Raw genomic sequence first — 111,800 nt, forward strand, 5'->3', positions numbered from 1 at the left:
CGGCCTCGGGCGGGGAAGTGGCGCCGCCCCTCCCCCACCCTCACCCGCCCTTGAACAACACCCAGCCCCCCCTGCTGCCGCGCACCTCCCCCCCGGGCCCCCGGCGGGTCCCGGCACCCGGCGGCGCCACGGCTCAGGCCCGGTCCTCAGATGTCCAGGGCACCCCGGAAGCGGCCGTGGCCGACCTCCGGGTCGGTCACGGCGAGCCAGCCGTGGCCGACCCGGTCGAGCACCTCCACCACGGTCGGTTGGACGGAGATCGAGGAGGCGACCTCCTCGGGGTCGCGCACCCCCTCGGCGTACTCCTCGGCGGCTTCGGCGTCGTAGTCCTCCGAATCCGGGTCCACGTCCTCGTCCGGCATCAGGTCCCGCTCGAATTCCATCGGTTCGCCGATCCACTGCGGATCGCCGTAGGTGCGGTAGCCGCGCCGGTCCTGTCCGTTCTCCGAAACCCACCACACCCACGCCCCGTCGTACTCGTCGACGGCGTAGAAATGAGCTTCTCCGCAGTGCGCACTGAGCCGGGTCACGACCTCCGCCCAATTCTCGTTGAGGTAGTCGGCGCCGTAGACGAGTCGCCAGCCCTCGAATTCCGGGGTGATGAAGACCCGGTAGGAAGTGGCGTCGCTGCCGTCGTCCGCGGGGCGGCTCAGTGAGTTCTCGTGGTGCACGGCGGCGGACAGTCCCATGGCCGTGGTGACGGGCCGGGCGTCGTGCAGGCCCAAAGCGTCCACGATGTCGGCGACTTCCGCCTTGGGCACCGCGACCCAACGGTCGGCGGGCAGGTCGCCGGGTTGCTCGTCCGGCAGCTTGATCCGCACCAACCGTTCGACGGCGGCCCGGTCCGCGTCGCTGAGCGCATCGCCGCCGCCGAGCTCGGCCAGCATGCGCAACGCGGCGGCTCGGAGGGCGCCCGGACCGTGTGCCCGCACCTCGCGCAGCGGGGCCAGCGCCGCGGTGCCGATATCTTCCAGACACAATTCGGCGGCCATTCCGCCGGGCGTTCCGTCGTTCTTCAGCAGCGGCAGCAGGTACGGAACGACCGGGGCCCCGAGAGCGGTCAGTGCGTCCCGCGCGGCTGCGCGGTCGTCCCGACTCTCGGCGGCCAGTCGACGCACCAGTGCGGCAATCTCCTCACTCATGCACCCGACCCTAACCGAGTGGAACGAAGGGCTTCTCCGCTCCGCCCGGAAACCTGGAGTACGGTCGCGGCGAGGGCCGCAACGCACGCTCCGACAAGGACAACTCCGCGCCGGACGACAGCTTTTCTCCCGATTCTCGCCCCGCATTTCACATGTGCCAGGATTTCCCCACCACGACAGACGAGGAAGCACCATGACACCCGACCACGACTCCCCCACCGGCCCGCAGTCCGTTCCCACCAATTCCGACGAGGCCCTGGAAATCGTGCGGACCGCGTTCGGTGAGCCGCGTTCCTTCGACGGGAGCCCGGCCCCCTTGCAGGTGCGGGAATTCGACCTCGGCTACCTCGTCTACGCCACGTACGCCAAGCCGGTGGACGCGAACGGACGGCCGCTGCCCACGCCGCCGGGCGGTAGCAGCTTCGTCGTCGCCAAGGGCACCGGCACGATCTCCACACTCCCCAACTACCCGCCGGATCAGGCCATCGCGCTCTACCGGAAGCAGCGGAACGAAAAGGACAAGTAGGGAGAGCGGGCGGGCCGCGCGGGGCAAAAAGGGCGGCGTTGTGCTGGTGCCGGGCGGTCGTCCGACACCAGCACAACGCCGCCCTTTTTGCCCCCTTGAGTTAAGTTCCTCCCATGTCCAACAACGAAGCGATCCGTGTCCCCGACCTCTCCTCCCGGCCGCACGAGCTCTCCGTCGAACGCCTCATGGGCGCGCCGCCCGCCGCGCTGTACCGGGCCTGGACCGAGCAGGTCGACCGATGGTTCGCGGCCCCCGGCTCGGTGCTCATGCAGGGCCGGCCGAACACCGCGTTCTTCTTCGAGACGGAGCACGAGGGGGCCCGCCACCCGCACTACGGCCGTTTCCTGCGCCTCGAACCGGACCGACTGGTCCAGCTGACGTGGGTCACCGGTGCGGGTGGCACCGAGGGCGCGGAGACCGTGGTCACGGTCGAATGCGCCGCCGAGGGCGCCGGGACGCGGCTGCGGCTGACCCACGCCGGATTCGCCGACGAGGCGGCGCGCGACCGGCACCGGGAAGCCTGGCCGCACGTCCTGGAGCAGCTCGACCGGCGGATCGACGCGTCCGGCTGACAGCCGGTCACGGCCTCCGGTGACGCCGGCCCCACCGTCCTTCCGTCGCCCGCCCCACGCTCCCGCCCCCGCACCCCGCCGTTCAGGGGACGCGCTTGGGCCAGTGGAGGCCCGTCGCGCCGCCGCACCACGCCGTTCGACCGGACGTCAAGGCCCCGCGTGGCAGAAAAGGAAGGGTCGGTGTTTCGTTCCGCGGACGAAGGGCAGACGCCGCTTACCGGACCATGATCCAAATTATGGGAGGGCAGCCATGACGACGGCAGTCAGCACGCACACGGGAATCCGGCACGGCCACGTCCAGGGCCCGGAGCACCGGACCGTGAGCTCCGGAACGGGCGGGCTGCCGTACGTAGCGGACGCCTCCAAGGTCGCGCCCAAGAGCGCCAAGGCGCTGTCCCGACCGTTCTTCGAGCGGCTCGCGGAACTGGAGGAGGGCACCCACGCGTACCAGTACGTGCGCAACACGCTCGTGGAGATGAACCTCTCCCTGGTCCGGTACGTCGCGGCCCGGTTCCGCAACCGCGGTGGCGACCCGAGCGAGATGGAGGACATCGTCCAGGTCGGCACCATCGGGTTGATCAAGGCCATCGACCGTTTCGACCTCTCCCGCGAGGTCGAGTTCACGACCTTCGCGGTGCCCTACATCATGGGCGAGATCAAGCGGTTCTTCCGCGACGCCACCTGGGCGGTGCACGTGCCGCGCCGGCTCCAGGAGCTGCGGATCGAGCTCGCCCAGGCGAAGGAGCGCCTGTTCGCCCGCCTGGACCGGGACCCCACCGTCGCCGAGCTCGCCCAGCACCTCGGGATCGGCGAGGACGAGGTGATCGACGGGTTGATCGCCGGCAACGGCTACACCGCCGGTTCACTGGACCAGCCCACCGACCCGGCGGACGACGATTCGGCCCGCACCCTCGCCGACGCCCTCGGCGACGAGGACCCGCGGCTCCAGCTCGCCGAGGACCTGCACGCCCTGACGCCCCTGGTCCAGAAGCTGGACGGGCGGGACCGCAGGATCCTGACCCTGCGGTTCGTCCACGAGAAGACCCAGTCGGAGATCGGCGAGGAGCTCGGGGTGTCGCAGATGCACGTCTCCCGGCTGCTCGCACGGATCCTCGGGCGACTGCGGACGGGGCTGGTCGGCCAGTCCTGACCCACCCCCACGGACGGGCCGTCGGGCACCGCGGGCCGGTCAGTCGCGGCTCCGGGCGCGCTTGAACCGCGCCAGTGCGTCGTCGAGTTGGACCACGGGCTCGGGATAGTCGTAGCCGGCGCGTTCGTCGGCCCGCAGCCGCCACGGCTGGTGGACCGCCGGGGCGGCGAGCCCGGCGAGTTCCGGCACCCAGCGGCGGACGTAGGCCCCGTCGGGGTCGTACCGCTTGGCCTGGAGCAGCGGGTTGAGGACGCGGTTGGGGCGGGTGTCGGTGCCGGTTCCGGCCACCCACTGCCAGTTGAGCTGGTTGTTGGCGACGTCTCCGTCGACCAGCAGGTCCAGGAAGTGCCGGGCGCCCACCCGCCAGTCCACGTACAGCGTCTTGGTGAGGAAGCAGGCGGTGAGCAGGCGGCCGCGGTTGTGCATCCAGCCCTCGTGGCTCAGTTGGCGCATGGCCGCGTCGATCACCGGGTAGCCGGTGCGGCCGGCCTTCCAGGCGGCGATCTCCTCGGCCGCCGCTTCCTCGCTGCGCCAGTGGTCGTGCCGGGTGCGGTAGTCGGCGGTGGACGCGGCGGGCCGGGCGGCGAGGACCTGGTGGTGGAAGTCGCGCCAGGCGAGCTGGCGGACGAACGCGTCGGCGCCGGCGGCCCCCTGGCTGCGGGCCCGCTGCACCAGCTCGACGGGTGACAGGGTGCCGAAGTGCAGGTGCGGGGAGAGCCGTGAGGTGGCGTCGCCGGCCAGGTCGTCGTGGCGGTCGGCGTACTCCGCGGCGCCGCTGCGCAGCCAGGCCGTCAGCCGCTTGCGGCCCACCGTTTCGCCGCCCTCGGCCAGCCCCTCGGAGACCCCGGACCGGTCCTCGGTCGACGGCAGGTCCGCCGAGTCGAGGTGGTCGGGCACCGGCACCTTGCGGGGCGCGGCCAGCGGATCGCGCAGGTGCTGTTGGGACCAGTGCCGGAAGTAGGGGGTGAAGACCGCGAAGTGGTCCTTGGCGGCGGGGGCGACCGCGCCCGGCGCGACCGCGGTGATCACCGAGTCGTGGACGCACAGCCGGCGCCGCTCGGCTTCCAACGCGCGGCGCAGCTTCTCCTCACGGCGGGTGGCGTAGCCGCTGACCCCGGCCGCCAGGTGCACCTCGGTGGCGTCCGCCTCCGTGGCCACCCGGCACACCTCGTCGACCACGTCGCCGGCCCGGATCACCAGGCGGCCGCCGCGTTCGCGCAGGCCGGCGTCGAGTTGGGTGAGGCAGTCGGCGAGGAAGGCCCGGCGGTTGGGGGTGGCGAATCCGGTCGCGGCGAGGGCGTCGTCGTGGACGAACAGCGGCACCACCGCGTCGGCGGAGCGCAGCGCCGCGCGCAGCGGCGGATGGTCGTGCAGCCGCAGATCGGAGGTGTACAGGACGACGGCGACGGTCACCGGGCGACTCCCTTGTCGGACGGGTCGGACGGGTCAGTCGGGGCGGTGACCGCGGCGGCGCGGGCGATGTTGCGCGCCATCCCGCCGAACACCACTGCGTGGAAGGGGGACACGCTCCACCAGTACGCGTGGCCCAGAAGTCCATGCGGGTGGAAGACGGCGCGCTGCCGGTAGTGCGACCGTCCGTCGCCGGTGGCCCGGCAGGACATCTCCAGCCAGGCAAGGCCCGGCAGTCGCATTTCGGCGCGGAGCCGGAGCAGCCGGCCTGGTTCGATCTCCTCCACCCGCCAGAAGTCCAGCGAGTCGCCGACCCGGAGCCGGCTGGCGTCGCGCCGGCCGCGGCGCAGTCCGACGCCGCCGACCAGCCGGTCCAGCCAGCCGCGGATGACCCAGGCGAGCGGGAAGGAGTACCAGCCGTGCACGCCGCCGACGCCTTCGATGACGCGCCAGAGCGCGTCGCAGGATGCGTCCACGTCGAGTTCGCGGCAGTCGCTGTAGAGGCTGCCGCCGGCCCAGTGCGGGTCGGTGGGCAGGGGGTCGCTGGGGGCGCCGGGCACCGAGGCGGAGGACCAGCGGGTGGTGACCTGGGCCTCGCGGATGCGTTGCAGCGCCAGGGACACCGCGGTGTCGAAGCCGAAGGGGTGGCCCGGCGGGTCGGGCACGTAGCGGGTGATGTCGTGTTCGCGGCAGACGACTTCGTTGCGGAGCGACTCGGTGAGCGGCCGGGCGATCTTCGAGGGTACGGGGGTGACCAGGCCGACCCAGTGGCTGGAGAGCCTCGGGGTGAGCACCGGGACGGGCAGGATGAGCCGACGCGGCAATTCCGCGATGAGCGCGTAGCGGCCCATCATCTCGCGGTAGGTGAGGACCTCCGGGCCGCCGATGTCGAACGTGCGGTTGACGTCCGCCGGCAGTCCGGCGCAGTCGACGAGGATCCGCAGCACGTCGCGGACGGCGATCGGCTGCGTCCGGGTGTGGACCCAGCTCGGGGTGACCATGACCGGCAGCCGTTCGGTGAGGTAGCGCAACATTTCGAAGGACGCGGAGCCGGAGCCGATGATGACGGCGGCGCGCAGCACCGCGGTCGGCACGCCCGAGTCCATGAGCACCCGGCCCACTTCGGCGCGCGACCTCAGGTGCGGCGAGAGTTCGTCCTCGGGGACGCCGGAGGGGGTGAGTCCGCCGAGGTAGACGATGCGTCGGATGCCGGCGGCGCGGGCCTGTTCCCCGAAGATCCGGGCGGCCCGGCGGTCGGTCTCCTCGAAGCCCTTGCCCGTGCCAAGGGCGTGCACCAGGTAGTAGGCGACGTCGATGCCGTGCATCGCGGCGCCCACCGAGGCGGCGTCGGTGACGTCGCCGCGGACCGCTTCGACGTCGCCTGCCCAGGGGTGGTCCCGCAGCCGGTCCGGTGAGCGCGCCAGGCAGCGGACGGTGTGCCCGGCGGCCAGGAGTTCGGGCACCAGGCGGCCGCCGATGTACCCGGTGGCACCGGTGACCAGGCAGGCCGGTCCGCGGCGTTCCTCCGGAGCCGTCTCCCGGTCGTTCATGCCGCCGCCACCGCCTGCCGTCTCGTTCTCGTACTGCTTCCCCGCCATCACATCGGCTTCGGGGACCCGTTCGGCTGCGCCACGCCGCCGGTGCGGTGCGGACTCGGCGCCGGCGGGCGTCGCTCCGCGGCCGGGTTGTTCAGCGCCGCGCGTCGTCCGGCAGTACGGAGTGGACGTAGGCGGCGAGCCGGGTGCGGATCTCCTCGACCGAGAGCCGCTCGACGGTGAGCAGGTGGGCGATGAGGTCGGCGCGGACGGCGGCCAGCAGGGCATGGGCGACGAAGCCGGCGCGCTCGGCGTCGGTGCACTGGGCCAGGCTGTCCCGCAGTGTCGTGTGCCACCAGGTGTAGGACGGGCTCTCGTACGGGCTCGACGCGCCGGCCTCCTCCAGGACGAGGTAGAGGCTCTGGTTGTCGAGCTTGAAGCGGGCGAGGGCGTCGAGCACGGCGGGGACGCGCTGGTGGGCCGGGGCGTCGGGACCCAGGGGGGCGGGTCCCTCGGCGACCGCCCGGCGCAGCGGTGCGGTGCGGCGTTCGGCGAGCGCCTGGAGCAGGCCCGCCCGGTCGGTGAAGGCCCGGAAGACGGTTCCCTTGCCGACGCCGGCGGCCGCGGCGACGGCGTTCATGCTCACTTCGGCGGGTCCGTTGCGGGCGAACAGTTCCTCGGCGGCGTCGAGGACGGCTTCACGGCTGCGCACGGCGTCGGCGCGCCGTCGGGGTTCGGGCACGGCAGGACCTCTCTTGCAAAGCGGACCGTCGGTCCGTATGGTCGAAGCGGACCGGCGGTCCAACCGTATCGGACGACCGCACCGCACGCATTTCCCCACGACGAGGAGCGAGATGAACCGCACCGCGCCCACGCACCGGAGCCCCGAAGAAGTCTTCCGCCACGGGCTCCGGCTCCTACTGGACCAGGACGTCGCCGGCTGGATCGACCTCTGGGCCGAGGACGGCGTCTTCGAGTTCCCCTACGCGCCCGAAGACCGCCCGCGCCGCCTGGCGGGCAAGCCCGCCGTCGCCGCCTACATGCGCGCCTATCCCGACCACATCGAACTGCACGACTTCCCCGAGCTGACGATCCACCGGACCGAGGACGTGCGGACGATCATCGTCGAGATGAGCGCCGTCGGCCGACTGGTCGCCACCGACGGGCCGTTCGCGATGTCGTACGTCGCGGTCGTCACGGTCGTCGACGGCCGCATCACCCACTACCGCGACTACTGGAACCCACTGGGCATCCCCGCCTCGATGCGCGGCTGACCGCGCCCCACCGACCGAGCCCCCGCACCAGGAAGGTCCCCGTGACCGCGTTCCGCAGCACCCCGCCCACCGCCGGCCCACTACTCGTCACCGGCGCCACCGGCACGACCGGCAGCCGCCTCGTGGCCCGGCTGACCCGGGCCGGACACCCCGTCAGGACCGCCGCCCGGCGGGCGACTCCCGTCACCGGCACGGAGCCGGTGACCTTCGACTGGTCCGACCCGACCACGCACGACGCGGCACTGATCGGCGTGCGCGCGGTCTACCTCGTGCCGCCGCCCGGGGCCAGCGAACCCGCCGCGGTGATGCTGCCGTTCCTGGACCGCGCCCGGCGGGCCGGGGTCCGCCGGGCGGTCCTGCTGAGCTCCTCACTGATCCCCGTCGACGGTCCGGCGACCGGGGCCGTCCACCGGGCCCTGCCCGACGTCTTCCCGGAGTGGGCGGTGCTGCGCCCCTCCTGGTTCATGCAGAACTTCACCGGCCGGCACCCGCACGCCGACGACATCCGCACCGAGGGCCTCCTCACCACGGCCACGGGGCGGGGCAGGGTCGCGTTCATCGACGCCGAGGACATCGCCGCGGTGGCCGCACACGCCCTCACCGACCCGACGCCCCACAACACCGACTGGATCCTCACCGGACCGCAGGCCCTCTCCTACGACGATGTCGCCACCGTCCTCACCGAGGTCACGGGCCGACCGGTGCGCCACCGGTCGGTCCCCGTAGACGAGATGCGGGCTCGGCACGCGCGGGTGGTGCCGCCGGAGTTCGCGGCGGTCCTGGCCGAGCTGGACCGCCGGATCGCCGACGGCGCCGAAGACCGGATCACCGACGCGGTCGCGCGCATCACCGGTCGGTCCCCCCGCTCCTTCACCGCTTACGCCGAGGGCAACTTCGGTGCGTTGACTGCCTCATGACGTATCGTCAATGAATCACCGGTCGATCGCGCCGCCGCTCCGCCCGCCACGCGGGCCTCGGCCCCGCCCGCGTCAGCCGCGCGTCACCCGGACCTCCGCCACTTCCATCAGGCCGTCGAGTTCGACCCGGCCGACGGTCTGGGCCGGGCGCACCGTGAGCCCGTCCCGGCGCACCAGGTCGAGGAGGCGTTCGGCGAGCGGCAGCACCATGTGACGGCCCCAGCAGCGTTCGTTGGCGTGCCCGAACGGCAGATAGCCGGGGTGATCGTCCGGGTCCAGGTCCGCCCACCGCTCGGGGCGGAAGGCGTCCGGCTCCTCCCACAGCGCGGGATCGCGGTGACTCAGGAGGGGCAGCAGCAGGACGTCGTCCGCCGGGCCGATCCGGGTGTCCAGCGCGGTGAATTCCGGTGAGGCCACCCGGAGGATGTTCCAGGACGGCGGCAAGAGTCGGAGCGCCTCGGCGAGCAGGTGCCGGTTCGGCACGGAATCGTCGAACGGTGCCCCCAGCCAGACCGCGTTGGTGACCAGTGCGGCGACGGTGAAGCAGATGGGTGCGGCCACCCGTCGGTAGAGGTACATGGCGTAGCGGCGGTCGGGGAAGCCGGTGGCGCCGAGGACGAGGGCGGCGAGCTTCGAGAGGGGTTCCGTGCTGTCGGGGCGGCGCAGCAGGGCGGCGCCCGACGTGACGGCGGACCAGGTCAGTTTCGGGGTGAGCTCCAGCCTGCGGTCGACCAGGACCCGGAAGCGCAGGAGTTCCCGTCCGAAGACGAGGTCCCGGAGGTAGGCGTGCGGAACCTGCGGCCACGGGCCGGTCAGATCGACCGGCGCCTCCAAGGGGCGTTGCAGCGCCTTCCGCACGTCCGCCGCGACGGCCTGCATGTAGGTGGCGGCGTCGGCCCGGCTGACGTGGCGGCCGAGGACCGGTTTGAAGGTCGGGCGCTCCTCGGCGTTGGCCGGCCGGCTGCGGAGCAGGGCGTCCATCAGGTCGGCGCCCCCGACGCCGACCGTGGTGGGCTCCAGTCGGAACAGGTCCTGGCCGGTGTGCTGGCTGAGCAACGCGTCGATCCTGGGCGCGAAGCGCACCTGCCGGCCACCACGGCTGCCGGTCGATCGCTGGGGCATCGGGAACCTCCGGGAACACGGCCGGCGGCGGGCCGTCACGCCCGACCCGCCACCGTCCTCTACGGGCGTGGGCCGATCAGATCCAGCCGTACCACGCGTACGCCTTGAGGCTCTTGTCGCTGCGCATCCGCTTCACGAGACGAACGAACTTCATCCGTACCTCCATCGAGGGGAAGGGTTGTCCCCCAGTGGCAAGCCGTCGAATGGGCCTTCGACCGCGGCAGAAGTGAATGCCGGGACCCGGGCGGCGTCAAGTGACCCGGATCACTCCAAAGAACAACCGCCTCATGTTTCACGGGCGTTCGCGGCGCGAGGCGACGCGGAGTGGGCGATTGATCCTGATGTAGCGGATATACATGCCAAATAGCGCATAGAACAGCGGCGTTGGTGAATGTGTTGAAGCATCAAAATTTTACGGAACGGACGGTCGAGCATCCGGCTCGGCGCGGGGCGCAGCGCGACCCCCTACCCGTCCCGCATGACGCCCACCACGCTACTTCACACAAAGTGTGTGATGTTCTAGGGTGGCTCCGCGCCGCCGCAGTGACGCGCCGGCCGGGATGACGAAGGGACGGAGGGACACCCGCGATGCGACCGAGCCGTGGCTCCGAGGCCGAGGTGGAGGAGCGCCGACAGGCGGTACTGCGCCTGGTCGCGCAGGGCGGTGAGATCCGCATCGCCGCACTCGCCGAGCGGATGCGGGTCAGCCTGATGACCATGCACCGCGACCTGGACAACCTCCACCAGCGGCAACTGCTGCGCAAGGGCCGGGGCGTGGCGACGGCGTTCCCCGACGTCACCATGGAGAGTGCGCTGCGCTTCCGCGAGCACGCCCACGCCGACGTGAAGGCCGCGTTCGCCGAGGCGCTGGTGGGCGAGGTCGCGCCCGGCGACACGGTGCTGATCGACTGCGGCTCCACGCTCTTCCCCCTGGCCCGCCGGCTCGCCGCCGTCGACGGGCTCCGCGTCATCACCAATTCGCTGCGGGTCACCGCCCTCCTGGCCGGCTCCCCGGTCGAGGTGACGGTGCTCGGCGACCGCTACTACGAGGACTTCGAGTCCTGCGCAGGCCCGCAGGCCCGGCGCCAGCTCCAGGACCTCCGCGCCGACCTCGCCTTCGTCACCGCGACCTCGGTCCGCGAGGGCCGGCTGTTCCACCCGGTGCACGCCTACGCGGAGTCCAAGCACGCCTACCTCCGGGCCGCCGACCGGGCCGTCCTCGTCGTCGACCACAGCAAGTTCGGTCGCACCGCGACCCACCCGTACGGCGACGTCGGCGGCTACGACCTGATGGTCACGGACGCCGCGACGCCGGAATCCGAGGTCCGGGCCGTCCGGGACCTCGGCGTCGAGGTACGCACCGTGGACCCCGGCACCTGAGCCGCACCCCGCCTCCGGAACCTCCGCCTCCGTTCCCCGAGAAAGGCCCCGCCATGCGCGCCGTCGTCATCCACACCCCCGGGCAGTACGAGGTCACCACCGTCACCGATCCCGTCCCGGGCCCCGGCGAGGTCGTCGTCGCGCCGGCCGCGGTGGGCATCTGCGGGACCGACGTGCACATCGTCCAGGGGGAGTTCGCCCCCACCCCGTACCCGATCGTGCCGGGCCACGAGTTCACCGGCGAGGTCGTCGCGCTGGGGGCGGGAGTGACCGGACTGCGCACCGGGGAACGGGTCGCAGTCGACCCGTCCCTGTTCTGCGGGGCCTGCCACTACTGCGCCAACGGCCACGGCAACCTGTGCGAGAACTGGGGCGCGATCGGGGACACCGTGGACGGCGCGATGGCCGAGTACGTCAAGGTGCCGGCGGCCAACTGCTACCGGCTGCCGGAGAGCGTCGAGTTCCCCCAGGGCGCGCTGATCGAACCGCTGTCGTGCGCGGTGCGCGGCTTCGACGTCCTGCCCCGCCGGCTCGGCGACCACTACCTCATCTACGGCGCCGGCACCATGGGCCTGCTGATGCTCCAGCTCGCCCGGACCGCCGGGGCCGCCTCCCTCTCCGTCGTCGACATCAACACCGACCGACTGCGGGTCGCCGAACGGCTCGGCGCCGACGCCACCGCGGTCGGCGCCGCGGAGTTGGACCGGCCGCAGGGCTGGGAGACCGTCATCGACTGCACCGGTGTGATCCCCGTCATCGAGGACGGTCTCGGGCGGGTCCGCCGCGGCGGCACCTTCCAGCAGTTCGGCGTGGCGCCGTCCGCCGCCACCGCCGCCTTCTCGCCGTTCCGGGTCTACAACGACGAGATCACCATCGTCGGGTCGATGGCCGTCCTGCACAGCTTCGGCCGCGCCGTGGACCTGATGGCGAAGGGCGTCGTCGACGCCGACACGATGATCACCCACCGCTACCCCCTGGACGACTTCGACGCCGCGCTGCGGACGTTCCGGGAGGGCTCCGGCCGCAAGATCCAACTGCACCCGCAGCGCTGAACTCCCTTTCCCCACCCTCCCGTTGCACGGAAGCGACATCGCCATGCCCACCGTTGCCGGGGTGGACTCCTCCACCCAGTCCTGCAAGGTCGTCGTCTGCGACGCCGATACCGGGGAGGTCCTGCACCGGGGCCGCGCCCCCCACCCCGAGGGCACCGAAATCGCGCCCGCGGCCTGGTGGCGCGCCCTGCGCGAGGCCGGCGACGGCCTGCTGGACCGCGTGGACGCCCTCGCCGTGGCCGGGCAGCAGCACGGCCTGGTGGCCCTCGACGCGGCCGGACGGCCGGTGCGCGACGCCCTGTTGTGGAACGACACCCGCTCCGCCCGGGCGGCCGCGGACCTCGTCGACGAGCTCGGCGGCCCGCAGAAGTGGGCCGAGGCGGTCGGCACGGTACCGGTCGCGGCCCTCACCGTGGCCAAACTGCGCTGGCTGGCGGAGCACGAGCCGGCGCACGCGGACCGCACGGCACGGGTGCTGCTGCCGCACGACTGGCTGACCTGGCAGCTGTGCGGCGGGCCCGGGCACGCCACACCGGTCACCGACCGCGGCGACGCCTCGGGCACCGGCTACTGGTCACCGGTGCACGGCCAGTACCGCCACGACCTGTTGGCCCGCGCCTTCGGCGGACGCGAACCCCAACTACCCCGGGTCCTGGGCCCGTTCGAGCCGGCCGGGCGCACTCCGCAGGGCGCCCTGGTCGCGGCGGGCACCGGCGACAACATGGGCGCGGCCCTGGGACTCGGCATCGGGCCGGGCGACGTGGTGGTCTCACTGGGCACCAGCGGCACCGTCTTCGCCCGCGCCGCGCACCCCGCCGCCGACCCCGGCGGCGCCGTCGCCGGCTTCGCCGACGCCACCGGCCGCTTCCTGCCCCTGGTGTGCACCCTCAACGCCGCCCGGGTCCTGACGTCCACCGCCCGCCTGCTCGGCGTCGCCCTCGACGACCTCGACCGGCTGGCGCGGACCGCCGCCCCGGGCGCCGGCGGGCTGGTGCTCCTGCCGTACCTCGGGGGCGAACGCACCCCCAACCTCCCGGAGGCGGCCGGCAGCCTGCTGGGACTGCGCCACGACACCATGTCCCCGGCGCACTTCGCCCGCGCGGCCGTCGAGGGCATGCTGTGCAACATGGCCGACGCCCTGGACCGGCTGCGCGCACAGCACGTCGAGGCCCGCCGGGTGCTCGTCATCGGCGGGGCGGCCCGGGCGCCGGTGGTCGGCGAGATCGCCGCGGAGGTCTTCGGCGTCCCCGTCGCCGTGCCCGAACCCGAGGAGTACGTGGCGCTGGGCGCCGCCCGCCAGGCGGCCTGGGCGCTGGCCGGGACCCCCGAACCGCCGCCCTGGCCGCGTCCCGTGGCCCGCGAGGTGCCCGCACCCGCGGACCCCGGGCCGGGCCGGCAGATCCGCGCCGCGTACGCCGCCGCCCGGGCCACCGTGCACGAACGCGGTCACGTCGGGGCGTCGGCCGTCGTGCCGTAGCGGCCGGCCAAGGCGGCCACCGTCGCGGCGACCGCCCGGCGCAGCTCGGGCGGGCCGAGGACCTCCGCCTCGGCCCCCAGTCGGAGCAGGTCGCCGACGGCCACGGCGGGCCCCTCGACCGGCAGGCGCACCTCCGTCCACCCCTCCGCGTCCGGTGCGCCGGCCTCCGCCAACGCCCGCCGGCCGGCCGCCCCGTAGAACATCGGCAGCAGCCGGTGCGCCCGCGGGGAGATGCGCAGGTGCGCGGTGTCCCGGTGCAGCTCCGCCTCCAGGCGGCGGGACGACTCCGCCCAGTAGGCGGCCAGGTCGAAGCCGGTCGGACGCACGAACACCTCGTCCGTGAGGTCGACGGCCAGGAACCGCGCGATCCGGTACGTCCGCACCGCCTCGTCGACGAGGGCCGCCAGGTACCAGATGCCGCCCTTGAGGACGATCCCGAGCGGGCGCAGCTCCCGGTGGACCTCGCCGCGCCAGCGCCGGTAGTGGGTGCGCACCACCCGCTGTTCCCACACGGCCCGGGCGACCGGCGCCAGGTGGGCGACCGGATCGGCGTCGCGGAACCAGGCCGGGGCGTCCAGGTGGAAGCGGTCCTGGATCAGCCGGGTGCGCTCGGCGAGCTCCGCCGGGAGCGCGGCCTGGACCTTCAGTTGGGCCGTCGCCAGCACCGCGCCCAGCCCCAGGTCCCGGGCGGGGCCGGGCACCCCGGCGAGGAAGAGCGCACCGGCCTCGTCGTCGGTGAGCCCGGTCAGTCGGGTGCGGTAGCCGGCCATCAGGCGGTAGCCGCCGTCCGGCCCGCGGTCGGCGCGGACCGGGACGCCGGACGCGCCGAGTGCCTCGACGTCCCGGTAGACCGTGCGGACCGACACCTCCAGTTCCGCGGCGAGTTCGGGGGCGGTCATCCGCCCGCGGTTCTGGAGCAGCAGAAGCAGGGCGAGGAGCCGGTCGGCGCGCATGGCCCGATTGTCCCGCGTACCTGACAGGAGGTGTCAGGTACGGCCGACAGACTGGTCGCACATCGCCTCCGCACCCACCGTGCGGCAGATCGGAAGGACACCCCATGCCCGCGCAGACCACCGGCCGCATCACCTTCGCCAACTGGGAGGAGCGCCCCGTCGGTGGCGAGGGGGCGGGCCCGCGGCTCGCCCACGCCTCCGTCACCAACTCCTTCTCCGGCGGCATCGAGGCCCCCGACACGACCTGCGAGTACAGCCTGGTCTACACCTCGGAGAAGACCGGCGCGTTCACCGGGCTGGAACTCCTGACCGGTCGGCTGGACGGGCGGGCGGGCACCTTCGTCCTGGAGGAGCGCGGCTCGTTCGACCCGGACGGCACGGTGCGCTGCACGTTCGACGTCGTGCCCGGATCGGGCACCGGGGAACTGGCCGGGCTGACCGGGTCGGGCGGCTACGTCTACCGGCCCGGCGAGCCGTCGTTCCCGTACGACTTCACCTACCAGGTGGGGTGAGCCGCGTGGGGCGGGCCGCGACCTGCGTGGCCCGCCCGACGTCCGTCAGGGGTACGCCACCACGGTCGACGGCACGGTCGAGCTGCCCGACGTCGGGGCGCCGGTGTCGTTGATGACGCGCTCGAACTGGCCCTTGCCGCCGAGCGACACCACCAGCAGGTCGTGGAACGTGACCCCCGGTGCGTTCGGGGCGGCGAAGCCGTGGTGTTGGACGATGCCGGGATCGACGTTGTAGAAGCAGTAGCTGCCGAGCCCCCACGCCTCGTGGCTGGTGACCGAGTCGGCGACCTTGTAGGCGGCGTAGCCCTTGACGTCGCCGTCCTGGACGGCGGCCTGGTTGGGGGCGTCGTACGCCTTCTCGTTCTGGAGGAAGACGGTACGGCCTCGCTGGCCGTACCACTGCACGTCGTACTTGTTGAAGTGCTCCACGAACAGGCCGGTGGCCAGGACGTCGTCGCCGTTGACGCGGATGCCGTAGTCGGCGCGGTTGGTGTCCCAGCCGACGCCGTCGCCGTGGTCGGCGCGCCAGACCCAGGTGTGGTCGACGAGGGTGTGCCGACTGTTGACGACGATGCTGGTGGTGGCCTTGCCGGGGCCCGCGCCGCCGATGCGCAGGAACACGTCCTGGACGGTGGTCGGGTTGCCGGCGTGGTCCGCCGAGGCGCCGTCCGGCCCGATTTCGAGCAGTGTGCGGGAGTTGACCGGTCCGGCGTCGATGAGGAAGCCGGCCAGGCGGATGCCGTCGACGTCCGCGGTCTTCAGAGCGGTGACACCGTTGTCGGGGATCAGTGTGGCGTAGCCGAGGCCCAGTACGACGGTGTTGGCCGCGCTCACGGTGATCGGCTCGTCGAGGTGGTAGATGCCGGGCGTGAGCAACAGGTGGAGCCCTTGGGTGAGGGCTTGGTTGAGGGTGGCCGCGGAGTCCCCGGGCTTGGCGACGTAGAACTGCGACAGCGGCAGGGAGGTGCCGCGCGGGGTGCCGTTGCCCCAGGTCACGCCGCGGGCGTTGGTCCGCAGCTCGGGCAGGAAGACCCGGTAGGCGTCGCCGTCGAGGTAGAGGAACGGCTTCTCCCGGGAGAGCGGGGTGGTGTCCAGCACGGTGTAGGGCGGGTTCGGGAAGGTCTGGGCCGGGGCGCCCTCGACGCCCGAGAAGACCATGTTCCACACCCCGTTGGACCAGCCGCCGACGGCGCTGTCGCGGCTGTACCACTGTTGTTGGGAGCGCGGCTCCACGGTCCCGTCGATGCGGCTGTCGGCGAGGTAGCCGCCGCTGGCCCAACCGTCGCCGGCGGGGGCCAGGTTGAGGCCGCCGCGGACGTGCATCCGGCGGAACGGCGCGGCCTGGGCGACGGCCCAGCGGTTGGTGCCGTTGGCCGGGACCAGGGCGAGGTTCTCGGCGGAGCGCCAGAAGTTCTGGGTGGCGTTGCCGTTGAACCAGCCGGCGTCCACGGTGACGTCGCCGTTGATGGTGGTGTCGTCGGGGGAGAGTCCCAGGCCGGCTATGGAGGTGTAGAAGCCGAGCTGGGCGTTGAGGCCGTGGTAGGTGCCCGGCGTGAACAGCAGGGCGTACCGTCCGGTGTCGAACTGGGCCTTCTCCTGCTTCGTGAACACCTCGTCGAGCTTCGCCTGGATGCCTGGCGTGGACGGGTCGAAGACCAGGACGTTGGGGCCGAGGTCACCGCCGCCGGGCAGGGCGCGCGGGCCCTTGCGCGCCGGAGCGGCGGCGGCTGCGGTACGGCCGAGCAGGGCGGGGGCGGCAGCGGCCGCGGCGGCGGCGCCGAGGACGGCTCGGCGGCCGACGGCGGGCCTTTCGGGGGTGGGGGATTCCTTGGAGGCAGGGGTCATGGGCGACCCTCCTGTTTCAGGAAGTGAAGACGTGGGGGGTGGGGAGCGTGCTCCCGCCGTCGCATGCTTCAGCTTCGTGAAGGGTGCGTCAAGAGGGGGACCGGAGTTCCGCGCGGTGACCACGAGACGCCAGCAACGTACGTCCGCATAAGGGGAGTTGATGCCCTTACGCGGCGCCGGGCCGGGTCACCGGCGGATCCCTGCCGCCTTCAGGAAGTGTCCGACGCGGTGGTTCACTTCACCGTCTGGTCCCCGTCGGGGAGGTCGTGGACGGTGACCTCGTCGCGCGGTTGGCCGAGCCCGTCCGCCACCGCTCGGGCCAGGCCGTCGGGGTCGGGTCGGGTGGGCACCGGCACCTCGGCGCCCTCGGGATAGCTCTCGATCGCCGTGGTGAAGTAGCCGGGGTGCCAGGCACCGACCGCGCCGCGCACCTCCACGGCGCGGACCGCCCGCGTGCCGACCCGGTCCCGGAGCGCGGCGAGGATCCGGTCCGACCGGTACTCCCCGGGCACCTGGAACAGACTGGCGTGCGCGCCGACCAACCCGCCGTCCGCCAGGCGGACGGTGACCGTCAGACAGCTCGTCACCGCGGGATAGAGGAGCGTGCCGCCGGGCCCGACCTCACCGACCTGCCCCTCGGTGATCCTGAGGGCGGCGGCCCGGGAGGAGGCGGCCTCGGACGCGGCGGGGGCGTGCGCCGCCGGCAGCGGCCGGGCCTGCGCCGCTCCGACCGCGCCTGCCTGGAGGACCAGTGCCGCGGCGAGCACCGCCATCGCCCGGTTCCGGGTCGTGGTCATCGCTCGGCCGCCCGTCACTCGAAGCGGGACGGGTCGCCGGCGCCGCGTCGCACGATCTCGACGTCGCCGCCCGAGAAGTCGATGACCGTGGTGGGTTCGGTGCCGCAGTCACCGGAGTCGACCACCGCGTCGACGACGTGGTCGAGGCGTTCCTTGATCTCCCACCCCTGGGTCAGCGGCTCCTCCTCGTCGGGCAGGAGCAGGGTGCTGGAGAGCAGCGGTTCGGACAGTTCGGCGAGGAGTGCCTGGGCGACGGTGTGGTCCGGGATCCGGACGCCGACGGTCTTCTTCTTCGGGTGCAGCAGCTGGCGCGGGACCTCCTTCGTCGCGGGGAGGATGAAGGTGTAGCTGCCGGGGGTGGCCGCCTTGATCGCGCGGAAGACGTCGTTGTCGATCTGCACGAACTGCCCGAGCTGCGCGAAGTTCTGGCAGACCAGGGTGAAGTGGTGGCGGTCGTCGAGGTTGCGGATCGACCGGATGCGGTCGATGCCGTCCCGGCTGCCGAGCTGGCAGCCGAGGGCGAAGCAGGAGTCGGTCGGGTAGGCGATGAGCGCACCGGAGCGGACCGCGTCGGCGACCGTGCTGATGGTGCGGCGCTGGGGGTTTTCCGGATGGACGTCGAAGTACTTGGCCATTTTCGCGAGTCTAGGTGATCGTCGCGCGGGTCGGTGTGCTCGGCGCGGGCGGCGGCGCGCGGGTCGGGCGGGCGGGCGGGCGGGCGGGTCAGCAGGCCCGACGCACGTAGCCGTCCTCTCCGGGGCGGCTGACGTCCCGGTCGCGCAGGGTGACGGAGAGCCGGTCGCCCACGGTGCGGCAGGCGGTGTCGAAGTCCGCGCGCCGGTACTCGACGTCGAAGACCCGGTCGTCGTAGACCTCCGCGTAGTCCGTGCACTCCCGGTAGCGGGCGCACTCCTCGGTGACGGCGAAGTCGAAGCCGGTGCGGCGGCGTTCGGGGAGCAGGTCGCTGGTGTTCTTCTGGGCGGCGGCCAGTCCGCGGTCGTGCGCCCGGCGGGTCAGCAGGGCCGCGAAGGCCCGGGCGTCGTCCTTGGTGAGCAGGTCGTCGGAGCGTTCGTAGGAGTCGAGGTTGTCGGGCTCGACGGCGTCGAAGCCGGCCTTGGCGCACCCGTCGATCCAGGGTCCCACGACGGCCATCAGGGCGGTGCGCTTGGCGGGCGTGGAGACGTCGAGCAGTGGTTCGTCCCAGTCCTCGTCGACGACCAGTGCGCCGTCCAGGTCGCGCAGGAGGAGGTCGGGGTGGTGCCGCTGCCACCACCGTCGGGCGTCGGCGCCTGGCTGTGCCTGGAAGGCGTTGACGTAGCAGACGGTGTAGCGGCCGGCGCCGGCGGGCGGTGCGGTGCGATCGCGGGAGACCACCGTGACGTCGTCGGCCGGGCGGTACGGTCCGCCGATCTGGTAGTCGAAGACGGCGTTGGCGGCCGGCAACCGGACGTCGTGCCGGGCGGTCGCCGTCGGGGACGGGCGGTCGGCCCCGGTCGACGGGCCGGCCGGGGCGCAGCCCGCAAGCGGCAGCGCGGCCAGCGCGAGGGCGCCGGTGGCGCGGCGGACCGGTACGGGCATGCGGAACATCGGGGATGCAGAGGACACAGACGACACGGAGGACACGGAGGACACGGCACGCACCCTAACCGTCCGCGCGCACGCCGCTCGGACGACCTTCGCCGCGACGGAACAACAGCCAAAGCGTGCAAGCTACTTGACGTTACATCAGCAACGCACCACAACACGGCGGTGACGCACCTCACGCAGCCCACCGCACGCGCGGCCACCGACGGGGGTGCCGCCCGGGTCCGTCCCGGGCGGCACCTCGCGGGTTGGTCCAGTCCAAAGTGTTGACGCGCTCACGACGAGGGTTCACTCTGTGGTCGATTGGTCTGGACCACCCCCCTCTCGTCGGCTCGTGGAGGTCAAGTGCCACCTCGTCACGTCAGAACCCTCGCCGCCACCGTCGCGGCGGCCTGTCTCGCCCTGGGCGCCGCCGGCACGGCGCTCGCCACCAACCACCCCGCCCCCGCACGGCCCGCCGTCGCGGCGACCGCCCCGGCCCCCACCTCCCTGGGCAGCAACTGGTACGCGGCCGCGCCCTACCTCATGCCGCTCGACAACGACCCGCCGGACGCCGGCGCGGTGATGGACGCCACCGGACTCAAGGCGTTCCAACTCGCCTTCGTCCTCGCACCCAACGGCGGCGGCTGCTCGCCGACCTGGGACGGCCTGCACCCGGTGGCGTCGGACACCGCGGTGGCCGGGGTGATCTCCGCGATCCGCGCGAAGGGCGGCGACGTCTCCGCGTCCATCGGCGGCTACAACGGCACCAAGCTCGGCCAGGCGTGCGGCACGCCCGAGGCCACCGCCGCCGCCTACCAACAGGTCATCGACAAGTACGGCCTGAAGGCCCTGGACTTCGACCTGGAGGAGCCGGAGTACGAGAACACCGCCGCCATCCACAACGAGATCGGCGCCGCCAAGATCCTCCAGCAGAAGAACCCCGGGCTCTACCTGTCCGTCACCACCGCCGGCACCGCCGACGGCACCGGATGGTTCGGCAAGCAGATGCTGAACGAGGCCAAGTCCCAATCCTTCGTCCCGGACAACTTCTCCATCATGCCGTTCGACGGCGGCTTCACCGGCGCCGCCGCCCAGACCTCCGCACTGACCAACTTCAACGCCGTCCTGCGCTCCACCTTCGGCTGGGACGAGGCCACCGCCTACGCCCACGAGGGCATCTCGCAGATGAACGGCCGCAGCGACACCGGCGAGTTCTTCACCCAGGCGGACTTCCAGACCGTGCTGGACTTCGCCACCTCCCACCACATGGCGCGCTTCACCAACTGGTCCGTCAACCGGGACCGGCAGTGCACCCCACCGGACAACAACGGCCGGACCTCCGGCACCTGTAGCAGCGTCCCGCAGGGTGCCTGGGACTTCACCAAGTTCTCGGTCAAGTTCGCCGGCGCCACCCCGCCCACCACGCCGCCGACCACCCCGCCCACCACACCCCCGGGCGGCGGCTGCGCCGCCAGCCCCTACACCGCGGGCACGGTCTACGTGGGCGGCGACACCGTCTCGGCAGGCGGCCACACCTGGAAGGCCCGGTGGTGGACCCAGGGCGAGGCCCCGTCCACCGGCGGTTCGGGTGTCTGGCAGGACCTGGGCGCCTGCTGACACCGGGGAGGAGCGGCCTCCGGGGCGCTCCTCCCCCACCCGCCACGGCCCCGCACGCCCGGCCGAAGATCACGCATCGCACCAACCTGCCGGGGCAGACTCGGCGGCATGAGCACCACACCAACCACCCCCCAGCCGCCCCGCATCCTCGACGAGGCCGCCCTGCTGCGCGCCCTCCCGATGACCGCCGCCGTCGAAGCGCTCCGCACCGCACTGCGCGACGGACCGGATCCGGAAGCCGATCCGCCGCGCACCATCGTGCCCGTCGAGCACGGCCAGCTCCTGCTGATGCCCGCGCACCGCAGCCGGTACGCGGGCGTCAAGGTCGCCACCGTCGCCCCCGACAACCCCGCCGCCGGACTCCCCCGCGTCCAGGGCCAGTACCTGCTCTTCGACGCCCCGACCCTCGCCCCGCTCGCCCTGCTCGACGGCGTCGCGCTGACCACCGTGCGCACCGCCGCGGTGTCCGCCCTCGCCGTCGACCTGCTCGCCGAACCCGACGCCGGCCACCTGGTGGTGTTCGGCACCGGCCCGCAGGCCCGCGGCCACCTCGACGCGCTGCGCGCGGTGCGCCCGCTCACCCGCGTCACCGTGGTGGGCCGCACCCCCGCGAACGTCGAGCGGTTCGTGGCCGCGGCCCGCCGCGACACCGGGCTCGCCGTCACGGCCGGCGATCCCTCCGCCGTCGCCGACGCCGACCTCGTCGCCTGCTGCACCACCGCCCGCACCCCGCTCTTCGACGGGGCGCTGCTCCCGCCGCACGCCACCGTCGCCGCCGTCGGCTCCCACGAGCGCGGCAGCCGCGAGGTGGACGGCACCACCGTGCTGCGGAGCACGGTGGTGGTGGAGTCCCGGGCCGCCGCGGCCCGGGAGGCCGGCGACCTCATCCCGGAACTGGAGAGCGACCGGCTGGCCCGCGAGGAGTTGGTGACGCTCGCCGCACTGGCCAGCGGGACCGCCGCCGCGGACCCGCAACGCCCCCGCCTCTTCAAGGGCGTGGGCATGGCCTGGGAGGACCTGGCGGTCGCGGGCGCCGCCTACGAAGCTGCCTGACGGCACACGCACCGGCCGCTCCGACGCTCCTCGTGCGATGCTGGGGGCGCCCGGCCGAGGCGCGTGACCTCGGTCGATGCCAAGGATGGGGAGCGTAGGGCAGCGTGAAGGCAGCGATACGACGGACCGTTTCCGGCACGTGGAACCGCTTCGCGGCGTCCGACCCGGGACTGCTGCGGTTGATGGCGGGACTGCGGACGGTGGGGGCGATCGTGCTGACCCTCGTCGTCCTGGCCCTGCTCGGCACCGGCGTCACGCTCCTGGTGGCCGGGGCCATGGCGGCGATGGTCTCGACCTTCGCCATCCGGGAGAAGGAGGTGCGCGGCCAGGCCGTCACCCTCGCCCTGGGGCTGCCGGTGGCCCTGGCCGCGGTGGCGCTGGGAGCGCTGCTGCACAGCCGGATCATCGCCGGTGACCTGTTCTTCCTCGCGCTGATCTTCGGCGCCGCGTACGCCCGCCGGTTCGGCGACCGCGGCACGGCGCTGGGGCTGATCGGCTTTCAGGTCTACTTCGTCTCGCTGTTCGTGCACGCGACGGTGGCGACGCTGCCGGAGCTGTTCCTGACCCTGGCCGTGGCGTTCGCGTGCAGCGCGGTGGTCCGGTTCGCGGTCTTCCCGGACTCCCCCGAACGCACCTTGAGCCGGCTGCGGGAGGCGTTCCGGGCCCGCCTCGCCCAGCTGGTGGCCACGCACCGGGAGCTGGTGGACGCCGGCCCCGAGGAGTTGGACGGCGTCCTCGACGACCTGCGGCGGCACACCGCCCGGCTGCACGAGACGGCGCTGATGATCCAGGGCCGCCTGGAGGAGGGCACCCGCGACGCGACCACCGCGTCGTTGCTCCAGCGCCGCATCGCGGACGCCGAGATCGCCGCCGAGCGCCTCGGGATGACGCTGCTCAACGCCCGTAGCGCGGAGCGCACCGACACCCTCACCCTGCACCTTCCGCACGCCCCGGTCCCGGCGACCGGCAACCGCATGCAGTCCGAGGGCGACGCCGTGGCCACGCTCCGCCGGGACCTCGACGCGCTGGGCCTGCTGGTGGCCCGCCGGGCGCCCGGGGACCGCGGCACCGCCCTGGCACACGTACGGAACCGACTGCTCGGCTACCGCGACGAGGAGGACCTGCCGCGCGGCTCGATGGCCGTGCAGGACGCCTTCCGTGCGCTGGGTGAGGCCGCCCGGGCGGTGTTGGGTCTGCGGCTGGCGCTGGACGGGCCGCAGGACGAGTCCGACGACACCTCCGCCACCGCCCGTTCGCGGGAGGAGTTCGACGCCGAGGACCTGGCGATAGTCGGCGTCGAAGAGGAAGAGGAGGACACCCGCACCGGTCTGAAGCGGCCCACCACCCGGGCCGCGTTCCAGGTCGCGGCCGGCTCCGCACTGGCCATCGTGGGCGGCGAGTTCCTGTCCACCCAGCGCTGGTACTGGGCGGTGCTGACCTGCTGGGTGGTGTTCCTCAACACCGCCTCCACGGGCGAGGTCCTGGTCAAGGGCTACCGCCGGCTGCTGGGCACGGTGCTCGGCGTGATCGCCGGTGTGGGGTTGGCCGGGCTGGTGGGCAACCACACCTGGACGGCGTTCGCGCTGGTGCTGCTCTGCGTCTTCGGGATGTTCTTCACCGCACCGCTGTCGTACGCGCTGATGTCCTTCTTCGTCACCGCGATGCTCGGGCTGCTCTACACGCTGCTGAACACCTACAGCGTCGCCACGCTGGTGCTGCGCATCGAGGAGACCGCACTGGGGGCGGCCTGCGGCATCATCGCCGCGGCGCTGGTCCTGCCGGTGCACACCGACCGGCGCACCGACGAGCACCTGAGCACGGTCCTGGAGCGGTTGCGGGACGCGGTGTCGGCGGCCGTCGCACAGCTCTCCGGCGGGCCCTCGGCGGACCTGCTCACGCTGGCGCGCGATCTGGACACCGCGCTGAACGACCTGCGCGGCTCCACCCAGCCGTTGGTGCACCCGATCACCCCGCTGCGGGTGCGCCGGCAGACCGCCAGGTACCTGGTGGCCCTGCTGGAGACCTGCGCCTATCACGCGCGGTCGCTGGCGGCGACCGCCGAAGTCCTGCCGTCCAGCCGTTCCGTGGCGGCCGACCCCCGGCTGGAACGCGTCGGTCGGCGCATCGGGCAGAACATCGACCTGATCTCCGCGCGGGTGAAGGAGGAGCCCACCGAGGGCGAGGTGGAGGCGGGCGCGAGCATCGCCTCACTGCTGGACGCGGACGGCTCGCCGGTGCCGCCGTCACACACCGTGGCCTTCCGTGTGCTGCGGCACCTCCAGCGTCTGGACGAGGGCGTGGTGGGCATCGCCCGCGCCCTGGACGTGCCGGTGACCGGGCGCACGCGACGGAAGAGCATCTGAGGCGGACGGCGGCCCCCGGCCCGCTCCCGGGCCGGCCCGCTTCCGTCACCTCCCGGTAAAACCTTTCCCCCGTTTCCGTCGGGTGGCCCGCCCGCCCCGGGGTGGGCCCTTTTCCTCCCGCGCGGCGGAGGCGCAGGTCAGCCCGTCCGCCGGAGAGCAACGGCCGCGCTGGGTGCGCCCCGGCGCGTCCCCGTGCACCCCGGCCCGTGTTACGCCCCGGTTGACGCGACGGGCCTCCGAGGAACACCCTCGTTACATAGGTGCTCGATACAACTGACTCTGGCGGAGCGAGTCGGGCCACCGTTCTTCGGCGTAGCCCGCCCTCCCGGATTCCCGGCCTGCCGCGGCACCCATGCGGCACCGGCGCCCCAGGGTTCGGAGCAGGAGGACATGGCATGTGTGGCATCACCGGCTGGATTTCCTTCGACCGCGAGCTGCGCTCCGAGCAGGAGACCGTGGACGCGATGACCGAGACGATGTCCTGCCGCGGACCTGACGACCGCGGCACCTGGGTGCGCGGTCCGGCCGCGCTCGGCCACCGCCGCCTCGCGATCATCGACCTGCCCGGCGGACGCCAGCCGATGACGGCCGAGCGCGCCGACGGCAGCCAGGTCGTCATCGTCTACTCCGGCGAGACCTACAACTTCGGCGAACTCCGCAGCGAACTGGTGGGCAAGGGCCACCGCTTCACCACCGACTCCGACACCGAGGTGGTGCTCCGCGGCTACCTTCAGTGGGGCGAAGCGGTCGCCGAGCGCCTCAACGGGATGTTCGCGTTCGCCGTCTGGGACGAGCAGCGCCGTCGGCTGGTGATGATCCGCGACCGGATGGGCATCAAGCCGTTCTACTACTACCCCACCGCCGACGGCGTGCTGTTCGGTTCCGAGCCCAAGGCCATCCTCGCCAACCCGCTCGCCGAACGCCGGGTCGGGCTGGACGGCCTCCGCGAGCTCTTCGCCTTCGTCAAGACGCCCGGGCACGCGGTGTGGGACGGCATGCACGAGGTCGAGCCGGGCACCGTGGTGACCGTCGACGCGGACGGGGTGCGCCGGCACGTCTACTGGTCGCTGCGGACCCGCGCCCACCAGGACGACCGCGAGACCTCGATCGGGCACGTGCGCACCCTGCTCGACGACATCGTCCGCCGCCAGCTGGTCTCCGACGTGCCGCGCTGCACCCTGCTGTCGGGCGGTCTGGACTCGTCGGCGATGACCGCCCTCGCGGCCCGTCAACTCGCCGAGGCGGGCGAGACGGTGCGGAGCTTCGCCGTCGACTTCGTCGGCCAGACCGAGAACTTCATCGCCGACGACCTGCGCGCCACCCCCGACACGCCCTACGTGCACGACGTGGCCCGGCTCGCCGGCACCGAGCACCAGGACATCGTGCTGGACTCCGCCGCCCTGGCCGACCTCGACGTGCGCGCCAAGGTGCTGCGCGCCCGCGACCTCCCGATGGGCCTGGGCGATATGGACGCCTCCCTCTACCTGCTGTTCAAGGCGATCCGCGAGCACTCGACGGTGGCGCTGTCCGGCGAGTCGGCGGACGAGGTGTTCGGCGGGTACAAGCAGTTCTTCGACGAGGAGGCCCGCAACGCCGACACCTTCCCCTGGCTCGTCCGCTTCACCCAGCACTTCGGCGACGACGGGAACATCCTCAAGGCGAACGTCACCGGCGCCCTCGACCTCGGCACCTACATCCAGGACGGCTATGACCGCGCCGTCAAGGACGTCGAACGGCTCGACGGGGAGAGCGACTTCGAGTTCCGGATGCGCAAGATCTGCTACCTGCACCTGACGCGCTTCGTCCGGATCCTGCTGGACCGCAAGGACCGGGCGAGCATGGCCGTCGGCCTGGAGGTGCGCGTGCCGTTCTGCGACCACCGCCTGGTCGAGTACGTCTACAACGCGCCGTGGTCCCTGAAGTCCTTCGACGGCCGCGAGAAGAGCCTGCTGCGCGAGGCCACCGCCGACGTGCTGCCCAGGTCGGTCTACGACCGGGTGAAGAGCCCGTACCCCTCCACCCAGGACCCGCAGTACGCCGTGGCGCTGCAACAGCACGCCAAGGACCTGTTGGCGCGCCCCTCGCACCAGGTCTTCGACCTCGTCGACCGCGACTGGCTCAAGCGCGCCGCGGAGCACGAGGCGCCGCAGATAACCCAGGCGTCGCGGCGCGGCCTCGAACGGACCCTGGACCTGGCCCTGTGGTTGGAGATGTACTCCCCCACCATTACGCTCTCCTGATCAACGGCGGTCCCCGAACGGGGGATCCGGCGCGGACCGGGTCCGGCACGCAGGCGAGGGTGGGCGATGACGATCGGTGACGACGCGGCACTGCAGCTGGTGATCTCGCTGCACCGGCTCACCCGCAGCCTGCGCAGGTCCGCCACCGCGGGCAGCGTCCAGCTGACCCACCTCGCCGTGCTGGCCCTGCTGACCCAGCGCGGGCCGTCCCGGATCGGGGAGATCGCCCAGTGGGTGCCCTGCTCCCAACCGACCGCCACCGCGGCGGTCCTCGGCCTGGAGTCGGCGGGCCTGGTCCGTCGGGAGGCCGACCCGCAGGACCGCCGCGCCAGCCGGGTCCTGCTCACCGAGGAGGGCACCGCGACGTTGGCGAACGTCGCCCGTGGTGAGGCGCAGGTGCTGACCCGGCGCCTGACCGCGCTCCAACCGGACGAGATCCGCCGGCTGGTGGAGGTCGAACCGCTGTTGCGGCGGCTGGCGGAGTCCGGCGACGGACCGGCCGGCGGATCGTGACCGACGCCCGGCCCGGTCCGGTCCGCCCGGGAATGCGCCGCCGGCCCTTTGGTCGCGGCGAAGCAACTGACTGCTGATCCACCGTCCTCGGCCCTCGCCCGCCGGCCCGCTCACCCCTGACGATGATCGCCTTAGCCCACCTGGCCCCCACCAGCGAGCTGACGGGGCCTCAGATCGGCCATGCTGCCAACTCCTCATGGAGGTCATCGCGGAGGTAGGCACGTAATGACTGAAGAAAGACGGCAGCACCCCGACCCCGGTGCGGGAACCTCGCGGCGGCGCGTGATGGCGGCGGCGGCCCTCGCCCCGCTGCTCGCCGCGGCACCGAGCCCGGCGCGCGCCGGCACCGCCGGCGCGGCGACGGAGCCGGTCGGGCTCGCGCAGAAGCTGATCGAGCCGGTCCACACCACCCGCCAGGACTGGACGGCCGTGGCCAAGGTCCTGGGCGGGCCCGGCGACCTGAAGCGCAAGGTCATGTACCACACCGGGTTCCCCCGTCGGGACCTCCGGCTGGTCTCGCACCACGTGCACGTCAAACCGTCCCTCGCCCTCGGCTCGCACGTCTCCTTCGTCCGCTACTCCGACCGCAGCACCTTGCTGATGGGCGACGTGGTGGTGACCGAGGGCGAGTTGCAGGGCTTCGTCGACGCCTTGCAGGAGCACCGGATCGGCGTGACCGCGCTGCACAAGCACCTCCTCGCGCAGCGGCCCGACGTCTGGTGGCTCCACGTGCACGGGCACGGCCACGACGCGCTGACGCTGGCGCGCGGCATCCGCGCGGCGTTCGACGAAACCGACACCCCACGCCCCAAACCGTCCGACCAGTCCAAGCCGGACGACCTCGACACCGACGCGATCGACGACGCCCTGGGGGCCAAGGGATCCGCCGACGACGGCATCTACAAGTGCATCTTCGTCCGCAAGGAGAAGATCGTCGACGGCCACATGGTGCTGCCCCCGGGCCTGGGGTCGACCAGCGCCTTCAACTTCCAACCGCTGGGCAACGGCCGGGCCGCGATCAGCGCGGACTGCTGCATGGTCGCGGACGAGGTCCAACACGTCCTCCGACTGCTGCGGCAGGCCGGCGTCAAGCTCGTCGAACTCCACAACCACGGACTGCGGGACAAACCCCGGCTGTTCTTCGTCCACTTCTGGGCGGTCGGCGACGCCGTCCGCCTGGCCCGCGATCTGCGTCCCGTGGTCCGGGCGACCAACGTGATCCCGGCCGGCTGACCAGGCCGGCATCCGTCTGCGGTCGCAGGTCGCGCGACGGATGACCGCACGGCACCGGTGCGGCACAGTGGCCCCGCTGCCCGTTTTCCCAGCGGAAGGACCGTGCCGGTGTCCGTGCTCCTGCTCGACGACGACGATGTCCGCGCCCACCTGGATGCCGCGACCGCGGTCCGGGCGGTGCGGGCGGCGCTGCTCTCGGCCCACCACGACGACCTGGTCGCGCCGCCCCGGGTCCGGGCCGCGCTGGGGGCCGGCGACCTGGTCATCACCGCGGGCCACCTTCGGTTCCGGCAGCTGTTCGGCTTCCGCTCGTACGACACCCTCGTGGGCGCGGAGCAACTGGTCGCGGTGTGGAGCACGGCGGACGGCGCGCTGCGGGCCGTGGTGCACGGCGCGGAGCTGGGGGCGCGGCGGACCGGGGCGATCGGCGCGGTGGCGGTGGACGCCGCCGCCCGCCCCGGCCCGGTCCGCGTCGGGCTGGTGGGGACCGGGCCGCAGGCTTGGACGCAGCTGTGGGCCCTCTGCGCGGTGCGGGAGGTGACCGACGCGGTCGTGGTGGCGCGGCACCACGACCGGGCCGCGGCGTTCGCCCGGCGGGCGGCCGGTGAGCTGGGCGTCGCGGCGCGCGCGGTGACCGCGGTCGAGGACGCGGTCACCGACCGGGACGTGGTGGTCGTGGCGACCGGGAGTCCGACGCCGGTCCTCGACGCCGACTGGCTGGCCCCCGGCACCCACCTCACGACCCTGGGCCCCAAGTCCACCGCCCGGCACGAGGTGCCCGCCGCGCTGGCCGACCGCGCCCGCACCGTCCTCACCGATTCGCTCGCCCAGTCCGCCGGGTCCGGCGGGTCGCCGCTGTTCCCCACCGACCGGCTGGTCTCGCTCGGTGCCGTCCTCGCCGGAGCGGCGCCGGCCCGCACCGGCCCCGACGACCTCACGGTCTTCAGCTCGGTCGGCCTCGCCGGCACCGAGGTCGCGGTCGCCGCGGCACTCTGCGAGGTGGTGCCGCGCTGAGAGCCGTCGTGGCGTCCGAGGGGCTGCGCCCGGCGGGCGAAAAGGCCGTGCGGGGCGGGTGCCGTCCGCAGTACGGTCCGTGGCCATGGATGACGAGGACGGTTACTTCGGGAAGAGCGTCGCGGCGACCTACGACGAGTCGTCGGCGGAGATGTTCGCGGCGGACGTCGTGGAACCGGCCGTCGAGGTGCTGGCCCGGCTCGCCGGAGCGGTGGCCGGTATCCGCCGTCGCGGGGAAATGCGTTTGGCCGAAAGGGCGCGGACGGGGGAGAGTTCGAGCGGAGTTCGCCGCGCGCTGTGCGGTTCCCCCATCCGATACAGTGACAAAGCGGGACGCGTTCCCGCCTGCGGGGATGCCGGTGCTCGCGCGGCGTTCGGCGCAAGGTTCCTCCGTTCTCTCGCTTTCTCAGTTTGGGCCGATTCATGGGGCATGTAGAAGTCGCGCACGTGGAGTACTACCTGCCGGACGGGCGGGTGCTGCTCGACGACGCCTCGTTCCGGGTGGGCGAGGGTGCCGTCGCCGCGCTCGTCGGGGCGAACGGCGCGGGCAAGACCACGCTGTTGCGGCTGATCTCGGGCGAGTTGAAGCCCCACGGCGGCTCGGTGACGGTGAGCGGGGGGCTGGGGGTGATGCCCCAGTTCGTCGGCTCGGTGCGGGACGAACGGACCGTGCGCGACCTGCTCGTCGCGGTGGCGCCGCAGCGGATCAGGCAGGCGGCGCACGCCGTCGACGAGGCCGAGACGGCCATCATGGAGCGCGACGACGAGGCCGCGCAGATGCAGTACGCCCAGGCACTGAGCGACTGGGCGGAGGCCCGCGGGTACGAGGCCGAAACCGTCTGGGACATGTGCACGATGTCCGCGCTCGGCATCCCGTACGAGAAGGCGCAGTGGCGCGCGGTGCGGACGCTCTCCGGCGGCGAGCAGAAGCGGTTGGTGCTGGAGTCGCTGCTGCGGGGCCCGGACGAGGTCCTGTTGCTCGACGAGCCGGACAACTACCTCGACGTGCCGGGGAAGCAGTGGCTCGAAGGGCAGTTGCGGGAGACCCGCAAGACGGTGCTGTTCGTCTCGCACGACCGGGAGTTGCTGGCGCGTGCGGCGCAGCGGATCGTGAGCGTGGAGCCCGGGCCGGCGGGCAGCGATGTGTGGGTGCACGGCAGCGGCTTCGCGACGTACCACGCGGCGCGGGCCGAGCGGTTCGAGCGGTTCGAGGAGTTGCGGCGGCGCTGGGACGAGAAGCACGCCCAGTTGAAGCGGCTGGTGGCCGACATGCGGCAGTACGCCAAGCGCAGCGACGAGATGGCGTCGCGGTACCACGCGGCGCAGACGCGGTTGCAGAAGTTCGAGGAGATCGGCCCGCCGCCCGAGCCGCCGCGCCCGCAGAAGATCACCATGCGGTTGAAGGGCGGCCGCACCGGCGTCCGGGCGGTGACCTGCCAGCAGCTCGAACTGACCGGTCTGATGAAGCCGTTCGACCTGGAGGTCTTCTACGGGGAGCGGGTCGCCGTCCTCGGTTCCAACGGTTCGGGGAAGTCGCACTTCCTGCGGCTGTTGGCCGGCGAGGAGGTCGCGCACACCGGGCAGTGGAAGCTGGGCGCCCGGGTCGTGCCGGGGCACTTCGCGCAGACGCACGCCCGGCCGGAGCTGTTGGGGCGCACCCTGGTCGACATCCTGTGGACCGAGCACGCGCGGAGCCGGGGGCCGGCGATGAGCGCGTTGCGCCGGTACGAGCTGGACCAGCACGGTGACAAGCCCTTCGAGAAGCTGTCCGGCGGGCAGCAGGCCCGGTTCCAGATCCTGCTGCTGGAGATCGGCGGGACGACCGCGCTGCTGCTGGACGAACCGACGGACAACCTGGACCTGGAGTCGGCCGAGGCGCTCCAGAAGGGCCTGGAGGCGTACGAGGGGACGGCGCTGGTGGTGACCCACGACCGCTGGTTCGCGCGGTCCTTCGACCGCTATCTGGTCTTCGGACAGGACGGCAAGGTCCGGGAGACGCCGGAGCCGGTGTGGGACGAGCGGCGGGTGCAGCGCCGCCGATAGCGCCGGCCGGTACGGCAGTTGGGGTCCGTCTCACTCGTGGGGCGGACTTCTCGGCCGTGTTCGGGCCGGTTTCCGCTGGGCCGTTCGGGCTGCTGTGTCCGGTGAGGGCACCCGGTCCGCCTCGCCCGGCCGTCCTGGCGGCGTGATCGGCGGCGCCCGTCCGCGCCACAGGACTGGACCTGCGTCCCACCGTCCTCAGCTGTGCGGACGGGGTGCCGCGCGAGCGCGCTACCACACGGGGGCATCCGCGTCAAGGCGCTCGATCCCCACCCGGAAGAGTGCCGTTGACCCTCTTCTTGACCCAGTGGTTCACTTCCCGCGTCGCCCGCACCACGCCGCGCACCCCGGCAGGCACCAGCGCATCCCCCCAAGTCCTCGAACACCGTGGGCACCGCCACGTCTCCGGGTGAGCATCGGTCACGGATCTCCTTCACCAGGCTGCCGCCCGTCGAGGAATGAGGCCCACCGGAGCATGAGGATCAGTGTCGTCATCCCCGCCTACCGTGCCCGTGACGCCCTGGAGTTGTGCCTGTTGTCCCTGGCCCGTCAGTCGCTCGACGCGGAGCACTCGGCCGAGGTGATCGTGGTGGACGACGGCTCGATCGACGGCACGGACCGGATGGTCGCCGCCCTCCCGGCCGGCCTGGACCTGTGCTACGTGTACGAGCCGCGCTCCCCCGCGTCCGGCCGGGCCCGGGCCCGCAACCTCGGCCTGGCGCAGGCGGTCGGTGACCTCGTCGTGCTGCTCGACGCGGACCAGGTGGTGGCGCCGACGTTCCTGGCCGAGCACGTCCGGGCCCATGCCGGGAGCGACGACCTGGTGGTGGTCGGCCGGCGGTTCCAGTTGGGGGACGGGCAGGTCGATCGGGAGCGGCTGCGGTACGAGTTCAGCTTCGAGGCGCTGCCGCCGGTGGTGCGGGGCGACGAACGGGAGCCGGTGTTGGAGGCGTTCGGCTGCGAACTGGCCGGACTGGAGACCGCCTGGCACTACCTGTGGGCGTGCAACGCCTCGGTCCGGCGCAGTCACCTGCTGGCCGCCGGGGGGTTCGACGAGGCGTTCGTCGGCTGGGGCCTGGAGGACGCCGAGCTGGGCTTCCGGCTCATCCGGCGCGGTCTGCGGCTGCGGTACGCCACCGAGGCGGCGGTGTACCACCTGCACCGGGCACCGGTGTCCCCGGCGCGGCACCGCCAGTGGCGGCGCAACCTCGCCTACTTCACCGCCAAGCACGACGAGTTGGTGGTCGTCCTCCAGCGGGCGTTCGAGCCGGCCATCGACCCGGCCGGCGCGGGCCGGGGGCGGCACGAGTGCGCGCTGCGCTTCGAACTCGCCGCCCGGGCGCTGGCCGGCCGCCGGGCGCCGGTGCTCACGCCCGTGCGGGCTCGGGCAGCGTTTCGCCGGTCTCCAGCAGGGTCTTGAGGCTGGAGAGCAGGGCGGGCCAACCGTGCTGGACCATTCCACGGGCGGTGGAGTCGGGGGCGAAGCCGTCGTGGACGACGGTGAGCTTGACCAGGTCGCCGAGCGGTTCGATCTCGAACGTCACCTTGGAGCGCGGTTCGGCCGCGAGCCGGGCGAGCACGTCGTCGGCGACGCCGGCGCTGGCGGCCCACTCCGGGGTGAAGGTGTGCCAGGTGTAGGAGAGCCTTCGGTGCGGGGTGGACTCCAGGACGACCTGTTCGGGGTGGGCGGTGGTGGCGCCGTGCTCGGCCCAGGTCATGGGTGATCCGGTGCGCCAGTCCGTGGCGAACTCCACTCCCCAGTAGCGACGGGTGAAGGCGGGATCGGTGAGGGCCTGCCAGAGCCGTTCCGGCGTGGTGCGGATGTAGGTGGCGTAGACGAACGCGTTGCTGTCCATGGGGGGTTCCTCCAGTGCGTGCTTGAGGTCGGCGAGGGCGCGGGCCCGGCCGCGGTCGTAGTGGCTGAGCCAGCGGTCCGCGAGGGCGTTGATCGGCTCGGCGTTGAGGTAGTGCAGCTTCTCCCTGCCGCGACGGAGCGTGGTGATCAGGTGGGCCGCCTCCAGGACGGCGAGGTGCTTGCTGACCGACTGCCGGGTCATGTCCAGCTCCGCGCACAGCTCCCGCAGGGTCTGTCCGTTGTGGGCGTTGAGGCTGTCCAGCAGCCGGCGGCGGCCCGCGTCGGCCAGTGCCTTGAAGACCTCGTCCATGCCCGTTCTCCCGTCCCGCCCCTGATGTGCAGCCGGGTGGCTGCCTAAAAACAATAGGCAGCCATTCAGCTGCATGTCAATCGATGGACATCGCCCCAGCTCAGGACGGATTTCCGGGCCCGCGCGCCGCACGACATCCGGACCCTTGGCACCGGGGCGACGACCGCTGCCCCTACTCCGCACGGGGCCCGCACCGCGCGAGCGCCGCCGCCGCAAGGAGCCGTAGGGGGCGGAGTGAAGGATTCCGTGGCACGTGTCGGTCGGTGGGCGGGTCCGGGCCTCCTGGGCGCGGTCGCCGTGGCGGCGCCGCTGACCGGGGCGGCGTACGCGGCCCAGGCCGCCTGGCCGGCCCTCCTCGGGGACCCGCACGACTGGGTGCACGACCTCCTGCGGGCGACCCTCGCGCTGCTGGTCGCGGTCGCCGGGGGACGGCACACGACCGCACGTGGAGCCGGCGGCTCGACGCGGACGCGGAGCACCTGGACGGGTCCCGTCAGCAGCTGCGCGTCGAGCGGGCGACCGGCGCATCGCACTCGGGGTACGGGCCGGCCCTCGGCCTGGCCCTCAGTGCCGTGGTGACCTCGCCGTTGACGGTCTGGCCGCCGATCGAGGGCACCCGCGGGATCCGGGACGCCGGCCGGGCGGCGCGGCGCGGCGCGGGCGCACCGCCCGGGCGGCCGGCGGGACGGGCCCGGTCGGGACGGCGCGAGCCGGGGGTTGAGCGTCGAGCGGTCGGCAACTACCGTCGCCGCACCCGCCGTTCCCGGTGTCAGTCGGTGATCTCGACGTGCCGTGGCGTCGCGGCCTGCGCCTTGGGGATGGTCACCGTCAGCACCCCGTCCGTGAGGTTGGCCGTGACCTCGTCGGTCTTGACGTCCACGGGCAGCGCCGCGCGGAACTCGAACTGGCCGGTCCGGCGGGTGGTGCGGCGCAGGACGCCCTCCCGTGTGCACTCCTTGTGTTCACCACTGATGCGCAGCTCCCGGTCGTCGATCTCGACGTCGATGGCGTCGCGTTGCACACCAGGCAGTTCCGCCTCGATGACGTACGCCTGATCCGTCTCGTGCAGATCCGCCAGCGGCGCCCAGTGGAGCCGTCCGCCGAGCGTGGACGTGCCGCCGGCGGACTCCAGGAGGCGGCCCATCCGCTCGTAGAGGTCGTCGAACTCCGAGGCGATCGGCTCGCCCCAACTCAACGGCGGCAGGACCTGTTCCAGGAGGCTGCCGGGCCGGTGTCGCACGGGCATGTTCATCGCGGTCACCTCCGCGAGGACTGTGTTCGGCTGATGTGATGCATGCCTGGTTCCATGCTGCGCGCCCCGGACCGGCCCGGCGACTTCGGTGACCGGACCGCCGGTTCAGCCGAACAGGCCGGGCACCCGGATGGTCCGCACCGGCCGCTTCTGCTTCGGCGCCTGGTGCGGTGGCAGCCGACCGCCGGGGATCGTGTCGGCCCGGACGGGGTGGGGGCCGGCGTCGTCGGGGGCGTCCGCCGCGCCCGGCTTCCCGGCGCCGCCCGGCTGGTCGGCGCGGCCCGGGCGGCGGTTGCGGTCGGGGCGGCCCGTGCGGCCCGGAATTCCGATTCCGGTGGGCTCGGTCCGGTGCCTGCGGCGGCCAGCCGCTTTGCGTGCCATGGGGGCTACCCCGCGTGCCGGGGCGCGTCGGTCCGCGCCGGCCGGCCCCCGCGGACGCCCTCGGTCACGCAGCCCGGGCCGGGGAAGATCTCCGTCTCGTGACCGTCCTCGTACCGCACCCGGTACGGGGGTTCGCCGCCGGGGCCGAGCACCTCGACGACGGTGGCCCGGTGCTCCGGATCGCCCACTGCGCGTCCGGTGAACCGCAGTACGTCTCCCTCGTGCGCCTGCATGGCCGCTCTCCCTTCCCTGCACTGCCGTGACTCTGCGCGTACGCCGCGCCGGGGCGAGCGCCGCGCCTGCTTCCAGTGTGCGTGCGCGGCCGCGGACCGCACGGGGGCGGCGGACGGCCGGCGGGCAACGCCCCGCGGCACCCTGGCGGTTCAGTCCTGGATCTCGACGTGCCGCGGCTTGGCGGCCTGCGCCTTCGGCACCGTCACGGTGAGGACACCGCCCGAGAGCGCGGCGGTCACCGCGTCGGCCTGGACGTCCACCGGAAGCAGCGCCCGGTACTCGAACCTGCCGGTGGGCCGGCCGCGGCGGCGCAGCGTGCCCTCCCGCTCGGACTGCCGCAGCTCCCCCGAGATGCTCACCTCGTGTTCGCCGACCTCGACGTCGACGTCCTGGCGGGAGATCCCCGGCAGTTCGCACTCGACGACGTAGGCCGCGTCGGTCTCGTGCAGGTCGGCCGGCGGGACGAAGGCGGTCGTCCCGGTCAGGGACGGGGTGCCCGAGGCGGCCTCCAGGAAGTGGTTCATCCGGTCGAAGATCTCCTGGAAGTCGGCCATCGGCTGGGGCCAGCTCCGCCCGCGTTCTCTCAGGGGGCCGGCGCGGTGGTGCAGCGGCAGTTCCATCACGGTCACCTCCCGGTGCGGCAGCAGAACGCTTCTGCTCCTTCCATGCTGGGCACCACCGGCGCACCGCCGCGACTCGACGGGCCACCCGTTGCCTGACGCCTCGCCAGATGTTGGTGGTCACTCGCCGTGGTACAGGCGGTCCGCGCCGACGAGCAGGACCTCGCCCTTGGCCTCCGCCGCACGCAGCTCCGGGCCGAAGCCGACGCCGCTGTAGCAGGCCGGCACGGCCTGACCGGTGTCCTCACCGGCAGCGGCGAGGAGCGCCAGGAGCCGGCGCAGCCGCTCCAGGTGCGGGGTGTCCATCACCTCGTCGAAGCGGGCCAGCCCCACCGACAGCAGCACCCCCGGGCGCCCGTCGGCGGTGCCCCGGACCACCACCTCGGCGTCGAGCCGGGCATCGCTCTCCGGGTCGGGCACGGTGCCCCGGACCGCGGTGCTCACCTCGCCGCCGAAGGTGTCCCAGGCCGCGTGCTGGGTGGCCCAGTCGCGGCAGAGCTGGGCGAAGTGCGGGGCGGCCACCGCGGCGTCGAACTCCGGGCGGGTCCGGTGCCAGACGGTGGCCGGCTCCTCCTGCTCCAACGCGGCGCGGTGCGGCCAGGCGATGGCGTGCTCGAAGGCCAGCAGCGGCTCGGCGATGCGGTAGCGGGTCAGGCCCGGGCGGAACGCATCGGGTTCGGCGTGCAGCAGCCCGTGCTTGTGCATCACGGCCAGGACGTGGGAGACGTCGTGCAACGAGGCCCCGAGGCGGTCCGCGATCCCGCCCGGGGTGGACCGGCCGCCGGCGATCGCCACCAACACCGAGTGACACAGCGCGCGGTCGGCGTAGTCGCCCTCCTGTTCCAGCAGGTGGCGGGCCTCCCAGAACAACGGCACCCGGGGGTTGAGGACCGTCCGGCACACCCAGGAGTCGAAGTCGTCGGGGCCGGCGGGCACGTCGTCGCAGACCAGGTCGCCGCGGTAGGCGGGGGTACCGCCGACGACGGCGTGCACCTGCACCGCGAGCCGGGGCGCCCGGATGCCCCAGAAGCGGGCCGCCTTGCGGAAGCCGAACGGCGGTACGGCCAGTTCCAGGGACGCCACGCCGTGCAGCGACGACGGGCCGGCGAAGAGCCTGCGGATGACGGCCGGGCTGGCGCCGCTGAGGATCAGGCGCAGCCGGTTGTCCGGACGCTCCCGGCGCACGCGCAGGTACGCACCGTGCAGCACCGAGGGCAGTGCGGGGCTGTGCCCGACGAGCTCGGGGAAGTCGTCGATGATCACCGGCGCCGGCCGCTCGTCGCCCAGTGCGAACAGCGCCTCGGCCGCCTCGTCCCAGCGGTGCCAGTGCGGCGGCCCGGCCGCGCCGGTGTGCTCGGCGAGCCGTTCGGCCAGGCGCCGCAGGGATTCCGCCTCGGCCGCCGCCTGCCCGTCGAAGTAGAAGCCGTCGGTGGCCCGGCTCACCGCCTCCAACAAGAAGGTCTTGCCCTGCCGGCGCTGCCCGGAGACCAGGGCGAGGGTGGGCCCGGGGCCGGGGTCGCGGGCGAAGCGCACCAGGTCCGCCCACGCCTCGGCACGGTCGAACATCCGGTCCGGACGGGCCGGGAGGTCACTGGCGTCCGAGGGCGACACGGGCCCGCTCCCCTCGTTCACGGGCCGCCGGCGGCGAGCGGCGGCCGACCTTGCTGTCCGTACGGTTCGCTGTGGGTCAAGTACACCTCCGGCCGACGGCGGCTGCCCGGCCCGGTGCGCCGTCCGGGGCACCGGGCCGGGCGGCGCCGTCAGCCCGGTTCCGGCGCGGGCCGGACGGTGGTGCCGTCCGGTGCCCGGCCGTCCCGGGCGGCGTCGTCGCGGTCGAAGGTGAGGCGGTCGATCACTTCGATCACCCCGTCCACGCTCTCGCAGAGCCGGACCGCGATCGGCACCAGGCTCTTGCGCTCCAGCGCGCCGGTGAGCGTCACGGTGCCGTCGGTGACGTCGACGGTGACCGCGGACGGCGCGACCCCGAGCGTGCGGGTCAGCACCTCTTCCAGGATCTCCTCCTGGATCGCGCGGTCGCGCCGCAGGAACAGCTGGACCAGGTCGCTGCGGCTGATCACCCCGATGAGCCGGTCGGCGTCGTCGACCACGGGCAGTCGCTTGACCCTGCGTTCCTCCATCGTCCGGGCCGCCTCGACGACGCTCCACTCCGGCCGCGCGACCACGGCCGGACTGGTCATGATCGCCCCGGCGGTGGCCGCCCCGGCCTTGGAGAGCTGCCGGCGCAGCAGATCGGCTTCGGAGACCACCCCCACCGGCCGGCCGTCGTCGTCGACGACCGCGACGGCGGTGATGTCGTACTCGTCGAGCAGCCTCGCGATCTCCCGGAACTGGGTGCCCCGTTGGACGGTGACGGCGTTGGGGGTCATCAGGTCGGCCACTCTGCGGTGCCTCATGGTGGGCCACTACCTCCGGGTGTGCGGCATTCCGTCGGCCCCGGCCGGATTCGCCGGAGTCCTGCCTTCATGATCCCGCGTCCGGCGCCCGAACGGCGTACGGGGCCGGCCCTGACCCGTCGGACACCCCCTAGTCGTGCGGGACCACGGCGACCGGGCAGGTCACGTGGTGGACGGCGGCATGGGTGACGGCGCCGATCCGGGGCGCGGGCAACCGGTGGCGCCGTCGGCGGCCGACCACCAGGAGCCCGGCCCCCGCGGCGGCCTCGACGACGGCCCGGGCCGGGCTGTCCGGCAGTACGGTCTGCTGCGCCAGCACTCCGGGGAACCGTGCGCACCACGGGCGGAGGGCCTCCGCCAGCTCGCCCGCCACCGCCGCGGACACCTCGGCCGCCGCGTCCGGGTCCACGCCCCACGGGGTGTAGACCTGGGCGGGGAACGGCCGGCCGTGCACCACCTGGAGCAGGACCCCGCGGCTCGCCGCGGCGTCGAAGGCGAACGCCAGCAGGTGCTCGGCGGGCCCGCCGAGGCCGAGCGCGGCCACCACCCGTGGTCCGCCGGCCGCCGCGGGGCCGTCCGACGGCTCGGCGGCGGGCGGCGCGCCGGCCCGCGGCCCCGCCGCGCCGGCCCGCACCAGCACCACCGGCCCCGGCGCCCGGGCCACCACACTCAGGCTGACGTCGCCCAGCACGAAGCTCTCCCAGGTCGTGAGGGCCCGCGAGCCCAGCACCAACAGCCGGGACTCCGCGGAGGCCCGCAACAGCGCCGGCTCCGGCTCGTCGCCCACCAGGTCCTCGATGATCGGCAGCTGCGGATGGCGCTCCCGGACCGCGTCCGTCGCCTCCCGGACGACCTCGCGGGCGAAGACGTTCTGGTCCCGCTCGGGGGCGGTGTCCGGTGCCTGGGCGGCCAGCATGATCCAGGCGTGCAGCAGCCGCAGCACGGCGCCCCGGCGGTGCGCCTCGTCAGCGGCCCACAGTGCCGCCGCCAGGCCCTCCGTCGAGCCGTCGAGCCCGGCGGTGATGGTCTCCGGCTCCATGACTGTCCCCCAACGCGTCCGGGGAGACGGAGCTCGCGCCCCGCGCTATCGAGCCTGCGCGCCCGCGCGGCACGGGGCCAGTGGGCCGGTGGGCACCGCGCGGGGGCCGAACGGCCCGGGCCGCCGCGAAGGAGCGGCCCGCCGCGTCACCGCACCGGCAGCGCCAACTCGGCGGGGCCGTCCGCCGGCGCCCCGAACGCGACGCCGCTCCCCCGCGGCGTGCGACCGCCGTACAGCGGATCGGCGGTGTCCACGACCAGGGCGAACCGGTGCCCGGCGGGCAGGTCGTACGCGGTGGGGAAGAGCGTGACGTCCAGCGGGAAGGCGCGCCCGGGCTGCTTGTCGGTCCAACTCTGCGGCGCGTGCGCGATCAGTTTGCCCACGCCCAGGGCGTTCACGTCGTAGAGGTAGGCGAAGGCGGTGCCCTGCGGGGCGGACGCGGTGACGGCGGTGTGCAGCCGTGCGGCGCCGCGGAGGTGCTGCGCGGTGCGGTACGGCGTCGACTGCCAGACCGCGGCGGCGCTGCGGGACAGCAGCGGTACGACGACGGTCGGCGGCAGGCCGACGATCTGGTCGAGCGCTCCGGACAGTTCGGCGATGCCGCCGTCGGCGCCCGAGTCGGTGCCACCGTACACCCGCCGCCACCAACCGGCGCCGCCCGGGTCGGACCCGGCCGGTCCGCCGAGCGTCCCGGTGCCGCCGGTGTCCGGGCGCCCCAGCTTCAGGTGTTCGGTCCGCGAGCTGACGGACCGCCAGTTCGGGTAGCGCTCCTCGCCACCGCCCGGCCGGACCGTCAACTGCACGCCCCCGTCCGCCCCTCCCGCGCCGCCGGAACCCTTGAGGTGGCGGTCGAGCCACTGACGGGCACTGGTCCAGGTGGCGTTCGGCAGTCCGAGCAGGCTGGTCAGCTCCTGGGTGGCGTGGTCGCCGGGGCGCAGTTCGAGCCGCTTGGGCCCGGTCAGCCGCTGGTAGAACGAGGTCATCTGGCCGGGGTTGAAGATGCTGTCGCCCCAGGCGTTGGCGAGGAAGACCGCGGTGCCGTGGGCGTTGATGCGGTCCACGTAGGCGGCCGGTGACCGGGTGTGCGCCCACTGGACGACGCGGGGCATGTCACGGTCGGCGAAGAGGTCGGCCAGCGTCCGGGAGAACTCCGGGCTGCGCCGGCCGGTCGGCGTCTGGATGGCGGCGAGCAGCCCGGCGGCCTGGACGTGCCGGGTCCGTCCGCTGTAGAGCGAGTCGGCCAGGTCCGCCCAGCCGCTGAGCGAGGCGACGGCCTTGACCCGCGGGTCGAAGGCGGCGCCCAACAGCGTCAGGCCGCCGCCCAGGGAGAGCCCTACCATCCCGACGCGGCTCCGGTCGCCCGGGGTGTGGGCGAGCGACCAGTCGATCACCGCGGAGATGTCGGACACGTCCGTGGGCCCCGCGACGTCGATCCGCCCGCCGGAGCCCCAGAATCCGCGCACCGTGTACGTCACCGCGACGTACCCGGCGGCGGCCAACTGCCGTCCCTGCGCCACGTACTCCAGGTCGTTCTGGCCCCAGCTGGCCGGCTGGACGACCAACGGGTAATGACCGGTGCGGTCGGCGCCGGGGGTGCCCGGGGCGGGGGTGAAGACGTCGGCCTTGAGGACGGTGCCGTCCTTCATCGGGATGTCGGCGAGCCGGAAGCCGGGGGCGGCCGACGCGCCGGCGACGGGCGCCGCGGGTCGGTGCCGCACGGCGGCCGCGGCGGGTCCGGCCGGCACGGCCACGGCCAGGGACGCGGCAACCGCCGCCGCGCATAAGGACGTTGCTGTGCGGCGCCGGTGTCGGCGCCGGCCGCCGAGGGGGTTGCCTGCGGTACGGCGGGATCGTGCCATCGCTGCTCCAGGGTTCTGACCGCGGCGCCACGGTGGCGTCCGTCCGGTGCGGTGATCGGGAGCGTAGGACGGCGCGCCCGTCCCGGACGAGATCATGATCAGCCAAACTACCCACGAGTAACACGCCGCCCGCAACGCGCACTTGAACGCTGCGACAGGGGCGAAATGCGAGGGATGGGGCAAATGGTTTAGGGTGTTCGGATGATCTTTATCGTTGTGAAGTTTTCGGTGAAGCCCGAACACGTCGAGGAGTGGCCCGAGAAGGTCAGCGCGTTCACCCGCGCCACCCGGGAGGAGCCGGGCAACCTGTGGTTCGAGTGGTCGCGCAGCCTGGAGGACCCGAACACCTACGTCCTGGTCGAGGCGTTCCAGGACGACGCCGGCGAGGCGCACGTCAACTCCGACCACTTCCGCGCCGGCCTGGAGGCCATGCGCCCCCTGCTGCGCCGCACGCCGGACATCGTGAGCACCACGATCGCCGGCGCCGAGGGCTGGAGCGCGATGGGCGAACTCTCCATCGACTGACCCCGCACGCCCCGACGCGGCGGCCGGCGCCCCTCAGGATGGCGCCGGCCGCTGCGTCGTTTCCGCTGCGCCGCCACGTCAACCGGCATCGATGAAGTCCTGGGTGAAGCAGAACGGGGAGCGCTTCCGCGACGCGGAGGCCGGCAGCGGCCCGGGGGAGGTGACGCCACCGGCCGCGCGCTCGCCCTCCCGGGGCGCCCGACCGCCTCCTGGTCGGTGGCGGCACTTAGTTCAGCCCGGCGATGAACTCGCTCAGCAGGCGGTTCGCCGTGCCGGACTCGAAGAGGCGGGTCAGTTCCGCCCGGGCTGTCCGGTGGCGGAACTCGCCTTGGTACGAGGCGTCACCGGCGTTGTGGAGCAGTTCGGTCCACCATGTCGCGAACGCCTGGTAGTTCCACACGTGGCGCAGGCAGGTCGACGAGTATCCGTCGAGCAGGGTCGCATCCTGGTGGTTGGCCTGGTGGTGCGTGACGGCGTCCGCGAAGACCTCGGCGTCGTACAGGGCCAGGTTCATGCCCTTCGCGCTCATCGGAGGGACGATGTGGGCCGCGTCCCCGAGCAGGTACAGCCGGCCGTGGCTCATCGGGCTGTGCACCACGCTGCGCAGCGGTACCAGTTGTGTGCTGGTGATCGGCCCCCGGGAAGCCATGGGTTCGCCGAAGCGGGTTTCGAGTTCGTCCCAGATCTGCTCGTCCGTCCACTGTGACGTCGTGCTGTCGGGCGGGCACTGGAGGTAGAACCGGCTCGCATGGGGGGCCGCGGGCGAACTGCCCGGCGAATCCGCGGGCGTGCAGCGCCATCAGGGACTGGTGCCGGGCGGGAACCTCGGCGAGGACGGTCAGCCACGCGTATCCGTAGTCGTGGGACGAGCGGGCGAGGCTCGCCGCGGGGACGGCCGTCCTGCTCACCCCGCGGTCACCGTCGCAGCCGGCGATGAACTCGCAGCCGATCACCCGTGTCGCACCGGTGCCGTCGCGGTAGGAAACGCAGGCGGGGGCCTCGTCGGCGATGTTCCGCAACGAGACGTCGGCGGCGTCGAAGCGGAGGTCCCCGCCATCGCTGAGGAAGACGTCGATGAGGTTTCGGACGAGGACCTGCTGGGGGCAGAAGCGTCCGCCGTCGTGATCCTCCGGTGCGAGGGCGAGGGGGCGCGTCCGGCCGTCGATCCGGAAGTTCAGCACGGGGTCGACCGGGGCCCCTCCGATCACCCGGTCCTGGAGACCCCACTGCCGGAACATGCGGGCGGCCCGGGTGTCGATGACACCGGCACACTGTCGTCGTTCGGCGTACTCACGGCTGCGCTTCTCCAGGATGACGCAGTCAATCCCCTTGCGCAGCAGGAGGTTTCCGAGGGTGAGCCCGGCGACGCCGGCTCCTACGATCGCCACGGTGGTGTGGTCGTGCACTTCGGGTGCCGACGGGGAATCTCCGGTTGGGCCTGTTGTCATGCCTCCATGCTCACGGGAGACCAGGCCCGCGCGGCACCGGCATACGGACAAGATGTTCCGGAAACCCGCCAAGGCCGAGCAGTTACCACCAGCCGACGACGCCGGCCGCCGGTTTCCCCGCCGCCGATCACCCGTCAGCGATCACCCGTCACCGCTACGGAGGTCCCGTTGATACCTCCCCGGCGTCTGCCCGACGATCGCCGTGAACGCTTCGATGAAACTGGTGGGGTTGGCCCAACCCAGCCGGGTGGCCGTGTCGATGACCGCGTCCCCCTCGACCAACCTGACCAGCGCGTGCTGGATGCGCAGCAGGCTCCGCCAACGAGGGAAGCCCATCCCCAACTCGGTCTGGAACAGGCGGCTCAGGGTCCGTTCGCTCGCGCCGACCGTCCGCCCGAGCTCCGCCAACGTCGAGGGCGTCGCGGGATCGGCGTGGAGCAGGTCCGTGACGGCACGAAGGCGGTCATCAACCGGCTCCGGCAGGTACAGGGCCTCTTCGGGAACGTCGACGAGTTCGTCGACGACCACCCCTCGGAGGCGGTCCCGGGCGTCCGGCCGCAGTGCGCGGTCGCCGGTGAGGACCAGCAGTGCCTCTCGCAGCAGCGGCGACGCGGCGAAGACCACCGGCCGGTCCGGCAGCCCGGCGCACAGCGCGCCCGCGATCTCCAGCACCCGGACCTCGGTCCGCCCGTACGCACGGTGGCGGTGCTCGAAACCCGGCGGCGTCCACACCACGCGGTTGGGCGGGGCGACCCAGGTGCCTCGCTCCGTCGTGGTGGCAAGGACTCCCGCCGAGGGGTACAGCAACTGCCCGTCGGCATGTCGGTGGGGGGCCACACCGTCTCCGTGGTCGAGCAGTCCTCGCTTGTCCGCGAAGGCGGTGGCGGGGGACGGCTTCTGGCGGAGGTCGGGCACGGTGGCGAGCCTACCGATCGGAGTACGTGCCCAGGCACGCCGCGTGCTGCCGCACGCGACCGCCGCGGGGGACGTCCGGAGGCCGGCTACCGCTCCGGCGGCGTGCGGGTCACGGTGCGGCCCGCTGCGGTGGCCGTGCGGGCGAAGCGGGCGGCGTCGAGTACGGCGGCCCCGTCCGGGTCGTTGTTGAAGTACGCGTAGACGTCGGCCCGGTCCGGCCAGGCGGCGGCGATCCGGTGCACCCAGGCATCGAGTGCCTGGCGTCCGTAGCGCGGCCAGGGGGCCGCGGCCCCTTCGTGGAAGCGGAGATAACCCCAGTCGGTGGTCCGCCACAGGGGCGTCACCGGCCGGGAGCCGCGGTCCGCCCAGCACAGTGCGGCGCCGCGGCGCTCCAGTACCGTGCGGATCTCCTCGGTCCACCACGAGGCGTGGCGTGGTTCGACGGCGACCCGGGTTCCGGTGGGGAAGCAGCCCAGGCAGGTGTCCAGCAGGGCGGCGTCCGCGCGCAGGGTGGGGGGCAGTTGCAGCAGGACGGGGCCGAGGCGGGGGCCGAGGTGCGCGGCGCGGGTCATCAGTCGCCGGACCGGTTCCTGTGGGTCGCGGAGGCGTTTGACGTGGGTGAGGTAGCGGCTGGCCTTGACGGCCATGACGAAGTCGGTCGGCGTGCGGTCCCGCCAGTCGGCGAACGTCGTGGCCTCGGGCAACCGGTAGAAGGCGGCGTTGCTCTCGACGGTGGCGAAGTGCCGGGCGTACTCCTCCAGCCAGCGGCGCTGCGGCACGTCCGAGGGGTAGAGGACGCCGCGCCAGTCACGGTACTGCCAGCCGGAGGTGCCGAGGTGGAGGGGCATACGGGATGCGTCCCCGGTCCGGGGTGCGGCGTACCGTTCGGCGAGCACCAGCGGCCCCCGGCCCCCGGGTCGTCGCCCGCCCCGGGGGCCGCTGGTGTTCAGAAGGGCACGGAGGGGTCCCGGGTCACCGTGGAGGTGGCGAGGACGGCGTCGAAGGCCGCGGGCACCGGGGTGGCGAGGGTTGCGCTCTGGGAACGGATGCGGTTCGGCAGCGGCTCGCCGTCCGGGTCGCGCGGCGGTCGGCGGAGGTCGGTGAGGGTGATCCGGTCGCCGAGTCCGGCATCGATCAGGGCGGCCTCGACGCTGCCGGGCTCCGGGGGCGCGAGCGGGGTGTCCGCGACCGTGAAGCCGACCGTGCGCCGGGGATCCAGGACCATCTCGGGGACGTGGTCGGCGGTGTGGGTCACGGCCACCGCGCGGTAGTCGGAGCCGAGTCTGCGGGCCAGATGGTGGCCCATGGGGAGCGTGGTGAGCGGACCGCCGAAGTCGATCCGGGTCTTCTGGATGTGGTTGTTGTGCGCGACGACGACGAGGCGGGTGCCGGGCGCGCTGCGCGCCAGGTGCCAGTGCACCGACTCGGCCAGGAAGCTCTCCCGGATCGCGAGGTCGCCCGCGTCGGCCCGTCCGGATTGCAGGGCGTGCACGGCCCGGAACAGGGCGTCGGTGTGGCAGGCGGCCTCCAGTCGGCGGCGGGCGACGTCGTAGCGCTCCTGTCCTCCGCGGGACGCGTACCGCGGTTCCTCGGCGCGCAGCCGGAGCAGGAGGCGGGCGAGGGCGGCGGTGAGCGCGTCCTGCTCGGCCGGTGCGAGGCGGGCCCAGGCGGGCGCGGCCGCGGCGCCGGAGCCGATGCCGGCCAGGAACCGGTCGCTGATCTCCAGCGCGGTGTCCAGCAGCGGCAACGCGTCGGGGGCGATCTCGGCCAGGTAGTCGCGCAGCGGGTCCAGGGCCGGCCGCAGTGCGCCGCCGGCCTCGGGCAGGTCGAGGCCGGCGAAGCGCAGGGGGTGGCGGCCGGTGCGGTTGTGGTGGCGCAGCCAGTGCAGGAAGCCGCCGGCGCCCCATTCGGCGGCGGCCCGGCTCACCTCGGCCAGGCCGTCGTCGGCGCCCTCGCCGCGCAGCCAGGCGTCGAGGGCGAAGCCTTCGCTGAAGCCGAATTCGAAGGCCAGGACGGTGAAGCCGCAACGCTCGGCAAGGAACCGCACGACGCGTTGGCGGGCGCGCGAGAACTCGGTGACGAAGTGCGCGCCCTCGCCGACGGCGACGACCCGGGCGGCACCGACGATGTCCCGCAGCGGTGCGAGGTCGTCGAGGTCGTCGTGGGGTTCGAGCGTGGTCAGGGTGGTGGTGTGGGCGCGGAACCAGGCGGCGAGCTGGTGGGGCGCGGGGGTCCGGTTGTGCCTCGCCATGCGGCGGACCGTAACACCGGCCGCGACGGCTGCGCAGCCGGGTTTCCGCCGCGGGCGCCGCTCCCCCGCCACCATGGGGAAGATCCGAATAAAAGGTGCATCTTGACATGTGTCGGGGCACGTTCTATGCAGATGATGTAGCCGGCTTGGTCGCCGTATCAGCAGGTGAGAGGCGGTGTGCGGGTGGTGGTCGGGCGCTGTCCCGGCCGTGGGCCCGCACCGCGCCGTCGCCCCGGATCGGGCCGCGAGACGAGGAGTGGACCATGGCACGAGCAGTCGGTATCGACCTCGGGACGACGAATTCGGTGGTCAGCGTGCTGGAGGGCGGTGAGCCGACGGTCATCACCAACGCCGAGGGAGCCCGGACCACGCCGTCGGTGGTCGCCTTCGCCAAGGGCGGGGAGGTCCTGGTCGGCGAGATCGCCAAGCGCCAGGCCGTGACCAACGTCGACCGCACCTGCCGTTCGGTCAAGCGCCACATGGGGGACGCGCAGTGGCGTTTCCCGGAGAGCGGCGACATCGACGGCAAGCGCTACACCGCGCAGGAGATCTCCGCGCGGGTGTTGCAGAAGCTCAAACGGGACGCCGAGACCTACCTGGGCGAGGACGTCACCGACGCGGTGGTCACCGTGCCGGCGTACTTCAACGACGCGCAGCGCACCGCGACGAAGGAGGCCGGGGAGATCGCGGGGCTGAAGGTCCTGCGGATCGTCAACGAACCGACCGCCGCCGCCCTCGCCTACGGCCTGGACAAGGAGAACGACCAGACCATCCTGGTCTTCGACCTCGGCGGGGGCACCTTCGACGTGTCACTGTTGGAGATCGGCGAAGGCGTGGTGGAGGTGAAGGCCACCAACGGTGACACGCACCTGGGCGGGGACGACTGGGACCAGCGGGTCGTCGACCACCTCACCAAGCAGTTCAAGAACGCGTACGGCATCGACCTGGCCCAGGACAAGATGGCCACCCAACGGCTGCGCGAGGCCGCGGAGAAGGCGAAGATCGAGCTGTCGGCGGCCACCGAGACGACGATCAACCTGCCGTACCTGAGCGCGTCGCCCGAGGGCCCGCTGCACCTCGACGAGAAGCTCACCCGCGCCCAGTTCGAGCAGCTGACCGCGGACCTGCTGGAGCGGTGCAAGGCGCCGTTCCACAACGCGGTCAAGGACGCCGGCGTCAAGCTCGCCGACATCAACCACGTGATCCTGGTGGGCGGTTCGACCCGGATGCCGGCGGTGACCGAACTGGTCAAGCAGCTGACCGGCAAGGACCCGCACAAGGGCGTCAACCCGGACGAGGTCGTCGCGATCGGCGCCAGCCTCCAGGCCGGTGTCCTCAAGGGCGAGGTCAAGGACGTCCTCCTGCTGGACGTCACCCCGCTGTCCCTCGGCATCGAGACCAAGGGCGGCATCATGACCAAGCTGATCGAGCGCAACACCACGATCCCCACCAAGCGCTCGGAGACCTTCACGACGGCGGAGGACAACCAGCCGTCCGTGCAGATCCAGGTCTACCAGGGCGAACGCGAGATCGCGGCGTACAACAAGAAGCTCGGGATGTTCCAACTGACCGGTCTGCCGCCGGCCCCGCGCGGCATCCCGCAGATCGAGGTCTCCTTCGACATCGACGCCAACGGCATCATGCACGTGACCGCCAAGGACCTGGGCACGGGCAAGGAGCAGAAGATGACCGTCACCGGCGGCTCCTCGCTGCCGAAGGACGACATCGACCGGATGGTCCGCGACGCCGAGCAGTACGCCGAGGACGACCGTCGCAAGCGCGAGGCCGCCGAGACCCGCAACCAGGGCGAGCAGCTGGTCTACCAGACCGAGAAGTTCCTCAAGGACAACGAGGACAAGGTGCCCGCCGAGGTCAGGACCGAGGTCGAGTCCGCCGTCGGCGAGCTGAAGGAGAAGCTCAAGGGCGAGGACGGTGCGGCCATCCGCACCGCGTCCGAGAGGGTGGCGACCGTCTCCCAGAAGCTGGGCCAGGCCATGTACGCCGACGCCCAGGCGGCCCAGTCGGCCACCGGCCCGGACGGTGCCGGTGCGCAAGCCGGGGCCGGCGGCGAGGACGACGTGGTCGACGCGGAGATCGTCGACGACGACAAGCAGGAAGGAGGCGGACGATGAACCGTCCGACCGACGTCGGTCGCCTCCCCCGCCCGCCGCTCGCCCTGGTCGGGCGCACCGGGCCGGAACGAGGCGCGCCCTCGGCGCCCCGCGCGCAGCCGGACCCGGCGCGGCCGGACCGGCGCACCGCGCCTCCGGGGCCCACCCGGCGCGGCGCCGAGGTGCCCGACGCCGAACGGCTGGCGGCCGAACTGCGCGAGCGCACGGCCGATCTGCAACGGCTCAAGGCCGAGTTCGACAACTACCGGCGGCGGGTGCGCCGCGACCGGCTGGCGGTCGGTCAGGTCGCCGTGGCCAACGTGCTGGCACGGCTGCTGCCGGTGCTCGACGCGATCGCCGAGGCAGCCGAGCAGGGTCAGCTGACGGACGGCTTCGGGCGCGTCGCCGACGTCCTGGAGACGGAGTTGGCGTCCTTGGGCCTGACGTCCTTCGGCACGGTGGGCGAGCCGTTCGACCCGACCGTCCACGAGGCCGTGGCCTACACACCGCCCGAGCGGACCGGGCCGGTCGCGCGGAGCGGGCCGGACGGCCCCGCGGTCTGTGCCGAGGTCGTCCGCCGCGGCTTCCGGGTCGGCGACCGGCTGCTGCGTCCCGCCGAGGTGTCCGTGACCGGTGCACGACCGGGCCCCCCGGCCGGCCGACTCCCGTGAACAGCAGGCCGGTCGCGCCCTTTCAGCCGGTGCTTCGGGTGAGCGTCGAAGGGCGGCGGCCGGCGGTCGCGCCGGCCACGAGCAGCGCCCCGACGCCGGCCAGGCACAGCCAGGCGAAGCCGTCGCCGATCCGGTCGTAGACCGTGGTGGTGCCGTGCACCGGGACGTACGCCACGGTGGCCTGGCGGTCGGTGGTGAAGTAGTCCGTGCTGGCGAGTACGCGCCCCTGGTCGTCGTAGGCGGCCGTGACGCCCTCGGCGTCCGGGCGGACCAGCGCGTAGCCGGCCTCGACGGCGCGCAGGGCGGCCTTGCGGGTGTGCGCGCGCCCGTACTCCGCCCAGTCGTGGGAGGGGACCAGCATGATGTCGGCGGGCACCCGCATCATGCCGGGGAAGTCGGCGTCGTAGCAGATGGCGTTGGCCAGCCGGCCGTACGGGGTCGCGGCGGTCGGGACCCGGCCGTCGCCGGGGACGAAGGTCTCCGAGCCGGGTATCGGATGGGCCTTCTGGTACGTCCAGCGCACCGTGCCTGCGGGGTCGATCAGCAGCGTCTCGTTGCGGCCGTAGGCGGGTGGACGGGCGGTGTGCACGCCGAGGCCGATCTCCAGGTAGATCCGGGAGCGGCGGGCCTGCGTCCGGGCGGCCGCGATCGTCGCGGGCTCGTCGGCGGCCAGCACCCGCACGCCCTGCTCGGGCCAGACGACGATCTTCGCGCCGGCCGCGGCCTCGCGCCGGGTGGCGGCCAACAGGCCGTCCAGGACGGCGCGCTGGGCCGGCCGGAGGCCCGGCGGCGGGTGGGCGACGAGGTCCGCGCGCCCACCGGTGGCCCGGGCGTACGCGGCCTTCTGGGCCCGGATCAGGGCCGCGTCGGCGGTGACGGCGGCGATCCGCACCGTCGGCCCGTCCGCCGGGAAGAAGGCCAGTCGCGCGCCGCCGGCGAGGACGACGGCCAGCAGGACCGACGCGCAGGTGACCACGGTGCGCCGGGCCGCGCGCCACGAGGCCGCCTCCCACAGCGCGTTGACGGCCGTGGCGCACCAGGCGAGGAGGAAGCCGATGCCGTAGGAGCCGGTGACCGAGACGAGTTGCAGCAGCGGCAGCACGTCGACCTGGGTGGCCGCCTGCGAGCCGTAGGCGGTGCCGAACGGGGAGAGCAGGGTGATCAGGAACTCCGTCGCGGCCACCGACGCGGGGAACACCAGCGGCGCCGCCCAGGGGCGCAACCGGCGGACGAGCAGCCGGTCCAGCGGGTACGGCAGGGTCAGCAGGGCGGCCAGGCCGGCCGCGCCCGCCAGGGTGAAGGGGGTGATCAGCGCCGACTCGGCCAACCAGCCGACCGCGGCCGCGGTGTTGGCCAGCCACAGCCACAGGGCGCCGGACCAGGCCCGGCCCGTGCGGGCGAAACGCAGCAGCAGGACGGGGAAGATCCAGGCCGCGGCGGCGATGTCCCAGCGGCCGCCGACGGCGAGGAGGTGGGCGGCCGTGCCCAGCGCCAGCCAGGCCCAACGGGCCCGGGGCGCGGGCGGGCGGGGGCCGGTGCGGTCCGTCCGCCCGGCGGGGTTCGTGGTGTTCACGTGGTTCGTCGGTCCCTTCGAGGTGGCGCCGGGTGGCGCGCTCCGGTCGGACCTCGACGCTAGGGATGCCGGTGGGTTCGCGGCGTCGTCCTGGGTGGGGATCCGGGGCGGGGCCCGCGCAACCCTGGTTGCGTCGGCGGTGTCCCGTTCCCTCCTCGGGCAGGATCGCCGGGGCCGGTGCGGCTGGTTAGCCTTGCGGTCAGTCATGGACACGCATTCCTCGGCCGCGCTGCGCGGCATCCGGCGCCGGTTCGCCGTGCGGCGCGGCTGGCTCACCGACCTCGCGCTGGGCGGCGGGCTGACCGCCTTCGACGTGCTGACGCTGCTGTCCCGCGTACCCGCGCCGGGACCGCTCGGCGTGCTGTTGTGGGGGCTCCAGACGGTGCCGTTGGCCTGGCGGCGCCGTCGGCCGCGGGCCGTGCTGTGCGCGATGACCGCGGCGTTCGTCGTCTTCGAGGTGGTGGATCCGGTGCCGGGCAAGATCCCGGGCCCGTACCTGCTGGTCTTCGCGGTGTACGCGGTGGCGCGGTACACGCCGGTGCCGACCGGGGCGCTGTGGACGGTGCTGTCCCTGGCCACCGCGGTGACGACGGACCTGCTCACCGGCCGGACCGGGCCGCCGCAGCCCGGCTCGGTGGAGCCGATCACCGCCACCACCTTCGTCGTCTTCTACGGGGTCGCCTGGCTCGTGGGGTACGGGCGGCGGCGGATCGTGCTCCAGGCCGACCGGCTGCGCGACCTCAACGAGCGGCTCGGCGAGGCCAACTCCCGCCTGCGGGACGCCAACGCGCGGCTGCGCGCCGAGCGGGCCGTCAACGCCCGGCAGGCCGTCGTCGCGGAGCGGGCCCGGATCGCCCGCGACCTGCACGACGTGGTCGCGCACCACGTGAGCGCCATCGCCGTCCAGGCCCGCGCCACCGAGGAGGTGCTCCCCAAGGCACCGGCGGACGGCCGGCGGGGCGTGGCCCGGATCGCGACGACCGCCGACACCGCGCTGATCGAGATGCGGCGCATCCTGGGCCTGCTGACGGCCGGTGGCGAGCGGGCCGCGGAGCAGGACGGCCTGGTCGGCCCGGCCCAGGAGCCGTCCCTGCGCCACCTCGACCGGCTCTTCGCGGCGGTGGAGGCGGCGGGCTGCCGGGTGACCTCGACGGTGGACGGGGCCCTGGGCGACCTGCCGCCCGCGCTCCAGGTGTCGGTCTACCGCATCGTCCAAGAAGCCCTCACCAACGTCCTCAAGCACGCCGGACGCACGGACGTGCGGGTGGCGCTGCACCGCGACGGGACGTCGGTGAGGGTGACCGTGGAGAACGGGCCGGCGGGCGACGGGCACCGGCCGCCGCCCGGTTCCGGCCGGGGTCTGTTGGGGGTGCGCGAACGGGTCGGCGCGTTCGGCGGCACGGTGCGTGCCGGGCCGTGTCCGGACGGCGCCGGCTGGCGCCTGTCCGCCGCCCTTCCGCTGGAGGTTCCGGCATGACGATCCGGGTGCTCCTCGCCGACGATCAGGAGATGGTCCGGGACGCGCTGCGGGCGGTGATCGGCCGTCGCCCGGACTTCGAGGTCGTCGGCACCGCGGCGGACGGCGCGGAGGCGGTCGCGCTCGCCGTCGTCCTGCGCCCGGACGTGGTGGTGATGGACGTCCGGATGCCGGGCACGAACGGCGTCGAGGCCACCGGCCGGCTGCACGCCGAGTGGCCGCACCCCGGCCCGCCGCCCCGCGTCCTGGTGTTGACCACCTTCGACCTGGACGAGTACGTGCACGCGGCCCTGCGTGCCGGGGCCGGCGGCTTCCTGCTGAAGAACAGTCCGCCGGACCAACTCGCGCACGCCATCAGGGTGGTGGCCGGCGGCGAGGCGATGCTCGCGCCCAGCGTCACGCAACGCCTGATCGGCGCCTTCACCGCGCTGCCCGCCGGACTGCTGCCCGGCGCCCCGCCGCCGCCCGGCGACGCCGACCGGCGCGTCGGCGCCCTCACCGCCCGCGAGTTGGAGGTCCTGGTACTGCTCGCCCGGGGTCGTTCCAACCTCCAGATCGGCGAGGAACTGGGGCTGTCCCAGGCCACCGTGAAGAGCCGGGTCAACCGCATCCTGACGCGGCTCGGGGTGGAGAACCGCGTGCAGGCCGCCCTGCTGGCCCATGAGGCGGGCCTGCTGCGACCCGGCCCGGACGCGCCTCGGTAGCCGGGGGCGCCGGGGCGCGGCTCGTCGCCGTCAGTGACGTCCGGCCCGGGCCAGGGCGTCGCCGGCCTCGGCTGCCAGGGTGGCGACGAGGTCGGCCGCGGGCGGCCGGTCGGTGACGAGGTCGACGGCCTCGCCCGCCCAGACCGGTGCGGGCGGCACCTCGCCGCTCGCCACGTCGGCCCGGTAGGCCCGGCGGGTCGCGCCGGGGTCCGCCACGAGTTCGTCCTCCCGGCCCCGCCACCGGTCGAGGTACGGGTGCCCCAGGGTGCGCGCCGTGTACTTGGCGGGCCATCGGGAGCTCCGGGCGACGTCGAGGATGCGGTTGCGCTCGGTGTCCTGTCCGCTTCCCCGGACGAGCGCCTCGGCGGTCGAGGCGTCGACGAGGGCCTCGGCCGTCGCCTGGAAGCGGGTGCCGACGAGCGCTCCGGCGGCGCCCAGGACCAGCGCGGCGGCCACCCCCCGGCCGTCCGCGATCCCACCGGCGGCCAGCACCGGCACCGGTGCCACCAGGTCCACCACGACCGGCACGAAGGGCAGCGTCGACCGGCCGTGCCGGGCGCCGTGCCCGCCGCTCTCGGTGCCCTGCGCCACGATGACGTCGGCGCCCAGGTCCAGCGCCTGCCGGGTCTCCTCCAGGTCGGTCACCTGGACGATCACCGCCGCACCGGCTTCGCGGACGCGCCCGACGAAGGGGGTGGGGTCCCCGAAGGAGAACATCACCGCGGTGGGGTCGTGCTCCAGCGCCTGCTCGACCGCGGCGATGTCGATCGCCCAGGACTGGAACCCGACGCCCCACGGCTTCCCGCAGCCCGCCACCAGCGGCAGTTCGCGCGCCAGCCACGCGGGCTCCCCACCGCCGGCACCCAGCATCCCGAGCCCCCCGCCGCGTGAAACGGCCGCTGCCAGGGCACCGCCGGCCGCCCCTCCCATCGGGGCCAGGGCAATCGGATGCCGGATACCGAACGACGCGGTGAACGCCGTCGACAACGTCATGACCGTCCTCCTCGTGTACGCGTGACCGTCCTGGCTACCTTCCCCGGCGAGCAGCGGGCCGACACGCCGGCCCGGCCCCGCCCAGGCATCGAGATATCGTGGTGTGTCGGAATGCCCGGCGAGAGAGGTGGCTCATGGGTGCGACGACGGGACCGGCGGCGGGCGAGTTGATCGAGGTGTTCAAGGCCCTCGGCAACCCCGCCCGTTTGCAGATCATGCAGTGGTTGAAGGACCCCGAAGAGAACTTCGTGGCGTACGAGCCGATCGCGGACCGCCGGTCGGTCGGGGTGTGCGTCACCCACATCCAGGCGAAGTCGGGGCTCGCGCAGTCAACGGTCTCCAGTTACATGAGCACGCTCGAACGGGCCGGGCTCGTGCTGCCCACCCGGGTGGGCAAGTGGACCCACTACCGGCGCAACGAGGAACGGCTGGCCCAGGTGGCACGGGCGATCGACACCAATATCTGATTGACGCATCGCGATACGTCGATATGATTGCGTCATGTCGACCTTCGATGCCGCGCCCACCGCCCTGATCGTGCACGCCCACCCCGAGGCCCGTTCGTTCAGCACCGCCCAGATGACCACCGCGGCCCAGACCCTGCGCGACGCCGGGTACCGGGTCGACGTGCTCGACCTCTACTCCGACGCGTGGGCGCCGGTCCTCGACCGCGCGGAATTCGCGCCGGTGGAAGGCCACTTCAAGCCACAGGCCGAGCAGCAGCGCGCGATCAAGGACGGGACGCTCGACGCGACCGTCAGGACCCACCTCGATCGGCTGCTCGCCTCCGATCTACTGGTCCTGTCGTTCCCGCTCTGGTGGTTCTCGCTGCCCGCCATCCTCAAGGGCTGGGTGGACCGGGTCTTCGTGATGGGCGGGGTCTTCGGCGGGGACTACGGACTCTTCGGCGACGCCGCACTCGCCGGGAAGCGGGCGATGCTGCTGTTCACGACCGGCGGCCCCGGCGAGTCCTTCCAACCCGGCGGCGCCCTCGGCGCGATGGACGACTTCCTGTTCCACATACACCGCGGCATGCTGGAGTTCGTCGGCTACCAGGTCCTCGACCCCGTGATCACCTACGGACCGGCCCACCTGACCGAGCAGGACCGGGCCGCGGCACTGGAGACGGTCCGCGAGGCCGTCGCCGCGCGCACCGCGACGGCCGCACGATCCACCGTGCACTGATCCCCGAACCGCACCGCCTGCGCACGGCGGCTCGCCTGCACCATCTCCCCGTCCGGCGGACGCCCACCCTCCCCTTCCGGCCCCCGCACGGACGGCACATTCTTCGACAACACCCCTAGAGTGGAGGGGAGTTGACGGGGATCCGTCCCGCACCGAAGCGGGCTTCGCACAAGGGGGAAGGATCGTGACGGAGCGGACGTCCGTACTGGTCGTGGGGGCCGGACTGGCCGGCCTGGCCAGCGCGATGTTCCTGGCGGGGCGCGGCGTCGACGTGCTGTTGGTCGAGCGGCGCTCCGGGACCTCGATGTTCCCCCGGGCGGTGGGGCAGAACCAACGCACGATGGAGCTCCTGGGGTTCGGCGGCATCGCCGACGCCGTCCCGACGCACACGCCCGGCCGATCCATGTTCCGGGTCAGGATCGCGGCCAGTCTGCGGGGGCCGACCCTGCACGAGGAGCGCTCGGAGACCGACCCCGCGGACCTCGACGCGCTGTCCCCGGCCGCGTTGGGCACGGCCGGCCAGGACGCGCTGGAGCCGCTGCTGCGTCGGCGCGCCGAGGAGCTCGGTGCCACTCTCCGCTTCGACACCGAGTTGGTCTCCTTCGACCAGGACGACGACGGCGTGACCGCGGTGCTCCGCGGGCGCTCCGGCGAGCGACCGAGCCGGGTGCGCGCGGACTACCTCGTGGCCGCCGACGGCAACCGCAGCGGTGTGCGCGGCGCACTCGGCGTCGACCGGCACGGCCCGGGCAGCCTGGGCCACAACATCAGCATCATCTTCGACGCCGACCTCGGTGACCTGACCGACCGGGAACCGACCCTGCACGTGCTCCACGCCGACGAGGCCAGCGGCATCTTCCTCACCCTCGACCACGCCGCCGGCCGACATCTCTACAGCGTCGCCCACGACCCCGCCGACGACGGGACGTCACCGGCGGACTTCACCCCCGAGCGCTGTACCGAACTGGTCCGCCGGGTCACCGAGTTGCCGGACCTGCGACCGGAGATCAAGGCCGTGCAGCCGTGGGAAATGGCGGCCTCCGTGGCGGACCGGTTCCGGGTGGGGCGGGTGCTGCTGGCCGGGGACGCCGCCAAAGTGACCCCGCCGAGCGGCGGATTGGGGGGCAACACCGCCATCGGCGACGCGTACGACCTGTCCTGGAAGCTCGCCGCGGTCCTCGACTCGTCCGCCGGGACGGCGCTGCTCGACTCCTACGACGCCGAGCGCCGCCCGATGGCCGAACGGGTCGTCGCCGCGGCGCTGAAGCTCCTCGCCGGCCGCGGGGCCGTACCGGCCGGCGAGAGCACCGAGCCCGAGCCGGCCACCGACCAACAGGGCACGCTGCCCGTGACACTCGGCTTCCGCTACCGCTCGTCCGCGGTGCTCACCGAGGACGACGACCCCGCCGACTCCGAGGATCCGTACCGGCCGAGCGGCCGACCGGGATTCCGTGCGCCGCACGTGTGGTTGCACCACGGCGGCGGCACGACGTCCACGGTGCACCTCTTCGGCCGTGACTTCGTGCTGCTGTCCGGTGTCGAGGGTGGTTTCTGGTCCGGCGTCGCCGCCGAGGTCGCGGCGCGCCTCGGCACGAGCGTGCGGCCCCACGTCATCGGCGAGCAACTGACCGACCCGACCGGCGCGTTCCTCGCCCGCTACGGAATCGGCCCGTCGGGCGCCAGCCTGGTCCGGCCGGACGGCGTCGTCGCCTGGCGGGCCGCCGAAGCGCCGGGCGATCCGGCCCAGGCCCTGCACCGGGCGCTCACGGCGGTCCTGTCGCGGTAGGCGCGGGGCGGTGGCGCGCCCACCGGGTCGCCCCGGGCGCAGGCGGGCCGGTGCCTCCTGCGTCCGGCCCCGGCCCACCGGTGCCGCCGGCTCAGTCGTCACCGCCGTCGTGGTCGTCGTGGTCGTCGTCCGCGGCACGCGGGGAGACGGTGCGCAGGGCGCCGGTGTGCGGGTCGACGAGCAGCTCGTGCTCCGTGCCGTCGCTGGTGACGGTCTCGACCTCCCACACCGGCGTGGCGCCGTGGTCGTCGGCCAACTCCACTGAGGTCACCGTGCCGTGCCCGGCGGCGGCCTTCCGGACCGCGTCGACGGCGCCCGTCCGGGCACCGACCAGGGTGGCGCGTTCCCGCGCGTGATCGTCGTCGTCCCCGCGGTCGACGCGCTGGCTCACCACCCGGGCCGTGCGCGCGTCGAGGGTGATCTCGTGCCACCGGCCGTCGTCGCCCAGCACGTCCACGTCCCACACCAGGCCCGGACGATCGCGGTCCAGATCCAGGTCGGAGACCTTGCCCGGGACGGCCTGGAGGGCGGCGGAGGCGGCCTGGGCGGCGGTCACCCGGACCGCGCGGGCCTCCTGGAGGTCCTCGACGTCCGGGCGGCCGTGCCCGGCGGCCGGCGCCGCCGCCGGAGCGCTGCCGCCGGAGCCGTCACCGCTGACCGCGACGGCGGTGACCGTGCCACCGGCCAGCAGGGCTACCGCGGCGGCGGTGGCGATGACGAGGTGGCGCTTCATGGGTTCTCCTCCGATGGTGGGGCGCGACCCCGGTCGTCCGGGGCCGGCGCTGTCGAACGCTGTGCCACCACAGTGGCCGAACCCACCTGAAGCCCAACTGAAGCCACCTGAAGATCCCTTCAGGTGGCTTCCGCTCGCCCGGGCGGCCGGTGCCGGCGCCCGCGCCCGGCCCCGCGTTCGCGCAGGTGCGCCGCACGGCGATCGGGTCAGGCCGCCCCGGAGCGGACCGTGCCGGCCGGCAGGACGGGCCCCCGCCGCTGCCCGTCCCCGGGCGCAACTCCCCCTCGTTGACGGCATGCTGAGGAAGACCCGCGCCGCCACCGACGGCCACCGCCCCGCACCGCTCCGTCCCCCCTCGACGACAGGAAGGCCCCATGCCGCCCTCCCGCCCCGCCCGCACCGCGGCCCGCGCACCCGGCGACACCCTGCGCGTGATCGGTCTGATGTCCGGCACCTCCCACGACGCCATCGAGGCCGCCGCCGCAGACCTCACCCTGCACGGCGACACCCTTCGCCTGCGCCCCCTCGGACACCTCTCCGTCCCGTACCCGGACGACCTGCGGAACCTCATCGCCGCCACGCTGCCCCCGGCCACCACCACCGCACGGGACGTCTGCGCCCTGGACACCGGCATCGGCCACGCCTTCGCCGACGCCGCCGACCGCGCCCGGCACGAGCTGTGCGCCGACGCCGCCGACCTCGTCGTCTCCCACGGCCAGACGCTCTACCACTGGGTTGAGGACGGAACCGTCCGCGGCACGCTCCAACTCGGCCAACCCGCCTGGATCGCCGAACGCACCGGCCTGCCCGTCGTCTCCGACCTCCGCAACCGGGACGTGGCCGCCGGCGGACAGGGCGCCCCGCTGGTCAGCATGGCGGACGCCCTCCTGCTGCGGGCGCTCCCCGGCACACCGGCGGCGCTCAACCTCGGAGGCATCGCCAACATCACCGTCGTCGCCCCCGACGCCGCGCCGCTGGCCTTCGACACCGGCCCGGCCAACGCGCTCCTGGACGCCGCCGTCCACCACTTCACCGGCGGCGCAGCCCACTACGACCGGGACGGACACCGGGCCGCCGCCGGCCGGACCGACCCCGACCTGCTGCGCCGACTGCTGGCCGACCCGTACTACCGCCGGCCCGCCCCCAAGACCACCGGCAAGGAGCACTTCCACCTGCCCTACCTCCGGCGAACGCTGCACACCACGCCGGGACTCGACACCGCCGACGTCCTGGCCACCCTGACCCGGCTGACCGCCGTCACCGTCGGCGACGCCTGCCGCGCCCACCGCGTCACCGAACTGATCGTCTCCGGTGGCGGGACCCGCAATCCGACCCTCATGCGGATGCTCGCCGAGGAACTTCCCGACGTGCCGCTGCGTCCGAGCGACGCGCTCGGCCTGCCCGCCATGGCCAAGGAGGCGCTGGCCTTCGCCGTCCTGGGCTTCCTCACCTTCCACGGGCTGCCCGGCACCGTGCCCGCCGGCACCGGCGCCCGACGGGCCACCCTCCTCGGAAGCATCACCCCGGGCCGCACGCCGCTCCGCCTCCCCGCACCAGCGCCCCGGCCCCCGCGCGCCCTGCGGATCGCGACGTGAGGCCGGCGTCCCGTGCGGGCCCGGCCCGAGGGCGGGGCCCGCACGGGACGCCCAAGTTCAGGACAGCATGTGCACCTTGTACTGCATGAACCGGTAGTTCCTCGGGTCGTACCACTGGCTGACGACGATGTGGAAGTCGCCGAACGTCGAACCGGGGACGACGAATCCGCCGTACGGGCTGGCGACGAGGTTGCCCACCTCCTGGCCCGGAGCGCCGGGCAGGATCATGGTCTGCTCCAGCGTCCTGGTCAGGTCGGACGTCGGGAGCGGGAAGACCATCGCCCGGATCGACAGGGCGTTCATGTTCAGCCAGGTGAGGACGTACTTGCCGTCCATCGCGCGGAAGCAGATCTCGCCCCACTTGCGGACGCCGAAGACGGTGGTCGGAGGCGCGCCCCACCGCCAGGCGCCGTCGGCGTAGCCCCACGGCTCGTAGGCGCCGGGGTTGCCGAGGCTGTCCTTCCGCACGCGGTGCAGGAGCATCCCCGACTCCACCTCGCGGTTGAAGACCGTGGACAGCACGTAGCAGAAGCCGTCGTCGGCCACCGCGTAGGTCTTCTGCTGGAACTGGCCGCCGTGCAGGTCGGCGGGCCACTGGCACAGGTATTGCCAGGTCTCGCCGTTGTCGGTGGAGCGCCAGAAGTCCGTGTGGTGGGTGTCGTAGATGACGCCGCGCATGAGGTGCATGTACATGACGCCGTCGACGACGAACACGTCGGAGGGGATCGCCGTGGTGGCCTTGTCACCGACCGGGTTGTGCGGCTCGTCGACAAGGCTGTTGGCGTGGCCGCCGCCGACGCTGCCGTCGATGCGCAGGTTGTTCAGGTCCGCGCTGTTGGAGCGCAGGCCGACCGGGGCCCGCCAGTCGTCGGCGGGCTCGCCGGGCTGCGGGACGTGGTCGCCGTTGAACGTGTCGCCACCGACGAACAGCATGGTGCCGTTCGGACAGCGCACGGGGATGCCGAGGTCCGTCCACGGCGAGGCGAACGGACCGGTCTCGGCCGGCCCGCTGAGGTTCTTCACCTTGTAGGCGATGGTCGGGCTGGAGGGATCGTTGGGCCCACCGGCCCGCGCCACGCCGGCGGTCGAACCGATGACCCCGGCCCCCACCGCGGCGCCGATACCGATCTTGAGGAGCTTGCGGCGGGAGTGCCCGCCGACCGTCGCGTCCCGCTCGTCCGATGGACGTGTCATTGCATCGATGCCTTTCAGAGCCAACTGACGGGTACGAGGAGCTGCCCTCGGCGCCACTGTCCTTGCCGGGGGGGGTAGTTGGGATTCCCGATCACGTGAACGGCGGGCTGCGGAGGCACTGGACGTGCCGTCGCATCCTGGCTGGCCGTCGGTCGCCGCCGGTGCCGGCGAGGTGCGCGCCTGGAACCGCCGACGCCGTTCCCGACGCGCGTCGACGCTAGCCAGCACCGATGAAACGGCGATGACATGACGATGACCTCGCTGATGGGCGGGCCCCGCTCGCCTCCCGCCACGGCCCCAACCGGTCGAGGGCGGCCCGCCGTTCCCCTCTCGACCGTCAGCTCGTGTGGTGCTCCAGGGCGTCGAGGAGCTGCGGCCAGAGTGCGCGCGGGCGGTCGTGCCCCATGTCGGGGATCAGCCGCAGCTCGGCCCCGGGCACCAGGTCCGCGGTGCGTCGCCCGCCGCTGGGATCGATCAGCGTGTCGTCCAGTCCGTGCAGGACCAGCGTCGGCACCCGCAGCTCCCGGAGCGCGTCCGCCCGTGAACCGCTGAGGATCATCGCGCCGAGCTGACGCCCGATCCCGGCGGGGTAGTGGGAGCGGTCGTAGCTGAGCGCCGCCAGCTCACGCAGGGCCGCGACGTCACCGTAGCGCTTGGAGGCCCACACCAGTTCCCGGTCCGCCGCCGCGACGTACCCCTCGCGGTCCGCCGGCTTCGGGCTGAAGAGCACCGCCTGCGCTTCCGGGGTGGGCTGGCCGTACGCGCCTTCGCCGGTCGAGGACATCATGGACGTCAGCGTCAGTACCCGCTCCGGATGGCTGATGGCCATCGTCTGGGCGATCATCCCGCCCATGGAGGCGCCCACCACGTGCGCCCGCTCGATGCCGAGCGCGGTGAGCAGGCCCAGGCCGTCGTCAGCCATGTCCTGGAGCCGGTAGGGCACCATCGCCAGGGCGGAGGGGAGGTCTCCCGAGCTCACCGCCGCGATGAACCGACCCATGTCGACGGGGTGCTCGTCGAACTTCGTGGACAGCCCGCAGTCGCGGTTGTCGTACCGGATCACGTAGCGCCCGCGGTCCGCGAGCGCGCGGCAGAGGTCCTCGTGCCAGGCGATCATCTGGGCGCCGAAACCCATCACGAGCAGAACGGGGGCGTCACGGGGATCACCGAAGGTCTCATGGGCGAGGGACACTCCGGGCGACACGTCAACGAGCGGCATGCACGCAGCCTGCCAGGGCCGGCAGCCGCCGCGCATCCCCGTTCCTCGTGTCGCGCGCGGCGGGGGGGGGAGGGGACGTCGGCTTCCCCGCAGGGCTCGTCGCTACGCCCGAGCCGCCGGCTTCCGCCACCTCAACGGCAATGGGACCGGCCCGCCCCCACCACATCCGTCATCGGGCGAGAAAGGGGGAAAATTGCTGGTCGCGCCCCGAGTGCCAGGCCGCGACGGACCCTCCGAAGGGGCGGCCCGCTGCACTGCGATGCTCGCCGGACGGCCTGCGTCGGCGGCCCGTGACGCCCCTCGCCGAGGAATCGGTCGGCAAAATGCCCGTGTCCGTCCGGCGATGTGAGGAATTCGTCGCGACGGAGTCGCGGAGGGGATTTCGCCGAGCGGCCCTCGGCGGTCACAATCACTCAGCGACCTTCCCCGTTCTCCGCGAACCGGGTCCGGTCCGCGCAGCCGCGATGCCTGCTGCCGTGGACCGGTTCCGGCCGCTGTGGGGTGGGCGCTTTCGGATGCCTGAAGGAGATGATCTCCCTTACGAGGAGGCACGTTGGTGGAAGGAAGGCTGGCCATGACGTCGGATGCGCGTGAGCAGGTCGAGCAGTTCATCCTGGGCGACCGGTTCGCCTGCCTGGCGGGACGCTCCGCCTGGCGCCAGGGCGGCATCACACACCGGCACTATGACCTGCTGGGGGGCGCCGAATCGGCTCGGCTGATGGCGCTCGACCTTGCGGAGTTCGTGGACGGGGCGAACTGGAGCGCCCGCTCGTTCACGAGCTTCATCGCGACCTTCGAGCGACCGAGGGGGGTGGATGAGCTGCGGTTCGAGGAACTCCTCTGGGAACATCTGCAACTACTGCACGAGACGGACGCCGAGACCCATCGCTGGGCCGACGGCTACGCGTCGGACCCGCAGGCCAAGGAGTTCGCCTACAGCGTCGCCGGCCATCCGTTCTTCGTGATCGGCCTGCACGAGACCCACCGCCGGTGGGGCCGCCGTCCTCCCTTCCCGATGCTGGCCTTCAACTCCCACGAGCAGTTCGCCCACATCAAGGGCGCCGGCATGTGGGACCGGCTCGCGGAGAAGATACGCAAGCAGGACATCAAGCTGCAGGGCGACATCAATCCCAACCTGACGGAGTACGAGGAACTCTCCGAGACCCGCCGCTACTCCGGACGCCCCAAGCCCGCCGACTGGCAGTGCCCCTTCGCTGCCCGCGAGACCGATCGCGAGCGGGAACTCGCCCCGTCCGGCGTCTAGCCACCCCGTGTTCGGGCGGCCCGCACACCCATCGGGCCGTCCGAACACCCCCTGCCGGGGCCGCCGGGCTCCGCGCCCGCGGGCCGATCCTCGGCGCGGACGACCGCCCGCGCGACGCGTCGGACCCGCCCTACGCCCCGCCGACGGTCGCGTCGTCGCCGAGCTGCTCGCGCAGCCACCCGTCGTCGAAGACCTTGCTCAGGTAGTTGCGGCCGGAGTCCGGAATCACCACGACCACCAGGTCGTCCGGACCGAGCCCGACGGCGACCCGGAGGGCCGCGGCCACCGCGGTACCGGCCGACGCACCCACCAACAGTCCCTCCTCACGGGCCAGTCGGCGGGCGGTCAACAACGAGTCGCGGTCGCTGATCCGCTCGAACCGGTCCACCACATCGGTGTGGAACGACTCCGGCCAGGAGTCGTCCACCGTCTCGGGGTGGCGGAACAGACCGATGCTCTCCACCGCGTAGGCGGTGCCGGGCCCGCCGGAGTACACGGACGCCTCCGGGTCGGCGCCGATCACCCGGACCCGGCCGTCGCTCACCTCTTTGAGGTAGCCGCCCGTGCCGCTGATCGTGCCGCCGGTGCCGACGCCCGACACCAGGTGCGTGATCCGTCCCTCCGTCTGCCGCCACAGCTCCGGACCGGTACTGCCGCGGTGCGCGCAGGGGTTGGCGGGATTGTTGTACTGGTCGGCCAACCACGCGCCGGGCGTGGTCCGGGCGAACCGCTCCGCCGCCGCCCTGGGGTGGTCGGGATGCTCGCGGGGCACGTCGCCGGGGCAGACCACCACCTCGGCACCGTAGGCGCGCAACACCGCCACCTTCTCGGCGCTGCTCTTCTCCGGCAGGGTGAACACGCAGCGGTAGCCGCGCTGCGCCGCCACCATGGCCAGGCCCACCCCGGTGTTGCCCGAGGTCGCCTCCACGATGGTGCCGCCCGGTCGCAGCAGTCCGGCGTCCTCGGCGGCCCGCACCATGGACAGGGCGATGCGGTCCTTGACGCTCCCGCCCGGGTTGACGTACTCCAACTTCGCGTAGACCGGCACGGCAAGGCCCACGGTGATGCGGTTGAGGCGGACCAGCGGGGTGTTCCCGACCATGTCGGCGAGGGATGCGTAGACGTCCATCGCAGCAGTCTGCCGGAAAAGCCCGACGGCCCGGGAGCAGGCCGCCGGCCACCGCGTGCGCGACCGCCGAACGAAGGACCGGCTGACCGCTCCGCGGACCTGCCCCGCGCGCCCAGGGCCCGGCGGAACCCGCGCTGCCCGCCGGTCAGTCAAGGGCCAGGTACGCAGGCGACGGCTGGCGCAACGCGGGATGCTCGACCGGATACCGCTCACCGTGGATCGCCGACATCGCCCAGTGCCACGCCTCGTCGTGGAAGACGAGACCGCGGTACGGAGCGTCGCTCGGCTCGTACGGATAGTTCCGCAGGGCCGCCTCCCGGGCCTCCACGTCGGCCAGCGCGCCGTGCCGCCGCATCACCCACGCGTAGCGACGCCGCTCGCCGTGCAGGGTCTCCAGGTACTCGGACTCGGTCCACGTCATGCGCCGAGCCTACGAGTTCGGCTCGACGCGCCGGGCGGGACTACGCGCCGGGCCGGACCGGGCCGATGACGGTGCCGGCGTCGACGGTGAGCCGGCCGTTGGCGCTGGACTCACCGGGGATCACGCCTCCGGGGACCTTCAGCGTGAAGGTCGCCTCGTCGGCGGGGGTGCCGCCGGCGCTGTTGGGCACCTGGATGTCGAAGTGCACCGGGTGCCCCGGGCCGAAGGTCACCACCGTGCCCTGCGGGCCGTAGTGGCCGGCGGTGACGCCCCTGAGGACACCGTGGTGGTAGAAGCGCACGTCGATCGGCGAACCGGCCAACCCGCACGGGTCGTAGCCGGGCGCCGCGGTCAGCGTGACGCGGTAGTGGTGGTGCCCGGAAGTGGCGGGAGCCGGGGTGATCTTGGCGGTGTGGTTCGCGGGACGGCACGCGGAGGGCATCCCCTTGCCGGCCGCCGCGGCCGTCGGGGACGAAGCCTGCGCCACTCCCCCGCCCACTCCCACCGCGCCCACCAGCGCGACGGCGGCTGCGGTGACGACGATCTTCCCACGGGTACGCATCATGAACACTCCACTTTCGCTCGGCGGTTGACGGGTGATCCGCCGGACCCTGGTCACCTCCATTCCTCCCCTTCCACCGGGCCGACAAATGTCATAAGTCCGTCACGAATGGGCCAGAGGTCCGCCTGTTCGCAGTCACGCCGATGCTCGGACGCGTCAGGTCCGCCGCGCCGCCGAACGAGCCCTTGACCTGCTTGGTCACCACGAGGTTCCCCCGTCACCGAAAAGTGCGTTCTCCCACGTCAGGAGTCACTCTCCTACGGTGCCCGAGTAACCACTAGAGACCAACAGGTCTCGTGCGACGAGGAGGCAACAGCATGGCCATCACCCTGGTGAACCCCGACGGACTACCCGAGATCGACGCCTACCGGCAGGTGTCGATCGCGTCCGGATCGAGACTGGTGTGGGTCGCCGGACAGGTCGCCTGGGACGCCCGGGGCGTCACGGTCGGCGAAGGCGATCTCGCCGCCCAGGCCGAGCAGTGCTACCTCAACGTCGGCACCGCCCTGGCCGCGGCCGGCACGTCCTTCGAGGACGTGGCCAAGCTGACCGTCCACGTGGTGGATTGGACCCCCGACAAGATGCCCCTGCTCCTGGCGGGGATCGCCCGGGCCGGCGAGACGTTGGGGTGCACTCCGGTCGCGCCGGCCACCCTGCTGGGCGTGGCAGCACTGGACGTCCCGGAGCACCTGGTCGAGGTGGAGGCGGTCGCAGTCATCGCCTGACACCGACCGGCAGGCCGAGGCGGAGAACGGCGTCGCAGGTCCGGTGGCGTGGTGGTCAGGCGGCCCAGCCGACGGAGGAGACGTAGGTGTAGGCGTCCCAGTCGGTGCCGAGGCCGCCTTGGATGATCTCGTCCCAGATCGCTTCGAGCTCCCGCGCGTCGTGCGCGATCCACGCATCCACCGCCCGATCCCAGATCAGCCCACGGACATTGATCGAACGCGTCTCCACCTCGCGCCGGTGACGCGGATCCACCTGCGACTGGTCGGCGGGATCGATCTCGACGCGGGTACCGCGGCCGCGGTTGGTAAGACGACGTTTGAGGTCGGCGACCACGTTGCGACGCCGCAAGTCCCAATACGCCACGTCCAGGCGCGCGAGGTTCGCCTTGCTGGGCATGCGTTCCTCGGCCAGCCACGCCATGAGAGTGCGGGGGCGGACGTGGATGCCGGCCCGGTCCATCGCCTCGTAGCCCGCGTCGGAGGCGGTCAGGTACCGCAGGCGGGCGGACAGGCCACGCTCGGAGGTGACCGGGGACTCGACGCCGGTGACCATGCGGTCGATGCCTTCGGCGGTGCAGACCCAGCCGGGCAGGGCCCGTGCGCCGTAGTGACCGATCCGGCGCCACCGCGCATCCAGCGCCATCAGCGGGCCACCCGGCCGACGGTGTACTCACCGGAGGCTTTGGCGTCGCTGTGCTTGATCTTCATCTGGGCCAGGCCGCGCCCCTCGGTGAAGACCTGCCGCCAGTCACCGGCGAGATGGAGTTCGTCGGTACCCATCATCGCGATGACCTCCAGCCCCGCCTGGTGGGCCTTGTACGCCTTGCCCCACAGGTTGGCGTACGCCTGACTGTGGATGATGTGCATCCAGTCCGGGCGCTGGATCTCGCGGTTGTGGATCGACTCCCCCATCGTCGAGATGAACTTCGAGTACATCGCCTTCACGTACCCCTCGGTGATCGAGTCGTCCTCGGCCAGGGCCGTCTCCCGGGCGGCGGCCAGGACCTTGCGCAGGGCGTCGAGGAAGTTCTCCGTCGCACCCGACGTCCACGACTCGTGCACCACCGGCGCCTCGATCAGAGCGTACTTCGGGCCCGACAGGCGCAGCAGCAGACGCAACGTCGCATCGGTGATCCACAGGGCGCCGGGCTCTTCACGGTCGCCGAGCGGGTCGGGCAGGTGGGGATGCTGCCACGGTGCGGGGGTGACGAGGTGGACGCCCGCGCGCTTGGGATCGACGCCGTCGGCGCAGGCGTGGTGCTCCAACTTGCCGATCGGAAGCCAGCACTTGAGGGCGGACAGGTAGGCAGCGTTGGCGTCCAGGGCAGTGACGTGGACGTCACCGGGGGCCTTGAGGGAGTAGTGGGGGTGGTGGAAGTTGGGGCGGGCCTCCCAGATCTGGTCCGGCTCCCGCTTCGAGGGCTTGTGCAAGATGTCCGGCAGCGACGGATACGCCGTGTACTGGTACCGCGCCGTCGCCCGCGTCTCCTCGAACAACCGCATCACATCCGGAATCGCCCGCTTCACCAACGCCTGCAACGCCGCATCCGCATCGCCCTCGGCACGCTCCAGCTCCTCATGCACGGCGCCGGCGATCAGCGTGTTGGTCTCGGCCTGCGCACGGGCCGAGGACTGGGCGCGACGTTGCGGCCGCGACGGCACCCGCACAGGGGTGGGGCTGGGGGCCGGCACCGTCCGGGGGCTCGCGACCGGAGCCTGGGCGACGACTGCCTGGACGACGGCTGCCTGGGGCGGTAGGGCGGTCGGCGCGGGGGCGCTGGCCTGCGGGTTGACGGCCGGGGGCTGGCACATGGCGCCGGCGTGCAGCGGGCGGCCGTCGGTGGACTGGAAGGGCGTCGGCACACCACAGCGGACGCACGGACCGGGCTCGCCCTGGACGGCCAGGCCGTCCGACCGCCAGGCGGTCTGGGCCGCGAAGTCCGGCGCCACCGCGGCACCGGGCGCGGGCTGGGTGACGGCCGCGGGCTCCGGATCCTGCACTGCTGACCGGGCCGGTGCCGGGTGAATCTGGGCGAGTCCCTCCAGCAGCCGCAGATACTTCACGCGCCCGGGCGGCTGCGGGTCCGTCTCGCCGGACTCCCAGTTGGCGACGGTCTGCCGGCCCACCCCGACCGCGGCCGCCACCTGAGCCCGCGACAACCCCGCCGCCTCACGCAGCCGCAATCGTTCCGCGGGCTCCGGCGTGCGCGCCATGAGCCGCGCTTCTTCCAGCAAAGCCTCAACACTGTCGAGCTGACCCTCACTCATGGCTCAAACCTACCCCAGCCTAGTCGCATTCTGGCGCTGCATTGGGCATCGTCTCGCCTTTCATTTGGCAGGTAAGAGGCAAAAGGGGCACCGATCCTCAGGCGGGATCCGACTCCGGCCCCGGAGCGCCGTGCGTCGTCAGTTCCACCACCCGGCCGGTGGGCGACACCCGCACCTCCAGCGTCCCGGGCCCCGCGGCGTCCGGCGCGGTGGACCGGTAGCGCAGCACGTGACCGCGCCGTTCGTCCTGCGACGGCAGGGACGTGGCCTCGGCCGCCTCCGCCACTTGCGGGAACCACTTCCGCACGAACCGGTCGCCGGCGGCACGGGCCCGAGCGGCGGGCAGCGCACCGGTGTCACCGGCGGGGCCGTCCCCCGCCGGCCACGCGAAGCGTTCGAGCCGGCGTTCCGGCCAGCGGACGACGAACGAGCCGCGGCGCTCGACTTCCACGGTCAGGCGCCAGCCGCCATCGTGCAGCCGCTTCCGCCGCATCGCCATGGCCGAGTTGCCGCCACCGAACAGGTCGGTGGCGGCCCCGTCGAGCCAGTTCTGCTGTTCTCCCGTCTCGACGCGACGTGCCTGCGCCCGGGCCTCGTCGTCGGACGGTTCGACGGCCACGGCGAACGCCCCCACCAGCAGTGCTCCGCCGAGCGCGGCCGCAGCGGCACCGCGCAGGGCGTCCCGGCGGGTCAGCGGGCAGCGGCGCCGGGCGGCCCACAGGCCGACGACGCCGAGGAGGACGCCGAGGCACCCGCCGAGAGCGTTCGCCTTGAGGTCGTCGTAGCTGCACGCGCGGCCGAGTTCGGTCGTCCCCTGGAGGAGTTCGATGCCGCCGGAGAGGAGCAGGCATCCGGCCAGGACCGTGACCGGGCGGCGGAAGAGCAGGACGGCGAGGAGGCTCGGCGGGACGAACAGCGCGACGTTCAGCCGTGCCGACTCCGAGCCCAGGAAGGCCCATCCGGGCAGGCCGACGTCGCAGGACCCGCCCTGTCCCGATCCGCCGCCCCCCGGCAGCATCGTGACGACGAGTACACCGGCGAACGAGACCGCACACAGCACGGACAACGCGACCGGGGCGCCCCTCGCCTTGCCCACCGCAGCGGCGCCCGCCCCCAGGACCGCGGCGAGGACGAGGAACGCCGGCAGGAGTCCCGGTAATGCTCCGACGGCTCCTTCGATCACGTGGTTCTCCCATGCCTCGATGCGGGGTGACGGGGCATCATGCCAAATCACGCCGGTGGGCGGGGCACCCTTGCGGGGCGGTGCGGGCGGGGCCAGGGTGGTCGTGGTCGTCCGTCCGCCGGCGGTGCCCGGCCCGGAACACAGCGGGAGAGCGCGTGGCTTCCTTCGTCCTGCCGCACACCCTGCACGGTCGGGGTGCGCACGAGGTCATCGCGGTGCGCGGAGGGTGCGCCGACCGGGCGGCCGGCGGCGGGCCGGTGGCCGGGTGACCGGCAGCACCGGCGGGGCCGGGCGGGTGCCCGGCCGGGAGCCGGCCCGGTCCCCGGACGTGCCCGACGTCTTCGATCCGCGCCGCTACGCCGCCGGGCTGCCGCACGACGCGTACCGGCTGCTCCGCGACCACCACCCGGTGGCCTGGCAGGACGAGCCGGAAGTGCTGGGTTGGCCGGCCGGCCCCGGGTTCTGGGCGGTGACCAGGCACCGGGACGTGGTCCGGGTGTTGAAGGACGCACGGACCTTCTCGTCCCGTCTGGGAGCCACCCAGATCCGCGATCCCGACCCCGCCGACCTGCCGTTCATCCGGCGCATGATGCTCAATCAGGACCCTCCGCAGCACAACCGACTGCGGCGCCTGGTCAGCCGGGCCTTCACGCCGCGCCGGGTCGACCGCTTCGAGGACGCCGTGCGGGACCGGGCGCGCACCCTGTTGGCCTCGGCGGTGGACGCGGCTCGGGCCGCCGACGGGGTGTGCGACCTGGTCGGGACCGTCACCGACGACTACGCACTGCGCAACCTCGCCGACTTGTTGGGCGTGCCGCCCGCCGAACGCGGTCTGCTGTTGGACTGGACCCGGCAGGTCATCGGCTATCAGGACCCGGACGAGGCCGGCCCGGCGGTGACCGGGGCGAGCGGCCGGCCCGTCGACCCGCGCTCCCCCGCGATGCTCCGGGAGATGTTCGCGTTCGCCCGCGAACTGGCCGCGCACAAGCGGCGGCACCCGGGCGACGACGTGATGACGGTGCTGGCCGCCGACCGCGAACTGGCCGTTCCCGAGCTGGAGATGTTCTTCTTCCTGCTGACCGTCGCGGGCAACGACACCGTGCGGAGTGCGGCGCCGGGCGGACTGTTGGCGCTCGCCGGGCATCCGGACGCCTATGCGGCGCTGCGCACCGGCGCGGTGCCGATGGGCCCGGCCGTGGAGGAACTGTTGCGCTGGCACCCGCCGGTGCTCAGCTTCCGCCGCACCGCCGCGGTCGACACGGAGCTGGCCGGCCGGCGGATCCGCGCCGGCGAGAAGGTCGTGGTCTTCCACGCCTCGGCCAACCACGACGAGCGGGTGTTCGCCGAACCCGGCCGGCTGGATCTGGGCCGGGCCCCGAACCCGCACGTCTCGTTCGGGGACGGTCCGCATGTCTGCCTGGGCGCGCACCTGGCCCGGTTGCAGCTGCGGGTGCTCTACGAGGAGACCTGCGCGCTGCTGCCCGCGGTGGCGGTCGCCGGACCGCCACCGCGGCTGGTGTCGAACTTCATCAACGGGCTGAAGTCGCTGCCGCTACGGGTGGCGACGTGAGCCGGTCGGGGTCAGTGCGGCGCCGGCGTGACGTGCCGGCCGGGGGTGGGGGCCGTCGTCCAGTCCACGATCTGCACGGCCGCGCCGGCGGCCTCCCGGCCCAGGCAACGGGCGTGGTGGCGACGGGCGATGGCGGCCAGGTCGAGGGGGCGGGCGAAGGCGGGTCGAGCGGCCAGTCGGCGGGCGTAGGACCACAGGTGGCGGTGGCCGGCGATGCGCTGCACCGCCGCGGCGTCGAGGTGCCAGCGGTGGACGGTGTCGAGTTGGACGAGGGTCACCCACAACTGGACGTCGGCTGCGGTCAGTTCGGAGCCCAGGAGGTAGGGGCGGTCGGCGAGCTGTTGCTCCAGTGCGGCGAGCGCGCCGAGCAGGGTGTCCAGGGCGGACGCGTAGCCGGGGTGGTCGCTGCCGAGGCAGCCGGCCTGTTGGGCGGCCTGGTTGATGTCCTGCTCGCAGCGGTGCGCCAGCGCGTCGATGGCGTGCCGGGCGGGCGCCGGGTACAGGTCGGGGCCAGGGCCGGCGAACCGCTCGGCCAGGTCGTGGAGGATGTCGGGGGCGTGGGTGCTGACGATCCGTCCGGTCCAGTCGTCGCTGAGCACCGGGGCCGCGGCCGGTCCGCGGTACTGGTGGGCGCTGGCCTCGTAGAGGGGGCGGAGCGCGGCGTAGCCGCAGTCCGGGGCGTCGGGGACGGCGGGCAGCTGCGTCACGGGCAGGGTGTCACCGAGGTCGAGCAGGCCGTGGGTGATGGCGATGCCCAGACAGTGCGGGCAGGACGGGGAGAGGTGGAGCCGGTAGCGGTGCGGTACGGGGTAGTGGCCGCTGCGCGCGTCGGAGCCGATCCGGCCTCGGAAGGCCGGGTCGGCGGCGGATGCGGCGAAGGTGGTGGTCATACGTGTCCCTGGGTGCGAGGTCCGGTGCGTGGACGTGCGGGCGGGCACCTGGCGGCGCACGGGCGGGCCCGGGCGGGCGGACGCACGGTGCGGCCGGGCAGGGGCCGGGCCCGGCGGGTGGCGCGGCGTCAGGGGAACCGGTCCGCCGGCGCCTCGTGGGGGGACTACGCCGCGCTGCAGACGCGCAGCAGATCGATGTGACGGCGGGAGGTGAGGAGGGGAAGCGGCCGGTCCGCGCGTCCCGCGCGGTCGCCGTCCCGCTCTGCGTGCCCCATGGTTTCCCACCCGTTCACTAGGGTTCCCGCCTTGAGTGTCGAGGCGGCACCGGGCTGCGTCAAGGGTGGTGCGCCGGTCCGATGGAGCTGGTGGGGTGGCTGGCGGTGGGTGGTGTGGGAGCGTGGCGGGGTGGGCGGCCCGCGCCGGGCCCGGTGCGCTCGGGGATAATGCCGGCATGCGGATTTCAGCCAGAGCGGACTACGCGGTGCGCGCCGCCCTGCAACTCGCGCACGCCCGGGACGGGGGCCCGCTCAAGGCGGAGGCCATCGCCGACGCCCAGGACATCCCACACAAGTTCCTCGAAGGCATCCTGAACGACATGCGGCGCGGCGGCCTGGTCCTCAGCCAGCGCGGCGGCAAGGGCGGGTACCGCCTGGCCAAGGCCCCGGAGGAGATCAGCGTCGCGGACGTGATCCGGGTGGTGGACGGGCCGCTGGTGTCGGTGCGCGGCGTGCGGCCGCCGGAGTTGTCGTACACCGGGCCCGCCGAGTCGTTGCTCCCGCTGTGGATCGCCCTGCGGGCCAACGTCCGGCAGATCCTCGACGGCGTGTCGCTGGCCGACGTCGCGTCGGCGGAACTCCCGGACGAGGTCCTGGCGTTGACCCGTGATCCGGCCTCCTGGACGAATCCGTAGTTCACGGGTCCGTGACCGGCGCGACCGCCTTCGGGGCACCCTCTGTGGCCGGCCGAACGGTGGTCCCGCAGTCCACGGCCCCAGCCGGGGCGTCCGAAATGCGACCCCGATCCGTCCACCCCTTGAACGCCCCTTGCCGGGAACGAAAGTTCGGCAGCATCATGCCCGTATTCCCTACTAATCCAGTGGGAAAACTAGGAAAGCATTGCCGGGCAAGCCCGACCGGGACGGCCACGCCCCGGTCCCAGCCGACGAGGACGGTGAACGGCGCCATGCCGAAGAGGTCCGCAGTACGCCCCGCCGCCCCGCCGGCCAGCCCGCCGGCGGAGGACGCGATCTGGCCGCGCGTCACCCGGGAGGTCGCCGACGACCTCGCCGTCGACGCCCTGGCCCGCGACCGGGCCGGGAAGCCGCCCTTCGACGAGCTGTCACGGCTCCGCGAGGCCGGTCTGCCGGCCCTGCTGACCCCGCCGGGGCCGCTCCGCGGCGGCAGCGACTGGCGCACCGCCTGTGCGGTCATCCGTGAGATCGCGGCCGCCGACAGCTCGATCGGCGAACTCCTCGCCCGTCACTACGCCCTGACCTGGAGCGCCCGGTTCTTCGGCACCGCCCACCAGGCCGACACCCTCGAACGCCGGGTGGCGGAGGACCAGTGGCTGCTGGCCGGCGACATCGGCAACCCGGCGGCCGACGCCGAACCGCCCGCCCCGGAGACCAGCCCCGACCTCACCCTCGCCCCGCACGGCTCCGGCTACGTCCTGAACGGCCGCCGGTCGTTCGCCGCCGGCGTCGCCGTCGCCGACCGGCTGGTCGTCGGTGCCGCCTGCACCGAGACCGATGACTGGCTGATCGCCCTCGTCGACCCGGCCCACCCGGGCATCACCACCGACCCGGCCCACGACCGCCTGGGACAGCGCCTCGCCGGCGCCGGCAGCATCACGTTCGACTCCGTGCCGGTGGCGGCCGAGCAGCTCCTCGGCACCTCCCCGCACGACGAACAACACGTGACCGCGTACGCCACGTTGGCCCCGCTCGCCCTGCGACTGGCCCTCGTGCACGTCGCGCTGGGCATCGCCGAGGGGGTGCTCGCCGAGGCCCGCGACCTCAGCCGCGCCGCCCCGCGCACATGGCAGGCCGCGGACGCCCTCCCCGCCCCGTACGCGGAGCAGCCGGGCGGCGACCCCTATCTGCTGCTGGCGTACGGCGAACTGGTCGCCGCCGCGCACACCGCGGCCGCCGTGGTGGAACCGGCCACCGAGGCGTTGGCGCGGGGCCTGCTGATGGGTCGGGAACTGGGCGTCAACGAACGCGCCGACATCGCGGTGCTGGTCGCCGCGGCCGAGGCGGTCACCGGCCAGTCGGCGCTCCAGATCACCACCCGCATCCTGGAACTGACCGCCACCGCGGACGCCGACGCCGGTGACCCGGGCTTCGACCGGTTCTGGCGGAACGCCCGCGTACTGACCGCGCAGCGTTCGGCCGCGCACAGTCTCCGCGCGATCGGCGACCACTACCTCAACGGCATGCATCCGCCGCTGACCCTGCGGATCTGAGGGTCGGCGGCGGACGTCGGCGGCGGGTGGCTCAGACGGCGGCGAGCATGCTCCGGCCGAGCCAGTCCGAGGCGTCCCGCACGCCCGGCAGTGCGAAGAAGTAGCCGCCGCCGGTCGGCGAGATGTAGTCCACCAGGGGCTCGTCGATCAGCCGCTCCTGGGTGGCCTCGAACTGGCGGCGGACGTCCTGCTGGTAGCAGCAGAAGACCAGGCCCATGTCCAGGTTGCCGACGTTGTCGACGCCTCGGTCGTAGTTGTAGCCGCGGCGCAGGATGCGGGAGTCGTCGGACTTCGCGGTCCGCGGGTTGGCGAGCCGGATGTGGGAGTCCAGCGGTATCGCGGTGCCGTGCGGGTCCTTGTGGTAGGCGGGCACGTCGAACTCGTTCGCGCCGTCCAGCGGGGCGCCGGTGTCCTTGCGCCGGCCGAACATCTTCTCCTGCTCGGCCAGCGAGACCCGGTCCCAGAACTCCACCAGCATCCGGATGATCCGGATGACCTGGTAGCTGCCGCCGGTCGCCCAGGCAGGCTCGCCGTGGCCGTCGCCGACCCACACCAGGCGCTCCATCTCCCGCCCGGACTTCACGTCCGGGTTGGCTATCCCGTCCTTGAAGCCGAGCAGGTTGCGCTGGGTGCCGCTGGGCCGGGGCGCGTTCTGGAAGCCGTCGACGCGCCACTTGATCTGCATGCCGCCGCGGGTGTGCCGGGCGATGTCGCGCAGCGCGTGCAGCACGGTGTCCTGGCGCTCCGCGCAGATCTGCAACGAGAGGTCGCCGTGGCACTCGGCGGCCTGGAGGTTGTCGTTGGGGAAGGTCCGCATCGGGACGAGCTTGCGCGGCTTGGCCTTCGCCAGGCCGTAGCGGTCGTCGAAGAGCGAGGCGCCCGCGCCCACGGTGACGGTCAGCGCGTCGGCCGGGACGACCGGGCCGAGGATGCCGTTGTCGGACGGCGGGGCCCCGACACCGAGGTCCTGCGGTGCGCCGCCGGCGGTCAGGAACCGGGCCCGCTCGGTGATCGTCCGCAGCAGGTCGGTGAGTTCCTTGCGGTTGTCCGCAATGACGTTGAGCGAGACGAAGGCGGCGGCGGTGGGCTGCGGCGTGAGGATGCCCGCCTGGTTGGCGCCGTGGAACGGCACCTTCCCCGCGTCGGCGGTGTCGGCGGCCCGTGCGGTGCCGGCGTTGCTCTGGCTCAGTGCGAAGCCGCCGCCGGCCAGCGCCGCACCGGCCGCGCCGGCGCCCAGCGCGGTCTTCACGAACGAGCGCCGGTCGGCGGGACAGCGGCCCTGCGGGCCGGGCGTTTCGGCGGACATCTCGTGGGTTCCCTTCGGAGCGTGCGTGGTGTGGTGCGGTGTGTCTGGGTGGGGCGAGGGACGGGGCGCTCGGTGCGTCCGGCGGGATACCGGCCGGCGTTCGGGCGCCCCGGGCCCTCGGGTCGGGTCAGGCGGACTTGCGGATCTCCAGCAGGTCCGGCACCGGCGCCAGGTGTTCCAGCAACTGGCCGGTGATGCCGTTCAGTCGCTGCCGGGTGGTGGCGTCGAGCTTCTCGACCGGCGTCCACGTTCCGTCGTGGTGCGCGTCGTCCAGCAGCTTCTGCATCCGGGCGATGTCGCTCTCGATGGAGGCGAGCAGCTGCGGCTCGCGCTTGGCGATCAGCGGACGCAGGACGTTGAGGAGCTCCTGGGTGCCGGCGAGGTTGGCGTCGGCGGTGGCGAGGTTGCTGCCGCTGCCCTCGTCGGTGTCGCCGGTCAGCTCGAACTGGAGGGTGTTCTCCAGGATCTCGTGGGTCCGCAGCGGCAGGTCACCGGGGTCGAACGCCTGGGTGGGGAACGCCTTCCGCAGCCCCACCACGTCGTCGTGCAGCTGCTGCGCCGGGCCGCTCAGCTCCGCCGCGGACGCGCCGTGCCAGAGGCCGTACTCGATGCGGTGGAAGCCGGCGAAGTCCTTGTCGTGCACGCCGCCGGGCAGCCCGTCGGCCCGCCCGTTGATCTTCTTGTCGAAGTCCTCGAACGTGCCGTAGGCGGCGCCCAGCGAGGAGTAGGTGCGGTGCGCGGTGAGCCAGTCCGTCCGGGCCGCGTCCAGGTCGTCGGCGGCGAGGTCGTCGCTGAGCTTCTGGGTCTGGTCGGTCAGCGTGGCCAGGCCGTGGTCGACGTACTGCTTGTAGGCGCGCAGCGGCGCGGCGAGGTCCTGCTCCGCGACCGGCACGACGGCCTTGGCGCCGCCCCCGCCGCTGACCCGCACGGGGGCCGAGGTGACCGCCGTGCCGCCGGTGGGCACGCAACGCCAGGCGTACGAGCCGCCGGCGATGGTGGCGACCAGGTCGCGGGTGGTGCCGGGGGCCAGGCCCTCGATCTCGCCGTAGACCGCGTTGGTCCCGGGGTCGACGAGGTACACCTCGGACGTCTTGTCGCCGGTGTTCTGCATCTGGAAGGTCTGCCGGCCCGGCTTGGGCGCGGTGAAGCCCTTGCCGCACTCCTTCTCGGACACCGCGATGGTCGGCGCCCCGGCCGGCTTGGACGTGCCGAAGGCCACGATCCCGCCCGCGACGACGGCCGGCACGGCCACCACGGCGACCGGCACCAGCCAGGCCGGCCGCTTCCGCCCGGCACCGGCCGACGCCGGCTCCGGCGCCGACTCGGGCTGCGACGTCGGCTGCGTTTCAGGGGCGTCCCCGTCCGCCGTCTCGCCCTCAGCCGGTTCTTCCCCGGCCGAAGCGACCTCGGCCGCACCGTCCTTCGCGACGGGCTCCTGCTCACCGGCCGGCTGGGCCGCGGGTGCCGGGGCCGGCTTCGGGGCCGGCTTCGCGGCGGTCCGCACGCCCCGGACGAACAGCGTCATCACGATGGCGAGGTACCCCGCGTACCCGATGACCTGGAGCCACGTCATGGCCGGCATCAGGTTGAACACGCCCTGCACCAAGGTGGTGTACCAGGCGCTCGGGTCGATGCTCTGGCTGAGGTCGAAGGCGAACGCGGCCTTGCCCGGCAGGACCCCGCCTTCCTGGAGGTCCCGCAGGCCGTACCCCAGGACGCCGGCGGCGATGACGATCAGCACGGCGCCGGTCGCGGTGAAGAACTTGGTGAGGTTGATCTTCAGCACCCGGCGGTAGAGGCCCCAGCACAGCCCCGCCGCGATGACCAGGCCGACCCCGGCTCCGATCATCGGCCCGACGGACTCGCCCGCCGCCCGCGCCGTGGTCCACAGGAACAGCGCGGTCTCCAACCCCTCACGGCCCACGGCCAGGAAGGAGGTGACGATCAACATGCCCGAGCCCATGGCAAGCGCGCCGGTGACCTTCTCCTTGATCTCACCGGAGAGGCTGCGTGCCGAGCGGCGCATCCAGAACACCATCGCGGTGACGAACGCGACCGCGATGATGCTCAGCGTGCCGCCGAACGCCTCCTGCGCGGTGGCCGAGAGCGACGCCGCGGTGAATGTCAGGACCGCGCCGAAGCTCATGGCCAGCGCGATCGCGGCCAGTACGCCCGTCCACACCTGCGGGAGACGGGACTTGGCCCCGGCCCGGACGAGCGTGGCGACGAGGATCGAAACGATGAGTCCGGCTTCCAGCCCTTCCCTCAATCCGATCAAGAAGCTCGGAAACGCGTCGTCCCACATAGTCGTCCTCTCCGGCCCGCACAACCGCACCGGTATGCCTTACCTCAGTTAGCGAAGGCATACCTTAGTCAGACCGTCCGAAGATGTCTACATCGCTGTAGTCAGATCGTCACCAGGGGATAACGACCCTAGTTCAAGCCCCACCCGCCCCCGCCGCGCACCCCCACCGAACCGCCCCACTCCCCCGCCCCCAACCACCCGTCCCCCGCACTCCGACCAGCCACCCGACCGGCCGGCCATCTGGCGCCCCGCCGTGACCAGTCACCCGCGGAGCGCGTTCTCCCGACATGAACAAAGCCACCATCACGGGCACTTCACTCATTCTCGGCACAGCGCGCATCGCACCCCAGTCGACCCGCAGTCCCCTTGCACCCCCGTCACCCTTCCCGTCCCTCACACCGCTTGCGCCCTTCACGCCGCTCGCACGACTCGTCGTCGTCGCAGGTCTCGCACTGACCGCCCTCTTCACGACCGGTCCGGCGCACGCCGACGGCGGCACCATGCCGCACCTCAGCGGCAAGGGACTGGCCGCCGCCTACCACCAGCTCAACTACGACACCAAGGTGCAGCTCAAGGACGGCCGGGGCGCCAGTCGCCACGTCCTGTGGCCCGCCAGCTGGAAGGTCTGCGACCAGCACCCCAAGGCCGGCACCCCGTTCTCGCACCAGCCGATCACCCTCACCGTCGTCAAGACCCACGAGTCCTGCACCGGCGGCGACCGGTAGCACGGAGACTCGCGGCGGACGCAAGGGGAAACGGGGAACGGAGCGGCGGAGCGACGGTCCGGGCCGGGCGGCGGGGACAGCAGTGAGCGGGCCGCACCGGGCGGCCCGCTCATGAGACGTGATCCGAGCCGGCAGGCCTGCCCTTGCGTCCAACCCATCAGCTGGGCGGGAGGGGGCCACTCACCGGCTCCGGACAACACAGTCCCCGGGAGTCCACATCGCCACCATCTACCTCAGTCGTCGCCGAGGCTCCGGTTCGCGGGGCTTCCGGGGGCCTAGCCAGAACCACGTCAAGGGTCTCTTATCAACAAACGTCTTTGTCGATGGTGCGGCTCTCCGGCTTTCTGGTTAACAACCAGTTTCCTCCGCTTTTGACCAGAGTCAAGAGGTATGTCTGGAGCGCGACGAGAAAAGACCATCTGGGTAGATCAGCAGGTAGTGCTGCACATCAAGAGCGCATAAAGATTGCCGGAATGCGGCAATGTGCGGTGCCGTCCCCACGTGTCACGATCGTTCCCGTTCGAGCGGAACGAGTGAGCGGGGGAGGGCTGAGCATGGCCTGGTTTCTTGGTCTCGGCATCGGCGGGATCGCCGTTCTCGCACTCTCGTTGATCTTCGACGGGTTGCTGGAGGGCCTCTTCGGCGGCGTGCTGGGCGGGCTCGACGGCCTGCTGTCACTGCCGGTCATCGCGGGCTTCCTGTCGATGTTCGGATTCGCCGGCGCGATCGTGTCGGGCGGCACCGGGCTCGGCGCCGCGGCGGCCGTCGGCATCGGACTGGCGGCGGGCACCGCGGCCGGGGCCGCCACCTGGAGGCTCAGCCGGGCACTGATGCGCGACCAGACCGACTCGGCACCGCGCCGGGAGGACCTGGTGGGCACCGCCGGATCGGTGGTGACCGCGATCCCGGCCGACGGGTACGGCGAGGTGCTGCTCCGCCTCGCCGGGCACCCCGTGAAGCTGGCCGCCCGCAGCGTCGCGCCGGTGGCCCGGGGCGCCGAGATCTGGGTCGAGGCATCGCTGACGTCCACCTCGGTGGCGGTCCGCCCTGTCGAACGCTGAACGGGGGCGGGGCCCGACCCGGCCGCCGATGCGGGCCCGGCCCCGCCCCTCCCCCGGCGCACCCGCCGCCGGACCGGAATCGCACCAACCACCATCTTGATCTGCCTACCCCCAGGAAGGCAGGGGGGATTTGTCATGAGTTCAGTCATCGTCGCCGTCGTAGGCGCCGTCGTCCTCGTCGTGTTGCTCGCCCTGGCGGTGATCACGCGCTACAAGGTCGCCGGACCGAACGAGGCGTTCATCATCACCGGCCGTCGCGGCAAGAAGTCCACCGACCCGCAGACCGGCCGGATCAGCGTCGACAACAGCGGCCAGAAGGTCGTCGTCGGAGGCGGCGTCTTCGTCGTCCCGTTCGTCCAGCAGCGCTTCTCCCTGGACCTCTCCAGCCGGCACCTCCCGGTCGCGGTGCGCGGCGCGGTCACCCTGCGCGGCGTGAAGGCCAACCTCGACGGCGTCGCGATCGTCAAGGTCGGCGGCAGCGAGGACGCCATCCGGGCCGCGGCACAGCGGTTCCTCCAGCAACAGGACGGCATCGTCGGCTTCACCCAGGAGGTGTTGTCGGGCGCGCTGCGGGCGATCGTCGGCCGGATGTCGGTCGAGGACATCATCCGCGACCGGGCCGCGTTCGCCAGCCAGGTCGCCGAGGAGGCGGAGGCCAGCCTGTCCGGCCAGGGCCTGATCCTCGACGCGTTCCAGATCCAGGACATCACGACCGAGGGCTCCTACCTGGAGGACCTCGGCCGGCCCGAGGCCGCACGGGCCCGCCAGGAGGCGGACATCGCGGAGGCGAACGCGCAGCGGGTTTCGGAGCAGGCGCGGCTGAAGGCCGCCGAGGAGATCGCGGTCGCCGAGCGGACGCTCTACCTCAAGCAGGCCGAGATCCGGGTCGAGACCGAGGCCGCGGCCGCCAAGGCGAACGCGGCCGGCCCGCTCGCGGAGGCCGCACGCCAGCAGGAGGTGCTCTCCGAACAGGAGAAGGTCGCCGAACGCCAGGCGGCGCTCACCGACCGGGAGTTGGACACCAAGGTCCGCAAGCCCGCCGACGCCGCCCGATACCAGGCCGAGCAGGAGGCGGAGGCCCGCCGGATCGCCCAGGTCAAGGAGGCCGAGGCCACCGCGGAACGCGCCCGGCTCACCGGTGAGGGCGAGAAGCTGCACCGCGCGGCGCTCGCCGAGGCCGTCCGGCTGGAGGGCGAGTCGGAGGCTGCGGCACTCGCCGCGAAGGGCACCGCAGAGGCCGAGGCCATGCACAAGAAGGCCGACGCCTTCGCCCGCTACGGTGACGCGGCCGTCCTCCAGATGCTGGTCGAGGTGCTCCCCCAGGTCGTCGCCAAGGCGTCCGAACCGCTCGGTGCCGTCGACAAGCTGACGGTGATCTCGACCGACGGAGCAGGCCAACTCCCCCGCACGGTGGCGAACAACGTCGCCCAGGGCGTGGAACTCCTCGACTCGGTCGCAGGAGTCGACCTGGCGAGCATGCTGAAGCGCGTGACCGGGGGCAAGGGCGGCAGCACCGCACCCGACACCACCGCCGACGCGCCCCCCGCCTCCGCAACCGCCTCCCCCAACGGCAAGATCGAAGTCACCGACTAGCGCCATCGGAGCGGCAGTTGGCGCGCCGCACCACAGAGGGCATGCGCGTGCGCCTGCCGAGCGCATCCGCACCTCCCACCGGGGCTGCCGGACCGGAACGTTTCCGCGTCCGGCAGCCCCGCCGTGCTGCTCAGCGGCCCCGGCGGACGGGGACTGCGCTCCGGACGGGCACCCTCGGACAGGGCAACTTTCCCTATGCCGCGGTGAGTTACCGGATCCGCTCAACCGGCTGACCGGCACCCTGCCGGCCCGTGAACCCGGCGGCGATCACGTCGATGAACGCCTCGCGCGCCGCCTCCGTCGAGGGGTGGCGACAGGGTGCCCGGCTCAACTCCGCCGGCTGGCGCCGGAGTCCCGCTCGGCCACCTGTCTGGCGACCGGGTCGGCGGCACCGGAGCGCGCGTCACGCTCCTCGGCGTCGCGGGTGAGGGCGCTGCGGCGGAGCCGGTGCAGGGTCCAGCCGTCCACGTCCTCGACGTCCTCCGGCGAGGCGAGCGGGTTGGCCAGCAGCCGGGTGCCCCTCTCGAAGATCTCCTCGGCGCGGCGGTAGGAGAGGCGGGCCCGGCCCGTCTCGGGGCACACATCCGCCGACGGTGTGCGGGCCGGGGCCTTGCGGTCGGTGAGGAACAGCGGGCCGCGGGCACGGCCCGCGATCAGCCGGGGCAGGAGCTGCGCGGTGCCGGACTGCCAGTGAATCCACTCCGTTGCCCCGTCCCTGGCGGTGATCCGCCCGCGCCTGTCCGCCGGGTGCAGGTCCTCGACGTTCAGGCACAGCACCTCGTCGGCCCGCGCCGCCGATTCGTAGAGCATTCTCCAGAACGTCTTCTCCCGCAGGGCGACGTTCAGTTGTCGCAGGGCGGCGAGTTGGCTCTCGGCCAGGGCCTTGGTGCGGTCGGGCGGCGCCGGCCGTCGTTCGATGCCGATCGTCGGATCGCGCTCGACCCAGCCCTGCTGCCGCCACCAGCCGATTGCCTTGCGCGCGATCGACAGTTCCCGGTTGACGGTGTGCGCGTCCATCTCGTCCGCCCGGGCTGCCGCCAGTTCGGCGAGCACGTCGGGCAGCGTCGGGGCGTCTATCGCGGCGACGGGAAGGGCCGGCGGCTTCGCGCTCCGGCGGGCGGGACCGGTCGGAGCCGGTTCGCCCGCGAGCATCCAACCCCATGTCGTCAGCGAGATCCGGTAGACCCGCGCGGAGGACTGCGCGAGCCCCGCGCAGGTGAGGTACTGCTCGACGGCCGCGGCGTACGACACGGGCGAGGCTGACGGGGGCGCCTCCTGGACGCGTGACCGCCGTGGCTCGCTCCCGCGCTCGGACTCGGTCACCGGTTCGACTGCCATAACCGCCCCACCCTTCCCGCACTGCCGCAGTTGATGCACTCGTCTTGCCCCGACTGCCGGAATCGTCTGCCGCAGGTGGCCGTGATCACGGTGGAGTTCCTGCCGCAGCACTCCGGGGAATGCTGTGGCACATCGCTGACGTACCGTCATATACGCACGGGCGTGAGCCGATCGACCGTGAAGCGGATCGACTGCTCCGCCATCCACCATCCGCCGTAGCGCCGACCCGCACGACGAACGCGGCCGGCCCCGAGCCTTACTCAGCGCTGGACGCCCGTCCGTCGCAGTCGTGCGAGAACAGGCGTCATCAGCGCGTAGGCCCAGGGGTCGCCGATCGGTGTGCCTGGGCCGGCCCTTTCGCGGTGGTCAGTTGGCGATGCCGACCGGGTGGACCTGGATGCTCTCGTCGTAGGAGCCGCCCAGCTTGAGCGCGTCCGCGGGCCACTTGAGGTCGACGCTGTGGGTCTCGTTCGGCGGCGTCACGATGATGTCGGTCGGGCTGGCCAGGCTGTCGCCGCTGAAGTCGACCTTGTACGAGATGCTGAAGGTGGCGGTGTCACCCGGCTTCAGGTCGGTGATGCGGGGCACCTCACCGCCGCGGTGCACCGGGGCGGAGGTACCGTCGGCGTCCTTCAGGTCCACGCCCGCGAAGCCCGCCGCCGAGCAGGTGCTGCCGCCCTTGTTCGTCATCTGGACGGTGATGTCGCCCACCTTCTGGTCGGGCGAGCTGTCCGAGGCATCCATGATCAGGTCCGACGTGCGGCAGAACGGGACCTTCCCACCGCTCTTCGCCGCACCGGCGCCGGAGCCGGCACGGGCCGAGGTGCCGCCGGACCGGGCCGAAGTACCGTTGCCGGAACCCGCCTTGGCGTTGTCCGGCTGAGCCTCGGTGCCCTGCGCCCCGGCCTGGGAATCCGCGCCACTGGAGTCGGCCGAACCCACACCACTGGCCTCCGCGGCCACACCCGTACCCGACTGACCCCCCGCCTTGGAACCCCCCGCGTCCGAACCGGAGCAGGCCGTCAGGGAGAACGCGGCAGCCGCCGTCAGAGCAGCAGCGGCAACGCGCAGGGTGCGACGACGAGCGGAGCGGGTAGCGGTGCTGGCAGTCATTTCGGGTCCCCCAGGGAAGTCGAAGTCGTTCTCTCCTCGGTACGACAACCACTCTGGCCGGCACCACTACCGCGACACTGCCGCTCCACTAACACCCGGCTAAGGCCCGTTACGCGCCGGAGCCCCGCCGGAATTCCGGCGAGGCTCCACCGCACGCGCTCGTCTCGCTCCCCGGCCGCGCGCCGAACCTCCGCCCACGGCACGGGGGATGAGTCGCCTCCGGCGTTCTTGGGCCGCCCTGCCGTGAGGAGGGGCATCCTCAAGCGAGGCGCTCAGGCTCCGCGCAGTCGGAGGTGACTTGGAACTGCTTGGTCGATGGCATCGGCGCACCTTAGCAGGGGGTTGTGGCGTTCATCTCCCGGTTTGTATCGGCTTGTTGTCGGGGGGGACGGTCCCGTCAGCTGCCGTTGCGTCGCGCGGTCGGCGGGTCGGCCTCGGGCGGCAGGTCGCAGGCGTCGATCAGCTTCAGTACCTGTTGTACGGCGGCGTCCGGGCCGTCCGAGCGGTGCACGGCGGCGACCGCGGTCTCCAGGTAGGGGGAATCGCCGTGCAGGGGACGGTAGGCCACACCCGGGATGCCCAGTGTGCGTACCTGCTCGGGGGCGAGCGCCAGGCACAGGCCGGCGGCGACATAGCTGAGCAGTCCCGGCAGGTCGTCCGCCTGGCCGCGCGGTCGGGGTGTGAAGCCGGCCTGTGCGCAGGCGAGCGCGACCTGCTCGGCCAACCCGGGCAGGGCGCCCGGCTTGGGCATCGCGAACTGTTCCTCGGCGAGTTCCCGCAGGTCCAGGCGTGCCGCGGTGGCGAGCGGGTGGCGTTCGGGAAGGACCGCCACCAGCCGCTCCACGCCGATTTGACGGACCGTCAGTCGGTCCGTGCCGGCGACGGGGAGTCGGACCAGCCCGAGGTCGAGCGTTCCGGCCTGGAGCATGTCGACCAGCTCCGCGGAGGGGTGTTGTCCCAGGTGCAGCCGCAGTCCGGGCAACTGCGCGTGGGTACGGCGCAGCAGGCGCGGCAGGAAGTCGTAGCCGAGGCTGCTGATGAACCCGAGCCGGAGTTCGCCCTCGTGTCCGCTGGCGATCCGCCGCGCCCGGTCCACGGCGGCGGCCTGTGCTTCGAGCAGCCGCCGGGCGTCCTCGGCGAACGCGCGGCCGGCCGGGGTGAGTCGGGCCCCCCGCGGAAGGCGGTCGAACAGGGCGACGCCAAGGCCGCGCTCCAGTCGTTGGATCGCCTGACTGAGCGGTGGCTGCCGCATGGCGAGTCGCTCGGCGGCACGACCGAAGTGCTGTTCCTCGGCCAACACGACGACCTGCTGGAGGAGGCGCTGGGTCAATTCCATAGGGCACAGCATATGGAAGGTGCCGGAAGGAAGTATTGGACGATATGGGGTGCCTGGGATTTGACTGGCTGTCAACGGCCCGGCGCGTGAAGCCGGGCCCGGTGGAGATCGGAGACGTGCCATGGCGACAGGACGGGAAGCGGACGGTGGCGTCGGCCCGCTGAACGGCGTACGGGTGGTCGAGCTGGCCAGCGTGATCATGGCCCCGTACGCGGCCCAACAGCTCGGCGACCTCGGGGCGGACGTGATCAAGGTCGAACCGCCGACCGGCGACCTGACCCGCCACTACCCGCCGACCCGCAGCCCCGGGATGGGGGTGATATCCCTCAACCTCAACCGCAACAAGCGCAGCGTCGCCCTCGACCTCAAGGCCCCGGGCGGCCGCGACGCCCTGCTCGCCCTCCTCGCGAGCGCGGACGTCTTCCTCACCAACGTCCGCCCACAGGCCCTGCGGCGCCTCAACTTGTCATACGAGGACGTGGCCGACGTCAACTCCGGCCTGGTCTACCTCAACGCCCAGGGCTTCCGCAGCGATTCGCCCCTCGGCGGGCATGCGGCCTACGACGACGTCGTGCAGGCAGCCTCCGGCCTGGTGTGGCTGAACGAGCAGGTCAGCGGCGTCCCGCACTACGTACCCACGGTGCTGGCGGACAAGATCTGCGGCCTGGTGATCGTGCAGTCGGTGCTCGCCGCGCTCCATCACCGTGACCGCACCGGCCAGGGCCAGCACGTGGAGGTCCCGATGGCCGACACCATGCTGGCCTTCAACCTCGTCGAGCACCTGGCGGCGGCCACCCACAACCCACCCGCCGGGCCGATCGGCTACCCGCGGGCACTCAGCCCCCGCCGCACGGCCTCCCGCACGGCGGACGGCTGGATGTGCATCCTGCCCTACAGCGACCGCAACTGGCGTGACTTCTTCGCCTTCGTCGACCGCCCGGAACTGGCCGACGACCCACGTTTCGCGTCGTTCCCCGCGCGCGCCCGCAACGCCGACGAACTCTACTTACTCGTAAGCGAGTTCACGCCCCGGCACACCACCGCGGAATGGCAGGGGTTCTGCGATGCGAAGAGCATCCCCGCCGCCCCGGTGCTGAGCCTGGCGGAGGCCGCCACCAGCACCTACGCCACCGAAGGCGGGCTGCTCCAGGAGGCCGAACACCCCACCGAGGGCGGCTACCGCCTCATCGGCCAGCCCGTGCGCTTCTGGACCACTCCCGCCGGCCTGCACCGGCACTGCCCGCAGATCGGTGAACACACCGAGGAGGTCCTCGCCGAGATCGGCCACCGACCGTCCGCCTGAGCCGTCGGCCGTGACCGCTCCCCGGACTCACAGTCCGCATCGCCCCGGCGGCGAGCCCGCGGCACTGCCAACCATCGACCGCCAACTCCCCTACCCACAGGCCGAATCGAGGACCCCGTGACCGAGCAACCACCCCTGGACGAACAGGCAGCGCCGCACGAGCGGGAACCGCTGCGCGTCGAGCACCGGCCGAACGGCGTCACGGTGCTCACCTTCGACAACCCCGACCGGCGCAATCCGATGACCGGGCGGCTGACCGCACAGTGGCGGCGCGCCATGCGGTCCCTACGCCAGGCGCCCGACCTTCGCGCCGTCGTGATCACCGGGACCGGCCCAGCGTTCTGCTCAGGCGCCGACCTGGGGGAACTCGCCGACCAACACGGCCAGGGCCTCTCCGGCACCCGGGCCCAACTGTCCGACTTCTACCGGACCTGGCTGGCCGTCCGTGACCTGCCCGTCCCCACCGTCGCGGCCGTCAACGGCCACGCGGTGGGCGCCGGACTGGCGCTGGCCCTCGCCTGCGACCTGCGGTACGCCGCGGCGGAGGCGAAGCTCGGCGCGCCGTTCGTCCGGCTCGGCCTGCACCCGGGCATGGCCACCACCGCCCTGCTCGCCGAGGCCGTCGGCCCGGCGAGGGCACGGGAACTGCTGCTGACCGGACGACTGATCAGCGGAGCGCGGGCCGCCGCACTCGGCATGGTCCACGAGGCGCTGCCGGCCGACCGGGTGCTTCCGGCCGCACTCGACGTGGCCGACGAGATCGCCGCCGCGGCCCCACTGGCGGTCCGGCTGACCAAGAGCGGTCTGGCCCAGGGGCAGCCCACCGTCGAACGGGCACTGGCCTGGGAGGCGCTCGCCCAGCCCGTGACGACCACCACCGACGACTTCCGCGAGGGTGTCCAGGCACGCCGGGAGCGCCGCCACCCGCACTTCACGGGCGCCTGACCACAGTCGCCGAGCCGGTACCCACCCCGCACCCACCCCGTACCCACCGCTGTGCATACCCATCACCTTGTCCGAGGAGCACCCCGATGACCCTCTCCGCCCTCGATCCCGAAGCCGTGCAACTTCCCAGCGAAACAGTCCAGTTACGACGGGAGGTGCGCGACTTCCTCGCCGGGGAACGGGCCGCCGGCACCGTCCTCGGTCGGCCCGATTCCTGGCTGACCGGCTGGGACCCCGCGTTCACCCGCCGCCTGGCCCGGCGCGGCTGGGTCGGCATGACCCTGCCGCGGAAGTACGGCGGTGGCGGACGCAGCAACCTCGAACGCTACGTCGTCATCGAGGAGTTGCTGGCCGCCGGCGCCCCCGTGTCGGCCCACTGGGTCGCCGACCGGCAGGCCGGACCCACCATCCTGCGCCACGGCACCGAGGCGCAGCGGAGCCACTTCCTGCCCCGGATCGCCGCCGGCGCGTGCTTCTTCTCGATCGGGATGAGCGAGCGGGACAGCGGCTCGGACCTGGCCTCGGTACGGACCCGGGCGGAACGGACCGACGACGGCTGGCGGCTGACCGGCACCAAGATGTGGACGGGCGGCGCGCACGTCAACGACCACGCGATCGTGCTCGCCCGGACCGACGAGTCCGAGGACCGCCACGCCGGGCTGAGCCAGTTCATCGTCAACCTGCGCGATCCGCACGTCCGCGTCGAGCCGATCCGTCTGCTCAGCGGCGAACACACCTTCAACTACTGCCACCTGGAGGGCGTCGAACTCACCGACGACGCACTGCTCGGACGCCCCGGCGACGGCTGGCAGCAGGTCACCGGCGAACTGGCCCTGGAACGCAGCGGGCCCGAACGTTTCCTGTCCACGCTTCCGCTCCTGACCGCCCTGGTGGAACAGGTCCAGCGGACCGGCGGAGGCAGTCCCGAACAACAGGCCCGCGTGGGCCGGCTCACCGCGCGCCTGTCGGCCATCCGGCAGTTGTCGTTGGGAGTGGCCGCGGCCCTGGCGGCCGGCCGACCCGCCGACGTGGAGGCGGCCCTGGTCAAGGACCTCGGGACCCGCTTCGAGGGCGAACTCGTCAACGAGGTCCGCGAGATCCTTCCGGCCGCCGCCCGCTTCGACGCCACCCGCGGCAGCTACCCCGAACTGCTGGCCACCGCGATCCTGCACGCACCGGGATACACGCTGCGCGGCGGCACCAACGAAATCCTGCGCGGCATCATCACCCGAGGTCTGGAGCTGTCCCGATGAGCACCGAATCCGCCACCGAACACCCTGCCGCATCCCCCGCCGAACGCGCCACCGACGCCCTGCCGCCGCTCGATACGCCGCCGACCACCCTGGTGGCCCTGGCCCGGGAAGCCGGCCACCGCCACACCCCCGCACCGCTCGCCGAAACGCTGCTCGTCGCGCGCCCGCTGCTGGCCGCGGCCGGGCTCGCCGTCCCGGACGGCCACCTCACCGTGGCGACCGGCCCGCTCGACGTGCGGTTCGCCCACGTGGACACCGACAGCAGGGTCGGGCCGTCGGGAGCGGCAGGCACCGATGACGCCCTGCGGATCAGCGGCACGCTGCACCGGGTGCCGTGGGGCCGGGCCGCCGAAGCCGCGGTCGTGCTGACCGAGGGCCCGTGGGGCGGGCCCGTGCTCGTCCTCCTCGAAGCCGCCGAGTGGCGGCAGGTGGCCGGCGCCAACCTGGCGGGCGAGCCCCGGGACGACCTGGTGCTGCTCGACGTGACCGTCCCCGCCGCGCGGGTCCGCCGCGTTCCGGCCGCGCTGGTCCGCGAGGCCGCATGGCGTTCCGGCCTGGCCCGGGCCGCCCTGATCGCCGGTGCGGCCCGCCGCTGCGTGGAACTGACGGTCGCCCACACCGCCTCGCGCGTGCAGTTCGGCCGACCGTTGAGCCACTTCCAGGCCGTCAAGCAGGAGGAGGCCAAGCTCGTCGAGGAGGCGGCCCTGGTCACCGCGGCCGTCGAGGCGGCCGCCGCCGCGCTGGCCGAACCGGACTCCGCGGAGTTCACCGCCTGGCTCGCCGCCGCACAGGCCGCCGCCTCGGTGGCCGAGATCACCCGCATCGCCCACCAACTGCACGGCGCCATCGGCTTCACCGAACTCAGCCCGCTCCGCCTGGCCACCACCCGCATGTGGTCCTGGCGCGACGAGGACGGCGGCGAACGGGCCTGGCAGCAGAGGATCGGCCGGCAGGTGCTCGAGGGCGAGGGCGACGGCGACCGGTTGTGGCAACGGGTGACCAGCGGCTGACCAGTGACCAGCCCGTGACTGGCCCGGTGCGGTCGAGCCTGCGGACGCCAACCCGCCGGCTCGGAGCGCCGGAGAGCAGCCGCACCGCCCACCACGCTCAGGCGTCCCCAAGGAGAGGGGGCCGGACGGAGGCCCGTCCGGCCCCCTCTCCTTCGGTGCGCCTCAACCGTTCCACGGTTCCCACAAGGCCCTCTCCTCGGGAGCAAGCGGCGGCCCCCACACCAACATGCCACCGATCAGCCCCGGCCCGTAGCCCGGGAACAGCTTCGGGTACTCCAGCCTGTCGGCCATCTCCTCCAACAGCATGGTCAGCGACTCGTCCTCGACCGTGCGCTCAGCCGTCTCGCCCCACTTCCCGGGCAGCGACACCACAACCCCACCGCCTCCCCATCGGGAACCGTTCCATGATGTCGGCCCCGTTCCAAGCCCTCGCCGTCCCTGCGCACCGCCATCACCGGGACGGGCAGCGGACGCCGCATGGCGAATGCCGCATGCCAGACACATGCCGGTTCTCGCGCGACGGGACTGCAACTGCGACTGCGACTGCACTGCACGGAGGTGAGATGAGGTCAGCTCGCAGCCGCGTCGGTCGGGTCGGGCACGGCGCACGTACGGAGGACCATGAGCGAGTCCTCCGAGGTCGCCACCATGGCAAAGGGGAACCGGTCGAGCTCAAGACAGAGCGCGACGTCGTCGGGATGGGCTCCTTGACGCACCCCCTCCGCCAGTTCGGCGGCAGCACGCGAGGCAGCAGCCCGGCGGAGGAACTCAGCTGCATCCGTCCGAGCCGAGCCACCGGTGCCGGGCATCGGCGGCCGCGGCCTCTGGGGAGAGGGTGGACATCGTCAGCGCCTCAAGGCAGATCTCCGTGCGCCGGGCACCCCCAGGGCGGGCCGCCCCACGCGCAAGGTACACCGATAGGCCGCTCAACGAACCAACCACAACCATGGCGACCTTCAACAGCGCCGGAACGTGGGCGACACGGAATCCGTGACTACGGAAAACTGGCCGCGCGGCACCAAGAGGTTGTCTCACGTGGCGAGTGTCGCGAGCTTCTTGTAGCAGTTCAGGGCGGCGGCCATGGCCAGGCCTCGGCTCTGCCGGTCGTTGCGGACCACGTACGGGATCTTGAGACCACGAACAGCCCGTGGCAGGCTCACGCCGCATGATCGATGAATTCGCGAAAGACAACCTGCACGGGAGACTGCGGCGGGACCGCAAGGCGCTGCTCTGGAAACTCAACGGCTTATCCGAATACGACGCCCGCCGACCTTTGACAGCGACCGGGACCAACCTCCTCGGCCTGGTCAAACACGTGGCCACCGTCGAGGCCAGGTACTTCGGCGAGGTCTTCGACCGCCCTTCCCCGGAACCGCTGCCCCGGTGGCAGGACTACAACGGCAGCGATCTGTGGGCAACCGAGGACGAGACCCGCAATCAGATCATCGGGTTCTACCGGCGCACGTGGGAACACTCGGACACGACGATCAACGAGCTTCCCCTCGACGCCCCCGGCCACGTGCCGTGGTGGCCGGAGCCTTTTCCCAACACGAACCTGTTCGCCGTCATGGTCCATGTCCTCGGCGAGTCCAACCGGCATGCCGGGCACGCCGATATCCTGCGCGAGGGCCTCGACGGCCGGACCGGGGTCCGCCCCGAACACGAGAAGCAGATCGACGAGGAAGCCCGTGCAGCCTACTGCGCGAAGATCGAGCAGGCCGCCAGGACGGCCGCACCAATCAGGGCGTAGAAGTTGTCTCACGTGACGTGACGTTCGTGCGGCATGATGCCGGCCGTGGGGTGCTGATCTATCGAGCGTCTGATTCCTGATGAACTCTGGGAGTTTTCCGCCCCGTTGCTGCCGTCGTTCGCCGCTCGCCCGCAAGGTGGTGGGACCGCTCCGTGTGACGAGCGGACCGTGTTCACGGCAGTGGTGTACGCGCTGACCAGCGGCTGTGCCTGGCGGCATCTGCCGCCGACGTTCGGCACGTCGCCCGCCACCGCGCACCGCCCCTTCACGGCATGGATCGAGGCCGGCCTGTGGCGTCGACTGCACCGGGCGGTGCTGGACGAACTCGGGGCCCGGGCGAGGTGCACTGGACCTCGGCGATCGACGACGCGGCCACGGTTCGCGCCAAACGGGGGGATCGCCGACCGGGCCGAACCCGGTCGATCGTGGCCAGAAGGGCAGCGAGCGGCACCTGCTGTCCGATGCCCAGGGCATCCCGCTCGCCGTCGCCGCATCCGGCGCGAACATACACGGCAGCCTCGCCCTCAAGCCGCTCATCCGCGGCTACCCGCCGTCCGGTCCCGCCCGGGACCACGGCGGCGCCGACCCGTCAAACTCCGCGCGGACAAGGCGTACTTCTCCGCCGAACACCTGGCCTGACTGCGCGAGCTCGGGCTCGTTGCGCGCATCGCGCGGCCCGGCATCGAGTCCGGCAAACGCCTCGGTCGGCACCGCTGGAAGATCGAACGGTCGATCGCCTGGCCCTTCGGCTACCGCCGCCTCACCGTCCGATACGAACGAAAGGGCTCGCACTTCCTCGCCTCCCTCGGCCTGGCCTCCGCACTGACCTGCTACAAGAAGCTCGCGAAACTCGCCAGGTGAGACACCCACCAAATCGTCGAATACTGATGGAATTGCAGCGAGACGGTCGCACGATGAGCAATCGCTGACCGGGCATCAAAATCGCGCGATAGGCAACTACTATGCATTCCTGCACCTCACTCGATCGGCCCACCTCCGAGGGTGATGCGCCTCCGCATGTGCGCATAATTGTCCCATGAACACGAAACGCGTAAATTACCCGCAGAAGTCTCGGCGAATATTCGCGATCAGCGCCGCCGCGGGTTTCGCCCTTGCGATGGGTGCGCCCGCGACAGCAGCAGCCGCGAATGCGATCCCGCAGACCACCAACAGCACCAAGGCGCTCTCGGCCGAAATCCGCCACGATGAGGACCAGGGCAGATTCCGATCCGGCGGTCAGGACCCCTGGGCGTTCCTCCTCCCGGAGGGCCATCACCACGGCGGCGGCGACGGAGACTGCAGGGGGCTCGTCGTATTGCTTTGTGCGTGACGAGAATCCCGTGCACGCACGACGAGGCGCGAAAGGAAGCCGATACTCCTACACGGCACCTTTCGCGCCTCACTCAATTCGAGTGGCCGTCATTTACACTTACGCAACGAAATGATGCAGGTCCCTCGGAATTTCGACACGATTAAATATCTACTTGACCTAACTCCGAATACACCGGAATTTCCTCTCAAGGGCAGGGATCCGCCGCGACGAGGAAACTTCGCTCGGCGGGGGCCACAGCCGATGCGCCGTTCTCAGTAATCGTCAATATCCGTGGAGCGATGGCTGCCCTCGACGAGCTCGCTGGGGTAGCAGGCTCCCGGAGCGACTGCGGCAGCAGCCCGGCCGTGCCATGGAGCGTCTCGGGGTCGCCTCGGCACCGTATCGGCACCGTCGGGGCAGCCTCGGAATACCTCGGGCAGGGCCGGGGCTGATGTCGTCATGAGTGGAATTCTTGTGATCGGTGCAACTGGCAATGTCGGCCGGCAGGTTGTCGTCCGACTCGTGACCACAGGCGCCGCGGTGCGGGCACTGGCACGTGAGCCCGAGTCGGCGGGGCTGCCTGAGGGAGCAGAGGTGGTGGGCGGGGACCTGACCCGGCCGGACACGCTGGAGGGGGCACTGGCGGGGAGCGACACGGTGTTCCTGATCTGGCCGTTCCTCACGACCGAGGACGCCCCTGCCGTACTGGAGGCGATGGCACGGCATGCTCACCGCATCGTCTACCTCTCGTCGTCGGGAGTGAACGATGACGCCGGACGCCAGACCGACCCGATCAACCAGCTCCACGCCGACATGGAGCGCCTGATCGAAGCCTCGGGCCTGGAGTGGACTTTCCTGCGGTCGAACACCCTCGCCTCCAACGCACTGGGGTGGGCCGAGCAGATACGCACCGCGCATGCCGTCCGCGGCCCCGACATGGCCGCCACGGCGGTGGTCCACGAACGCGACGTCGCAGCCGTGGCGGTGCATGCCCTCACCGATGACGGACATGAGGGCAGGAAACACGTCCTGACGGGGCCTCAGGTACTCGGCAGAGCCGAGCAGGTACGCATGATCGGGGACGCGATCGGCCACCCGACGCGCTTCGAGGAGGTCCCGGTAGCGGTCGCACGTCAGCGGATGCTCGCCGACGGCAGGCCACCCGCTCTCGTCGAGGCACTGTTGGCCAGTGCCGACACCCGACCTGAATCGCACCTGATCACCTCCACGGTGGAGGAGATCACCGGAGCGCCGGCACGCACGTTCCGGTCGTGGGCGGAAGAGCACGCGCACCGTTTCCGCTAGACGGGACATCGACGCGCGACCGGTCCGTGGGAGTCAGGTAGCCGGGGCATCGATGTGCAAGCGATCCGTGGGATTCATGGTTGCCGGGGTCCCGGACCCGTGGCCCAGCTCGCCTGACGCGAGCACTACTGCCGCGGCGGATCCGCCAAGCTGGGGAACAGGCACGGGACCTCCCAACGCAGTTCGTCGTGCTCCGCTGGTCCAGTTGGACACCGTCGCCACGTAGGGCGCGCCCCCGAACTCCATTGCTCCGTGGTGCTGCTGGACCCACGGTGGCCGTGAACTGCCGTGCCCGGCGGTGCCGTTCTGGTTCGGGGGGAGCGTGTCAGCGGTCACGTCAGCGCGGTGACTGTCCGGTGTCAGAGCGTCCGTCGAGAGTGGACTCAGTCGTCAGGCCCTCGCCTGCTTCGACCACCACGACAGGCGTCCTCACACCAGCGGGACGCCCCGACGTACCCTCAGGAGAGCATCGCCATGCCGACCTTCAACACCCCCGAGCCGATCACCGCCGTCCTCGACCTTCCCGCCGGGCGCGTGAAGTTCATCGCCGTCGACCGGTCCGACACCACGGTCGAGATCCTGCCTGCGGACGACTCGAAGAGCCGTGACGTCAAGGTGGCGGAACAGACCACGGTGACCTACCGCGACGGCGTCCTGCGGATCGCCGCCTCGGCGAACAACCAGTACTTCGGCCCCTCCGGATCCGTCGAGGCCACCGTCCAACTGCCCACTGGCTCCCGGATCGAGACGACTGCGGCCAGCGTCGCGATCCGGACCGTGGGACGCTTCGGCGACGTCAACGTCGACAGCGCGCACGGCGCGATCACCCTCGACGAGGTCGCGAGCGCCCACCTCACCACCAGCGCCGGCGACGTCTCGATCGCCCGCCTCGGCGGCCCCGCGCAGATCCGCACCAGCAAGGGCGACATCCGCATCGCCGAGGCGGTGCGCGGCACGGTGGTGCTGCGCACCGACGCCGGTGAGGTGGAGGTCTGCGCCGCCGCCGGGGTCTCCGCGTCCCTGGACGGCGGCACCTCCAACGGCCGGATCCGCAACTCACTCAAGAGCGCCGACGGCGCCGCCGACCACCTCACCGTGCACGCGACGACCGCCACCGGCGACATCATCGCCCGCAGCCTCTGAGGGGTGCGGACTACCGGGCCGTGCCGGTCCTCACGGCCTGTCGGTCGCGAGGGCGCGATGGACGACTGCGACGACTGCGACGACGACGGAGCCTTCGCCGACGGCGGAGGCAACCCGTTTGACGGACCCGGCGCGGACGTCGCCGACCGCGAAGACGCCGGGCAGACTGGTCTCCAGACCGGACGGTGGCGCACCGTCAGCACGCGTCCGGTGGTCGGATGCCGCTGCTCGTACTCATCGGCGCCACCGCCGCTCCGTGGGACCGACCAGCACTGCCCCTGGCCGGCACCGTACTGAACGTACTGCCGGAACCCCTCCAGTGTCCCACCGCGCCACCGCACGGCGCCCGTTTGCTTGCGGGTCCGGGCGGCCGCTCCCGGCCGGGGATCGCGCCCGCTGGACGTCTCGGCGCGCAAGGGGTCAGGCGCGGTGGGGAGGCAGGGTGCGGTGCCGGTGGGTTGGAGCAACGAGGGAGGTTCGCCGTGCGAAGGAGGTGAGTGATGTCCGCGAGCAGCGGCATCCCCGGCATCGATCCCTCGGTCCCCCCGGCGGGGACGGTTGCGTCGAGTGCCTGGCGGGTGACGGTCCGGGCTGGTGGTTCCACCTGCGGCGCGGTGCCGCCTGCGGCCGCATCGGCTGCTGCGACTCCTCCCCCGCCCACCAGTCACCCCACCACCCAGCCCGTCCCGGGCCCGGAAGGGCACGTGCCGGCGGACTGGCAACAACTCCTCCGCTGAGGACGCTCCGTTCGCCCCGTGCGGTCCACGGACTGGGGCGTTGGGTGTTCGGCGGGGTGGCCGCGCGGGGCGACGTGCCGCGCGGTGGTCCGGACACGGGGGAAGGAGTACGCCTCAACGCCGCGCGTGGCGGATCTTCAACCGGCCGAATCCCATGGACCCGGAGATGCGGATCTTCGGCCCGCCGGGGCGGGACCGCCGCCGGGGCTGGTAGCGCAGGTCCTTCCACCCCGTGCTGAGGCCCTCGACGTCGACGGTCGCGTCGCGCGGCAGCGTGATCTTGGCACGGCCGGTGCCCAGCGTCAGCTCGATGTCGACGACCGGATGCTCGACGACGGCCCGGGACAGGTCCAGATGCACCCGTCCGAATGCGGACGCCACCTTGAGATGACGGGGTACCCGCCATGCGCCGCGCCGCCGGATCCGTCCGCCGGCGGCGGCGATCGTCGAGGTGGGCTCCGTCCTTCCCTCCGGGAGGGAGGCCATGGCCGATGCGAGTTCGCCCCGCGTCCTGGCCGTGAGCACCTGACCGAGGCGTTCGTCCATCTCCTCGTGCGGGATGCGCTCTTCGGCGTAGGCCGTCTGCAGGCGCTGCACGGCCGCCTCGCGGTCTTCTTCGCTGAGCGCCACCGACGGGTCTTCCTGCGGAGAGGTCACCGTCTCACTCTAGTGCCGCGCCGACGACGCGGACGCGCCAAGCTGCAAGTGCCGGTGGAACATCGTCCGACGAGGCCGACCGCTGACCGCCTACCACCGACCACCGACCACCGTGGCCTCTGTCGCTCGGCCCGGTGGACCGTGGCACCCCCGCCCGGGGGTCAACTACGTTCGCCGAACGTGAAGTTCCGAGCGAGGCGCATGGGTGCGGCAAGGTGATTTCGCTCAGACGTGTGGCGGGCGTCGTCGTTGGCCTGGTGGTGGCGGGCGACGGGCTCTCGGCCTGTGGGGCGGCCTCCGGCGACGACGGTGGCCGGAGCGGCGGCGTTGCGGCATCCGCTGCGCCGACGAAAAGCCTGCAACGGTCGCGCACACCGAGCCAACGGCGCCGGAAGTCCCGGCGCTACGCTGCGCCCTGCTCGACGTAGAGGTGGATCGGTCCGCGGAGTACGGGGCTGCGCCGGTACGGGGGCGGGTCGGCGACGAGCCGGGGCCGGTCGAGGTGCCGGACCAGTTGGCCCAGTGCGATCTGGGCTTCCCGGCGGGCCAGCGGGCCGCCGAAGCACAGGTGGATGCCGCTGCCGAAACCGAGGTGTTGGTTGTCGCGCCGATCGGGGTCGAAGCGGTCGGGATCGTGGAAGCGGTTCGGATCGCGGCTGCCCGAAGCCAACATCAGCATGATCTGGGCGCCCTTGGGGATGGTGGTGCCGGCGACGGTGATGTCGCTGTACGCCGCCCGCCAGGGAATGATGTGCACGGGAGGCTCGTAGCGGAGCAGTTCCTCGACCAGGGGCACGACCAAGTCCGGTTCCTCGCACAGTCGTTGGAGGACGTGCGGATGGCGTAGCAGTGTCAGCATGCCGTTGGTGATGAGGTTGACGGTGGTCTCGTGGCCGGCGATCAGCAGCAGGTTGGCGGTGGCGACGATTTCCTCGTCGGTCATCCGCCCGTCGGGCCCGTCGTCGTTGGCCAGTCGCGACAACAGGTCGTCGCCCGGATGCCCGTGGCGTTGCGCCAGCAGTCCGCCGAGGTACTGGCGGAGGTCCTTGCGGGCCTGGACGCCCTTGTCCAGTTTCTCCTTCGGGTCGGTCTTGGGGTTGTAGTCGATCGAGTTGATGAGGTCGTCCACCCATCGGTGGAAGCGCGGTTCGTCCTCGCGGGGCACGCCGAGCAGGTGGCAGATCACGGCGACGGGGAACGGGTAGGCGAAGTCGTCGACGACATCGATCCGCTGCTTGCCGGCGAAGTCGTCTATCAGGTTGCCGACCGCAGTGGTCAGGGCGCCTTCCATGCCGGTCACCAGCCCCGGGGTGTGCGGGGGGCCGAAGTGGCGCATCGCCAGACGCCGCAGGCGGTCGTGTTCGGGCGGGTCGAGGTTGATGAACGCCGGCGTGCCCTCCGCCTGCATCCCCGCCGTCGGACACGACAGGTTGCGGGTGTCGGAACTCAGGTGCGGGTTGTGCAGGATGTCGCTGATCTCGCGATAGGTGCTGATGACGAAGCTGCCGTCCTCCTGCCGGGCCACCGGCGTCTCGCGCAGCTCGGCGTAGAGCGGGTACGGGTCGGCCCGGGAGGAGTAGTCGAGGATCCGGCGCAGCGTGTCGGGCGTCTGGGTCGTGGTCATCTCGGTGTCCCTCCTACCGGTGCTGGTACGCGGCCGTGACGCGTCGCTCGCTCGGGTCGTGTCCGGTGACGACCACGGTGGCGCCCTGGGCGAGCAGCGCGGGACCGGGGAAGTCGACGGGCACCGGCTTGGTGTCGGCGGGCTGGTCGGGGGTGGGACACGGCGGCGGGAAGGGCGCCGCCGTCTCGATGAGCCGCCGGTAGTGGTCCAGCCACTTCGCGTTGTTGAAGCTCACCGCCGCGGTGACGCGGCCCCGATAGCCGTACGCGGCGACGAAGCGGTGGTCGGGCACCGAGCCCTGGGTGACGACCACCTCGTCGGCGAAGGTCGGCACGCCCACCGACTTGATGTTGATGCCGAACTGGATCGACCAGAACAACGGGAGGGTCAGGTGGGGCCAGCGATCCGCCTGGCCGCTGACCATGTTGTGCGCGGCGACCTCGGCCTGCTCCACGGCGTTGGCCCAGTGCTCCAACGAGATGAGCCGGTACTCGTAGATCGGGTTCGGGCAGCGGGCCACGTCGCCGGCGACGAAGACGTCGTCGGTCACCAGGCCGTTGAGGTCGAGGGCGCGGCAGCCCGTGTCGCAGGCGATGCCCCAGACACCCGCCGCCAGTCCCGAGTCCCGCAGCCAGTCAGTGTTGCGGATCCCTCCGAGTGCCACCACCGCCACGTCGGCATCGACCGTGGTGCCGTCGTCGAAGTGCGCCCGGCGCAACCGCCCCTGGGCGTCGCCCTCCAGCTGGGTGACCTTGACGCCGCACCGCAGGTCGACACCGTGCGCACGCTGCACGTCGGCCGCGACGTCACCGATCATGGCACCGAGTGCCCCGACCAGTGGTGCCGGCGCGAGTTCGGCGACGGTCACCGGGATGTCCCGTTCGCGGCAGACGGAGGCGATCTCGGAGCCGGTGAATCCCGCGCCGATGACCAGTACCCGGGAGGGCCCGGCGGCGAGGGCACGCTGGAGGGCCTCGGCGTGTTCGCGCGTCCGCACGACGAACACGCCGTCCAGGGCCGCCTCGCTCTCGACGAACCAGGGCCGGGCCCGCACCCCGGTGGAGATCAGCACCCGGTCGAAGGGAACCTCGCGGCCGTCGGCCAACCGCACGTGGTTGTTCGCCAGGTCCAGCCCGCTGGCGGGCACGCCCAGCAGCCACTCGGCATCGACGTCACGGCGTCGCGGCAGCTTGGTGTTGTCGGCCGGCACCCACCCGGTCAGCACCTGCTTGGACAGCGGAGGCCGGTCGTAGGGCTCGCCCGACTCGTCGCCGATCATGGTCAACGATCCGGTGAAGCCCTCGTCGCGCAGGGCCTCCGCGGCCCGCAGTCCCGCGAGTGACGCTCCGACAACCACGATGCGACCCGCGCGCTTGAACGCTTGCAGGTTGTCGGCGCTGGTCATGATGACTGCGCCTCCGCCGGAGCGTCCCGGCCCTCCAACATGTCGACCAGGATCGCTTGGACCGGGCAGGCCGCCGCGGCGCGCAGAACCTGGTCACGCCGGGCGTCGTCGGGGTTCGGGTCGTACATCAGCGCTTCCTCGCCGTGCATCCGGAACGCGTCCGGAGCCAGGAAGGCGCACTGCGCATACCCTTCGCATCGGGAAAGATCAACGACAACTCGCATCCCGACCTCCACAGGGGCTGCGTGCTGCGGGCCCGGATGCCGGCACCGTGATGGCGCGCGAGGCGCGAGACGGCTGGCGAGAGGTGATGTGGCCGTTGCCCATCCTCCGCGGGCTGCGGGGGTGCACCGCACTCGTCGGGTCGCCGCAGAAGGAATCGGTTTTCGCGTACAAGGCGACCGGCGGATATACCGCTCAGAGAACCTGACACTGCTGTCAGAAAGCCTATCCCGGACACTCCTCACCTGCACCCCGGGAAGCGGGCGGCGGCCCGGTCGGGGTCGACCGGTCAGCGCAATCTGCTCGCGCCCGGCGTGTGGCGTGGAGGTTCCGATGGTTCGGTGGCGACAGGAGTCGACCGGGCTCGCACGGGTCGTGCGGCCGGCCAGTCGAGGAGGAGAACCGGCGTGAGCGTCCCCCAGGGTGCCCCTCAGGGCGTCGTCCCCACGCAACTGCTGAAGGGCCAGAAGGCACTCGTCACCGGCGGGAACTCGGGCATCGGCAAGGCGACGGCCATCGGCCTGGGCCGCGCCGGAGCCGACGTGGTCGTGAACTACGTCGCCGGACGGGAGGCGGCGGAGCAGGTGGTCGAGGAGATCTCCGGTTTCGGCGTGCGCGCGGCGGCGTACGAGGCCGACGTGTCCCAGGAGGACCAGGTCGTCGCGATGACCCAACGGATGGTCGAGGAGTTCGGGACCGTCGACATCCTCGTGGCCAACGCCGGGCTCCAGCGCGACGCCCCGTTCACCAAGATGACGACGGCCCAGTGGCAGAAGGTCCTGGACGTCAACCTCACCGGCCAGTTCCTGTGCGCGCGCGAGGCGACCAAGGAGTTCCTGCGGCGGGGGGTCGTCCCCGAGGTGTCGCGGGCGGCCGGAAAGATCATCTGCATGAGTTCGGTCCACCAGCTGATCCCGTGGGCCGGTCACGTCAACTACGCCGCGTCCAAGGGCGGCGTGCAGATGATGATGACGACCCTCGCCCAGGAGCTGGCGCCCCGCAGGATCAGGGTCAACGCCGTTGCGCCGGGAGCCATCAGGACGCCCATCAACCGCGGTGCCTGGGACACCCCGGACGCCGAGCAGGACCTGTTGCAGCTGATCCCGTACGGACGCGTCGGCGACCCGGAGGACATCGCCCACGCGGTCGTCGGCCTCGCCTCGGACCTCATGGACTACGTGGTCGGCACCACCCTCTACGTGGACGGCGGCATGACCCTGTTCCCCGGTTTCGCCACCGGCGGCTGAGCGGCCGAGCACGACTTCGGCGCGCGCCGAGGCCGCTCTCCGCCGCGCTCAGGACGCGAGGATGCCGATGCCGTCACCGAGCAGTTTGAGGCCGAGGACGAAGAAGAGCACCGCCATCACGGCGGCGTTGTGCCGTGCGGCCCAGTCCCGCCAACTGCCGAGCACGCGCTGGGCCCGTTCCCCCATCAGCAGGTAGACGACCAGCGGTGCCAGGACGCCCACCGACGCGACGAGCACGAAGACCGCCAGTGCCCCGGCCTGCTGGGCCACGGGGATTCCGGCCGCGCTGATCGACGCGCCCGCGGCGAGGGTGAGGGGGGCGTTCTTGGCGTTGGCCGCCGACAGCGCCACCCCGAGTCCGAGGATCTTGGGCGGGGTGAAGTGGTCGATCGCGGCCATCCACTTCGGCAGCTGCGCCTGGGAGGGGTCGGTGGGACGGTGGCGCCATTGCCGTGCGCCGAGGAGGGCCAGCAGCAGGCCGAGGGCGAGCTTGAGGGCTCCCACCCACGTCGCGGGCTGCTTGTGGCCGGCGGCGCCGCCGGATCCGCCCACGGCCAGCATGATCGCTCCCAGTGCCGCCAGCCCCACGAGCCAACCGAGGCCGAACAGCGCCCCGTTGAGACGTCCCCGGGGCGTGGCCAGGATGAGGATGATCGCCACGATGGGCAGCGGGCTGACCGCGACGCCCGCGGCCAGGCCGAGTACGTCGCCGACGGCATGTCCCATGGTGGCCTCCGAACGGACGGGGTACGGGGCGGCCGGAGCCGGCGGACCGCGGGCGGTGCTACGGGACTGGGCACCGCGTGGTCCTCGCCCATGGTCGGGTGGCGGGGCGTGCGGGAGCGCGCTGCCGGACGTCGAACGGGTGAGGAGTCGGCGCGCGGCACGGCACGGTGGGCTGGTCCGTCGGGCGCGGGCGGGGCGTCAGCCCGGCGGTGTCTGCCCCGAAAGCACCTTCTGGAGGCGTTGCGCGCCGCTCTGGATGGCCTGCTGGGTGTCCGCGTGCCCGGCACCGCCGAGTCCGCCGTTGGTCACGGAGATGACGTTGGGCCCGATCCGTGCGGCGGCCGCTTCGAGCGCCAGGGTGGTTGTGAGGCCCTGCACGGTGGTGACCATGGACAGTCGCACGCCGAACCGGTCGTCGCCGGCCTTGGGAAGCGACGTCTGGACGACCTGTGCGACCACCTTGTTCCCTGATCCGCCCACGGCGGTGAACCCGTCGCCAGACGTTCGGCAGGGTCTTCAGCCACGCCATGCCCTTGTCTGCGTCTGCGCCTGCGCCTGCGCCTGCGCCTGCCGGGGAATACGAGCCGACCTGGTACGTCATCCTGGCGTGCCTGGACGGTTCGGTGAATGCCTCGCCGGCCTTGGCCGTGGGCGCGGCTCCCATGAGGTTGCCCGACTTCAGCCGGTCGAGGAACGTTTGGCAGTTGGCCTTGTTGGCCTTGTTGGCCTTGCCGTGCAGCAGGGTGTCCTGGCGGCCGGTGCCGCCGCCGCTGGCGGGGTTCCACTGGGCGCCCAGCGCGGAAGGGCTGATCAGAGCCGCATCGGCCTGGCTCCCGGTGAGCTTCGCCGAGTTCACCGTGCCGCTGCTCTCCCCCGTCGCCACCGGTCTGCCGGAGATGACACACGCGGGCCGCGCCTGCGGGGCATCGGCGCGGCCCGGTGCAGGGAGCCGCCGGTGGTGCCGTCGAGAACGATCCGGGCGCGGGCGGCCCCTCAACAGTTGCCGGCGCCGAGCCGGGAGGGCAGACAGGCCGGGCCAGGCAGGACCAGGCCCGCGGCGGACCGTGCGGTGCCTGGGGCCGACGGACGGCTTGCGCCACCGTCGGCCCCGGCCAGAAGGCTGCCGCCTTTCCCGGCTCAGCCGATTCCGACCTTGGACAGGGCGGTGGTCCAGTCGGTGGCGATGGCGCTGCGGGCGGCGTCGAGTTGGACGGTGCCGTTGCACACGGCCGTCTTCAGCTTGTTCTCCACCGAGTCCTTGCTGGCGGCGGGCTCGTTTCCGTAGCGGGGCTCGGGCCACAGGTTCTTCGGGTCGCGGGGTGCGCCGCCGAGTTCGAGGGGGACGAGATGGTCTTCCTCGTAGTCGGCGGTGTCGGTGTCGGAGTAGCCGTACTCGGCTATCTGCTTGATCTTGAGCGGGGTGGTGTAGGAGACGGGCGGGCGGACCGTCTTGGTCCAGCCGGGCACGCAGACCGTCGAGTGGATCGTGGACTGGGTGACGTCGGGGTTGTAGGCGCCGGGTTGGCAGGTGGCGTCGGGCAGCGGCAGGTGCGACCGGGAGCAGGTGGTGGCCGCATGGGCGCTGCCCGTCGTGAGCACGAGGCCGGCTGCGGTGAGCGCGATGGCCGTTGCCGCGGAAGAGAGTCGTAGCGTCGCTCGCATGGGTGCTCCGTGTGGGGGGAATGCCGGGCAGACGGCCCGGGCGTTGGAACGCCATGGGAGCAGCCCGGCGCTCTATGCGGGTAGACCGTGACGGTGAACAACAGGCATCCATGCCGATTTCTGACTCCGGGGTAACCCACATTTGGTCAACTCATGCCTTGCGTAAGGTGTGTTCGGGGCGCATCGGATGGCACTCGACGCGGGGTGGGTGCGCATCGGTGCGTTCGACGGAACACCTCCCCGCGGACGGTTCCTCACCAAAGGTGGCCCATCGTGCGTGCATCACACCCGCTCCTCACGTTCTTCACGGACGCCGCCGCCGGCCGCTTCCCGCCGGTCGACGGCCGGGTGACGGTACTGCCGCCGCTGCCCCGGGGCCTCGAATGCTCGGTCGCCTTCACCGGCCACGCCGTCGTCGCCACCGCCATGTCCCACCGGGCCGTGCACGCCCAGGGCCCGGACGGTTTCGGCGCGTCGCTCGCCCCCGACTTCCTACGCCACCTCGCCGGGCCCACGGGCTGGATCGGCGTCATCGACGCCACGCTCACGGCCCGCGGGACCGGCGGCCCCCCGCGCCTGGCCGAGCTGACCGACGCGGACGACCACGCCCGCGTCCGCCACGCCCGGTGGCTACGGACGGACGTCCGGGTGCACGGCGACGAACGCGGCCTCGTCACCCTGGCGGACGGCCTCGCCGGGCGGCGGGAGCTGAGCATCGAACTCCACCGCGCCCAGGGCGGCAGCAGGCGACACGGGCGCTCGCTCCTCGCCGACGCCCTGTCCCTGGTCCCGGCGGGCGAACCTGTCTTCGCCGCCGTCTCCCCGGGCAACGCCCGTTCCCTGCGCGCCTTCCTCGCCTGCGGCGTCGCGCCGATCGGCAGCGAGGTCCTGCTACGTCCCGAACGGGAGTGACCGACCTCGGCCCTGGGGTTCGCCGGGGCCTCCTGCGCCCCATCCGTTCCGGATCCGGATCCGGATCCGGCCTCAGAAGACGGGCCTGATCGCTGCCCCCGTGTCCGCCATGGCCTCCCGCGCACGGGCCAGCGCATCGTGCATCTCGAAGAAGCCGCCGAAGACACCGGGGTAATGCTTGAGTGTGGTGGTGACTCCGGACTGGGCCAGGCGCGGTGCGTACTCCTCGCCGGCCGAGCAGGCGGGGTCGCCCTCGGCGGTCCGGGCGATCCCCGGGGCCCCGCGAGGTCGCCCTCGGCGGGAACGGCGTAGGGGTTGCGCGGGTCGGCGGAGTGGCGCAGGTACTGGTCCCAGGCCCAGGCGACGAGCTTTGCCATTCCTCGATGCCGAGTTGCTTCACCGGTGGTCCGTAGCGTGACGTCTCCGCATCACAGCTGACGCCCTCCTTCACCACTTCGTGCATCCGGCGGGCTTGCCCCGAGCCCTCCCCGGTCGGATGTTCCGCTGCCCGGCCCAGCCAGTCCCCGTCGCCGAGCTTGTGCACTTCGCCCTCGTCGAGGATCGACGCGAGCAGTACCTCGAACAGCGCGATGCGGGTGAAGGTGTACCTGCCGAGGTAACCGTCACGCGCGAGCCTGAAGCCAGCTTGCGCCTGGATCAGTTCGGAACGCCAACCGTCCAGCCGCACTCCGGGCGGCAGCCAGCCGGGCTCGGCTAGATGCGCACGGCCCCGAGCACGAAGCGCTGACTCAGGATGCAGACCCTGCGGCCGCATCAAGCCGATAGCGCACCGCACGAAGTTCCCGGAATTCTGTCGCCACCTGCGCAGCCCCTACCCATCGAAGATCCGTAGCGCGATCGCACTCGACAGCTTCTCCGCGCGCTCAACCACGCAGAACGCCCTGCGGGCCGGTGGCCGGTTCGATGCGGTGCGGCGCCAGCGGCGCCTTCCCGTCACAATGTGCCGCCAAAGAAACCCAGTTGAGATTTCCACTTGCCTGACCTGAGCGACTCCTCGAATCCCGCAAGGCTTGACCATTGACCTCACCTTTACTCAAACAATGCCATCTGTTTAGATATCTTTAATCGGCAGCGCAGGGCGGGTGCATGCGAGTGCGTCGTTCCCTCTCTGATCTTGGCGGCACACCGCCCGAACCGGGAACGGTGCAGGCGACTGACGTGCGCCGGCACACACCTACGCCATCAGCCGATACGAAAGCGGATTTGCGCTTCCTGCCGTAGAGACCGGAAAGAGTCACTGCTTTGCCCATATCGAAGACCCTCATCACCGCTGCCGTCGGCGCCACGGCCAGTGCGGCGGTTCTGGCACTCGCGGCCCCGGCTTCCGCGGCCCCGACGCCCGCCGTCCCGGCGGCCGTTGATGCTGGCCAACCGGCCACGGAGACCGACGAGAATCCGCCGGTGCTGCGCTCGGCGGCTGGTTCGACCGCGATCGGCGCCTTCACCTACAGCGCAGGCGGACTGACGATCAAGGTCCCCGCGGGCTGCTTCCTCACGCATGCCGTCAGCGGCAAGGGGCTGAAGATCAACTCTCAGCGGGCTGGCGTTGACTGCGTAGGCCCGATGGCTCTTGCCGCCAAGTTCTGCAACACCCGCATCGAGTTCCACTACGCGGACACCAACAACAAGACCTACCGCATCGACAAGGGCCCGCTCAATGGTTCATGCAAGACCGGTACCGTTCCCATGCTGAGCAAGGGGGCCAAGACGGTCAAAGCAGGCAAGACCTGCGCCCAGTTGTGGATCAACGGGCAGCGCAAGGCCGTTCAGTGCCACTACATCACCAAATAGCAACGGAATGAGAGATGATCACGGGTATGAGCCGTAGCCGGCGGAACTGGTGGACGGAGATTGCAATCGGCGGTGGCGTAACCGTTGTCGTCTTCCTCGCGCTGTCCGCGATTGTCTCGGCTGCTAGTGGTTCGAAATACGCGGCGATGAGCGATGACACCGGATGGTTGCTCGTTGTTCCCGCCGTCGCGGCGGGCGTCTGGGCCGCAGCGCGCTATCGACGGCGTTGAACAGCTCACACTTTCTTGATCAAGACAGTGATGGAGCTCGACTCCGGTCCGGGACGGTCCGTCGGATGTTCCGACGGACCGTCCCGGCAATTCTCCCGATCCCTATTCGCAAGGGCCGCGACCGAAGCCTTCCCCTCTTCGAGGGGCGACGCGAGCGGTACGGCACACCCACCTCCACGAAGGTGCACCAGACCGTTTCCCGGCTGCTCAGAGCGAGCGCAGCTCGGCCACCAGGGCCTCTGCTTCCAAGGTCTTCTTCGTATCCAGCGCAGCCAGGAACTCCAGGAGCGCCACAGTCCGGTCCAGCTGCTCCGCGCTCAGTTCCACCGCACCCGATGCCACACCACCGTTGGTGAACGAGAAGCCGGGCAGACTGCCCGCTTGGATGAGCTTGCCGCCGATGGTGGCGTTGCCCGACACCGAGTTCACCACGTTGGTCATGCCGTGTCTCCCGAAGATCGTGATCAGTCGTGCGGAGCGTACGGCACCAGTCTGGCCTCTGTGCTTCTGCCCACTGTTCCCGCCTGTGAGTTCCGGCTACAGGTAGGCGATCGACGACAGTCTCCACCGGCCTCGAACCGCGTTGTTGTCGCGTGACCGGCCGAAACGGTTCGGGTCCGGGAAGGCAGTGTACGAACACCATCGACTCTGGTCGGCCGGCGGAACGTGGAAGCGTCGGCTTCAGGAGGTCCAGGCCGCTGCTGACATGGCGGGTGAGATCGATGGGGACTTCGCGGTGAACTCCACCATCGTGCGCGCGCACGGCACACGGTAGGCGTCAATGCAGGTGGCTCGGGAAGTGAGGGCCCGGGCCATCCGTCGGCGAGAAGCTCATGTGACGGACGGCCGCCAGGCTCCAGCGCGGGGTACGCGTAACTCGACACCGTCGGGCGGACGGTCAACCGGCTCAAGCACGCTCGGACCATGGCCACTCGCTGCGACATGCGCGGCTACGTCTTCCTCGGCACCATCACCGTCGCAGCCCGCGTCATCTGACTCCGCATGTGAGCGCCGGGGCAGGTCCTAGAGGGGCGCCACGCCCCCTCGGAGGGGCCGACCCCGTCGCAAGACTTCTATCAAGTGATTCAATTGTGTGATAGACAGCGAGGCGCTCGCCCAAGTGCTCCCCCGCTCGCGTCTGTTGCGTCATGTGAGGAGACGTCACATCATGTGGAAGGCCGACTCGTTGAGGTTCGGGGCGTTCCTGGCCCCGTTCCATCCGCTGGACGCCGATCCGGCGCTGCAACTGCGGCGCGATCTGGATCTGATGGCGCACCTCGACCATCTGGGCTTCGAGGAAGCCTGGATCGGCGAGCACCACTCGACCGGCGCCGAGATCGTTCCCGCTCCCGACCAGTTCATCGCGGCCGCCGCCGAGCGCACCTCCCGCATCCGGTTCGGTACCGGCGTCGTCTCGCTGCCGTACCACCATCCGTTGGTCACCGTCGACCGCATCACGCAGTTGGACCTCCAGACCCGCGGCCGGGTCGTCCTCGGCACCGGCCCGGGCAAGATCCCGCTCGACGCCCACATGATGGGGATCGACCCCGCCGACCAGCGGCGGATGCAGGGCGAGGCGCTCGACGCCGTGCTGCCGCTGCTGCGCGGCGAGGTGGTGACCATGGAGACCGACTGGTTCACTCTCCGCGACGCTCGCGCCCAACTGCCCACCTACGATCCGGCGGGCATCGAGGTCGTGGCCGCCTCCACGGTCTCCCCGAACGGGTCGGTCCTCGCCGGCCGGAACGGCCTGTCGCTGTTGTCGCTGGCCGCGAGCTCCCCGTCGGGCTTCGACGCGCTCGACCGGAACTGGGAGATCTACGAGAAGGTCTCCGCCGAGCACGGGCACGTCGCCGACCGGGCGCGGTGGCGCCTGGTCAACCCGATGTTCCTGGCCGAGACCCAGGCCGAGGCCGAGCGGGCCGTCAGTCGCCGCATCCAGGCCATGGCCGCGTACGCGAACCGGCAGAACGGCCGCTACCCGGAATGGGGCCGGACCCCGCGGGGTGTGATCGACCACTGGCGCAACGACTCCCTCGGGGAGTTCGGCCGGGCCGTCATCGGCACCCCGGACCAGGCGATCGCCCAGATCGAGCGGCTGATCGAGAAGACCGGCGGCTTCGGCACACTGCTGATCCTGCACGTGGACATGGCCAACTGGGAGGACACCAGGCGCAGTTACGAGCTCTTCGCCTCCGAGGTCGTCCCGCACTTCCGCGGGCGGAACCGCAACCGGCAGGCCAGTCTCCGGTTCGCCGAGGACCACCGCGAGCAGCTGATCGGCCGGCTGGTCGGGGCGCTCACCAAGGCACACACGGACTACTACGGCGAATCGGCCGGGAGGGGAGCCTGAACCATGCGCGCGGTGCAGTACCTGGACGGGGCCTTCACGCTCACCGACGTACCCGAGCTGCCGCCGCTCGGCCCTCGGCAGCTGCGCATCGAGGTGGCCGCGTGCGGCATCTGCGGAAGCGACCTGACGGTGTCGAAGGACCCGTGCCGGTTCGTCGAGGTGGTCGAGGGCGCCGACTACCCCCTCGCCCAGTTCGACCCGCGGCGACCGGTGGTCCTGGGGCACGAGTTCGCGGGAACGGTCGCGGAGACCGGCGCCGAGGTCACCGACTTCGCCGTCGGGGACCGGGTGGCGGGCCTGGGCATCGCCACCGACACCTCGACCGGCATCCCCAAGATCATCGGGTACTCGAACGCCTATCACGGCGCGTTCGGCGAGTACATCACGGTCGACGTCGCCTGGGCCCGGCACGTCCCCGAGGGCCTCTCCCTGGAACACGCGGCGCTGGCGGAACCCCTCCACGTCGGCGAGATGCACGTCCAGCGCTCCGGCCTCACCCCGGCGGACTCGGCCCTGGTCATCGGCTGCGGCACGATCGGACTGGGCGCGATCGTCGCGGCCAAGGCTCGCGGTGCGCGCACCGTCATCGCCTCCGAGCCCTCGCCCAAGCGGCGCGAACTCGCCGCCGCCTTGGGCGCCGACCACGTCGTCGACCCGACCGAACGGGACCCCGTCGCGTTGTGGAACACGCTGGTGGCGGACGGTGCGGACGGTGCGGCCGGCGACGGCACCCTCATCGCCTACGAGTGCAGTGGCCGGGCCGGCATGCTCAACGCCCTGCTCCACCAGTTGCCGCACGACTCGCGCATTCAGGTCCTGGCCGCACCGTTCGCCGACGAGACCATCATTCCGGTGGTCGGCCAACTCCGGCGGATCACGGTCAACTTCGGCCAGGGTCCCACCGATCGTGCCTACGAGATCGTGTTGCAGCGCCTGGCCGACGGCGAGATCGACGCGGACGCACTCATCACCGGCCGGGTGGGGCTCGAAGGCGTCGCGGACGCCTTCGCCGCCCTGCGGGACCCCGCGGAACACGTGAAGATCATGGTGCTGCCGCGGCGCACGGCCGACGACTGACACCGGCCGGCCCCGTCATCCCAACATGCGCTCCGCGCCACCGATGACGAAGTCCACCAGGTCCTCGTAGAACGCGACCAGCTCGTCGCGGCCGAGCCGGCTGCCCCGCGTCGCAAGGTCGTCGGCCTGGCTCAACGTCTGGAGGAATCCCATCACCACGATCGGCCAGCGCAACTCGATCCGTTCGGCGGCGCAGTCGGGGAAGGCGCGCTGCACCTGCTCGCGCAGGCCCGCTGCGACGGCGTCCTGACCGGTGGACTCGATGGCGGGCCGGCCGGCCCGCGAGATCTGCACCACGATCTTCACCCAGCGCATGCCGCGCACCCGGTGTTTGAGGAGGAGGGCCAGATAGGGGTCGGTCAGGGCGCGCACCACGTCGGCCGCGGTGGGGGCCGCTCGCCGCGCGGCGAGCGCGTCCACGTTGCCGGCGATCTGATCGCGCACCGCGGCCCCGACGCCGAGCAGCACCGCGGCCACCAAGTTCTCCTTGGAGCCGAAGTGGTAGTGCACCGAAGCGGGTCCCTGCCCGGCCGCGGCGTTGATGGCCCGCACCGACACCGCGTCCACACCGTGTGCGGCGAACAAGCGCTCCCCGGCCTTGATCAGCCGCTGCCGGGTGGCGTCGCCCTGCCGGTTGTACGAGGTGGAGGCCATGCGCCGCAGCCTAGTCGACCGCGCCGTCGAGTCGAGCGGCCCGGTGTCACACCTGGATCGACCGCTCCAACCGTTCGCTCGACTCCATGTCGTTCCGTCTTCGAGGCGAAGCCGGACTTCGCCGCGCTGGCGGAGCGGCGAAGTCCGTGCCCTCGGGACCGTCCCCACGCGCCCGCCCCGCTACGCGGGAACGGTGGCCCTCCTCAGCGGCAGGGCGCGCGGACGACTTGCCTCAGCAGTGGTTGAGCGACCCGCTCACCCAAGACACGTTGTCACCGGACTCCCACCCCTTGACCTCGGTGCCCTCGACTCTGCCGTAGATCCACAGGTTGCCGTAGTAGTTCGTGACGTAGCACCACATGTAGAACTTGGAGCCCGACGCCACGGTCACGACGGTGCCGCACTCCGCGGCGGGCGCGGTCTTCAGGCGGTAGTCCCCGAGGAAGTACCCGTATCCACTGGAGTTGTTGGTGACCGAGGGGCGGTCGCAGGGGCTCGCGGCCTGGGCGGTCGTGGCGCCGACCGTGCCCCCCAAACCGGCGAGCAGCGCCGTGGTGGCCGCCAGGGCCGAGAGGCGATTCTTGAGCTTCATGACGTTCTCCTCGTCCGATGCTGAACTGTCTGTGCGGAGCGGGGGCGGGTGCGTGCGGATCAGGCACCCGAAAGGGCTTCGGTGCGGGTGCGGGCCGGGGCGACGGGTGCTGGCCCCGGGCACGGTCGGCCGCGATGAGAGGGACGCGCGTCCGTCACACGTGTCCCTCGGTGAACCTCCCCCTGTACAGGTGCGAACGTGTCTGTGCGTCGTTCCTGTGCACGCCAACGTTGGTGCACTCGGCCGCGATTGTCGTGCGCAACGGGTACACAGGTGTGTTAGCAGTGGGTGAACTGCACACCGGAGGAAGCCGGGCGCTGAGCGCGTGGGGGTGGAGCGCGTTCCCCTCGACGGCGATCCGGTGCGGCGGGCGCGGCGAGGCGCGGTGGGGCGGCGAGGTCATCGGCCGCCGGACCCCGTCCGAATTGCTTCCATGTTCGAGCCGTGCATGGAGATTTCGAAAAGGTCACTGATAGATTTGTATAAGTGGTGAAGACCGCGGCGTGGCTGGAGGGGGTGGGGTGATGGCAGTTGCGTCTGCGGCGGCTGCGGCGCCCCGGGCGGGCCACTCGCGCAGCGCGGAGGGAAGACGCAGTGACAGCGACTGGGCGGGGGCCGAGCGGGCCGGATGAGACCCGCGGGCCGTCGGGCCGTCGGCGGCGGACGCCGCGGGAGCCCCTGACCGGCGCGAGCGACGGCGTGCGGGCCACGACGCCCGCGGACCCCGAGTACACGTTGCAGCTGAGGATGCCACCGCCCACAGCGGCCGACGGGGCCGCGCCGGCGCCGCGGTCGGAGCGGTCCGGCGGGCGCGCCGACCGACGTCGGGCCGTACGGCCCTCCTCGGCCCGCATACGCCTGGGCGCGCAACTGGGTGCCCTCGTCGCGCGGCTGGCCCCGTTCACCCGCCGGATCAAGCCACGCTATCCGCGTCCGGGCCGCACCGGTTGGCGTCGCTGGGCACCCTCGT

At 72.4% G+C, this 111,800-nt stretch carries 101 protein-coding genes and 7 pseudogenes (1 of these 108 running past the window's edge); 53 read left to right on the forward strand and 55 right to left on the reverse strand.

The genetic code is table 11. The annotated features are described in order from the left end of the window. Positions 1–146 precede the first annotated feature (146 nt). Positions 147–1,142, reverse strand: a complete 996-nt coding sequence (locus tag ACLJT4_RS18825) for a hypothetical protein (RefSeq protein WP_411123424.1) — start codon at positions 1,140–1,142, stop codon at positions 147–149. A gap of 193 nt (positions 1,143–1,335) precedes the next feature. On the opposite strand from ACLJT4_RS18825, the gene ACLJT4_RS18830 reads away from it, so the two are divergent. The 3 genes from ACLJT4_RS18830 (at position 1,336) to ACLJT4_RS18840 (ending at position 3,390) form a co-directional block, all read left to right on the forward strand. After that, entirely contained in the window at positions 1,336–1,668 is a 333-nt protein-coding gene (locus ACLJT4_RS18830; protein WP_038524522.1) for a hypothetical protein, read from the forward strand. Positions 1,669–1,781: 113 nt separating this feature from the next. Further along, a complete protein-coding gene (locus ACLJT4_RS18835; RefSeq protein ID WP_233661194.1) occupies positions 1,782–2,240 on the forward strand; it encodes an SRPBCC family protein in 459 nt (152 codons plus the stop codon). A 250-nt stretch (positions 2,241–2,490) separates the two neighbouring features. Further along, positions 2,491–3,390 carry an RNA polymerase sigma factor SigF gene (locus tag ACLJT4_RS18840; protein WP_411123425.1) on the forward strand — a complete coding sequence of 300 codons (900 nt, stop codon included), beginning with the start codon at positions 2,491–2,493 and terminating at the stop codon, positions 3,388–3,390. Between the two features lie 39 nt (positions 3,391–3,429). Here the strand turns inward: ACLJT4_RS18840 and ACLJT4_RS18845 are convergent, their stop codons facing one another. The 3 genes from ACLJT4_RS18845 to ACLJT4_RS18855 form a co-directional block, all read right to left on the reverse strand. After that, positions 3,430–4,803: a cryptochrome/photolyase family protein gene (locus tag ACLJT4_RS18845; RefSeq protein ID WP_411123426.1), complete on the reverse strand. Its 1,374-nt coding sequence runs from the start codon at positions 4,801–4,803 to the stop codon at positions 3,430–3,432. Continuing rightward, positions 4,800–6,350 carry an SDR family oxidoreductase gene (locus tag ACLJT4_RS18850; RefSeq protein ID WP_411123777.1) on the reverse strand — a complete coding sequence of 517 codons (1,551 nt, stop codon included), beginning with the start codon at positions 6,348–6,350 and terminating at the stop codon, positions 4,800–4,802. The genes ACLJT4_RS18845 and ACLJT4_RS18850 overlap by 4 nt, the downstream gene beginning before the upstream one ends. Before the next feature lie 139 nt (positions 6,351–6,489). Continuing rightward, entirely contained in the window at positions 6,490–7,077 is a 588-nt protein-coding gene (locus ACLJT4_RS18855) for a TetR/AcrR family transcriptional regulator (protein WP_411123427.1), read from the reverse strand. A 112-nt stretch (positions 7,078–7,189) separates the two neighbouring features. Between ACLJT4_RS18855 and ACLJT4_RS18860 the strand changes: the two genes are divergently transcribed. Continuing rightward, positions 7,190–7,609 (forward strand): nuclear transport factor 2 family protein, encoded by a 420-nt coding sequence (locus ACLJT4_RS18860; RefSeq protein ID WP_411123428.1) that lies wholly within the window; start codon positions 7,190–7,192, stop codon positions 7,607–7,609. Positions 7,610–7,650: 41 nt separating this feature from the next. Continuing rightward, positions 7,651–8,526 (forward strand): NAD(P)H-binding protein, encoded by an 876-nt coding sequence (locus ACLJT4_RS18865; RefSeq protein ID WP_411123429.1) that lies wholly within the window; start codon positions 7,651–7,653, stop codon positions 8,524–8,526. 72 nt (positions 8,527–8,598) lie between these two features. Here the strand turns inward: ACLJT4_RS18865 and ACLJT4_RS18870 are convergent, their stop codons facing one another. Together ACLJT4_RS18870 and ACLJT4_RS18875 are read right to left on the reverse strand one after the other, a co-directional pair. After that, complete coding sequence (locus ACLJT4_RS18870) at positions 8,599–9,648, reverse strand: cytochrome P450 (RefSeq protein ID WP_411123430.1); 1,050 nt, start codon at positions 9,646–9,648, stop codon at positions 8,599–8,601. A 76-nt stretch (positions 9,649–9,724) separates the two neighbouring features. After that, a complete protein-coding gene (locus ACLJT4_RS18875) occupies positions 9,725–9,814 on the reverse strand; it encodes a tryptorubin family RiPP precursor (protein ID WP_020930389.1) in 90 nt (29 codons plus the stop codon). 422 nt (positions 9,815–10,236) lie between these two features. On the opposite strand from ACLJT4_RS18875, the gene ACLJT4_RS18880 reads away from it, so the two are divergent. Genes ACLJT4_RS18880 through xylB form a run of 3 tightly spaced genes read left to right on the forward strand, consistent with a single transcriptional unit; the run spans position 10,237 to position 13,557 of the window. Then, positions 10,237–11,028: a DeoR/GlpR family DNA-binding transcription regulator gene (locus ACLJT4_RS18880; protein WP_411123431.1), complete on the forward strand. Its 792-nt coding sequence runs from the start codon at positions 10,237–10,239 to the stop codon at positions 11,026–11,028. A 53-nt stretch (positions 11,029–11,081) separates the two neighbouring features. Beyond that, positions 11,082–12,080: a zinc-dependent alcohol dehydrogenase family protein gene (locus ACLJT4_RS18885; protein WP_411123432.1), complete on the forward strand. Its 999-nt coding sequence runs from the start codon at positions 11,082–11,084 to the stop codon at positions 12,078–12,080. A gap of 43 nt (positions 12,081–12,123) precedes the next feature. Then, entirely contained in the window at positions 12,124–13,557 is a 1,434-nt protein-coding gene (gene xylB, locus ACLJT4_RS18890; protein ID WP_411123433.1) for a xylulokinase, read from the forward strand. Here the strand turns inward: xylB and ACLJT4_RS18895 are convergent. Continuing rightward, on the reverse strand, positions 13,527–14,510 hold the full coding sequence (locus tag ACLJT4_RS18895) for a helix-turn-helix transcriptional regulator (protein ID WP_411123434.1): 984 nt from the start codon (positions 14,508–14,510) through the stop codon (positions 13,527–13,529). The two genes, xylB and ACLJT4_RS18895, sit on opposite strands and share 31 nt — an antisense overlap. Before the next feature lie 104 nt (positions 14,511–14,614). Between ACLJT4_RS18895 and ACLJT4_RS18900 the strand changes: the two genes are divergently transcribed. After that, complete coding sequence (locus ACLJT4_RS18900) at positions 14,615–15,022, forward strand: DUF3224 domain-containing protein (protein WP_016575932.1); 408 nt, start codon at positions 14,615–14,617, stop codon at positions 15,020–15,022. Between the two features lie 45 nt (positions 15,023–15,067). Here ACLJT4_RS18900 and ACLJT4_RS18905 read toward each other — a convergent pair whose 3' ends face one another. The 4 genes from ACLJT4_RS18905 to ACLJT4_RS18920 form a co-directional block, all read right to left on the reverse strand. Continuing rightward, positions 15,068–16,867 carry a coagulation factor 5/8 type domain-containing protein gene (locus ACLJT4_RS18905; RefSeq protein ID WP_411123435.1) on the reverse strand — a complete coding sequence of 600 codons (1,800 nt, stop codon included), beginning with the start codon at positions 16,865–16,867 and terminating at the stop codon, positions 15,068–15,070. 233 nt (positions 16,868–17,100) lie between these two features. Then, positions 17,101–17,664: a hypothetical protein gene (locus ACLJT4_RS18910; RefSeq protein WP_411123436.1), complete on the reverse strand. Its 564-nt coding sequence runs from the start codon at positions 17,662–17,664 to the stop codon at positions 17,101–17,103. Between the two features lie 14 nt (positions 17,665–17,678). Further along, a complete protein-coding gene (locus tag ACLJT4_RS18915) occupies positions 17,679–18,299 on the reverse strand; it encodes an L-threonylcarbamoyladenylate synthase (RefSeq protein ID WP_038524498.1) in 621 nt (206 codons plus the stop codon). 88 nt (positions 18,300–18,387) lie between these two features. Continuing rightward, positions 18,388–19,242, reverse strand: coding sequence for an endo alpha-1,4 polygalactosaminidase (locus tag ACLJT4_RS18920; protein ID WP_411123437.1), 855 nt, complete (start codon positions 19,240–19,242; stop codon positions 18,388–18,390). Between the two features lie 351 nt (positions 19,243–19,593). Here ACLJT4_RS18920 and ACLJT4_RS18925 point away from each other — a divergent pair, with 351 nt between their 5' ends. The 10 genes and pseudogenes from ACLJT4_RS18925 (at position 19,594) to ACLJT4_RS18970 (ending at position 32,723) form a co-directional block, all read left to right on the forward strand. After that, the gene (locus ACLJT4_RS18925; RefSeq protein ID WP_411123438.1) at positions 19,594–20,847 is read left to right on the forward strand and encodes a chitinase; all 1,254 of its coding nucleotides are present in this window, start codon (positions 19,594–19,596) and stop codon (positions 20,845–20,847) included. 108 nt (positions 20,848–20,955) lie between these two features. After that, entirely contained in the window at positions 20,956–21,900 is a 945-nt protein-coding gene (locus ACLJT4_RS18930; protein WP_411123439.1) for an ornithine cyclodeaminase family protein, read from the forward strand. Positions 21,901–22,004: 104 nt separating this feature from the next. Then, positions 22,005–24,263: an FUSC family protein gene (locus ACLJT4_RS18935; protein WP_376444613.1), complete on the forward strand. Its 2,259-nt coding sequence runs from the start codon at positions 22,005–22,007 to the stop codon at positions 24,261–24,263. 395 nt (positions 24,264–24,658) lie between these two features. After that, positions 24,659–26,503 carry an asparagine synthase (glutamine-hydrolyzing) gene (gene asnB, locus ACLJT4_RS18940; protein ID WP_411123440.1) on the forward strand — a complete coding sequence of 615 codons (1,845 nt, stop codon included), beginning with the start codon at positions 24,659–24,661 and terminating at the stop codon, positions 26,501–26,503. A 66-nt stretch (positions 26,504–26,569) separates the two neighbouring features. Continuing rightward, the gene (locus tag ACLJT4_RS18945) at positions 26,570–27,016 is read left to right on the forward strand and encodes a MarR family winged helix-turn-helix transcriptional regulator (protein ID WP_411123441.1); all 447 of its coding nucleotides are present in this window, start codon (positions 26,570–26,572) and stop codon (positions 27,014–27,016) included. A gap of 225 nt (positions 27,017–27,241) precedes the next feature. Next, positions 27,242–28,249 carry a DUF1259 domain-containing protein gene (locus ACLJT4_RS18950; RefSeq protein ID WP_411123442.1) on the forward strand — a complete coding sequence of 336 codons (1,008 nt, stop codon included), beginning with the start codon at positions 27,242–27,244 and terminating at the stop codon, positions 28,247–28,249. Between the two features lie 108 nt (positions 28,250–28,357). Further along, positions 28,358–29,263, forward strand: coding sequence for an ornithine cyclodeaminase family protein (locus ACLJT4_RS18955; protein WP_411123443.1), 906 nt, complete (start codon positions 28,358–28,360; stop codon positions 29,261–29,263). A gap of 85 nt (positions 29,264–29,348) precedes the next feature. Next, positions 29,349–29,471 (forward strand): annotated as a pseudogene (locus tag ACLJT4_RS18960) (SAM-dependent methyltransferase); the annotation flags it as partial. A 215-nt stretch (positions 29,472–29,686) separates the two neighbouring features. Continuing rightward, positions 29,687–31,306 carry an ABC-F family ATP-binding cassette domain-containing protein gene (locus ACLJT4_RS18965; RefSeq protein WP_016571402.1) on the forward strand — a complete coding sequence of 540 codons (1,620 nt, stop codon included), beginning with the start codon at positions 29,687–29,689 and terminating at the stop codon, positions 31,304–31,306. 472 nt (positions 31,307–31,778) lie between these two features. Next, positions 31,779–32,723, forward strand: a complete 945-nt coding sequence (locus tag ACLJT4_RS18970) for a glycosyltransferase family 2 protein (RefSeq protein WP_020930379.1) — start codon at positions 31,779–31,781, stop codon at positions 32,721–32,723. Here ACLJT4_RS18970 and ACLJT4_RS18975 read toward each other — a convergent pair. The 9 genes from ACLJT4_RS18975 to ACLJT4_RS19015 all read right to left on the reverse strand — a co-directional run bounded on the left by ACLJT4_RS18975 (position 32,671) and on the right by ACLJT4_RS19015 (position 41,267). After that, entirely contained in the window at positions 32,671–33,468 is a 798-nt protein-coding gene (locus tag ACLJT4_RS18975; RefSeq protein WP_411123444.1) for an ArsR/SmtB family transcription factor, read from the reverse strand. The two genes, ACLJT4_RS18970 and ACLJT4_RS18975, sit on opposite strands and share 53 nt — an antisense overlap. Positions 33,469–34,237: 769 nt before the next feature. Next, a complete protein-coding gene (locus tag ACLJT4_RS18980; RefSeq protein ID WP_411123445.1) occupies positions 34,238–34,720 on the reverse strand; it encodes an Hsp20/alpha crystallin family protein in 483 nt (160 codons plus the stop codon). A 105-nt stretch (positions 34,721–34,825) separates the two neighbouring features. Then, the gene (locus ACLJT4_RS18985) at positions 34,826–35,101 is read right to left on the reverse strand and encodes a hypothetical protein (RefSeq protein WP_411123446.1); all 276 of its coding nucleotides are present in this window, start codon (positions 35,099–35,101) and stop codon (positions 34,826–34,828) included. Positions 35,102–35,106: 5 nt separating this feature from the next. Further along, the gene (locus tag ACLJT4_RS18990) at positions 35,107–35,334 is read right to left on the reverse strand and encodes a DUF1918 domain-containing protein (protein ID WP_411123447.1); all 228 of its coding nucleotides are present in this window, start codon (positions 35,332–35,334) and stop codon (positions 35,107–35,109) included. 150 nt (positions 35,335–35,484) lie between these two features. Further along, positions 35,485–35,955, reverse strand: a complete 471-nt coding sequence (locus tag ACLJT4_RS18995; RefSeq protein ID WP_411123448.1) for an Hsp20/alpha crystallin family protein — start codon at positions 35,953–35,955, stop codon at positions 35,485–35,487. A 120-nt stretch (positions 35,956–36,075) separates the two neighbouring features. Next, positions 36,076–37,566, reverse strand: a complete 1,491-nt coding sequence (locus ACLJT4_RS19000; RefSeq protein WP_411123449.1) for an AAA family ATPase — start codon at positions 37,564–37,566, stop codon at positions 36,076–36,078. 149 nt (positions 37,567–37,715) lie between these two features. Next, positions 37,716–38,369 carry a CBS domain-containing protein gene (locus ACLJT4_RS19005; protein WP_037634861.1) on the reverse strand — a complete coding sequence of 218 codons (654 nt, stop codon included), beginning with the start codon at positions 38,367–38,369 and terminating at the stop codon, positions 37,716–37,718. Between the two features lie 130 nt (positions 38,370–38,499). Next, positions 38,500–39,408, reverse strand: a complete 909-nt coding sequence (locus tag ACLJT4_RS19010; RefSeq protein ID WP_411123450.1) for a universal stress protein — start codon at positions 39,406–39,408, stop codon at positions 38,500–38,502. 146 nt (positions 39,409–39,554) lie between these two features. Continuing rightward, entirely contained in the window at positions 39,555–41,267 is a 1,713-nt protein-coding gene (locus tag ACLJT4_RS19015; RefSeq protein ID WP_411123451.1) for a CocE/NonD family hydrolase, read from the reverse strand. Between the two features lie 201 nt (positions 41,268–41,468). On the opposite strand from ACLJT4_RS19015, the gene ACLJT4_RS19020 reads away from it, so the two are divergent. Next, positions 41,469–41,792, forward strand: a complete 324-nt coding sequence (locus ACLJT4_RS19020; protein ID WP_275461096.1) for a putative quinol monooxygenase — start codon at positions 41,469–41,471, stop codon at positions 41,790–41,792. A gap of 226 nt (positions 41,793–42,018) precedes the next feature. Here ACLJT4_RS19020 and ACLJT4_RS19025 read toward each other — a convergent pair. The 5 genes and pseudogenes from ACLJT4_RS19025 to ACLJT4_RS19045 form a co-directional block, all read right to left on the reverse strand. Continuing rightward, positions 42,019–42,495 (reverse strand): annotated as a pseudogene (locus ACLJT4_RS19025) (FAD-dependent monooxygenase); the annotation flags it as partial. A gap of 154 nt (positions 42,496–42,649) precedes the next feature. After that, positions 42,650–43,240, reverse strand: a pseudogene (locus tag ACLJT4_RS19030) (FAD-dependent monooxygenase); the annotation flags it as partial. A 141-nt stretch (positions 43,241–43,381) separates the two neighbouring features. Then, complete coding sequence (locus tag ACLJT4_RS19035; RefSeq protein ID WP_411123452.1) at positions 43,382–44,155, reverse strand: AraC family transcriptional regulator; 774 nt, start codon at positions 44,153–44,155, stop codon at positions 43,382–43,384. Between the two features lie 86 nt (positions 44,156–44,241). Then, the gene (locus tag ACLJT4_RS19040; RefSeq protein WP_411123453.1) at positions 44,242–45,003 is read right to left on the reverse strand and encodes a DUF72 domain-containing protein; all 762 of its coding nucleotides are present in this window, start codon (positions 45,001–45,003) and stop codon (positions 44,242–44,244) included. A gap of 98 nt (positions 45,004–45,101) precedes the next feature. Continuing rightward, complete coding sequence (locus ACLJT4_RS19045) at positions 45,102–46,406, reverse strand: erythromycin esterase family protein (RefSeq protein WP_411123454.1); 1,305 nt, start codon at positions 46,404–46,406, stop codon at positions 45,102–45,104. Between the two features lie 263 nt (positions 46,407–46,669). On the opposite strand from ACLJT4_RS19045, the gene dnaK reads away from it, so the two are divergent. Beyond that, complete coding sequence (gene dnaK / locus ACLJT4_RS19050) at positions 46,670–48,538, forward strand: molecular chaperone DnaK (RefSeq protein WP_411123455.1); 1,869 nt, start codon at positions 46,670–46,672, stop codon at positions 48,536–48,538. Further along, positions 48,535–49,188: a nucleotide exchange factor GrpE gene (grpE, locus tag ACLJT4_RS19055; RefSeq protein WP_411123456.1), complete on the forward strand. Its 654-nt coding sequence runs from the start codon at positions 48,535–48,537 to the stop codon at positions 49,186–49,188. The genes dnaK and grpE overlap by 4 nt, the downstream gene beginning before the upstream one ends. Before the next feature lie 22 nt (positions 49,189–49,210). On the opposite strand, the gene ACLJT4_RS19060 is transcribed toward grpE, so the two are convergent. Next, complete coding sequence (locus ACLJT4_RS19060) at positions 49,211–50,761, reverse strand: nitrilase-related carbon-nitrogen hydrolase (RefSeq protein ID WP_411123457.1); 1,551 nt, start codon at positions 50,759–50,761, stop codon at positions 49,211–49,213. Positions 50,762–50,966: 205 nt separating this feature from the next. Here ACLJT4_RS19060 and ACLJT4_RS19065 point away from each other — a divergent pair, with 205 nt between their 5' ends. Both ACLJT4_RS19065 and ACLJT4_RS19070 read left to right on the forward strand, forming a co-directional pair. Further along, the gene (locus tag ACLJT4_RS19065; RefSeq protein ID WP_411123458.1) at positions 50,967–52,238 is read left to right on the forward strand and encodes a sensor histidine kinase; all 1,272 of its coding nucleotides are present in this window, start codon (positions 50,967–50,969) and stop codon (positions 52,236–52,238) included. Beyond that, complete coding sequence (locus ACLJT4_RS19070; RefSeq protein ID WP_411123459.1) at positions 52,235–52,942, forward strand: response regulator transcription factor; 708 nt, start codon at positions 52,235–52,237, stop codon at positions 52,940–52,942. Before ACLJT4_RS19065 ends, ACLJT4_RS19070 begins: the two co-directional genes overlap by 4 nt. Positions 52,943–52,972: 30 nt before the next feature. Here ACLJT4_RS19070 and ACLJT4_RS19075 read toward each other — a convergent pair whose 3' ends face one another. Beyond that, positions 52,973–53,935 (reverse strand): NAD(P)H-dependent flavin oxidoreductase, encoded by a 963-nt coding sequence (locus ACLJT4_RS19075; protein ID WP_411123460.1) that lies wholly within the window; start codon positions 53,933–53,935, stop codon positions 52,973–52,975. A gap of 134 nt (positions 53,936–54,069) precedes the next feature. On the opposite strand from ACLJT4_RS19075, the gene ACLJT4_RS19080 reads away from it, so the two are divergent. The 3 genes from ACLJT4_RS19080 to rdmE all read left to right on the forward strand — a co-directional run bounded on the left by ACLJT4_RS19080 (position 54,070) and on the right by rdmE (position 56,906). Continuing rightward, a complete protein-coding gene (locus ACLJT4_RS19080) occupies positions 54,070–54,402 on the forward strand; it encodes an ArsR/SmtB family transcription factor (RefSeq protein WP_275461105.1) in 333 nt (110 codons plus the stop codon). A 34-nt stretch (positions 54,403–54,436) separates the two neighbouring features. Then, positions 54,437–55,120, forward strand: coding sequence for an NAD(P)H-dependent oxidoreductase (locus ACLJT4_RS19085; RefSeq protein WP_411123461.1), 684 nt, complete (start codon positions 54,437–54,439; stop codon positions 55,118–55,120). Positions 55,121–55,304: 184 nt separating this feature from the next. Continuing rightward, entirely contained in the window at positions 55,305–56,906 is a 1,602-nt protein-coding gene (gene rdmE, locus ACLJT4_RS19090; protein WP_411123462.1) for an aklavinone 12-hydroxylase RdmE, read from the forward strand. A 91-nt stretch (positions 56,907–56,997) separates the two neighbouring features. On the opposite strand, the gene ACLJT4_RS19095 is transcribed toward rdmE, so the two are convergent. Continuing rightward, on the reverse strand, positions 56,998–57,639 hold the full coding sequence (locus ACLJT4_RS19095; RefSeq protein WP_411123463.1) for a PepSY domain-containing protein: 642 nt from the start codon (positions 57,637–57,639) through the stop codon (positions 56,998–57,000). A gap of 425 nt (positions 57,640–58,064) precedes the next feature. On the opposite strand from ACLJT4_RS19095, the gene ACLJT4_RS19100 reads away from it, so the two are divergent. Further along, a complete protein-coding gene (locus ACLJT4_RS19100; protein ID WP_411123779.1) occupies positions 58,065–59,234 on the forward strand; it encodes an anhydro-N-acetylmuramic acid kinase in 1,170 nt (389 codons plus the stop codon). A 57-nt stretch (positions 59,235–59,291) separates the two neighbouring features. On the opposite strand, the gene ACLJT4_RS19105 is transcribed toward ACLJT4_RS19100, so the two are convergent. Then, on the reverse strand, positions 59,292–60,428 hold the full coding sequence (locus tag ACLJT4_RS19105) for a DUF4185 domain-containing protein (RefSeq protein ID WP_038524451.1): 1,137 nt from the start codon (positions 60,426–60,428) through the stop codon (positions 59,292–59,294). A 337-nt stretch (positions 60,429–60,765) separates the two neighbouring features. Next, complete coding sequence (locus ACLJT4_RS19110; RefSeq protein ID WP_411123464.1) at positions 60,766–61,647, reverse strand: alpha/beta fold hydrolase; 882 nt, start codon at positions 61,645–61,647, stop codon at positions 60,766–60,768. Positions 61,648–62,221: 574 nt separating this feature from the next. Between ACLJT4_RS19110 and gntA the strand changes: the two genes are divergently transcribed. Next, the gene (gntA, locus tag ACLJT4_RS19115; RefSeq protein ID WP_411123465.1) at positions 62,222–62,911 is read left to right on the forward strand and encodes a guanitoxin biosynthesis heme-dependent pre-guanitoxin N-hydroxylase GntA; all 690 of its coding nucleotides are present in this window, start codon (positions 62,222–62,224) and stop codon (positions 62,909–62,911) included. A 166-nt stretch (positions 62,912–63,077) separates the two neighbouring features. Here the strand turns inward: gntA and ACLJT4_RS19120 are convergent. The 3 genes and pseudogenes from ACLJT4_RS19120 to ACLJT4_RS19130 all read right to left on the reverse strand — a co-directional run. Then, positions 63,078–64,040 (reverse strand): annotated as a pseudogene (locus tag ACLJT4_RS19120) (PLP-dependent cysteine synthase family protein); the annotation flags it as partial. 145 nt (positions 64,041–64,185) lie between these two features. After that, a complete protein-coding gene (locus ACLJT4_RS19125; protein ID WP_411123466.1) occupies positions 64,186–64,461 on the reverse strand; it encodes a hypothetical protein in 276 nt (91 codons plus the stop codon). A gap of 40 nt (positions 64,462–64,501) precedes the next feature. Then, positions 64,502–65,026: a DUF4232 domain-containing protein gene (locus tag ACLJT4_RS19130; protein ID WP_411123467.1), complete on the reverse strand. Its 525-nt coding sequence runs from the start codon at positions 65,024–65,026 to the stop codon at positions 64,502–64,504. Positions 65,027–65,340: 314 nt separating this feature from the next. Between ACLJT4_RS19130 and ACLJT4_RS19135 the strand changes: the two genes are divergently transcribed. Further along, the gene (locus tag ACLJT4_RS19135) at positions 65,341–65,748 is read left to right on the forward strand and encodes a RidA family protein (RefSeq protein WP_411123468.1); all 408 of its coding nucleotides are present in this window, start codon (positions 65,341–65,343) and stop codon (positions 65,746–65,748) included. A gap of 55 nt (positions 65,749–65,803) precedes the next feature. On the opposite strand, the gene ACLJT4_RS19140 is transcribed toward ACLJT4_RS19135, so the two are convergent. The 3 genes from ACLJT4_RS19140 to ACLJT4_RS19150 all read right to left on the reverse strand — a co-directional run bounded on the left by ACLJT4_RS19140 (position 65,804) and on the right by ACLJT4_RS19150 (position 69,199). Continuing rightward, a complete protein-coding gene (locus ACLJT4_RS19140) occupies positions 65,804–66,391 on the reverse strand; it encodes a transcriptional regulator (RefSeq protein ID WP_411123469.1) in 588 nt (195 codons plus the stop codon). Next, positions 66,391–68,016 carry a helix-turn-helix domain-containing protein gene (locus ACLJT4_RS19145; protein ID WP_411123470.1) on the reverse strand — a complete coding sequence of 542 codons (1,626 nt, stop codon included), beginning with the start codon at positions 68,014–68,016 and terminating at the stop codon, positions 66,391–66,393. The genes ACLJT4_RS19140 and ACLJT4_RS19145 overlap by 1 nt, the downstream gene beginning before the upstream one ends. A 97-nt stretch (positions 68,017–68,113) precedes the next feature. Further along, complete coding sequence (locus ACLJT4_RS19150) at positions 68,114–69,199, reverse strand: VanZ family protein (protein ID WP_411123471.1); 1,086 nt, start codon at positions 69,197–69,199, stop codon at positions 68,114–68,116. 265 nt (positions 69,200–69,464) lie between these two features. On the opposite strand from ACLJT4_RS19150, the gene ACLJT4_RS19155 reads away from it, so the two are divergent. Further along, the gene (locus tag ACLJT4_RS19155) at positions 69,465–70,769 is read left to right on the forward strand and encodes a cytochrome P450 (protein WP_411123472.1); all 1,305 of its coding nucleotides are present in this window, start codon (positions 69,465–69,467) and stop codon (positions 70,767–70,769) included. Between the two features lie 11 nt (positions 70,770–70,780). On the opposite strand, the gene ACLJT4_RS19160 is transcribed toward ACLJT4_RS19155, so the two are convergent. After that, positions 70,781–71,659 carry a glutathione S-transferase C-terminal domain-containing protein gene (locus tag ACLJT4_RS19160; protein WP_411123473.1) on the reverse strand — a complete coding sequence of 293 codons (879 nt, stop codon included), beginning with the start codon at positions 71,657–71,659 and terminating at the stop codon, positions 70,781–70,783. A gap of 451 nt (positions 71,660–72,110) precedes the next feature. Here ACLJT4_RS19160 and ACLJT4_RS19165 point away from each other — a divergent pair, with 451 nt between their 5' ends. Both ACLJT4_RS19165 and ACLJT4_RS19170 read left to right on the forward strand, forming a co-directional pair. Further along, a complete protein-coding gene (locus tag ACLJT4_RS19165; RefSeq protein ID WP_411123474.1) occupies positions 72,111–72,569 on the forward strand; it encodes an RrF2 family transcriptional regulator in 459 nt (152 codons plus the stop codon). 272 nt (positions 72,570–72,841) lie between these two features. Further along, positions 72,842–74,122 carry an acyl-CoA dehydrogenase gene (locus ACLJT4_RS19170; protein WP_411123475.1) on the forward strand — a complete coding sequence of 427 codons (1,281 nt, stop codon included), beginning with the start codon at positions 72,842–72,844 and terminating at the stop codon, positions 74,120–74,122. Between the two features lie 31 nt (positions 74,123–74,153). Here the strand turns inward: ACLJT4_RS19170 and efeB are convergent, their stop codons facing one another. Beyond that, positions 74,154–75,428 (reverse strand): iron uptake transporter deferrochelatase/peroxidase subunit, encoded by a 1,275-nt coding sequence (gene efeB / locus ACLJT4_RS19175; protein ID WP_411123476.1) that lies wholly within the window; start codon positions 75,426–75,428, stop codon positions 74,154–74,156. 127 nt (positions 75,429–75,555) lie between these two features. Continuing rightward, positions 75,556–77,733 (reverse strand): iron uptake transporter permease EfeU, encoded by a 2,178-nt coding sequence (efeU, locus tag ACLJT4_RS19180; RefSeq protein WP_411123477.1) that lies wholly within the window; start codon positions 77,731–77,733, stop codon positions 75,556–75,558. A 500-nt stretch (positions 77,734–78,233) separates the two neighbouring features. On the opposite strand from efeU, the gene ACLJT4_RS19185 reads away from it, so the two are divergent. The 3 genes from ACLJT4_RS19185 (at position 78,234) to ACLJT4_RS19195 (ending at position 81,112) form a co-directional block, all read left to right on the forward strand. After that, positions 78,234–78,458: a hypothetical protein gene (locus ACLJT4_RS19185; protein WP_411123478.1), complete on the forward strand. Its 225-nt coding sequence runs from the start codon at positions 78,234–78,236 to the stop codon at positions 78,456–78,458. A 554-nt stretch (positions 78,459–79,012) separates the two neighbouring features. Next, positions 79,013–79,519, forward strand: coding sequence for a hypothetical protein (locus ACLJT4_RS19190; RefSeq protein WP_233662083.1), 507 nt, complete (start codon positions 79,013–79,015; stop codon positions 79,517–79,519). A gap of 135 nt (positions 79,520–79,654) precedes the next feature. Continuing rightward, the gene (locus ACLJT4_RS19195; RefSeq protein WP_411123479.1) at positions 79,655–81,112 is read left to right on the forward strand and encodes a flotillin family protein; all 1,458 of its coding nucleotides are present in this window, start codon (positions 79,655–79,657) and stop codon (positions 81,110–81,112) included. A 327-nt stretch (positions 81,113–81,439) separates the two neighbouring features. On the opposite strand, the gene ACLJT4_RS19200 is transcribed toward ACLJT4_RS19195, so the two are convergent. The 3 genes from ACLJT4_RS19200 to ACLJT4_RS19210 all read right to left on the reverse strand — a co-directional run bounded on the left by ACLJT4_RS19200 (position 81,440) and on the right by ACLJT4_RS19210 (position 84,899). Next, complete coding sequence (locus ACLJT4_RS19200; RefSeq protein WP_411123480.1) at positions 81,440–82,450, reverse strand: site-specific recombinase; 1,011 nt, start codon at positions 82,448–82,450, stop codon at positions 81,440–81,442. A gap of 366 nt (positions 82,451–82,816) precedes the next feature. Further along, entirely contained in the window at positions 82,817–83,563 is a 747-nt protein-coding gene (locus ACLJT4_RS19205) for a DUF4232 domain-containing protein (protein WP_411121390.1), read from the reverse strand. Positions 83,564–83,960: 397 nt separating this feature from the next. Beyond that, positions 83,961–84,899 carry a LysR family transcriptional regulator gene (locus ACLJT4_RS19210; RefSeq protein WP_411123481.1) on the reverse strand — a complete coding sequence of 313 codons (939 nt, stop codon included), beginning with the start codon at positions 84,897–84,899 and terminating at the stop codon, positions 83,961–83,963. A gap of 121 nt (positions 84,900–85,020) precedes the next feature. Here ACLJT4_RS19210 and ACLJT4_RS19215 point away from each other — a divergent pair, with 121 nt between their 5' ends. From ACLJT4_RS19215 to ACLJT4_RS19230, 4 genes are all read left to right on the forward strand, one after another. Further along, positions 85,021–86,202, forward strand: a complete 1,182-nt coding sequence (locus ACLJT4_RS19215) for a CaiB/BaiF CoA transferase family protein (RefSeq protein WP_411123482.1) — start codon at positions 85,021–85,023, stop codon at positions 86,200–86,202. A gap of 117 nt (positions 86,203–86,319) precedes the next feature. After that, positions 86,320–87,147, forward strand: a complete 828-nt coding sequence (locus ACLJT4_RS19220; RefSeq protein WP_016571524.1) for an enoyl-CoA hydratase/isomerase family protein — start codon at positions 86,320–86,322, stop codon at positions 87,145–87,147. An 86-nt stretch (positions 87,148–87,233) separates the two neighbouring features. Next, the gene (locus ACLJT4_RS19225) at positions 87,234–88,400 is read left to right on the forward strand and encodes an acyl-CoA dehydrogenase family protein (protein ID WP_411123483.1); all 1,167 of its coding nucleotides are present in this window, start codon (positions 87,234–87,236) and stop codon (positions 88,398–88,400) included. Further along, on the forward strand, positions 88,397–89,410 hold the full coding sequence (locus ACLJT4_RS19230) for an acyl-CoA dehydrogenase family protein (RefSeq protein WP_411123484.1): 1,014 nt from the start codon (positions 88,397–88,399) through the stop codon (positions 89,408–89,410). The genes ACLJT4_RS19225 and ACLJT4_RS19230 overlap by 4 nt, the downstream gene beginning before the upstream one ends. 162 nt (positions 89,411–89,572) lie before the next feature. Here the strand turns inward: ACLJT4_RS19230 and ACLJT4_RS19235 are convergent, their stop codons facing one another. The 3 genes and pseudogenes from ACLJT4_RS19235 to ACLJT4_RS19245 form a co-directional block, all read right to left on the reverse strand. Further along, a complete protein-coding gene (locus ACLJT4_RS19235) occupies positions 89,573–89,782 on the reverse strand; it encodes a hypothetical protein (RefSeq protein WP_411123485.1) in 210 nt (69 codons plus the stop codon). Between the two features lie 197 nt (positions 89,783–89,979). After that, positions 89,980–90,192 (reverse strand): annotated as a pseudogene (locus tag ACLJT4_RS19240) (2-phosphosulfolactate phosphatase); the annotation flags it as partial. Between the two features lie 249 nt (positions 90,193–90,441). Further along, entirely contained in the window at positions 90,442–90,570 is a 129-nt protein-coding gene (locus tag ACLJT4_RS19245) for a hypothetical protein (RefSeq protein ID WP_411123486.1), read from the reverse strand. 5 nt (positions 90,571–90,575) lie between these two features. Between ACLJT4_RS19245 and ACLJT4_RS19250 the strand changes: the two genes are divergently transcribed. From ACLJT4_RS19250 to ACLJT4_RS19275, 6 genes and pseudogenes are all read left to right on the forward strand, one after another. Continuing rightward, positions 90,576–91,160 (forward strand): DinB family protein, encoded by a 585-nt coding sequence (locus ACLJT4_RS19250; RefSeq protein ID WP_411123487.1) that lies wholly within the window; start codon positions 90,576–90,578, stop codon positions 91,158–91,160. A gap of 60 nt (positions 91,161–91,220) precedes the next feature. Then, positions 91,221–92,021, forward strand: a pseudogene (locus ACLJT4_RS19255) (IS5 family transposase). 175 nt (positions 92,022–92,196) lie between these two features. Next, positions 92,197–92,490: a hypothetical protein gene (locus ACLJT4_RS19260; protein ID WP_411123488.1), complete on the forward strand. Its 294-nt coding sequence runs from the start codon at positions 92,197–92,199 to the stop codon at positions 92,488–92,490. 441 nt (positions 92,491–92,931) lie between these two features. Further along, the gene (locus ACLJT4_RS19265) at positions 92,932–93,777 is read left to right on the forward strand and encodes an NAD(P)H-binding protein (protein ID WP_411123489.1); all 846 of its coding nucleotides are present in this window, start codon (positions 92,932–92,934) and stop codon (positions 93,775–93,777) included. A gap of 474 nt (positions 93,778–94,251) precedes the next feature. Next, complete coding sequence (locus tag ACLJT4_RS19270; protein WP_411123490.1) at positions 94,252–94,920, forward strand: DUF4097 family beta strand repeat-containing protein; 669 nt, start codon at positions 94,252–94,254, stop codon at positions 94,918–94,920. A 500-nt stretch (positions 94,921–95,420) separates the two neighbouring features. Further along, positions 95,421–95,657: pseudogene (locus ACLJT4_RS19275) on the forward strand (hypothetical protein). A 114-nt stretch (positions 95,658–95,771) separates the two neighbouring features. On the opposite strand, the gene ACLJT4_RS19280 reads toward ACLJT4_RS19275, so the two are convergent. From ACLJT4_RS19280 to ACLJT4_RS19295, 4 genes are all read right to left on the reverse strand, one after another. Continuing rightward, a complete protein-coding gene (locus ACLJT4_RS19280; RefSeq protein WP_411123491.1) occupies positions 95,772–96,314 on the reverse strand; it encodes a DUF1707 domain-containing protein in 543 nt (180 codons plus the stop codon). Between the two features lie 403 nt (positions 96,315–96,717). Next, positions 96,718–97,938, reverse strand: a complete 1,221-nt coding sequence (locus tag ACLJT4_RS19285; protein ID WP_411123492.1) for a cytochrome P450 — start codon at positions 97,936–97,938, stop codon at positions 96,718–96,720. 13 nt (positions 97,939–97,951) lie between these two features. Then, the gene (locus tag ACLJT4_RS19290) at positions 97,952–99,343 is read right to left on the reverse strand and encodes an NAD(P)/FAD-dependent oxidoreductase (RefSeq protein ID WP_411123493.1); all 1,392 of its coding nucleotides are present in this window, start codon (positions 99,341–99,343) and stop codon (positions 97,952–97,954) included. Beyond that, on the reverse strand, positions 99,340–99,567 hold the full coding sequence (locus tag ACLJT4_RS19295) for a ferredoxin (RefSeq protein ID WP_411123494.1): 228 nt from the start codon (positions 99,565–99,567) through the stop codon (positions 99,340–99,342). The genes ACLJT4_RS19290 and ACLJT4_RS19295 overlap by 4 nt, the downstream gene beginning before the upstream one ends. Positions 99,568–99,972: 405 nt before the next feature. Here ACLJT4_RS19295 and ACLJT4_RS19300 point away from each other — a divergent pair, with 405 nt between their 5' ends. After that, positions 99,973–100,812 (forward strand): SDR family oxidoreductase, encoded by an 840-nt coding sequence (locus ACLJT4_RS19300; protein ID WP_411123495.1) that lies wholly within the window; start codon positions 99,973–99,975, stop codon positions 100,810–100,812. A 48-nt stretch (positions 100,813–100,860) separates the two neighbouring features. Here ACLJT4_RS19300 and ACLJT4_RS19305 read toward each other — a convergent pair whose 3' ends face one another. The 3 genes from ACLJT4_RS19305 to ACLJT4_RS19315 form a co-directional block, all read right to left on the reverse strand. Beyond that, a complete protein-coding gene (locus tag ACLJT4_RS19305) occupies positions 100,861–101,538 on the reverse strand; it encodes a GAP family protein (RefSeq protein WP_411123496.1) in 678 nt (225 codons plus the stop codon). A 198-nt stretch (positions 101,539–101,736) separates the two neighbouring features. Continuing rightward, on the reverse strand, positions 101,737–101,997 hold the full coding sequence (locus tag ACLJT4_RS19310; protein ID WP_411123497.1) for a hypothetical protein: 261 nt from the start codon (positions 101,995–101,997) through the stop codon (positions 101,737–101,739). A gap of 678 nt (positions 101,998–102,675) precedes the next feature. Next, a complete protein-coding gene (locus tag ACLJT4_RS19315; RefSeq protein ID WP_411123498.1) occupies positions 102,676–103,200 on the reverse strand; it encodes a hypothetical protein in 525 nt (174 codons plus the stop codon). A gap of 273 nt (positions 103,201–103,473) precedes the next feature. On the opposite strand from ACLJT4_RS19315, the gene ACLJT4_RS19320 reads away from it, so the two are divergent. The 3 genes from ACLJT4_RS19320 (at position 103,474) to ACLJT4_RS19330 (ending at position 106,154) form a co-directional block, all read left to right on the forward strand. Then, positions 103,474–104,112, forward strand: a complete 639-nt coding sequence (locus ACLJT4_RS19320) for a hypothetical protein (RefSeq protein WP_411123499.1) — start codon at positions 103,474–103,476, stop codon at positions 104,110–104,112. Between the two features lie 1,263 nt (positions 104,113–105,375). After that, the gene (locus ACLJT4_RS19325; RefSeq protein WP_411123500.1) at positions 105,376–105,924 is read left to right on the forward strand and encodes a hypothetical protein; all 549 of its coding nucleotides are present in this window, start codon (positions 105,376–105,378) and stop codon (positions 105,922–105,924) included. A gap of 14 nt (positions 105,925–105,938) precedes the next feature. After that, a complete protein-coding gene (locus tag ACLJT4_RS19330; RefSeq protein ID WP_411123501.1) occupies positions 105,939–106,154 on the forward strand; it encodes a hypothetical protein in 216 nt (71 codons plus the stop codon). 207 nt (positions 106,155–106,361) lie between these two features. Here the strand turns inward: ACLJT4_RS19330 and ACLJT4_RS19335 are convergent, their stop codons facing one another. After that, entirely contained in the window at positions 106,362–106,595 is a 234-nt protein-coding gene (locus ACLJT4_RS19335) for a hypothetical protein (RefSeq protein ID WP_411123502.1), read from the reverse strand. A 727-nt stretch (positions 106,596–107,322) separates the two neighbouring features. On the opposite strand from ACLJT4_RS19335, the gene ACLJT4_RS19340 reads away from it, so the two are divergent. Then, a complete protein-coding gene (locus tag ACLJT4_RS19340; RefSeq protein WP_411123503.1) occupies positions 107,323–108,507 on the forward strand; it encodes an LLM class flavin-dependent oxidoreductase in 1,185 nt (394 codons plus the stop codon). A gap of 3 nt (positions 108,508–108,510) precedes the next feature. Beyond that, positions 108,511–109,584: an alcohol dehydrogenase catalytic domain-containing protein gene (locus tag ACLJT4_RS19345; RefSeq protein ID WP_411123504.1), complete on the forward strand. Its 1,074-nt coding sequence runs from the start codon at positions 108,511–108,513 to the stop codon at positions 109,582–109,584. 15 nt (positions 109,585–109,599) lie between these two features. Here the strand turns inward: ACLJT4_RS19345 and ACLJT4_RS19350 are convergent, their stop codons facing one another. Then, on the reverse strand, positions 109,600–110,238 hold the full coding sequence (locus ACLJT4_RS19350) for a TetR/AcrR family transcriptional regulator (RefSeq protein WP_411123505.1): 639 nt from the start codon (positions 110,236–110,238) through the stop codon (positions 109,600–109,602). 232 nt (positions 110,239–110,470) lie between these two features. Next, entirely contained in the window at positions 110,471–110,830 is a 360-nt protein-coding gene (locus ACLJT4_RS19355; RefSeq protein WP_411123506.1) for a hypothetical protein, read from the reverse strand. A 747-nt stretch (positions 110,831–111,577) separates the two neighbouring features. Between ACLJT4_RS19355 and ACLJT4_RS19360 the strand changes: the two genes are divergently transcribed. Then, on the forward strand, positions 111,578–111,800 hold the 5' portion of the coding sequence (locus tag ACLJT4_RS19360) for a transglycosylase domain-containing protein (protein ID WP_411123507.1). It continues 1,868 nt past the right edge of the window; the window shows 223 of its 2,091 coding nt (coding positions 1–223); the start codon lies at positions 111,578–111,580; its stop codon lies off the right edge, out of view.

It is taken from the genome of Streptomyces sp. x-19, assembly GCF_046549115.1.
GTDB classification, from domain to species: Bacteria; Actinomycetota; Actinomycetes; order Streptomycetales; family Streptomycetaceae; genus Streptomyces; species Streptomyces albulus_C.

Excerpts from the sequence above, each read along its gene's own strand:
- ACLJT4_RS18825 (WP_411123424.1), bottom strand. The coding sequence starts at position 1,142 with ATGAGTGAGGAGATTGCCGCACTGGTGCGTCGACTGGCCGCCGAGAGT.
- ACLJT4_RS18830 (WP_038524522.1), top strand. The coding sequence starts at position 1,336 with ATGACACCCGACCACGACTCCCCCACCGGCCCGCAGTCCGTTCCCACC.
- ACLJT4_RS18835 (WP_233661194.1), top strand. The coding sequence starts at position 1,782 with ATGTCCAACAACGAAGCGATCCGTGTCCCCGACCTCTCCTCCCGGCCG.
- ACLJT4_RS18840 (WP_411123425.1), top strand. The coding sequence starts at position 2,491 with ATGACGACGGCAGTCAGCACGCACACGGGAATCCGGCACGGCCACGTC.
- ACLJT4_RS18850 (WP_411123777.1), bottom strand. The coding sequence starts at position 6,350 with ATGAACGACCGGGAGACGGCTCCGGAGGAACGCCGCGGACCGGCCTGC.
- ACLJT4_RS18860 (WP_411123428.1), top strand. The coding sequence starts at position 7,190 with ATGAACCGCACCGCGCCCACGCACCGGAGCCCCGAAGAAGTCTTCCGC.
- ACLJT4_RS18870 (WP_411123430.1), bottom strand. The coding sequence starts at position 9,648 with ATGCCCCAGCGATCGACCGGCAGCCGTGGTGGCCGGCAGGTGCGCTTC.
- ACLJT4_RS18875 (WP_020930389.1), bottom strand. The coding sequence starts at position 9,814 with ATGGAGGTACGGATGAAGTTCGTTCGTCTCGTGAAGCGGATGCGCAGC.
- ACLJT4_RS18880 (WP_411123431.1), top strand. The coding sequence starts at position 10,237 with ATGCGACCGAGCCGTGGCTCCGAGGCCGAGGTGGAGGAGCGCCGACAG.
- ACLJT4_RS18885 (WP_411123432.1), top strand. The coding sequence starts at position 11,082 with ATGCGCGCCGTCGTCATCCACACCCCCGGGCAGTACGAGGTCACCACC.
- xylB (WP_411123433.1), top strand. The coding sequence starts at position 12,124 with ATGCCCACCGTTGCCGGGGTGGACTCCTCCACCCAGTCCTGCAAGGTC.
- ACLJT4_RS18895 (WP_411123434.1), bottom strand. The coding sequence starts at position 14,510 with ATGCGCGCCGACCGGCTCCTCGCCCTGCTTCTGCTGCTCCAGAACCGC.
- ACLJT4_RS18900 (WP_016575932.1), top strand. The coding sequence starts at position 14,615 with ATGCCCGCGCAGACCACCGGCCGCATCACCTTCGCCAACTGGGAGGAG.
- ACLJT4_RS18905 (WP_411123435.1), bottom strand. The coding sequence starts at position 16,867 with ATGACCCCTGCCTCCAAGGAATCCCCCACCCCCGAAAGGCCCGCCGTC.
- ACLJT4_RS18910 (WP_411123436.1), bottom strand. The coding sequence starts at position 17,664 with ATGACCACGACCCGGAACCGGGCGATGGCGGTGCTCGCCGCGGCACTG.
- ACLJT4_RS18915 (WP_038524498.1), bottom strand. The coding sequence starts at position 18,299 with ATGGCCAAGTACTTCGACGTCCATCCGGAAAACCCCCAGCGCCGCACC.
- ACLJT4_RS18920 (WP_411123437.1), bottom strand. The coding sequence starts at position 19,242 with ATGCCCGTACCGGTCCGCCGCGCCACCGGCGCCCTCGCGCTGGCCGCG.
- ACLJT4_RS18930 (WP_411123439.1), top strand. The coding sequence starts at position 20,956 with ATGAGCACCACACCAACCACCCCCCAGCCGCCCCGCATCCTCGACGAG.
- asnB (WP_411123440.1), top strand. The coding sequence starts at position 24,659 with ATGTGTGGCATCACCGGCTGGATTTCCTTCGACCGCGAGCTGCGCTCC.
- ACLJT4_RS18945 (WP_411123441.1), top strand. The coding sequence starts at position 26,570 with ATGACGATCGGTGACGACGCGGCACTGCAGCTGGTGATCTCGCTGCAC.
- ACLJT4_RS18950 (WP_411123442.1), top strand. The coding sequence starts at position 27,242 with ATGACTGAAGAAAGACGGCAGCACCCCGACCCCGGTGCGGGAACCTCG.
- ACLJT4_RS18965 (WP_016571402.1), top strand. The coding sequence starts at position 29,687 with ATGGGGCATGTAGAAGTCGCGCACGTGGAGTACTACCTGCCGGACGGG.
- ACLJT4_RS18970 (WP_020930379.1), top strand. The coding sequence starts at position 31,779 with ATGAGGATCAGTGTCGTCATCCCCGCCTACCGTGCCCGTGACGCCCTG.
- ACLJT4_RS18975 (WP_411123444.1), bottom strand. The coding sequence starts at position 33,468 with ATGGACGAGGTCTTCAAGGCACTGGCCGACGCGGGCCGCCGCCGGCTG.
- ACLJT4_RS18980 (WP_411123445.1), bottom strand. The coding sequence starts at position 34,720 with ATGAACATGCCCGTGCGACACCGGCCCGGCAGCCTCCTGGAACAGGTC.
- ACLJT4_RS18985 (WP_411123446.1), bottom strand. The coding sequence starts at position 35,101 with ATGGCACGCAAAGCGGCTGGCCGCCGCAGGCACCGGACCGAGCCCACC.
- ACLJT4_RS18990 (WP_411123447.1), bottom strand. The coding sequence starts at position 35,334 with ATGCAGGCGCACGAGGGAGACGTACTGCGGTTCACCGGACGCGCAGTG.
- ACLJT4_RS18995 (WP_411123448.1), bottom strand. The coding sequence starts at position 35,955 with ATGGAACTGCCGCTGCACCACCGCGCCGGCCCCCTGAGAGAACGCGGG.
- ACLJT4_RS19005 (WP_037634861.1), bottom strand. The coding sequence starts at position 38,369 with ATGAGGCACCGCAGAGTGGCCGACCTGATGACCCCCAACGCCGTCACC.
- ACLJT4_RS19010 (WP_411123450.1), bottom strand. The coding sequence starts at position 39,408 with ATGGAGCCGGAGACCATCACCGCCGGGCTCGACGGCTCGACGGAGGGC.
- ACLJT4_RS19015 (WP_411123451.1), bottom strand. The coding sequence starts at position 41,267 with ATGGCACGATCCCGCCGTACCGCAGGCAACCCCCTCGGCGGCCGGCGC.
- ACLJT4_RS19020 (WP_275461096.1), top strand. The coding sequence starts at position 41,469 with ATGATCTTTATCGTTGTGAAGTTTTCGGTGAAGCCCGAACACGTCGAG.
- ACLJT4_RS19040 (WP_411123453.1), bottom strand. The coding sequence starts at position 45,003 with ATGCCCCTCCACCTCGGCACCTCCGGCTGGCAGTACCGTGACTGGCGC.
- ACLJT4_RS19045 (WP_411123454.1), bottom strand. The coding sequence starts at position 46,406 with ATGGCGAGGCACAACCGGACCCCCGCGCCCCACCAGCTCGCCGCCTGG.
- dnaK (WP_411123455.1), top strand. The coding sequence starts at position 46,670 with ATGGCACGAGCAGTCGGTATCGACCTCGGGACGACGAATTCGGTGGTC.
- grpE (WP_411123456.1), top strand. The coding sequence starts at position 48,535 with ATGAACCGTCCGACCGACGTCGGTCGCCTCCCCCGCCCGCCGCTCGCC.
- ACLJT4_RS19065 (WP_411123458.1), top strand. The coding sequence starts at position 50,967 with ATGGACACGCATTCCTCGGCCGCGCTGCGCGGCATCCGGCGCCGGTTC.
- ACLJT4_RS19070 (WP_411123459.1), top strand. The coding sequence starts at position 52,235 with ATGACGATCCGGGTGCTCCTCGCCGACGATCAGGAGATGGTCCGGGAC.
- ACLJT4_RS19075 (WP_411123460.1), bottom strand. The coding sequence starts at position 53,935 with ATGACGTTGTCGACGGCGTTCACCGCGTCGTTCGGTATCCGGCATCCG.
- ACLJT4_RS19080 (WP_275461105.1), top strand. The coding sequence starts at position 54,070 with ATGGGTGCGACGACGGGACCGGCGGCGGGCGAGTTGATCGAGGTGTTC.
- ACLJT4_RS19085 (WP_411123461.1), top strand. The coding sequence starts at position 54,437 with ATGTCGACCTTCGATGCCGCGCCCACCGCCCTGATCGTGCACGCCCAC.
- ACLJT4_RS19095 (WP_411123463.1), bottom strand. The coding sequence starts at position 57,639 with ATGAAGCGCCACCTCGTCATCGCCACCGCCGCCGCGGTAGCCCTGCTG.
- ACLJT4_RS19105 (WP_038524451.1), bottom strand. The coding sequence starts at position 60,428 with ATGACACGTCCATCGGACGAGCGGGACGCGACGGTCGGCGGGCACTCC.
- ACLJT4_RS19110 (WP_411123464.1), bottom strand. The coding sequence starts at position 61,647 with ATGCCGCTCGTTGACGTGTCGCCCGGAGTGTCCCTCGCCCATGAGACC.
- gntA (WP_411123465.1), top strand. The coding sequence starts at position 62,222 with ATGACGTCGGATGCGCGTGAGCAGGTCGAGCAGTTCATCCTGGGCGAC.
- ACLJT4_RS19125 (WP_411123466.1), bottom strand. The coding sequence starts at position 64,461 with ATGACGTGGACCGAGTCCGAGTACCTGGAGACCCTGCACGGCGAGCGG.
- ACLJT4_RS19130 (WP_411123467.1), bottom strand. The coding sequence starts at position 65,026 with ATGATGCGTACCCGTGGGAAGATCGTCGTCACCGCAGCCGCCGTCGCG.
- ACLJT4_RS19135 (WP_411123468.1), top strand. The coding sequence starts at position 65,341 with ATGGCCATCACCCTGGTGAACCCCGACGGACTACCCGAGATCGACGCC.
- ACLJT4_RS19140 (WP_411123469.1), bottom strand. The coding sequence starts at position 66,391 with ATGGCGCTGGATGCGCGGTGGCGCCGGATCGGTCACTACGGCGCACGG.
- ACLJT4_RS19145 (WP_411123470.1), bottom strand. The coding sequence starts at position 68,016 with ATGAGTGAGGGTCAGCTCGACAGTGTTGAGGCTTTGCTGGAAGAAGCG.
- ACLJT4_RS19160 (WP_411123473.1), bottom strand. The coding sequence starts at position 71,659 with ATGACCACCACCTTCGCCGCATCCGCCGCCGACCCGGCCTTCCGAGGC.
- ACLJT4_RS19165 (WP_411123474.1), top strand. The coding sequence starts at position 72,111 with ATGCGGATTTCAGCCAGAGCGGACTACGCGGTGCGCGCCGCCCTGCAA.
- ACLJT4_RS19170 (WP_411123475.1), top strand. The coding sequence starts at position 72,842 with ATGCCGAAGAGGTCCGCAGTACGCCCCGCCGCCCCGCCGGCCAGCCCG.
- efeB (WP_411123476.1), bottom strand. The coding sequence starts at position 75,428 with ATGTCCGCCGAAACGCCCGGCCCGCAGGGCCGCTGTCCCGCCGACCGG.
- efeU (WP_411123477.1), bottom strand. The coding sequence starts at position 77,733 with ATGTGGGACGACGCGTTTCCGAGCTTCTTGATCGGATTGAGGGAAGGG.
- ACLJT4_RS19185 (WP_411123478.1), top strand. The coding sequence starts at position 78,234 with ATGCCGCACCTCAGCGGCAAGGGACTGGCCGCCGCCTACCACCAGCTC.
- ACLJT4_RS19190 (WP_233662083.1), top strand. The coding sequence starts at position 79,013 with ATGGCCTGGTTTCTTGGTCTCGGCATCGGCGGGATCGCCGTTCTCGCA.
- ACLJT4_RS19195 (WP_411123479.1), top strand. The coding sequence starts at position 79,655 with ATGAGTTCAGTCATCGTCGCCGTCGTAGGCGCCGTCGTCCTCGTCGTG.
- ACLJT4_RS19200 (WP_411123480.1), bottom strand. The coding sequence starts at position 82,450 with ATGGCAGTCGAACCGGTGACCGAGTCCGAGCGCGGGAGCGAGCCACGG.
- ACLJT4_RS19205 (WP_411121390.1), bottom strand. The coding sequence starts at position 83,563 with ATGACTGCCAGCACCGCTACCCGCTCCGCTCGTCGTCGCACCCTGCGC.
- ACLJT4_RS19210 (WP_411123481.1), bottom strand. The coding sequence starts at position 84,899 with ATGGAATTGACCCAGCGCCTCCTCCAGCAGGTCGTCGTGTTGGCCGAG.
- ACLJT4_RS19215 (WP_411123482.1), top strand. The coding sequence starts at position 85,021 with ATGGCGACAGGACGGGAAGCGGACGGTGGCGTCGGCCCGCTGAACGGC.
- ACLJT4_RS19225 (WP_411123483.1), top strand. The coding sequence starts at position 87,234 with ATGACCCTCTCCGCCCTCGATCCCGAAGCCGTGCAACTTCCCAGCGAA.
- ACLJT4_RS19230 (WP_411123484.1), top strand. The coding sequence starts at position 88,397 with ATGAGCACCGAATCCGCCACCGAACACCCTGCCGCATCCCCCGCCGAA.
- ACLJT4_RS19250 (WP_411123487.1), top strand. The coding sequence starts at position 90,576 with ATGATCGATGAATTCGCGAAAGACAACCTGCACGGGAGACTGCGGCGG.
- ACLJT4_RS19260 (WP_411123488.1), top strand. The coding sequence starts at position 92,197 with ATGAACACGAAACGCGTAAATTACCCGCAGAAGTCTCGGCGAATATTC.
- ACLJT4_RS19265 (WP_411123489.1), top strand. The coding sequence starts at position 92,932 with ATGAGTGGAATTCTTGTGATCGGTGCAACTGGCAATGTCGGCCGGCAG.
- ACLJT4_RS19270 (WP_411123490.1), top strand. The coding sequence starts at position 94,252 with ATGCCGACCTTCAACACCCCCGAGCCGATCACCGCCGTCCTCGACCTT.
- ACLJT4_RS19285 (WP_411123492.1), bottom strand. The coding sequence starts at position 97,938 with ATGACCACGACCCAGACGCCCGACACGCTGCGCCGGATCCTCGACTAC.
- ACLJT4_RS19290 (WP_411123493.1), bottom strand. The coding sequence starts at position 99,343 with ATGACCAGCGCCGACAACCTGCAAGCGTTCAAGCGCGCGGGTCGCATC.
- ACLJT4_RS19295 (WP_411123494.1), bottom strand. The coding sequence starts at position 99,567 with ATGCGAGTTGTCGTTGATCTTTCCCGATGCGAAGGGTATGCGCAGTGC.
- ACLJT4_RS19305 (WP_411123496.1), bottom strand. The coding sequence starts at position 101,538 with ATGGGACATGCCGTCGGCGACGTACTCGGCCTGGCCGCGGGCGTCGCG.
- ACLJT4_RS19315 (WP_411123498.1), bottom strand. The coding sequence starts at position 103,200 with ATGCGAGCGACGCTACGACTCTCTTCCGCGGCAACGGCCATCGCGCTC.
- ACLJT4_RS19330 (WP_411123501.1), top strand. The coding sequence starts at position 105,939 with ATGATCACGGGTATGAGCCGTAGCCGGCGGAACTGGTGGACGGAGATT.
- ACLJT4_RS19335 (WP_411123502.1), bottom strand. The coding sequence starts at position 106,595 with ATGACCAACGTGGTGAACTCGGTGTCGGGCAACGCCACCATCGGCGGC.
- ACLJT4_RS19340 (WP_411123503.1), top strand. The coding sequence starts at position 107,323 with ATGTGGAAGGCCGACTCGTTGAGGTTCGGGGCGTTCCTGGCCCCGTTC.
- ACLJT4_RS19345 (WP_411123504.1), top strand. The coding sequence starts at position 108,511 with ATGCGCGCGGTGCAGTACCTGGACGGGGCCTTCACGCTCACCGACGTA.
- ACLJT4_RS19350 (WP_411123505.1), bottom strand. The coding sequence starts at position 110,238 with ATGGCCTCCACCTCGTACAACCGGCAGGGCGACGCCACCCGGCAGCGG.
- ACLJT4_RS19355 (WP_411123506.1), bottom strand. The coding sequence starts at position 110,830 with ATGAAGCTCAAGAATCGCCTCTCGGCCCTGGCGGCCACCACGGCGCTG.